This is a genomic window from Pseudomonas sp. S2_F07 (genome assembly GCF_054668325.1).
Window position 1 is genome coordinate 3090264 of record NZ_CP162758.1, and the last position, 114298, is coordinate 3204561.

The 114298-nt window shown below is 59.7% G+C and carries 107 protein-coding genes, 1 tRNA gene and 2 pseudogenes (2 of these 110 only partly in view); 45 read left to right on the top strand and 65 right to left on the bottom strand.

Going from position 1 to position 114298, the window contains the following annotated elements:
• Positions 1–432, top strand: the 3' portion of a protein-coding gene (locus AB4O40_RS13900) for a tetratricopeptide repeat protein (protein ID WP_056728831.1). The gene continues 123 nt to the left of window position 1, outside the view; 432 of the gene's 555 nt are visible here — the last part of the coding sequence; the start codon falls outside the window, past its left edge; it ends in the stop codon at positions 430–432.
• Between the two features lie 152 nt (positions 433–584).
• Here AB4O40_RS13900 and AB4O40_RS13905 read toward each other — a convergent pair whose 3' ends face one another.
• Positions 585–914: a DUF1820 family protein gene (locus AB4O40_RS13905; protein ID WP_056728833.1), complete on the bottom strand. Its 330-nt coding sequence runs from the start codon at positions 912–914 to the stop codon at positions 585–587.
• A gap of 136 nt (positions 915–1050) precedes the next feature.
• On the opposite strand from AB4O40_RS13905, the gene miaB reads away from it, so the two are divergent.
• The 5 genes from miaB (at position 1051) to lnt (ending at position 6466) form a co-directional block, all read left to right on the top strand.
• Positions 1051–2379, top strand: coding sequence for a tRNA (N6-isopentenyl adenosine(37)-C2)-methylthiotransferase MiaB (miaB, locus tag AB4O40_RS13910; protein ID WP_056728835.1), 1329 nt, complete (start codon positions 1051–1053; stop codon positions 2377–2379).
• 215 nt (positions 2380–2594) lie between these two features.
• The gene (locus tag AB4O40_RS13915; RefSeq protein ID WP_056728837.1) at positions 2595–3602 is read left to right on the top strand and encodes a PhoH family protein; all 1008 of its coding nucleotides are present in this window, start codon (positions 2595–2597) and stop codon (positions 3600–3602) included.
• Entirely contained in the window at positions 3595–4089 is a 495-nt protein-coding gene (gene ybeY, locus AB4O40_RS13920) for an rRNA maturation RNase YbeY (RefSeq protein WP_414914829.1), read from the top strand. Before AB4O40_RS13915 ends, ybeY begins: the two co-directional genes overlap by 8 nt.
• A 5-nt stretch (positions 4090–4094) precedes the next feature.
• Positions 4095–4934: an HlyC/CorC family transporter gene (locus AB4O40_RS13925; RefSeq protein WP_027924283.1), complete on the top strand. Its 840-nt coding sequence runs from the start codon at positions 4095–4097 to the stop codon at positions 4932–4934.
• Between the two features lie 8 nt (positions 4935–4942).
• On the top strand, positions 4943–6466 hold the full coding sequence (gene lnt / locus AB4O40_RS13930) for an apolipoprotein N-acyltransferase (protein ID WP_223542017.1): 1524 nt from the start codon (positions 4943–4945) through the stop codon (positions 6464–6466).
• 82 nt (positions 6467–6548) lie between these two features.
• Here the strand turns inward: lnt and AB4O40_RS13935 are convergent, their stop codons facing one another.
• Positions 6549–7310, bottom strand: a complete 762-nt coding sequence (locus tag AB4O40_RS13935; protein ID WP_460054106.1) for a YdcF family protein — start codon at positions 7308–7310, stop codon at positions 6549–6551.
• 105 nt (positions 7311–7415) lie between these two features.
• On the bottom strand, positions 7416–7736 hold the full coding sequence (locus AB4O40_RS13940) for a hypothetical protein (protein ID WP_008052397.1): 321 nt from the start codon (positions 7734–7736) through the stop codon (positions 7416–7418).
• 281 nt (positions 7737–8017) lie between these two features.
• Here AB4O40_RS13940 and leuS point away from each other — a divergent pair, with 281 nt between their 5' ends.
• The 5 genes from leuS (at position 8018) to AB4O40_RS13965 (ending at position 14073) form a co-directional block, all read left to right on the top strand.
• Positions 8018–10624: a leucine--tRNA ligase gene (leuS, locus tag AB4O40_RS13945; RefSeq protein ID WP_056728842.1), complete on the top strand. Its 2607-nt coding sequence runs from the start codon at positions 8018–8020 to the stop codon at positions 10622–10624.
• Between the two features lie 87 nt (positions 10625–10711).
• Complete coding sequence (locus AB4O40_RS13950) at positions 10712–11317, top strand: LPS-assembly lipoprotein LptE (protein WP_056728844.1); 606 nt, start codon at positions 10712–10714, stop codon at positions 11315–11317.
• Positions 11318–11356: 39 nt separating this feature from the next.
• The gene (holA, locus tag AB4O40_RS13955; RefSeq protein WP_223542018.1) at positions 11357–12394 is read left to right on the top strand and encodes a DNA polymerase III subunit delta; all 1038 of its coding nucleotides are present in this window, start codon (positions 11357–11359) and stop codon (positions 12392–12394) included.
• Between the two features lie 130 nt (positions 12395–12524).
• The gene (gene arfA, locus AB4O40_RS13960; protein ID WP_056728848.1) at positions 12525–12689 is read left to right on the top strand and encodes an alternative ribosome rescue factor ArfA; all 165 of its coding nucleotides are present in this window, start codon (positions 12525–12527) and stop codon (positions 12687–12689) included.
• Between the two features lie 61 nt (positions 12690–12750).
• Positions 12751–14073, top strand: a complete 1323-nt coding sequence (locus AB4O40_RS13965; protein WP_056728849.1) for a lytic murein transglycosylase — start codon at positions 12751–12753, stop codon at positions 14071–14073.
• Positions 14074–14168: 95 nt separating this feature from the next.
• On the opposite strand, the gene AB4O40_RS13970 is transcribed toward AB4O40_RS13965, so the two are convergent.
• The 13 genes and pseudogenes from AB4O40_RS13970 to AB4O40_RS14030 all read right to left on the bottom strand — a co-directional run bounded on the left by AB4O40_RS13970 (position 14169) and on the right by AB4O40_RS14030 (position 26749).
• Entirely contained in the window at positions 14169–15116 is a 948-nt protein-coding gene (locus AB4O40_RS13970) for a S66 peptidase family protein (protein ID WP_056728851.1), read from the bottom strand.
• Positions 15117–15291: 175 nt separating this feature from the next.
• A complete protein-coding gene (gene lipA / locus AB4O40_RS13975; RefSeq protein WP_162130451.1) occupies positions 15292–16290 on the bottom strand; it encodes a lipoyl synthase in 999 nt (332 codons plus the stop codon).
• A 25-nt stretch (positions 16291–16315) separates the two neighbouring features.
• On the bottom strand, positions 16316–16963 hold the full coding sequence (lipB, locus tag AB4O40_RS13980; protein ID WP_056728853.1) for a lipoyl(octanoyl) transferase LipB: 648 nt from the start codon (positions 16961–16963) through the stop codon (positions 16316–16318).
• Positions 16963–17238, bottom strand: a complete 276-nt coding sequence (locus AB4O40_RS13985; RefSeq protein WP_056728855.1) for a DUF493 domain-containing protein — start codon at positions 17236–17238, stop codon at positions 16963–16965. The genes lipB and AB4O40_RS13985 overlap by 1 nt, the downstream gene beginning before the upstream one ends.
• Positions 17239–17321: 83 nt before the next feature.
• Complete coding sequence (locus tag AB4O40_RS13990; RefSeq protein ID WP_056728857.1) at positions 17322–18479, bottom strand: D-alanyl-D-alanine carboxypeptidase family protein; 1158 nt, start codon at positions 18477–18479, stop codon at positions 17322–17324.
• A 185-nt stretch (positions 18480–18664) separates the two neighbouring features.
• Positions 18665–19673 (bottom strand): annotated as a pseudogene (locus tag AB4O40_RS13995) (septal ring lytic transglycosylase RlpA family protein).
• Positions 19673–20683 (bottom strand): lytic murein transglycosylase B, encoded by a 1011-nt coding sequence (gene mltB, locus AB4O40_RS14000; RefSeq protein ID WP_460054099.1) that lies wholly within the window; start codon positions 20681–20683, stop codon positions 19673–19675. The pseudogene AB4O40_RS13995 and the gene mltB overlap by 1 nt, the downstream one beginning before the upstream one ends.
• 17 nt (positions 20684–20700) lie before the next feature.
• The gene (gene rodA / locus AB4O40_RS14005; protein ID WP_056728863.1) at positions 20701–21804 is read right to left on the bottom strand and encodes a rod shape-determining protein RodA; all 1104 of its coding nucleotides are present in this window, start codon (positions 21802–21804) and stop codon (positions 20701–20703) included.
• A gap of 31 nt (positions 21805–21835) precedes the next feature.
• On the bottom strand, positions 21836–23731 hold the full coding sequence (mrdA, locus tag AB4O40_RS14010) for a penicillin-binding protein 2 (protein WP_056728865.1): 1896 nt from the start codon (positions 23729–23731) through the stop codon (positions 21836–21838).
• A gap of 10 nt (positions 23732–23741) precedes the next feature.
• Positions 23742–24209: a 23S rRNA (pseudouridine(1915)-N(3))-methyltransferase RlmH gene (gene rlmH / locus AB4O40_RS14015; RefSeq protein WP_008052376.1), complete on the bottom strand. Its 468-nt coding sequence runs from the start codon at positions 24207–24209 to the stop codon at positions 23742–23744.
• Between the two features lie 9 nt (positions 24210–24218).
• Positions 24219–24713 (bottom strand): ribosome silencing factor, encoded by a 495-nt coding sequence (rsfS, locus tag AB4O40_RS14020; RefSeq protein WP_007975896.1) that lies wholly within the window; start codon positions 24711–24713, stop codon positions 24219–24221.
• 73 nt (positions 24714–24786) lie between these two features.
• The gene (nadD, locus tag AB4O40_RS14025) at positions 24787–25476 is read right to left on the bottom strand and encodes a nicotinate-nucleotide adenylyltransferase (protein WP_460054095.1); all 690 of its coding nucleotides are present in this window, start codon (positions 25474–25476) and stop codon (positions 24787–24789) included.
• A gap of 1 nt (position 25477) precedes the next feature.
• Positions 25478–26749 (bottom strand): glutamate-5-semialdehyde dehydrogenase, encoded by a 1272-nt coding sequence (locus tag AB4O40_RS14030; RefSeq protein WP_056728869.1) that lies wholly within the window; start codon positions 26747–26749, stop codon positions 25478–25480.
• A 189-nt stretch (positions 26750–26938) separates the two neighbouring features.
• Here AB4O40_RS14030 and AB4O40_RS14035 point away from each other — a divergent pair, with 189 nt between their 5' ends.
• Both AB4O40_RS14035 and AB4O40_RS14040 read left to right on the top strand, forming a co-directional pair.
• Positions 26939–27637, top strand: coding sequence for a DNA-3-methyladenine glycosylase (locus AB4O40_RS14035; protein ID WP_056728995.1), 699 nt, complete (start codon positions 26939–26941; stop codon positions 27635–27637).
• A 194-nt stretch (positions 27638–27831) separates the two neighbouring features.
• Complete coding sequence (locus AB4O40_RS14040) at positions 27832–29148, top strand: bifunctional DedA family/phosphatase PAP2 family protein (RefSeq protein WP_056728871.1); 1317 nt, start codon at positions 27832–27834, stop codon at positions 29146–29148.
• A 194-nt stretch (positions 29149–29342) separates the two neighbouring features.
• Here the strand turns inward: AB4O40_RS14040 and AB4O40_RS14045 are convergent, their stop codons facing one another.
• The 4 genes from AB4O40_RS14045 to AB4O40_RS14060 form a co-directional block, all read right to left on the bottom strand.
• Positions 29343–29711 (bottom strand): hypothetical protein, encoded by a 369-nt coding sequence (locus AB4O40_RS14045; protein ID WP_460054091.1) that lies wholly within the window; start codon positions 29709–29711, stop codon positions 29343–29345.
• Between the two features lie 222 nt (positions 29712–29933).
• The gene (locus AB4O40_RS14050) at positions 29934–30524 is read right to left on the bottom strand and encodes an LON peptidase substrate-binding domain-containing protein (protein ID WP_223542020.1); all 591 of its coding nucleotides are present in this window, start codon (positions 30522–30524) and stop codon (positions 29934–29936) included.
• Positions 30525–30534: 10 nt separating this feature from the next.
• Positions 30535–31251, bottom strand: coding sequence for an LrgB family protein (locus AB4O40_RS14055; RefSeq protein WP_460160155.1), 717 nt, complete (start codon positions 31249–31251; stop codon positions 30535–30537).
• Positions 31248–31610 (bottom strand): CidA/LrgA family protein, encoded by a 363-nt coding sequence (locus AB4O40_RS14060; protein WP_056728878.1) that lies wholly within the window; start codon positions 31608–31610, stop codon positions 31248–31250. The genes AB4O40_RS14055 and AB4O40_RS14060 overlap by 4 nt, the downstream gene beginning before the upstream one ends.
• Before the next feature lie 193 nt (positions 31611–31803).
• Here AB4O40_RS14060 and AB4O40_RS14065 point away from each other — a divergent pair, with 193 nt between their 5' ends.
• The 3 genes from AB4O40_RS14065 (at position 31804) to AB4O40_RS14075 (ending at position 34761) form a co-directional block, all read left to right on the top strand.
• The gene (locus tag AB4O40_RS14065) at positions 31804–32259 is read left to right on the top strand and encodes a MaoC family dehydratase (protein WP_056728879.1); all 456 of its coding nucleotides are present in this window, start codon (positions 31804–31806) and stop codon (positions 32257–32259) included.
• A gap of 114 nt (positions 32260–32373) precedes the next feature.
• Entirely contained in the window at positions 32374–34092 is a 1719-nt protein-coding gene (locus AB4O40_RS14070; protein WP_056728881.1) for a C13 family peptidase, read from the top strand.
• A gap of 27 nt (positions 34093–34119) precedes the next feature.
• On the top strand, positions 34120–34761 hold the full coding sequence (locus tag AB4O40_RS14075; protein ID WP_056728884.1) for an oxidoreductase: 642 nt from the start codon (positions 34120–34122) through the stop codon (positions 34759–34761).
• Between the two features lie 133 nt (positions 34762–34894).
• On the opposite strand, the gene AB4O40_RS14080 is transcribed toward AB4O40_RS14075, so the two are convergent.
• From AB4O40_RS14080 to AB4O40_RS14095, 4 genes are all read right to left on the bottom strand, one after another.
• Complete coding sequence (locus AB4O40_RS14080) at positions 34895–35179, bottom strand: YceK/YidQ family lipoprotein (RefSeq protein ID WP_056728886.1); 285 nt, start codon at positions 35177–35179, stop codon at positions 34895–34897.
• Positions 35172–35804 (bottom strand): flavin prenyltransferase UbiX, encoded by a 633-nt coding sequence (ubiX, locus tag AB4O40_RS14085; protein ID WP_056728890.1) that lies wholly within the window; start codon positions 35802–35804, stop codon positions 35172–35174. The genes AB4O40_RS14080 and ubiX overlap by 8 nt, the downstream gene beginning before the upstream one ends.
• Positions 35801–37150: a UDP-N-acetylmuramate:L-alanyl-gamma-D-glutamyl-meso-diaminopimelate ligase gene (gene mpl / locus AB4O40_RS14090; RefSeq protein ID WP_056728892.1), complete on the bottom strand. Its 1350-nt coding sequence runs from the start codon at positions 37148–37150 to the stop codon at positions 35801–35803. The genes ubiX and mpl overlap by 4 nt, the downstream gene beginning before the upstream one ends.
• Positions 37151–37308: 158 nt before the next feature.
• Positions 37309–39225, bottom strand: coding sequence for a sigma-54-dependent Fis family transcriptional regulator (locus tag AB4O40_RS14095; protein ID WP_460054085.1), 1917 nt, complete (start codon positions 39223–39225; stop codon positions 37309–37311).
• 299 nt (positions 39226–39524) lie between these two features.
• Between AB4O40_RS14095 and exaC the strand changes: the two genes are divergently transcribed.
• The 9 genes from exaC to AB4O40_RS14140 all read left to right on the top strand — a co-directional run bounded on the left by exaC (position 39525) and on the right by AB4O40_RS14140 (position 48956).
• A complete protein-coding gene (gene exaC / locus AB4O40_RS14100; protein WP_223542021.1) occupies positions 39525–41045 on the top strand; it encodes an acetaldehyde dehydrogenase ExaC in 1521 nt (506 codons plus the stop codon).
• Between the two features lie 178 nt (positions 41046–41223).
• Positions 41224–42597: an ethanolamine permease gene (gene eat, locus AB4O40_RS14105; RefSeq protein WP_056728896.1), complete on the top strand. Its 1374-nt coding sequence runs from the start codon at positions 41224–41226 to the stop codon at positions 42595–42597.
• 194 nt (positions 42598–42791) lie between these two features.
• On the top strand, positions 42792–44186 hold the full coding sequence (locus tag AB4O40_RS14110) for an ethanolamine ammonia-lyase subunit EutB (protein WP_056728898.1): 1395 nt from the start codon (positions 42792–42794) through the stop codon (positions 44184–44186).
• A gap of 8 nt (positions 44187–44194) precedes the next feature.
• Entirely contained in the window at positions 44195–45019 is an 825-nt protein-coding gene (gene eutC, locus AB4O40_RS14115; protein ID WP_056728997.1) for an ethanolamine ammonia-lyase subunit EutC, read from the top strand.
• Positions 45020–45133: 114 nt separating this feature from the next.
• Positions 45134–45595 carry a GNAT family N-acetyltransferase gene (locus tag AB4O40_RS14120; RefSeq protein ID WP_056728900.1) on the top strand — a complete coding sequence of 154 codons (462 nt, stop codon included), beginning with the start codon at positions 45134–45136 and terminating at the stop codon, positions 45593–45595.
• Between the two features lie 270 nt (positions 45596–45865).
• Positions 45866–46522: a DedA family protein gene (locus AB4O40_RS14125; protein ID WP_008052342.1), complete on the top strand. Its 657-nt coding sequence runs from the start codon at positions 45866–45868 to the stop codon at positions 46520–46522.
• A 4-nt stretch (positions 46523–46526) separates the two neighbouring features.
• Positions 46527–47339 carry a M90 family metallopeptidase gene (locus AB4O40_RS14130; RefSeq protein ID WP_056728901.1) on the top strand — a complete coding sequence of 271 codons (813 nt, stop codon included), beginning with the start codon at positions 46527–46529 and terminating at the stop codon, positions 47337–47339.
• Positions 47340–47452: 113 nt separating this feature from the next.
• Positions 47453–47980, top strand: coding sequence for an inorganic diphosphatase (gene ppa, locus AB4O40_RS14135; protein ID WP_003205933.1), 528 nt, complete (start codon positions 47453–47455; stop codon positions 47978–47980).
• Between the two features lie 229 nt (positions 47981–48209).
• On the top strand, positions 48210–48956 hold the full coding sequence (locus tag AB4O40_RS14140) for a LexA family transcriptional regulator (RefSeq protein WP_056728903.1): 747 nt from the start codon (positions 48210–48212) through the stop codon (positions 48954–48956).
• A gap of 423 nt (positions 48957–49379) precedes the next feature.
• Here AB4O40_RS14140 and AB4O40_RS14145 read toward each other — a convergent pair whose 3' ends face one another.
• From AB4O40_RS14145 to AB4O40_RS14160, 4 genes are all read right to left on the bottom strand, one after another.
• The gene (locus tag AB4O40_RS14145) at positions 49380–52502 is read right to left on the bottom strand and encodes a type I restriction endonuclease subunit R (RefSeq protein ID WP_460054077.1); all 3123 of its coding nucleotides are present in this window, start codon (positions 52500–52502) and stop codon (positions 49380–49382) included.
• Positions 52499–52660 carry a hypothetical protein gene (locus tag AB4O40_RS14150; RefSeq protein WP_460054075.1) on the bottom strand — a complete coding sequence of 54 codons (162 nt, stop codon included), beginning with the start codon at positions 52658–52660 and terminating at the stop codon, positions 52499–52501. Before AB4O40_RS14150 ends, AB4O40_RS14145 begins: the two co-directional genes overlap by 4 nt.
• A 117-nt stretch (positions 52661–52777) precedes the next feature.
• The gene (locus AB4O40_RS14155; RefSeq protein ID WP_460054073.1) at positions 52778–54121 is read right to left on the bottom strand and encodes a restriction endonuclease subunit S; all 1344 of its coding nucleotides are present in this window, start codon (positions 54119–54121) and stop codon (positions 52778–52780) included.
• A complete protein-coding gene (locus AB4O40_RS14160; protein ID WP_460054070.1) occupies positions 54114–55847 on the bottom strand; it encodes a class I SAM-dependent DNA methyltransferase in 1734 nt (577 codons plus the stop codon). Before AB4O40_RS14160 ends, AB4O40_RS14155 begins: the two co-directional genes overlap by 8 nt.
• Positions 55848–56138: 291 nt before the next feature.
• Here AB4O40_RS14160 and AB4O40_RS14165 point away from each other — a divergent pair, with 291 nt between their 5' ends.
• From AB4O40_RS14165 to tnpC, 5 genes and pseudogenes are all read left to right on the top strand, one after another.
• Entirely contained in the window at positions 56139–59384 is a 3246-nt protein-coding gene (locus AB4O40_RS14165) for a phosphoribosyltransferase-like protein (RefSeq protein ID WP_460054067.1), read from the top strand.
• Positions 59385–59472: 88 nt separating this feature from the next.
• Positions 59473–59603 (top strand): annotated as a pseudogene (locus AB4O40_RS14170) (transposase); the annotation flags it as partial.
• Between the two features lie 350 nt (positions 59604–59953).
• Entirely contained in the window at positions 59954–60271 is a 318-nt protein-coding gene (tnpA, locus tag AB4O40_RS14175; RefSeq protein WP_414913366.1) for an IS66-like element accessory protein TnpA, read from the top strand.
• A complete protein-coding gene (gene tnpB / locus AB4O40_RS14180; protein WP_047542313.1) occupies positions 60268–60603 on the top strand; it encodes an IS66 family insertion sequence element accessory protein TnpB in 336 nt (111 codons plus the stop codon). Before tnpA ends, tnpB begins: the two co-directional genes overlap by 4 nt.
• Before the next feature lie 61 nt (positions 60604–60664).
• Positions 60665–62242, top strand: a complete 1578-nt coding sequence (gene tnpC / locus AB4O40_RS14185; protein ID WP_414913365.1) for an IS66 family transposase — start codon at positions 60665–60667, stop codon at positions 62240–62242.
• 46 nt (positions 62243–62288) lie between these two features.
• On the opposite strand, the gene AB4O40_RS14190 is transcribed toward tnpC, so the two are convergent.
• Positions 62289–62648: a DUF2834 domain-containing protein gene (locus tag AB4O40_RS14190; RefSeq protein WP_093215836.1), complete on the bottom strand. Its 360-nt coding sequence runs from the start codon at positions 62646–62648 to the stop codon at positions 62289–62291.
• A 118-nt stretch (positions 62649–62766) separates the two neighbouring features.
• Here AB4O40_RS14190 and AB4O40_RS14195 point away from each other — a divergent pair, with 118 nt between their 5' ends.
• Positions 62767–63573, top strand: coding sequence for an MmyB family transcriptional regulator (locus AB4O40_RS14195; RefSeq protein ID WP_414913374.1), 807 nt, complete (start codon positions 62767–62769; stop codon positions 63571–63573).
• A 232-nt stretch (positions 63574–63805) separates the two neighbouring features.
• Here the strand turns inward: AB4O40_RS14195 and AB4O40_RS14200 are convergent, their stop codons facing one another.
• The 5 genes from AB4O40_RS14200 to AB4O40_RS14220 all read right to left on the bottom strand — a co-directional run bounded on the left by AB4O40_RS14200 (position 63806) and on the right by AB4O40_RS14220 (position 68495).
• A complete protein-coding gene (locus tag AB4O40_RS14200) occupies positions 63806–65125 on the bottom strand; it encodes an outer membrane protein transport protein (RefSeq protein ID WP_108216159.1) in 1320 nt (439 codons plus the stop codon).
• A gap of 231 nt (positions 65126–65356) precedes the next feature.
• Complete coding sequence (locus tag AB4O40_RS14205; RefSeq protein WP_158273936.1) at positions 65357–65566, bottom strand: hypothetical protein; 210 nt, start codon at positions 65564–65566, stop codon at positions 65357–65359.
• Between the two features lie 263 nt (positions 65567–65829).
• The gene (locus AB4O40_RS14210) at positions 65830–66603 is read right to left on the bottom strand and encodes an SDR family oxidoreductase (RefSeq protein ID WP_108216483.1); all 774 of its coding nucleotides are present in this window, start codon (positions 66601–66603) and stop codon (positions 65830–65832) included.
• A gap of 100 nt (positions 66604–66703) precedes the next feature.
• Complete coding sequence (locus tag AB4O40_RS14215; protein ID WP_108216160.1) at positions 66704–67534, bottom strand: SDR family NAD(P)-dependent oxidoreductase; 831 nt, start codon at positions 67532–67534, stop codon at positions 66704–66706.
• A gap of 49 nt (positions 67535–67583) precedes the next feature.
• On the bottom strand, positions 67584–68495 hold the full coding sequence (locus tag AB4O40_RS14220; RefSeq protein WP_108216161.1) for an alpha/beta hydrolase: 912 nt from the start codon (positions 68493–68495) through the stop codon (positions 67584–67586).
• Between AB4O40_RS14220 and AB4O40_RS14225 the strand changes: the two genes are divergently transcribed.
• On the top strand, positions 68494–69216 hold the full coding sequence (locus tag AB4O40_RS14225) for a TetR/AcrR family transcriptional regulator (RefSeq protein WP_108216162.1): 723 nt from the start codon (positions 68494–68496) through the stop codon (positions 69214–69216). The genes AB4O40_RS14220 and AB4O40_RS14225 overlap by 2 nt on opposite strands.
• A gap of 502 nt (positions 69217–69718) precedes the next feature.
• Here the strand turns inward: AB4O40_RS14225 and AB4O40_RS14230 are convergent.
• The 17 genes from AB4O40_RS14230 to AB4O40_RS14310 all read right to left on the bottom strand — a co-directional run bounded on the left by AB4O40_RS14230 (position 69719) and on the right by AB4O40_RS14310 (position 88978).
• Positions 69719–69994 (bottom strand): hypothetical protein, encoded by a 276-nt coding sequence (locus AB4O40_RS14230; RefSeq protein WP_108216163.1) that lies wholly within the window; start codon positions 69992–69994, stop codon positions 69719–69721.
• Positions 69991–70971 carry an integrase domain-containing protein gene (locus tag AB4O40_RS14235; protein WP_108216164.1) on the bottom strand — a complete coding sequence of 327 codons (981 nt, stop codon included), beginning with the start codon at positions 70969–70971 and terminating at the stop codon, positions 69991–69993. Before AB4O40_RS14235 ends, AB4O40_RS14230 begins: the two co-directional genes overlap by 4 nt.
• A 904-nt stretch (positions 70972–71875) precedes the next feature.
• Entirely contained in the window at positions 71876–73204 is a 1329-nt protein-coding gene (locus tag AB4O40_RS14240) for a tyrosine-type recombinase/integrase (RefSeq protein ID WP_108216166.1), read from the bottom strand.
• A gap of 164 nt (positions 73205–73368) precedes the next feature.
• A tRNA-Thr gene (locus AB4O40_RS14245) sits at positions 73369–73444 on the bottom strand.
• Between the two features lie 348 nt (positions 73445–73792).
• Positions 73793–73936 carry a hypothetical protein gene (locus AB4O40_RS14250; protein ID WP_460054059.1) on the bottom strand — a complete coding sequence of 48 codons (144 nt, stop codon included), beginning with the start codon at positions 73934–73936 and terminating at the stop codon, positions 73793–73795.
• Between the two features lie 117 nt (positions 73937–74053).
• Positions 74054–74272: a ribbon-helix-helix domain-containing protein gene (locus AB4O40_RS14255; RefSeq protein WP_460054057.1), complete on the bottom strand. Its 219-nt coding sequence runs from the start codon at positions 74270–74272 to the stop codon at positions 74054–74056.
• A gap of 202 nt (positions 74273–74474) precedes the next feature.
• Positions 74475–76043 carry an AAA family ATPase gene (locus AB4O40_RS14260; protein WP_460054054.1) on the bottom strand — a complete coding sequence of 523 codons (1569 nt, stop codon included), beginning with the start codon at positions 76041–76043 and terminating at the stop codon, positions 74475–74477.
• A gap of 155 nt (positions 76044–76198) precedes the next feature.
• Complete coding sequence (locus AB4O40_RS14265; RefSeq protein WP_460054052.1) at positions 76199–76420, bottom strand: hypothetical protein; 222 nt, start codon at positions 76418–76420, stop codon at positions 76199–76201.
• Positions 76420–76653, bottom strand: a complete 234-nt coding sequence (locus AB4O40_RS14270; RefSeq protein ID WP_460054049.1) for a helix-turn-helix transcriptional regulator — start codon at positions 76651–76653, stop codon at positions 76420–76422. Before AB4O40_RS14270 ends, AB4O40_RS14265 begins: the two co-directional genes overlap by 1 nt.
• Before the next feature lie 71 nt (positions 76654–76724).
• Positions 76725–77222 (bottom strand): hypothetical protein, encoded by a 498-nt coding sequence (locus tag AB4O40_RS14275; protein WP_460054047.1) that lies wholly within the window; start codon positions 77220–77222, stop codon positions 76725–76727.
• A 65-nt stretch (positions 77223–77287) separates the two neighbouring features.
• Positions 77288–78532: a tyrosine-type recombinase/integrase gene (locus AB4O40_RS14280; protein ID WP_460054045.1), complete on the bottom strand. Its 1245-nt coding sequence runs from the start codon at positions 78530–78532 to the stop codon at positions 77288–77290.
• A 274-nt stretch (positions 78533–78806) separates the two neighbouring features.
• Complete coding sequence (locus tag AB4O40_RS14285; protein ID WP_460054043.1) at positions 78807–79619, bottom strand: YfaP family protein; 813 nt, start codon at positions 79617–79619, stop codon at positions 78807–78809.
• 3 nt (positions 79620–79622) lie between these two features.
• Positions 79623–81191 carry a DUF2300 domain-containing protein gene (locus AB4O40_RS14290; RefSeq protein WP_460054040.1) on the bottom strand — a complete coding sequence of 523 codons (1569 nt, stop codon included), beginning with the start codon at positions 81189–81191 and terminating at the stop codon, positions 79623–79625.
• A gap of 52 nt (positions 81192–81243) precedes the next feature.
• Positions 81244–85803 carry an alpha-2-macroglobulin family protein gene (locus AB4O40_RS14295; protein WP_460054038.1) on the bottom strand — a complete coding sequence of 1520 codons (4560 nt, stop codon included), beginning with the start codon at positions 85801–85803 and terminating at the stop codon, positions 81244–81246.
• Positions 85800–86465: a DUF1175 domain-containing protein gene (locus AB4O40_RS14300; RefSeq protein WP_056728909.1), complete on the bottom strand. Its 666-nt coding sequence runs from the start codon at positions 86463–86465 to the stop codon at positions 85800–85802. The genes AB4O40_RS14295 and AB4O40_RS14300 overlap by 4 nt, the downstream gene beginning before the upstream one ends.
• Positions 86435–88147, bottom strand: coding sequence for a DUF2138 domain-containing protein (locus AB4O40_RS14305; RefSeq protein ID WP_460054035.1), 1713 nt, complete (start codon positions 88145–88147; stop codon positions 86435–86437). Before AB4O40_RS14305 ends, AB4O40_RS14300 begins: the two co-directional genes overlap by 31 nt.
• 39 nt (positions 88148–88186) lie before the next feature.
• On the bottom strand, positions 88187–88978 hold the full coding sequence (locus AB4O40_RS14310; RefSeq protein ID WP_460054033.1) for a YfaP family protein: 792 nt from the start codon (positions 88976–88978) through the stop codon (positions 88187–88189).
• A 463-nt stretch (positions 88979–89441) separates the two neighbouring features.
• Between AB4O40_RS14310 and AB4O40_RS14315 the strand changes: the two genes are divergently transcribed.
• The 4 genes from AB4O40_RS14315 to AB4O40_RS14330 all read left to right on the top strand — a co-directional run bounded on the left by AB4O40_RS14315 (position 89442) and on the right by AB4O40_RS14330 (position 94593).
• Positions 89442–89684, top strand: coding sequence for an exodeoxyribonuclease VII small subunit (locus AB4O40_RS14315; protein WP_056728915.1), 243 nt, complete (start codon positions 89442–89444; stop codon positions 89682–89684).
• Positions 89681–90568, top strand: a complete 888-nt coding sequence (locus AB4O40_RS14320) for a polyprenyl synthetase family protein (protein ID WP_056728917.1) — start codon at positions 89681–89683, stop codon at positions 90566–90568. The genes AB4O40_RS14315 and AB4O40_RS14320 overlap by 4 nt, the downstream gene beginning before the upstream one ends.
• Positions 90569–90659: 91 nt before the next feature.
• Positions 90660–92558, top strand: a complete 1899-nt coding sequence (gene dxs, locus AB4O40_RS14325) for a 1-deoxy-D-xylulose-5-phosphate synthase (protein ID WP_056728919.1) — start codon at positions 90660–90662, stop codon at positions 92556–92558.
• 151 nt (positions 92559–92709) lie between these two features.
• Complete coding sequence (locus tag AB4O40_RS14330) at positions 92710–94593, top strand: TonB-dependent receptor domain-containing protein (RefSeq protein WP_409078830.1); 1884 nt, start codon at positions 92710–92712, stop codon at positions 94591–94593.
• A gap of 149 nt (positions 94594–94742) precedes the next feature.
• On the opposite strand, the gene AB4O40_RS14335 is transcribed toward AB4O40_RS14330, so the two are convergent.
• The 11 genes from AB4O40_RS14335 to nrdR form a co-directional block, all read right to left on the bottom strand.
• A complete protein-coding gene (locus AB4O40_RS14335) occupies positions 94743–95543 on the bottom strand; it encodes a cobalamin-binding protein (RefSeq protein ID WP_056728923.1) in 801 nt (266 codons plus the stop codon).
• Positions 95543–95962, bottom strand: a complete 420-nt coding sequence (locus tag AB4O40_RS14340; RefSeq protein WP_056728924.1) for a hypothetical protein — start codon at positions 95960–95962, stop codon at positions 95543–95545. The genes AB4O40_RS14335 and AB4O40_RS14340 overlap by 1 nt, the downstream gene beginning before the upstream one ends.
• Positions 95959–96576 (bottom strand): GTP cyclohydrolase II, encoded by a 618-nt coding sequence (gene ribA / locus AB4O40_RS14345; protein WP_056728926.1) that lies wholly within the window; start codon positions 96574–96576, stop codon positions 95959–95961. Before ribA ends, AB4O40_RS14340 begins: the two co-directional genes overlap by 4 nt.
• A 211-nt stretch (positions 96577–96787) precedes the next feature.
• Entirely contained in the window at positions 96788–97291 is a 504-nt protein-coding gene (locus AB4O40_RS14350) for a phosphatidylglycerophosphatase A family protein (protein ID WP_007970166.1), read from the bottom strand.
• Positions 97288–98253, bottom strand: coding sequence for a thiamine-phosphate kinase (gene thiL, locus AB4O40_RS14355; protein ID WP_460054026.1), 966 nt, complete (start codon positions 98251–98253; stop codon positions 97288–97290). Before thiL ends, AB4O40_RS14350 begins: the two co-directional genes overlap by 4 nt.
• Before the next feature lie 28 nt (positions 98254–98281).
• Positions 98282–98782, bottom strand: a complete 501-nt coding sequence (nusB, locus tag AB4O40_RS14360; RefSeq protein ID WP_056728930.1) for a transcription antitermination factor NusB — start codon at positions 98780–98782, stop codon at positions 98282–98284.
• Complete coding sequence (gene ribH, locus AB4O40_RS14365) at positions 98779–99255, bottom strand: 6,7-dimethyl-8-ribityllumazine synthase (RefSeq protein WP_003228649.1); 477 nt, start codon at positions 99253–99255, stop codon at positions 98779–98781. Before ribH ends, nusB begins: the two co-directional genes overlap by 4 nt.
• Before the next feature lie 91 nt (positions 99256–99346).
• Positions 99347–100438, bottom strand: a complete 1092-nt coding sequence (gene ribBA / locus AB4O40_RS14370) for a bifunctional 3,4-dihydroxy-2-butanone-4-phosphate synthase/GTP cyclohydrolase II (protein WP_007984459.1) — start codon at positions 100436–100438, stop codon at positions 99347–99349.
• Positions 100439–100468: 30 nt separating this feature from the next.
• The gene (locus tag AB4O40_RS14375) at positions 100469–101134 is read right to left on the bottom strand and encodes a riboflavin synthase (RefSeq protein WP_046815884.1); all 666 of its coding nucleotides are present in this window, start codon (positions 101132–101134) and stop codon (positions 100469–100471) included.
• A 47-nt stretch (positions 101135–101181) separates the two neighbouring features.
• Positions 101182–102315 carry a bifunctional diaminohydroxyphosphoribosylaminopyrimidine deaminase/5-amino-6-(5-phosphoribosylamino)uracil reductase RibD gene (gene ribD, locus AB4O40_RS14380; RefSeq protein ID WP_056728932.1) on the bottom strand — a complete coding sequence of 378 codons (1134 nt, stop codon included), beginning with the start codon at positions 102313–102315 and terminating at the stop codon, positions 101182–101184.
• Positions 102312–102776: a transcriptional regulator NrdR gene (gene nrdR, locus AB4O40_RS14385; protein ID WP_003228656.1), complete on the bottom strand. Its 465-nt coding sequence runs from the start codon at positions 102774–102776 to the stop codon at positions 102312–102314. The genes ribD and nrdR overlap by 4 nt, the downstream gene beginning before the upstream one ends.
• 127 nt (positions 102777–102903) lie before the next feature.
• Between nrdR and AB4O40_RS14390 the strand changes: the two genes are divergently transcribed.
• The 3 genes from AB4O40_RS14390 (at position 102904) to trxA (ending at position 105090) form a co-directional block, all read left to right on the top strand.
• Complete coding sequence (locus tag AB4O40_RS14390) at positions 102904–103368, top strand: YbaY family lipoprotein (RefSeq protein WP_056728934.1); 465 nt, start codon at positions 102904–102906, stop codon at positions 103366–103368.
• Complete coding sequence (locus AB4O40_RS14395) at positions 103365–104018, top strand: class I SAM-dependent methyltransferase (RefSeq protein ID WP_056728936.1); 654 nt, start codon at positions 103365–103367, stop codon at positions 104016–104018. The genes AB4O40_RS14390 and AB4O40_RS14395 overlap by 4 nt, the downstream gene beginning before the upstream one ends.
• A gap of 199 nt (positions 104019–104217) precedes the next feature.
• Complete coding sequence (gene trxA, locus AB4O40_RS14400) at positions 104218–105090, top strand: thioredoxin (RefSeq protein ID WP_008053844.1); 873 nt, start codon at positions 104218–104220, stop codon at positions 105088–105090.
• Between the two features lie 89 nt (positions 105091–105179).
• Here trxA and AB4O40_RS14405 read toward each other — a convergent pair whose 3' ends face one another.
• On the bottom strand, positions 105180–105521 hold the full coding sequence (locus AB4O40_RS14405) for a hypothetical protein (RefSeq protein ID WP_460154718.1): 342 nt from the start codon (positions 105519–105521) through the stop codon (positions 105180–105182).
• 135 nt (positions 105522–105656) lie between these two features.
• On the opposite strand from AB4O40_RS14405, the gene AB4O40_RS14410 reads away from it, so the two are divergent.
• The 5 genes from AB4O40_RS14410 to AB4O40_RS14430 all read left to right on the top strand — a co-directional run bounded on the left by AB4O40_RS14410 (position 105657) and on the right by AB4O40_RS14430 (position 109846).
• Positions 105657–106247 (top strand): DUF2796 domain-containing protein, encoded by a 591-nt coding sequence (locus AB4O40_RS14410; RefSeq protein ID WP_460054017.1) that lies wholly within the window; start codon positions 105657–105659, stop codon positions 106245–106247.
• A gap of 130 nt (positions 106248–106377) precedes the next feature.
• Positions 106378–107088, top strand: a complete 711-nt coding sequence (locus AB4O40_RS14415; RefSeq protein ID WP_057713120.1) for an ABC transporter ATP-binding protein — start codon at positions 106378–106380, stop codon at positions 107086–107088.
• Position 107089: 1 nt separating this feature from the next.
• Positions 107090–108355 (top strand): ABC transporter permease, encoded by a 1266-nt coding sequence (locus AB4O40_RS14420; protein ID WP_056728943.1) that lies wholly within the window; start codon positions 107090–107092, stop codon positions 108353–108355.
• Positions 108356–108366: 11 nt separating this feature from the next.
• Positions 108367–108885, top strand: coding sequence for a DUF3299 domain-containing protein (locus AB4O40_RS14425; RefSeq protein ID WP_056728945.1), 519 nt, complete (start codon positions 108367–108369; stop codon positions 108883–108885).
• A 262-nt stretch (positions 108886–109147) separates the two neighbouring features.
• A complete protein-coding gene (locus AB4O40_RS14430) occupies positions 109148–109846 on the top strand; it encodes an OmpW/AlkL family protein (RefSeq protein WP_056728947.1) in 699 nt (232 codons plus the stop codon).
• A gap of 263 nt (positions 109847–110109) precedes the next feature.
• Here the strand turns inward: AB4O40_RS14430 and AB4O40_RS14435 are convergent, their stop codons facing one another.
• Positions 110110–111039: an NAD-dependent epimerase/dehydratase family protein gene (locus tag AB4O40_RS14435; protein ID WP_460154719.1), complete on the bottom strand. Its 930-nt coding sequence runs from the start codon at positions 111037–111039 to the stop codon at positions 110110–110112.
• Positions 111032–111916, bottom strand: a complete 885-nt coding sequence (locus AB4O40_RS14440; protein WP_008053852.1) for a sugar nucleotide-binding protein — start codon at positions 111914–111916, stop codon at positions 111032–111034. Before AB4O40_RS14440 ends, AB4O40_RS14435 begins: the two co-directional genes overlap by 8 nt.
• Positions 111917–112221: 305 nt before the next feature.
• Here AB4O40_RS14440 and AB4O40_RS14445 point away from each other — a divergent pair, with 305 nt between their 5' ends.
• Positions 112222–114298: the beginning of a DEAD/DEAH box helicase gene (locus tag AB4O40_RS14445; RefSeq protein ID WP_460054012.1), read on the top strand. 2231 nt of this gene lie beyond the right edge of the window; only the first 2077 of its 4308 coding nucleotides appear in the window; its start codon is at positions 112222–112224; the stop codon falls past the right edge of the window.

Below are 114298 nucleotides of genomic sequence, written 5' to 3' on the forward strand. Positions count from 1 at the left end.
ACCCAGCCGCAAGACCTGGAACAGGCGCTCGCCGCCTGCCAGAAAGCGTCGGAAGAAGGGGATGCGCAAGCGCAATACGAGTTGGGTGAGTTCTACTACGAAGGCAAAAACACGCCGCGCGACCTCAATCAGGCCCTGAGCTATTTCGAAAAAGCCTCGCTGCAAGGCCACGCCCAGGCACAATTCAAACTCGGCACCATGTTCTTCCACGGCGAAGGCGTGCCGGCCAATAACGTTCAGGCGTACATCCTGCTGAAGATGGCAGCGGTCAACGGCGCCGAAGACGCCCTGGACACCGCCGACGAAGTCACCGAGAAAATGCCCCGCGAAGAACTGGAGCTTGCGACCCAGGTGCTCGGGCAAATTTTCCGTAAATATTTGATGGAATTGCAAAGCGCTGACGGGCGTACGCCTTTCGCGCCACTGCCCTGATTCTGTGTTGATCTGACTGGCCCCATCGCGAGCAAGCTCGCTCCCACATTTGATCTCTGGCGCTCACAAAACCTGTGTGCGCCGCAATTCCCTGTGGGAGCGAGCTTGCTCCGGGCGGCGTTCCGACGATGGGGGCGACTCGGTCTTGAGACTTACTTCTCAGGCATCGGCATCGGAAACGGCATGACATTGCCGACCGCGCCACGGGCTTCGCTGATTTTTGGTGTGCCCATACGCTCGACTTCATCGATGCGCACGATCGAATGCATTGGCACAAAACTGCGCACCACGCCTTCGAACTGAGCCTTGAGCTTTTCTTCGCTCGGATCGACGACCATTTGCGTGCGCTCGCCAAAGACGAACTCTTCCACTTCCAGAAAGCCCCACAGATCACTTTGATAGATCTGCTTGGCATACATTTCGAACACCTGGCCCTGGTTGAGGAAAATCACCTTGTAGATTGGAGCTTCACGTTTGGTCATGGCAGGCGAGCAACACATCGGGGGATAAAAATGAGGGCGCGAACTATAGCATAGCCATCGGACGCGCAGCGGTAGGAACCTGGGTACATGTTCCCTATAATGCGCGGTTCTTTGAATCACGTGATGACTCTATTCCATGGCCAAGAAGCTTTACATCGAAACCCACGGTTGCCAGATGAACGAGTACGACAGCTCGCGCATGGTCGATCTGCTGGGCGAACATCAGGCCCTGGAAGTCACCGCCCGCGCTGAAGACGCCGACGTGATCCTGCTCAACACCTGCTCGATCCGCGAACGTGCACAGGACCGGGTCTATTCCCAACTCGGTCGCTGGCGCGAACTGAAGCTGGCCAACCCGGACATGGTGATCGCCGTCGGCGGTTGCGTGGCCAGCCAGGAAGGCGCGGCCATTCGTGATCGCGCGCCGTACGTCGACGTGGTCTTCGGCCCGCAGACCCTGCACCGCCTGCCGGAAATGATCGACGCCGCGCGCAGCAGCAAGCTGCCGCAAGTTGACGTCTCGTTCCCGGAAATCGAAAAATTCGACCATTTGCCCGAGCCCCGCATCGACGGCCCGAGCGCTTACGTGTCGGTGATGGAAGGTTGCAGCAAGTACTGCACGTTCTGCGTGGTGCCCTACACCCGCGGCGAAGAAGTCAGCCGGCCGTTCGACGACGTGCTTGCCGAGATCATTCACCTGGCCGAAAACGGCGTGCGCGAAGTGACGCTGCTGGGGCAGAACGTCAACGGCTATCGTGGGACGACTCATGATGGGCGCCTGGCGGATCTGGCCGAGCTGATCCGCGTGGTCGCCGCGGTCGACGGCATCGACCGCATCCGCTACACCACGTCACACCCGCTGGAGTTCTCCGACAGCCTGATCCAGGCCCACGCTGACGTGCCGGAGCTGGTCAAACACCTGCACTTGCCGGTGCAATCGGGCTCGGACCGAATTCTCGCGGCGATGAAGCGCAACCACACCGCGTTGGAATACAAATCCAAACTGCGCAAGCTGCGCGCCGCCGTACCGGGGATCTGCATCAGTTCGGACTTCATCGTCGGCTTCCCGGGCGAGACCGAGAAAGATTTCGAACAAACCATGAAGCTGATTGCCGACGTGGGTTTCGACTTTTCCTACTCGTTCGTCTACAGCCAGCGCCCGGGCACTCCGGCCGCCGACCTGGCCGATGACACTCCGGAAGAGCTGAAAAAAGAACGCCTGAACGCACTGCAACATCGCTTGAACCAGCAAGGTTTCGAGATCAGCCGACAAATGGTCGGTTCGATCCAGCGGATCCTGGTGACCGATTACTCGAAAAAGGACCCGGGCGAACTGCAGGGCCGAACCGAGAATAACCGGATCGTCAACTTCCGCTGCGACAATCCGACCCTGATCGGCCAGTTCGCGGATGTGCACATCGATGCCGCGCAGCCGCACTCGCTGCGGGGCTCGCTGATCCAGTAATACCGCATCCCCCTTGTGGGAGCGGGCTTGCTCGCGAAAACGGTGTGTCAGTTAAATGATTGTCGACTGAGACACCCTCTTCGCGAGCAAGCCCGCTCCCACAGGGACAGCGCCAGGCCAGTGAATTAACTTGGTCTATATAAGAGCTTTCGCACCCGCGCCACTGGCGCTATCCTTGATTTATCTCAATTGCCCCAGGGCGGCTAAATACGACCTTGAACGCACCTATAGAACCACATCGTTTCATCCTCGAGCCTTTTGAAGCTCGTCGCTTCGCCAATCTGTGCGGGCAATTCGACGAGCACCTGCGCTTGATCGAACAGCGTCTGACCATCGAGATCCGCAATCGCGGAAACCAGTTCGAGCTGATCGGCGAACCCAAACACACCACCTCCGCGGAAAACCTCCTGCGCCGCCTGTACCGGGAAACCAAGGGTACCGAGCTGTCGCCGGACATGGTGCACCTGTTCCTGCAGGAATCGGCCGTCGAGCAGTTGGACAACCACTCCCCCGCCGAACCCTCCGTGGCCCTGCGCACCAAGAAAGGCATGATTCGCCCACGCGGCTTGAATCAAGTGCGCTACGTGAAGGAAATCCTCGGTAACGATATCAACTTCGGCATCGGCCCGGCCGGTACCGGCAAGACTTACCTGGCCGTGGCCTGCGCGGTGGATGCACTGGAGCGCGAGCAGATTCGCCGCATCCTGCTGGTTCGCCCAGCAGTCGAAGCGGGTGAAAAACTCGGCTTCCTGCCCGGCGACCTGTCGCAAAAAATCGACCCGTACCTGCGCCCGCTCTACGACGCGCTCTACGAAATGCTCGGCTTCGAATACGTCGCCAAGCTGATCGAGCGCCAGGTGATCGAAGTCGCGCCGCTGGCCTACATGCGCGGCCGTACACTGAACAACAGCTTCATCATTCTCGACGAAAGCCAGAACACTACGGTCGAGCAAATGAAGATGTTCCTGACCCGGATCGGCTTCGGCTCCACGGCCGTCATCACCGGGGACATCACCCAGGTCGACCTGCCACGCGGCACCAAGTCCGGCCTGCACCACGTGATTGAAGTGCTCAAGGATGTGCCGGGGATCAGCTTCACCCATTTCCAGCCCAAGGACGTCGTGCGCCATCCACTGGTGCAGCGGATTGTCGAAGCCTATGAGCGCTTCGAAACCAAAGCGGCCGATGATGCCGCCGCCAAGGACAGCCGCCGCGATGCTTGAGCTTGACCTGCAAATCGCCACCGAAGCCGACGCCCCCGGCGAAGCCGAATTCCGCCAGTGGTGCGAGCTGGCTTTGCGCCAGCGCACCGCAGACTCGGAGATGACCATTCGTCTGGTCGACGAAGCCGAAGGACGCGAGCTGAACCACACCTGGCGGCAAAAAGACTACGCAACTAACGTCTTGTCATTCCCGGCCGACGTGCCGGATGAGTTCCTCGACATCCCGCTGCTGGGCGATCTGGTGATCTGCGTGGCCGTGGTCGAGCGCGAAGCCGCTGAACAGGGCAAGGAACTCAAGGCCCACTGGGCACACCTGGTGATTCACGGCTGCTTGCATCTGCTTGGTTACGACCATATTGATGACGAGGAAGCCGAAGAAATGGAAGCACTGGAACGAACGTTGCTTGCAGAACTGGGCTTTCCCGATCCGTACGCGGACGACGAAACTGACGCACTCCCTACCGAAACAACAAAGGATTCAGAGTAATCGCTATGAGCGAAGATCGATCGAGCAACGGGCAGAAGTCATGGCTGGGTAAGCTCACCCAGGCTTTTGCCCACGAGCCGAAAAACCGCCAGGAGCTGCTGGAGTTGCTGCGCGATGCACACCAGAACAAACTGCTGGACAGCGAAGCGCTGGCCATCGTCGAAGGCGCCATCCAGGTGGCTGACTTGCAGGTCCGGGACATCATGGTCCCGCGCTCGCAGATGGTCAGCATCAAGGCGACCCAGACACCCCGCGAGTTCCTGCCTGCCGTGGTCGACTCGGCCCACTCCCGCTACCCGGTGATCGGCGAAAGCCACGATGACGTGATGGGCGTGTTGCTGGCCAAAGACTTGCTGCCGTTGATCCTCAAGGAAAACGGCGACAGCTTCAACATCAAGGACCTGTTGCGCCCGGCCACCTTCGTGCCGGAATCCAAGCGCCTCAACGTGCTGCTGCGCGAGTTTCGCGCCAACCACAACCACATGGCCATCGTCATCGACGAATACGGCGGCGTGGCTGGTTTGGTGACCATCGAAGACGTGCTGGAACAGATCGTCGGCGACATCGAAGACGAACACGACGTCGAAGAAGACAGCTACATCAAGCCACTGCCCAGCGGTGATTTCCTGATCAAGGCCCTGACGCCAATCGAGAACTTCAACGAGTTCTTCGACAGCGAATTCTCCGACGACGAGTTCGACACCGTTGGCGGCCTGGTGATGAGCGCGTTCGGGCATTTGCCAAAACGTAACGAAATCACTGAAATCGGCCCCTACCGCTTCCGCATCCTGAACGCCGACAGCCGTCGGATTCACTTGCTTCGCCTGACGCCCATTGCTCGCTAAGGATTGAAATGCGCTGGACAACCCGCCCCGGCTGGCCCGGTAACCTGCTGGCCGTGGCGGCCGGTGCAATCACCACACTGGCCCTGGCGCCGTTCGATATCTGGCCACTGGCACTGCTCGCCGTCGGCCTGTTCTATGCCGGCCTGCGCGAGCTGAGCCCACGTCAGGCACTGGGTCGCGGCTGGTGTTTCGGTTTCGGCCTGTTCGGTGCCGGCACCAGCTGGATCTACTACAGCATTCACCACTTCGGCGGCGCCTCGGTATTGCTGGCCGGTTTCCTGATGCTGCTCTTCACGGCGGCGATTGCCTGGTTCTTTGCCCTGCCCGCCTGGATCTGGGCGCGTTGGCTGCGCCGAAATGAAGCGCCGCTGGCCGACGCCCTGGCTTTCGCAGCGCTGTGGGTCGGCCAGGAAGCCTTCCGCGGCTGGTTCCTGACAGGCTTCCCATGGCTGTATTCCGGGTACAGTCAGCTCGACGGCCCGCTGGCCGGGCTCGCGCCTATCGGCGGAATGTGGCTGATTTCCTTCACCCTGGCCCTGACAGCAGCGTTGATCTACAACGGCTTGCGCCTGGTTCGCACGGGGCGCAAAGGCTTCATCGTTGCCGGTGCATTGCTGCTGGTCGGTCCATGGCTGCTCGGCATGGCGCTCAAGCACCACGCCTGGACCAGCCCGTCGGGCCCGCCACTGAGCGTCGCCGCCATTCAGGGCAACATCGAACAAAGCATGAAGTGGGATCCGGCGCAGCTCAACGCGCAACTGGCGCTGTACCGCGACATGAGTTTCAGCTCCAGGCGCGCCGACCTTCTCATCTGGCCGGAAACGGCAATCCCGGTGCTCAAGGAGTCCGCCGAGGGTTACCTGAACATGATGGGCAGCTTCGCGGCCGAGCGTAAATCGGCGCTGATTACTGGCGTCCCGGTCCGCATGGAGGTCCACCACGAGAAGCGCTTCTTCAATGGCATCACCGTTGTCGGCGAAGGCGACGGCACTTACCTCAAGCAAAAACTGGTGCCGTTTGGGGAATATGTTCCGCTGCAGGATGTGCTGCGCGGGCTGATCGCCTTCTTCGACCTGCCAATGTCGGACTTCGCTCGCGGCCCGGCTGACCAGCCGCTGCTGCAAGCCAAGGGTTATCAGATCGCGCCATACATCTGTTATGAAGTGGTTTACCCGGAATTCGCCGCGAGCCTTGCCGCCCGCAGTGACCTGTTGCTGACCATCAGCAACGACACCTGGTTCGGCACCTCCATCGGTCCGCTGCAACACCTGCAGATGGCGCAGATGCGTGCGCTGGAGGCCGGCCGCTGGATGATCCGCGCCACCAACAACGGCGTATCCGGCCTGATCAACCCGTTCGGTCAGATTACCGATCAGATCCCGCAGTTCGAACGCGGCATCCTGTATGGCGAAGTGGTGCCGATGCACAACCTCACGCCGTACCTGGAATGGCGCTCGTGGCCATTGCTCATTCTCTGCGTGTTGTTGTTTGGCTGGGCGCTGATTGCGAGCCGGATGGCCAAGACTGTCTAGAAAAGATCGCAGCCTGCGGCAGCTCCTACAGGGGATTGCATTCCAACTGTAGGAGCTGCCGCAGGCTGCGATCTTTTGATCTTTACCGGTAAAACAACGAATAACCGACCTGCCCCACCGCCTCGTTCATCAATTGCCCGTTCTGCCAGATCGCCTTGTACTCCGGCATCCAGCCACCCAGTGGCCGCGCATTGTCGCCGCCCAGAAACCCTACCGGCGCCGGCACCACCTCAAACCCGGCCTTGCGGAAACTCCAGACCGCTCGCGGCATATGCCCGGCATGAGTCACGAGCACCACGCGCTTGATGCCCTGTGGCAGCAATACCTTGGCGCTGAACCGGGCATTTTCCCAAGTCGTGCGACTGCGTCCTTCCTGCCAGCGCACGGTCACGCCAAAATCGTCGCGCAAGGAGTCAGCCATCATCTGCGCTTCGCTTGGCGGGGTGCCGTAATGCAAGCCGCCGCTGGTCAGTACCGGCAGGCCGGAAGCCTTGGCCAGCCGCGCGGCAAACCGCTGGCGTTCCAGGCCGACACCCGTGGGCTGGTCGGCGCCCCAGGCCGCGTCACCGCGCTCGCGCCCGGAACCAAGGACAACGATGGCGTCCGCGCGCTGCCCCAGCACCGCCCATTCGCCGCGAGCCAGCGGTGGCTCACGCTCGAGCAGGCCGGCACTCCACTGCACCACCACCGGCAGGCTCATCAGCCAAAGGCCACCCAACCCCAGTGCAAAGCACACACCGGCGAGCCTTGGCCTTGAGCGGCGCAACCACCAGGCAAGTAAAAGCAGCAGCAATAGAATGCCGGGGGGCAAAAGAAGTTGTTTTAAAAAATAACGAAAAGGCATCGAGCATCTCCTGGAGATGCCCGAAGCCTAAGTGGGTTGGCGCGATGCGACAATCAATACAGGAGGACTATGCTTCAAAAAAACCATGGAGCATGGCTCTGCGTCTTACTTGAACTGCAAAGACCGGACCTTTACCGCGTCTCTGCCGGGAACCTTGTCCTTGAGCCAGATGATCTTGGCCGAACGTGGTGCGTCGAGTTGCTTTACCGCCTCTGACAAGCATCCGTGCGTCTCACGCTCACTGCGATCCAGATACGCCTTGACCAGTGCAAACTCTGCGGGGCTGAGGCCACGCAGTTCCAGCTCCAGAGGGCGTACGTCACGCAACCGGCCAGCAGTTCTTGCCGCTTCCAGGGCCAGGGCCAAACGATCGATCAGTCTTTCGTACAGCTCCGGTTTCGTAGCTTTTTGCTGTGACTCAACCATCCCTCACCTCATTGGAAGATAAGACCAACTCCCCAGTTAGAGCTTAGCCTCCATGAACAAACCGGCTGAGCGCCGCGACCAACGGCCCTCGCGGCGGTTTTCGCGAGACGCGCGGCAGCAATCAGGGTTTCCCTCGGTAGAGCGCGGTCATGTATGCTACGGCGCTTCCTGTAACTCCACTTCCAGCTCGGCTGGACATCGAAAACGCCAATGCGGCGTGATCAGCGTCCAGCGTTGCATTGAAGAGGATTAGGCCACCCCTATTCAGTTCAAAAGTAGCCATGCACGAACAATATCAGCCCCGTGAAATCGAAGCCGCCGCCCAGTCGTTCTGGGACGAGCAAAAGTCCTTTGAAGTCAGTGAACAGCCAGGCAAGGAGACTTACTACTGCCTGTCGATGTTCCCTTACCCCAGCGGCAAGCTACACATGGGGCACGTGCGCAACTACACCATCGGCGACGTGATCTCCCGCTATCAGCGCATGCAGGGCAAGAACGTTCTGCAACCCATGGGTTGGGACGCCTTCGGCATGCCGGCGGAAAACGCCGCGATGAAGAACAACGTAGCGCCCGCCAAGTGGACCTACGAAAACATCGCCTATATGAAGTCCCAGTTGCGTAGCCTGGGCCTTGCGGTGGACTGGTCGCGCGAAGTGACCACCTGCAAGCCCGATTACTACCGCTGGGAACAGTGGCTGTTCACCCGCCTGTTCGAAAAAGGCGTGATCTACAAGAAAAGCGGCACCGTGAACTGGGACCCGGTCGACCAGACCGTCCTGGCCAACGAACAGGTGATCGACGGTCGCGGCTGGCGTTCCGGCGCGCTGATCGAAAAGCGCGAAATCCCGATGTACTACTTCAAGATCACCGCCTACGCGGATGAGTTGCTGGAGAGCCTCGACGAGCTGACTGGCTGGCCTGAACAGGTCAAGACCATGCAGCGCAACTGGATCGGCAAATCCCGCGGCATGGAAGTGCAGTTCCCGTACAACGTCGATTCCATCGGCGAAACCGGCGCGCTGAAGGTCTTCACCACCCGTCCGGACACCCTGATGGGCGCGACCTACGTCGCAGTGGCCGCCGAACACCACCTGGCTACCCTGGCCGCACAGAACAATCCAGAGCTGCAAGCGTTCATCGCTGAATGCAAGGGCGGCAGCGTGGCCGAAGCCGACGTCGCCACCCAGGAGAAAAAAGGCCTGCCGACCGGCCTGTTCGTCGAACATCCGCTGACCGGGGAAAAACTGCCGGTCTGGGTCGCCAACTATGTGCTGATGCACTACGGCGACGGCGCGGTGATGGCGGTTCCGGCCCACGATGAGCGCGATTTCGAATTCGCCCACAAGTACAACCTGCCGGTCAAATCCGTGGTGCAGACCAGTTCCGGTGACAGCAACCCGGCGCCATGGCAAGACGCCTACGGCGAGCACGGCACGCTGATCAATTCCGGCGAATTCGACGGCCTCGACTTCGCAGGCGCCTTCGACGCCATCGAAGTCGCGCTGATCAAGAAAGAGCTGGGCGCCTCGCGTACCCAGTTCCGCCTGCGCGACTGGGGCATCAGCCGCCAGCGTTACTGGGGCTGCCCGATCCCGATCATCCACTGCAACACTTGCGGTGACGTGCCGGTACCGGAAGATCAACTGCCTGTCGTGCTGCCGGAAGACGTCGTACCCGACGGCGCCGGTTCGCCACTGGCGCGCATGCCCGAGTTCTACGAGTGCAGCTGCCCTAAATGCGGCCAGCCTGCCAAGCGTGAAACCGACACCATGGACACCTTCGTCGAGTCCTCGTGGTACTACGCCCGCTATGCCTCGCCGCACTTTGAAGGCGGCCTGGTGGAAAAATCGGCCGCCGACCACTGGCTGCCGGTGGATCAATACATCGGCGGGATCGAACACGCGATTCTTCACCTGCTCTACGCGCGCTTCTTCCACAAGCTGATGCGCGACGAAGGCCTGGTGAGCTCCAACGAGCCGTTCAAGAACCTGCTGACCCAGGGCATGGTGATCGCCGAGACTTACTATCGCCGCGAAGCCAATGGCGCTTACACCTGGTTCAACCCGGCGGACGTCGAGCTTGAGCGTGACAGCAAAGCCAAGGTTATCAGCGCCAAGTTGAAATCCGACGGCCTGCCGGTGGAAATCGGCGGCACCGAGAAGATGGCCAAGTCGAAGAACAACGGCGTCGACCCACAGTCGATGATCGACCAGTTCGGCGCAGACACCTGCCGCCTGTTCATGATGTTCGCTTCGCCACCTGACATGAGCGCGGAATGGTCCGACTCCGGCGTAGAGGGTTCGCACCGTTTCCTCAAGCGCGTCTGGCGCCTGGCTCAAGCCCACGTCACTCAGGGCCTGCCGGGCAAACTGGACGTCGCCAGCCTGAATGACGAGCAGAAAGCCGTTCGTCGCTCGATCCACCTGGCCATCAAGCAAGCCAGCCAGGATGTTGGCCAGAACCACAAGTTCAACACCGCCATCGCTCAGGTGATGACGCTGATGAACGTACTGGAAAAAGCCGCGCAAGGCACCGACCAGGATCGCGCCCTGATTCACGAAGGCCTGGAAACCGTGACACTGCTGCTGGCTCCGATCACGCCGCACATCAGCCACGAGCTGTGGAATCAACTGGGCCACGCTGAACCTGTGATCGACGCCGGCTGGCCGGTGGTGGATGACAGCGCGTTGGTACAGGACAGCCTGCAACTGGTGATTCAGGTCAACGGCAAGCTGCGTGGCCACATCGAAATGCCGGCCAGTGCCAGCCGTGAAGAAGTCGAAGCCGCCGCCCGTGCCAACGAGAACGTGTTGCGCTTCGTCGACGGTCTGACCATTCGTAAAGTGATCGTAGTGCCCGGGAAACTGGTCAATATCGTCGCCAGCTAATTGGATCAGGCGCCAGGTGAGCCTGGCGCCGAGTAAAACCTTTCGGGCCGCCTGATCGGCCCACATGGTTTCAAGGGGAGCAACAAGATGATCAAACGCAATCTGCTGGTGATGGGCCTCGCGGTTCTGCTGAGCGCCTGCGGTTTCCAGCTGCGCGGCACCGGCACCAATGTACTGGCGATCAAGGAGCTCGACCTGAGCGCCCGTAACGCTTATGGCCCAACCGTTACCCAGTTGCGCCAGGCACTGGAGGGCAGCGGCGTCAAGGTCTATACCGGCGCTCCGTACAAACTGGTGCTGACCAATGAGCAGGAAAGCCAGCGTATCATCAGCTACGCAGGCGCCGGTCGTGCTGGCGAGTACCAGGTCACCACCGTGCTGAGCTACGACATCCGCGGTCGCGGCGATCTGCCCCTGTTGAGTGACAAGCTTGAAGTGCAGAAGATCTATATGCACGACGGCAACAACCTGGTGGGCTCTGACCAGGAAGCCGCAACGGCCCGGACAGAAGGCCGTCGGGAGATGGTCCAGCGCATGATGCTGCGCCTGGAACAACTGACCCCAGGCCAACTGGATCAGTTGCAGCAGACTGCCGAAGCCAGGGCCAAGGCTGACGCCGCTGCACTGGAAGCGGCAAAGAAGGCTGAGGCGCAAACCCCGCGTCAGTCGCCTGTCGAACTGCCGCAGCAGTAAGACTTACGGGGCGCCCAGGCGCCCCGTTCGCCCTCTATTATGAAGCTCGCTCCCGCCCAACTCGCCAAACACCTGCAAGGCGCCCTTGCGCCGGTCTATATCATCAGCGGCGATGACCCGTTGTTGTGCCAGGAAGCGGCCGACGCTGTTCGCGCTGCCGCCCGTCAGCAGGGATTCGATGAACGCCAGGTATTTGCCGCCGACGCCAGTTTCGACTGGGGGACTCTGTTGCAAGCCGGTGCCAGCATGTCGCTGTTCGCCGAAAAGCGCCTGCTGGAGCTGCGCCTGCCTTCCGGCAAACCCGGCGACAAGGGCGCTGCCGCGCTGATTGAGTACTGCTCGCGCCCGGCCGAGGACACCGTGCTGCTGATCAGCTTGCCGAAGCTCGATGGCAGCGCGCAGAAAACCAAGTGGGGCAAAGCGCTGGTCGAAGGGCCGCAGACCCAGTTCGTGCAGATCTGGCCGGTCGATGTCGCCCAGTTGCCAAGCTGGATCCGCCAACGTTTGTCCCAGGCCGGGCTTTCCGCCAGCCAGGACGCCGTTGAGCTGATCGCGGCACGGGTCGAGGGCAACTTGCTGGCCGCCGCCCAGGAAATCGAAAAGCTCAAGCTGATGGCCGAAGGCGGTCAGATCACCGTTGAAACCGTGCAGGCTGCGGTGGCAGACAGTGCGCGCTTCGATGTCTTTGGCCTGACCGATGCGGTGCTCAATGGCGAAGCCGCCCACGCCTTGCGCATGCTCGAAGGGTTGCGCGGTGAAGGCGTCGAGCCGCCGGTGATTCTTTGGGCCCTGGCCCGGGAGTTGCGCCTGCTGGCCAATATTTCCCTGCAATACAGCCAGGGCACCCCCCTGGACAAGGCCTTCAGCCAGGCCAAACCGCCAGTCTGGGACAAACGTAAACCGTTGGTGAGCAAGGCCCTGCAACGCTACTCGGCCCAACGCTGGGCGCAACTGCTGCTCGAAGCGCAACGCATTGATGCCCAGATCAAAGGCCAGGCGGCCGGTTCGCCGTGGATGAGTTTGAGCCGGTTGACGTTGTTGATGGCCGGGCAGCGTCTGACATTGCCCGCTGAATAGCCCCCTCGCCACATAAACCACATCGCTATCAAGATCAATGAAAGGTCCTACACAATGTAGGGACTAGACAGATCCCGAACTTCGGCCGATTATTTGCCCCGCAAAAACCACTCACTTGCGAGGCATCATCATGAGCAAAAAGCCATCAGCGCATGGCCCCAACAAGGCCAAATCCATCATCGCCCAGCCATTGTTCCGCAGCCGCAAGGAACGCCCGGCCAAGGGCAAAGGCAGTTACCGCCGCGAAGCCTTCCAGTCTGACAACTGGGAGGCTTCTTACTTTCTGGCTGCGTAAAGCAGAACACCCCTTCGACATGTTAAGGTCTGTACCTGATTCGTATTCCCTGGACCCGTGCATGCCCTTTTGTCTTTCCCGTCGTTGGCACCTGCGCCAATTGATCGCTGCCTCCAGCCTAGTTTTGCTTGTCGCCTGTGCGGAAAAACCGACCGCAGCCGACGCTCAGCCGCTTCAGACACTTCCTGTCGCCACCGCCCCGGCGGTTGTTCCGCCAGTGGTTCCGACCGGTGAGAACCTCGACATCCAGCCGACCCAGACTTTCGCCGAATGGCAGGCGGGTTTCCGCAAGGATGCCCTGGCCGCCGGTATCCGCGCCGATCTGTTTGATCGCGCTTTCGCCAATGTCAGCTTCGATCCCAGTGTGATTCGTGCCGATCGCAGCCAACCGGAATTCGCAAAACCGGTGTGGGAATACCTGGACGGCGCCTTGTCGCCGCTGCGGGTACGCAAAGGCCAGTCGCTGATCGACCAATACGCCGACATCTTGCAAGGCATCGAGCAGCGCTACGGCGTCGATCGCCAGGCGCTGGTGGCGGTGTGGGGCATGGAAAGCAACTTTGGGCAGTTCCAGGGCAGCAAGTCGGTGATCAACTCACTGGCGACCCTGGCCTATGAAGGCCGCCGCCCCGGCTTCGCCCACGCGCAGTTGATCGCGGCCCTGCAAATTCTGCAACAAGGCGACATCGAACCCGAGAAGATGCTCGGATCCTGGGCCGGCGCCATGGGCCAGACCCAGTTCATCCCGACCACCTACAACACCCACGCCGTCGATTTCGACGGCGACGGCCGTCGCGATATCTGGGGCAGCTCGGCTGACGCCCTGGCCTCGACCGCGCATTACCTGCAAAGCTCCGGCTGGCAGAGAGGTCAGCCGTGGGGCTTTGAAGTCCAACTGCCGGGCGGCTTCAACTACGTGCTGGCCGATGGCACGATTCGCAAGAGTGTCGCCGAGTGGCGCCAACTGGGCGTTACGCTGCCCAACGGCGGCCAGGTCCCGGCAGGCTCCGAGCAGTTGTCCGCGGCCCTGCTGCTGCCGGCTGGCTACCGTGGCCCGGCCTTTCTGGTGCTCGACAACTTCCGTGCGATCCTCAAGTACAACAACTCGTCGTCCTACGCCTTGGGGGTTAGCCTGCTGTCGGAACGCTTCAATGGCGCAGGCCTGATCAGCGGCACCTGGCCAAAGGATGACCTGCCTCTGAGCCGCACCGAGCGGATCGAGCTGCAGAACCTGCTGAGCGCGCAAAACTATGACGCCGGTACCGCCGACGGGATCATCGGCGCCAATACCCGCAAGGCGATCCGCAGTGCCCAGCAGTCGTTTGGCTGGCCGGCGGACGGGTATCCGACGCACAAGTTGCTGGAAGGATTGCGTAACCGTTAAAAGCAAAAGATCGCAGCCTGCGGCAGCTCCTACGGGTGTACACAAAACCCCGTAGGAGCTGCCGCAGGCTGCGATCTTTTCAAGATATTCGCGACTTACCTGATTACCACATCCTGCTCCAACATCAATTCCTGATTCCCCGCATCCAGCCTGACCAATGCGCCCATGGGCAGCGTCAGGTTCGGGTCGCAATGCCCACTGCGCCACCCGGACAGCACCGGAATCTTCAATGGCTCGAAGGTCTGCTTGAGCAACCTGTCCAGCGCTGCCACCTCAACCCCCGCCACGTCCCCGACCAACACGCCGCGCAGCTTGTGCAAGGTGCCAGCCAGCCGCAGTTGGGTCAGCAACCGGTCGATGCGATACAGCGGCTCGTTGATGTCCTCGATCAACAGAATGACGCCCTCGGCATCAATCTCGTAGGGCGTGCCCATGGTCGCGGCGATCATGGCCAGATTGCCTCCGAGCAAGCGCCCATGAGCCACGCCCGGCTCGATCGTGGTCAGCGGGTAAGCCACCGGATGAGCCAGCACCGTGCCCGCCCTCACCTGCCCGCGCAGCATGTTGAAGAACGAAGACTCGGTAGGTATTTGCTTGCCCCCCAGCAGATCGGCATTGAGCAACGGACCATGAAAGGTCACGAATCCGGCATAACGACTGATCGCCAAATGCAATGCGGTGATGTCGCTGTAGCCGACGAACGGCTTGGCGTTGTCACGCAGCAAATCAAAATCGATACGATCGAGCAGCCGCGGCGTGCCGTAACCACCGCGCAGGCAGATGATGGCATCCACTTCGCTGTCGGCGAACGCTGCATGCAGGTCGCCCAGTCGCACTTCGTCGCTCCCGGCCAGGTAGCCGTTTTTTTCGTAGACCCCGGGAAACAATTTCAGTGAATAACCCCGGGCACGCATCCATTGCACCGCCTTGTCGGTGTCCAGCGGCGCGGGACCGGCGGGGGCGATAACGCCGATCATGCCTTCCGACGGCAGTGCCGGGACGGGAGCATGAGGGCAAAGGGTGTGGGTCGGTCGAGCGGTCATCCGTGAATCTCCCTGCGTGAAATCTTCAGCACACAGTAGTCAGGAACGGGGACAAACAGAAGAGGAACCGTTGCCCCGCAGGTTGCAGGAAAAAACAGCCATTGCCGTAGGCCAGGCAAAAAAAACGCCCGCGAGGCTGGATGCCGTGCGGGCGCTTTTCATTTCATTGCGTCGATCAGGACGACATCAGCTCGGCCTTGACCAGCTTGGCCTGTTCGTCAGCGTGATACGAGGAGCGTACCAGCGGACCCGAGGCAACGTTCTTGAAGCCCATCTTGTAGCCTTCCTCGGCGAACCAGGCGAAGGTGTCCGGGTGCACGAAGCGCTGCACCGGCAAGTGGCTGCGGGACGGCTGCAGGTACTGGCCCAGGGTCAGCATGTCGATGTCGTGCTCGCGCATGCGCTTCATGACTTCGATGACTTCTTCGTCGGTCTCGCCCAGGCCCAGCATCAGGCCGGACTTGGTCGGAATGTGCGGCATCATCTGCTTGAAGCGTTGCAGCAGGGTCAGCGACCACTGGTAGTCCGAACCCGGACGCGCAGCCTTGTACAGGCGCGGCACGGTTTCCAGGTTGTGGTTGAATACATCCGGCGGCTCGGCAGCGGTGATTTCCAGTGCGATGTCCATGCGACCACGGTAGTCCGGGACCAGGGTCTCGAGCTGCACGTTCGGCGACAGTTTGCGGATTTCACGGATGCAGTCGGCAAAGTGCTGGGCACCGCCGTCACGCAGGTCGTCGCGGTCCACCGAGGTGATCACCACGTACTTCAGGCGCAGGTCGGCAATGGCAATGGCCAGGCTTTCCGGCTCGTTGACGTCCAGTGGCTTCGGACGACCGTGGCCAACATCGCAGAACGGGCAGCGACGGGTGCAGATGTCACCCATGATCATGAAAGTCGCGGTGCCACCGGAGAAGCACTCGCCCAGGTTCGGGCAGGACGCCTCTTCGCACACACTGTGCAGCTTATGTTTGCGCAGCAGGGCCTTGATGCGGTCGACTTCCGGCGAAACCGGGATGCGTACACGAATCCAGTCTGGTTTCTTCGGCAGTTCGGTGGTGGGAATGATCTTTACCGGGATGCGTGCAACCTTTTCGGCGCCGCGCAGCTTGACGCCCGCTTCAACCTTGGGACGCGGGGCCGGGCGCTCGGAGACATCGAGCGTCGGGATCATGGTTTGCACTGCATCAGTAGTCATATCAGTCGATTCCGCCCGTCAGGGTCGTCTGCTCAGCATAGTCGAGGTGTTTGACGAGCTGCGCGCGCAGCCGGGCACTTACCTCGGCAAATTCAATCGATCCTGCGTGATCGCTCAGCTGGGTCATCGCCAGCCCGGCATAGCCGCAGGGATTAATCCGTCGAAACGGTTCCAGGTTCATGTCCACGTTCAAGGCCAGGCCATGAAAGGAACAGCCGTGGCGGATCCGTAGACCCAGGGAGGCGATTTTCGCCCCGTCGACGTAGACACCCGGTGCATCGGGCTTGGCCACGGCGGTGACACCGTAACTGGCCAGTAGCTCGATCAGGCAGAGCTCCATCCGGCTGACCAGATCGCGCACGCCAAATCCGAGCTTGCGCACGTCCAGCAGCAGATAAGCCACCAACTGGCCGGGGCCGTGGTAGGTCACCTGACCACCACGGTCAACCTGCACCACCGGGATATCACCGGGAAGCAGCAGGTGCTCGGCCTTGCCGGCCTGGCCCTGTGTGAACACCGCAGGGTGTTCCACCAGCCAGATCTCGTCGGCGGCATCGCTGCCGCGTTCGTTGGTGAAGCGTTGCATGGCGTGCCAGACCGGCTCGTAAGCCATCTGGCCAAGTTCACGAAAGCCCAGCGTGCCTGACATCACAACACCATGTGCACGAAACCGGTTGCCCGCAGTTCGCTGTTGATGTTGTACAGCTGGTCCTGGTCCGTCGCGACGATGTGCAACTGAATCGTGGTGTATTTGCCGTTGCTGCTCTGGCGCTCGTCAATACGCTCATCATTGATCTTGGCGTACTTGCTGACGATGTCGATGATTCTGTCCTTGTTGCCCACGCCGGTGTCGCTGATCACCTTAACCGGGTAATCATTGGCAGGGAACTCGATCTTTGGCGCCTTTACTTCGGTATCGGTCATGGCGTAACGGCCTCGTAAGCGTAAGCCGTGGCGACGGCAAAGCCCCGCGCCGGATCAGCGCAGGGCCATGCAGGTGCACACTATCAGTTGAACAAGCCGTAGAAGAATAGACGGATGCTATCCCACATGCGGCGGAAGATACCACCCTCTTCGACGCCATCCAGGGCGATCAGATCGGCGCTGTGCACCACCTTGTCGTCCAGTTTGACTTCGACTTTACCGATCACGTCGCCTTTGGCGATTGGCGCGATCAGCTGCGGGTTCATGGTCATGCTGGCAGCGAGCTTTTTCAGCTGGCCTTTTGGCAGGGTCATGGTCAGGTCTTGCGCCAGGCCAGCCTTGACCTGGTTGGTGGAACCTTTCCAGACTGGAGCCTGAGCCAGCTCGGTGCCCTTCTGGTAGAAGGTCTGGGTTTCGAAGAAACGGAAACCGTAGGTCAGCAGCTTCTGGGTTTCGGCGGCACGGGCCACTTCGCTATTGGTGCCGAAGACCACGGCGATCAGGCGCATGCCATCACGTACGGCCGAGGACACCATGCAGTAGCCGGCTTCGTCGGTGTGGCCGGTTTTCAGACCGTCGACGGTCTTGTCACGCCACAACAGCAGGTTGCGGTTCGGCTGCTTGATGCCGTTCCAGAAGAACTCTTTCTGCGAGTAGATCGCGTAGTGAGCCGGGTCTTCGTGGATGATCGCGCGAGCCAGCACAGCCATGTCGTGAGCCGAAGAATAGTGCTCCGGGTTCGGCAGTCCGGTCGGGTTCATGAAGTGGCTGTTGGTCATGCCCAGGTCGCCAACGGTTTTGTTCATCATGTCGGCGAACGCGTCTTCGCTGCCGGCGATGTGCTCGGAGAGCGCAACACTGGCGTCGTTGCCCGACTGGATGATGATGCCGTGCAGCAGGTCGCTGACGGTGACCTGAGAGCCGACCTTGATGAACATCCGCGAACCGCCGGTACGCCAGGCGTTTTCGCTGACGGTTACCGGGTCGTTTTCGCCGATCTGGCCACGACGGATTTCCAGGGTCGCGATGTACGCGGTCATCAGCTTGGTCAGGCTGGCCGGTGGCAGACGCTGGTCACCATTGTTCTCGACCAGCACGTTGCCGCTGCTGGCATCCATGAGCACATAGGCCTTGGCGGCCAGTTGTGGTGGCGAAGGCATCATCTCGACCGCGAATGCGGCGGGTGAGAGAAGCAGCGGGACTAGCAGGAACAGGCGTTTGGCAAAGGTGGTGATGTTCATCCGTCTCTCGAAATCGCTAATGGAAACTGCCCAAGGGCAAAACTAATCAGATGACTTTCTAACGAGTCATCGCGTGTTCAGTTGCTCACTCCAATCACCCTTTGCCGGGCTTTTGTTCTTCGAAGAGCCAACAACCTGGTTCACCCCCCAAAACCGCAGATGAACCGTCAATCAAGTCCTACGTATTACTCAGTCACAACGCTTGGCGAACCGAGATTGGCCAGCCGGACACTGTTCTGCACCTGCTGGATTTCACCCGGCGATCCGATCGGGCCCAGGCGAACCCGATGCAGGGTCTGCTGATTGCGCACGATCGAGCTGATGAACACCGGAGCGCTCACCATCCCGCTGAGCTTCGATCTCAGGAGTTCTGCAGCGTCCGGGTTGGCGAACGCGCCCACCTGCAGATACTGGCCAGAGGCTGATGCAGAAGCGTTTTTTTGCATCAAGCTGCACAGGCACCACCGCGGCGGCGTGTTGCTGCGGCGGCGGTGTCCATTGCTCAACGGTACCGGCCGAAGCCGTAATCACCGGGGCGCTATTCTGCGCGACTTTCGGTTCGTTGAGCATTAATGGTGCCGGACGGCCCTTGGCGGCCCACCATTGCTGCGGGTCGATGCCTTCGACCTTGACCCGCGCCGTGCCGGTTTCGGCGTAACCGAGCTTCTTGGCGGCAGCGTAGGACAAGTCGATGATCCGGTCCGAGTAGAACGGACCGCGGTCGTTGACTCGCAGAATCACGCTCTTGTTGTTGTCCAGGTTGGTCACCCGGACGTAGCTTGGCAGTGGCAATGTCTTGTGCGCGGCACTCATGCCGTACAGGTCATACACTTCGCCGTTGGCAGTGTTCTGACCGTGGAACTTGGTGCCGTACCAGGACGCCGTGCCCGACTGCACGTAGGTCTTGGACTCTTGCAGCGGAAAGTATGTCTTGCCCAGCACGGTGTACGGGTTGGCCTTGTACGGGCCGGTATGCAGGGTCGGCGTGGCATCCGGGATGCGCGAAACATCGACATCCCACCATGGCGCGCCATCCTTGTGGGCGCGGTTGATGTCCAGCCCCGGCGTCGTGCGCACGGCGGCGGTGCTGGTCTTCTGGGCTGGCGCGCGGCTGGTCGAACAACTGGCGACCAGCACTGCCAGCGCGGCGAATGCCATCAGCTTCAGGGGTTTATTGATAGGCAATGCCCGCATTACTTGACGCCCCGTGCTTGGACCAGCTGTTCAGACAGTTGATGTACGGCCATGGCGTACATCACGCTGCGGTTATATCGCGTGATCGCGTAAAAATTCTTCAGGCCCATCCAGTACTCGGGGCCATTGTCGCCTTCCAGGCGGAACGCAGTAACCGGCATATCATCGCGCAGCGCATCATGACTTGACCACCCCAGGGCTCGCAACTCCCCGACGGTTTTCGTCGGTTCGATTCCTGTGGTCAGACCTTCGTCGACCTGATCGCCACGGACATCGGCGCGGCTGACCACCGGTTTGCCTGCAACCCAGCCATGACGCTTGAAGTAACTGGCGACACTGCCGATGGCATCGTCCGGGTTGGTCCAGATGTTGATATGGCCATCACCGTCGAAATCCACCGCATAGGCGCGGAAACTGCTCGGCATGAATTGCGGCAATCCCATTGCGCCGGCGTAGGAGCCTTTGAGCGTCAATGGATCGACCTGCTCTTCACGGGCCAGCAGCAGGAACTCACGCAACTCCTTGCGGAAAAACTCGGCACGGGGAGGATAGTCGAAACCCAGGGTCGACAAGGCATCGATCACCCGGAAATTTCCGGTATTACGGCCGAAAAAGGTTTCAACGCCGATGATCGAGACAATCACCTGGGCCGGCACGCCGTATTCCTGCTCGGCACGGGCCAGCACCGCTTCGTGCTGACGCCAGAAATCCACACCCCGGGCGATGCGCGCATCGGTGATGAACATCGGGCGATATTCGCTCCACTGCTTAACCCGTTCGGCGGGTTTCGAGATGGCGTCCAGAATCGACTGCTTGCGCTCGGCCTCGCGGAACACGCCCATCAATTGCTCACCGGCGAAACCGTAGTCGCGGGTCATTTCACCGACGAATTCGGCCACCTGGGGTGAGCCTTCGTAGTCGCCGGCCAACGCTTCCTGCATGGTGCCAAGGATGCTTACCAGGCCGACCCATGGCGCGTATCGAGTCGCCCAGCCACGCATTACTTGCATTGAAAATTTCACCTTATTCAAACCTGCGCGATCCACTTGCGATGGGTATGGATCGACATCAAAACCCCAAACGCTGACAGTAGCGTCACCAGCGAAGTTCCTCCGTAGCTAATGAAAGGCAACGGCACCCCCACCACCGGCAACAGGCCACTGACCATACCGATGTTGACGAAAACATAAACAAAAAACGTCATGGTCAGGCTGCCCGCGAGCAACTTGCCGAACAATGTCTGCGCTTGGGCGGTAATCACCAGGCCGCGGCCGATCAACAGCAGGTAGATCAGCAACAGCGCGCAGATCCCCACCAGGCCGAACTCTTCACCCAGTACCGCAATGATGAAGTCGGTATGGCTTTCCGGCAGGAAGTCCAAGTGCGACTGGGTACCCAGCAACCAGCCCTTGCCGAACACACCACCGGAGCCGATGGCGGCCTTGGACTGGATGATGTTCCAGCCGGTACCGAGCGGATCGCTCTCCGGGTCGAGGAACGTCAGGATTCGCTGCTTCTGGTAGTCGTGCATGATGAAGAACCACATGGCAATCGCCACGGGAACGGCGGCGGCCAGCACGCTGAGGATCCAGCGCCAGCGCAGGCCACCCATGAACAGCACGAATGCGCCGCCGGCCAGGATCAGCAGCGAAGTGCCCAGGTCCGGTTGCCGCACGATCAGAATGAACGGCACGCCGATCAGCATCAGGCTGACGCCCACATGTTTGAGCTGGGGCGGCAATGTGCGTTTGGACAAATACCAGGCAATGGTCGCCGGCATCAGGATTTTCATGAATTCCGAGGGCTGGAAGCGAATCACCCCGGGAATATTGATCCAGCGGGTAGCGCCCATGGCGTTGTGGCCCATGATGTCCACCACCAGCAACAGCATCACCCCGACCACGTAGCCCAGTGGCACCCAGCGCGCCATGAATCGCGGCTCGAACTGCGCGATGACGATCATCGACACCAGGCCGATGCCAAACGAAGTGGCTTGCTTGCCCAGCAGATCCCAGCTCTTGCCGCTGGCCGAATACAGCACGAACAGGCTGCCGGCGGCGAGGGTCAGCAGCAGGATCAGCAGCGGGCCGTCAATGTGCAGGCGTTGTAGCAGCGTCGCACGGCGACGCATCACATCCTCACTGGAGAGCATGCGATCAAAATTATTCATCACGGGCCGTGGCCTCCGCGCTAGTAGGGCTGGCGTATTCGGCTTTGAGGTGCCCGTTCTGGTCGAGCAACCAGGCGTCCATGATCTGACGCACCACTGGCGCGGCGACGCCGGAGCCGGACTCACCGTTCTCGACCATCACCGACACCACGATCTGCGGATCGTCCGCCGGGGCGAAGCCCACGAACAAGGCGTGATCGCGGTGGCGCTCCTGAACCTTGGAGCGGTCGTACTTCTCACCCTGCTTGATCGCGACCACCTGGGCCGTACCACTCTTGCCCGCGATACGGTACTGCGCACCGATCGAAGCCTTGCGTGCGGTACCGCGGGCGCCGTGCATCACCTGCTGCATGCCGTGGTTGACCTTGGTCCAGTCAGACGGATCGCGCAGGATAATGTCCGGCATCGGGTTCTGATCCACCGGTTTCTCGCCTTCGATGGTCTTGGCCAGGTGAGGACGGTTCCAGATGCCTTTGTTGGCCACCAGCGCCGTGGCCTGGGCCAGCTGCAGTGGGGTCGACTGCATGTAGCCCTGACCGATCCCGAGAATCAGCGTTTCGCCCGGGAACCATGCCTGGCGACGGGTCGCGCGCTTCCATTCGCGGGTCGGCATCAGACCCGGCGATTCCTCGAACATGTCCAGGGAAACCTTCTGACCGATACCGAACTTGGACAGATACGACGACAACCGATCGATCCCCAGCTTGTGGGCAAGGTCATAGAAGTAAGTGTCGTTGGAACGCATGATCGCCGTGTCGAGGTCGACAAAACCATCACCGGTGCGGTTCCAGTTGCGGTACTTGTGATCGTAGTTGGGCAGCATGTAGTAACCGGGGTCGAACACCCGGGTCGAGGCCGTCACCACGCCCGAATCCAGACCGGCAATCGCCACAGCAGGCTTGATGGTCGAACCCGGCGGGTACAGACCGCGCAATACGCGGTTGAACAGCGGCCGGTCGATGGAGTCGCGCAGTTCGGAATAGGCCTTGGAACTGATGCCGGTGACGAACAGGTTCGGATCGAAGCTCGGCTGACTGACCATCGCCAGCACCTCGCCGGTTTTCGGGTTCAGGGCAACCACCGCACCACGACGACCGCCGAGCGCGGCTTCGGCGGCTTCCTGCAATTTGATGTCCAGGCTCAGGACGATGTCTTTGCCGGAAACCGGTTCGGTGCGCTTGAGCACCCGCAATACACGGCCCCGAGCGTTGGTCTCGACCTCCTCGTAACCCACCTGACCATGCAGCTCCGGCTCATAAAAGCGCTCGATGCCGGTTTTGCCGATCTGATGGGTGCCGCTATAACTGACCGGGTCCAGAGACTTGAGCTCTTTCTCGTTGATCCGCCCCATGTAGCCCACCGAGTGCGCAAAATGCGCGCCCTGGGGATAGTGACGAACCAGTTGCGCGACCACTTCCACCCCCGGCAGCCTGAACTGGTTCACGGCAATTCGCGCGATCTGCTCTTCAGTCAGCTCAAACAGGATCGGCACCGGCTCGAACGGCCGACGCCCCTGACGCATGCGCTTCTCAAAGATCACCCGGTCCTCGGGTGTCAGCTCCAGCACTTCGACGATCACGTCGAGTACTTGCTGCCAATCGCCAGAACGCTCGCGGGTCATGCTCAGGCTGAAACTGGGCCGGTTGTCGGCAATCACAACGCCATTGCGGTCGAAAATCAGCCCGCGAGTGGGTGGAATCGGCTGCACATGGACGCGGTTGTTTTCCGACAGGGTCGAATGGTACTCGTACTGGATCACTTGCAAGAAATACAGGCGAGCGATCAGTACGCCAATCAGCGCTACCACCGCAATTGCCCCGAACACGACGCGCCCACGCACCAGACGGGCGTCTTTTTCGTGGTCCTTGATGCGGATCGGCTGGGACATGGGGGCAGAACTACTTGTGGTAAGGGTGACCGGACAGCACGGTCCAGGCACGGTACATCTGTTCGCCGATCAGGATCCGCACCAGCGGGTGCGGCAAGGTCAGCGGCGACAACGACCAGCGCTGGTCAGCCCGCGCACAGACTTCCGGCGCCAGCCCTTCGGGGCCACCGACCATGAAGTTGACGGTGCGTGAGTCCAGCCGCCAGCGATCGAGTTCGACCGCCAGTTGCTCGGTGCTCCAGGGCTTGCCATGGACTTCGAGAGTGACAATCCGCTCGTTCGGCCCGACCTTGGCCAGCATGGCTTCGCCTTCCTGGCGGATGAAACGGGCCACGTCGGCGTTCTTGCCACGGGTATTGAGCGGAATTTCCACCAGTTCCAGCGCCAGCTCGGACGGAAGACGCTTGGCATATTCATGCCAGCCTTCTTCCACCCATTTGGGCATGCGTGAACCGACGGCGATCAGTCGCAGTCGCACAGCGGTCCCTTATTCCTGGTCTTTGTTGAGCTTGTTGAAGTGCTCGTGACCAACTTCAGGGCTGTGGTGCTTGCCATCGGCTGCACGGCTCTGCTCGGCACCTTTCCACAGGCGCTCCAGGTCGTAGAACTGACGGGCGTTGGAGGTCATCATATGAACGATCACGTCGTCCATGTCCAACAGCACCCAGTCGCTGTCGCCCTTGCCTTCTTCACCCAGCGGCTTGATACCCAGGGCTTTGACGGCCTCGCGAACCTTGTCCAGCATCGCGCCGATCTGGCGGTTGGAGGTACCGGTGGCGATGATCATGTAGTCAGTGATGCTCTGCTTGTCGCGAACATCAATCACCAGCACGTCCTGGGCCTTGACGTCTTCCAGGGCGGCTACGGCGATCTTGACCAGCTCGTCGCCTTTAGGCGGCTCGGCGGCGAGGACCTTTTCCGGCAACGGGGCACTCTTGAATGTGCCTTTGCGTTTTACTTTGCTTTCGTTGTTGCTCGTCATATAAAACTCGTTTTGCTCGTATGTTCGGGCGCTTCAATACACGTTGTTGCCACGTGCCTTGAGGCACTCCTATTCAGTTCGACGCACGGTACAGACCGTGCGCATCGATGTAGGCCAGGACCGCGTCGGGCACCAGGAAACGTACCGACTTACCGCTGGCCAGCAGTTGACGGATCTGGGTGGCGGATACCGCGAGCGGTGTCTGCCAGACGAATGCAATCTGTCCGCTCGGCCCTTTGAGGGCCAGCGGGTCGCTCACCGAGCGCGCTGCCAGCAGGTTGCGCAAGGCATCCGGCGGTTCGCTGTCGGCATCCGGGCGTTGCAACACCAGGATATGGCAATGCTGGAGCAACTCTTCCCAGCGGTGCCAAGTGGGCAGGCCGCAAAAAGCGTCCCAGCCCAAAAGCAGAAAAACCTGGTCGGATTCGGCCAGTTCGGCGCGCATCAGTTCCAGGGTATCAATGGTGTAGGACGGTTTGTCCCGCTGCAATTCGCGGGCGTCCACCACCAACGGCGCCACACCGGCCACCGCGCACTCGACCATCGCCAGACGGTCTTTTGCCGACACCTGCGGCTTGTCCCGATGGGGCGGCCTGGCACTGGGTGTCAGGCGCAACTCATCGAGGGCCAGGGTTTCGGCGACTTCCAGCGCACCGCGCAAATGGCCGATGTGCACCGGGTCGAACGTTCCGCCCAGCACGCCAATGCGGCGAGGGGCTGGCTCGCTGGCAGTGAACGGGGCTGACGGGTCGAAGTCGCCCAAGTCAGACCGGCTCCTGTCCGCGCAGCTGCCCGTCGCCGACCACGATGTACTTCTCGCAGGTCAGTCCTTCGAGGCCCACCGGGCCGCGGGCGTGCAGCTTATCAGTAGAAATGCCGATCTCGGCACCCAATCCGTATTCGAAGCCATCGGCGAAGCATGTCGGGGTATTGATCATCACCGACGAGGAATCGACTTCAGCCACGAAACGCCGGGTGTCGCCCTGGTGTTCGCTGACAATCGAATCAGTGTGATGGGAGCCGTAATGATTGATGTGCTCGATGGCCTGGTCCAGTCCGTCGACCACGCGGATCGACAGAATTGCCGCCAGGTACTCGGTGCTCCAGTCTTGCTCGGTGGCCGGCACGGCCTCGATGATCGCCCGGGTGCGCTCGCAACCGCGCAGCTCGACGCCTTTTTCGCGGAACTGGGCAGCCATCGCCGGCAGGAACTCCTTGGCGACGGTTTGATCCACCAGCAGCGTTTCCATGGCTCCGCAGATGCCATAACGGTAAGTCTTGGCGTTGAACGCGATGCGCTGGGCCTTGGTCAGGTCGGCATGTTCACTCACGTAAACGTGGCAGATGCCGTCCAGGTGCTTGATCACCGGGACACGGGCATCACGGCTGACGCGCTCGATCAGGCCACGGCCGCCGCGCGGTACGATGACATCGACGTACTCGGGCATGGTGATCAGCGCGCCGACGGCAGCGCGATCGGTGGTTTCGACCACTTGCACCACCGCGGCCGGCAGATCGGCCTCGGCCAGGCCACGCTGAATGCAGGCGGCGATGGCGCGATTGGAATGAATCGCCTCGGAACCGCCACGCAGGATGGTTGCGTTACCGGACTTCAGGCACAGGCTCGCGGCATCGATGGTCACGTTCGGCCGCGACTCGTAGATGATTCCGATCACGCCCAACGGCACACGCATCTTGCCGACCTGAATACCGGACGGACGGAAGCTCATGTCGCGGATCGCGCCTACCGGGTCCGGCAGGGCCGCTACCTGACGCAGGCCGACGATCATGCCATCGATACGCGCCGGGGTCAGCGCCAGGCGTTCGAGCAGGGCCGGCTCAAGACCATTGGCACGACCGGCGGCCAAATCCTGTTCATTGGCCGCCGTCAGCTCGGCGCGGGCAGCGTCCAGCGCGTTGGCGGTGGCCTGCAGGGCGCGGTTCTTCTGCGCGGTACTGGCACGGCCGATCACGCGGGAAGCTTCGCGGGCAGCGCGACCCAGGCGGGTCATATAGTCAAGAACGGACTCAGTCATGGTCTGGCGTGGTCTTTGATTAGGTCTTGGTAAAGAGTAAAGCGACAGATTATAGCTGTCGCGCCCACTGACTAACAGCGGTGACAGGCGGATGGTCGAAATGGAGGGCAATTTGCCGATGTTCAGCCGGGATTAAGCCGCAAATTGTTATCATCACGACTCATTCAGCCCTGACAAATGCCGGTCATCATGTCCAACCTGACTGTTCGAGCGTCCGCCGTGAGCCTGCCCACGGGCCTCCCGGACGCGTTTTTCGACCGTGACGCGAAAATTCTGGCCCGGGACTTACTGGGCAAAGTCATTCGCCATCGGGTTGGTGACCTGTGGCTCAGTGCCAGGATCATCGAGACCGAAGCCTATTACTGTGCAGAAAAGGGTAGCCACGCGTCCCTCGGCTACACAGAAAAACGTAAGGCTTTGTTTCTGGATGGCGGCCACATCTATATGTATTACGCCCGGGGCGGCGATTCACTGAACTTCAGTGCCCAGGGTCCAGGTAACGCCGTGCTGATCAAATCCGCCTACCCGTGGGTCGATCAATTGAGCGGGCCTGCCAGCCTTGCACAGATGCTATTGAACAATCCCGATGCCCAGGGCCGCCCTCGCCCGTCACAAAAACTCTGCGCCGGGCAAACCCTGTTGTGCAAGGCACTGGGCCTGAAAGTACCGGTGTGGGACGCCAAACGCTTCGATCATGAGGTGCTGCTGGTGGAACACGTCGGCCAGACGCCCGCCCACATCATCCAGACCACGCGGCTGGGCATCCCCCACGGGCGCGATGAACACCTGATGTACCGCTTCGTCGATGCAGCCTACGCGGCTTATTGCACGCGCAACCCGCTACGACGGGGCCAGGTCGAAGGTCGCGATTATTTTGTGCTGACCTGAGATTGGCTCAGACTTGATGCAAACGGAGATCCCCTGTGGGAGCGGGCTTGCCCGCGAAGGCGGCGTGTCAGGCGACGTCAATATTGACCGATAGGGCCTATTCGCGGGCAAGCCCGCTCCCACAGGGGTCAGTGGCGTATTCAAAGTTGCACTTATCCCCTGGAAGCAATTGAACATTTGATGGAGTGGTTTTTATGGGCCCATGGCTCGATAGCGTGACCGGATGGTTGGCGGTCAACCCGCAGTGGCTGGCGGCAGCGGTATTCATCGTGGCCTTTGTGGAATGCCTGGCGATTGCCGGGCTGATCGTTCCCGGCACGGTGTTACTGTTCGCCGTGGCGGTACTGGCAGGCAGTGGCGCGCTGACGCTCAGTGAGACGCTCTTGCTGGGTTTCGTCGCCGGGGTGCTGGGTGACGTCATTTCGTATTTTCTGGGACGGCACTTCCATCAGAACATCCGGCGCCTGCCGGGCTTGCGCCATCATCCGGAATGGATCGCCGGGGCCGAGTCATATTTCCAGCGCTACGGCATCGCCAGCCTGCTGGTCGGGCGTTTTATCGGCCCCCTGCGGCCCATGCTGCCCATGGTGGCCGGCATGTGCGACATGCCTTTCCCGCGTTTCTTCGCTGTCAGCCTGCTGGCCGGCGCGGGTTGGTCTGTCGCTTATCTGATGCCTGGCTGGGCCACGGGCGCGGCAATCCGCTTGCCTTTACCCGAAGGTTTCTGGCTCCAGGCCGGGGTTGTTGCCGGCAGTATTGCTCTGATGGTCGGCTTGAGCGCGACCAGCAGTCTGCGCCGGCATCGCCGCGCGACATTGTTCATTACCGGGATGAGTCTACTGATTCTTGCGGGGCTGTTTATCGGATATTCGCACCTGTCCGCACTCGATCAAGGCGTGATGACGCTGGTGCAGGAACATCGTAAACCGTTGCTGGATGAAGTAGCGGTGGTCTTCACGCTGATCGGCGAATTCCGCAACATGTTGCTGTTCAGTGCGCTACTGACCGGTTTGCTGCTGCTGATGCGCCAATGGCAGCACGCGATTTTCGCGGGCAGCACGCTGCTCTTCACGGCACTGGCCAATACCGCGACCAAGTACTTTTTCGCCCGCGTGCGCCCCGAGGTGTTGAGCGACCCGCTCACCAGCTACAGCATGCCCAGCGGCCATGCTTCAGGGTCTTTCGCGCTGTTCCTGACCCTCGCCGTCCTGGCCGGCCGCGGGCAACCGCCCCGGATGCGTCTGACCTGGTTATTGGTGGGCTGCCTGCCCGCAATGGCGATTTCGCTTTCGCGGGTCTACCTCGGAGCGCATTGGCCGACGGATGTATTGGCCGGCGCAATGCTGGCGGCGTGTGTCTGCGCGGCCAGCCTGTGGCTGATCCAGCGCAAAGAACCGCTCAACGCTTTGCCGCCCAAGGTCTGGTGGCTGGTGTTACCGGCGCTGCTGGCACTGTTCGGTTTCTTCGTGTTGCGGCATTTACCGCATACGATGTTGCGGTATGCGTACTAGATAAAACAGAAGATCGCAGCCTTTAGTCGCACCTACATGAATGGGGTGTTCGCCCTGTAGAAGCTGCCAAAGACTGCGATCTTCTCAACAATACCAGACAAACAACTTTTCAGTGACTCATTCAATCACTGCAGGCCAACCAGTAATCGCCTCCATACCAAACAACAACGATTTCTGATGACTTATATTTAATCTCACGCATCAAAAGGGAAGCTTGGCAAATTCGAGCCACTAACACCACGATATTTCTCAATGGCTGCATCGGCATGTTTGGCAACCTCACGAGCGACGATAACATAGTCATCAAAACTCCAACGAACTTGCGTAGAGAATTTGATCATCGCCTCCACCGCATAATCATCCCAGAGTCGTTTTTCAAAACTATCACGACCGTCACCCACATTCGAACGTCGTGCCAGGATCAACGCACTCGCCGCATTCGCCGCCGAGTTCGCCGCAAACTCAACGTCGACCTGTGGTGTATTTACAAAAACATACTTCACCATAACACGGGAAAAGCACAACCCCCACAACGTACGTTCATCACCGCTTAAATCTCTCACAAAACAGCTCCTTATATATGTAATGCCCGCCTCATGCAGGCAACGCAAATATAATCAGCTGAACTTTACAGATCAACACAAACCACTACCCGAATTTATTATAAATCAATACAACGACCAGACAGGTAAACTGACTACACCCCCACCTAAACAACCAACCATTAAATTGATGACCCAACCAAACAACACCCAGCCAAACAATCGTTGGTTTGTCATTATTAATCAGGCAAACAATTCCCCCTGCAACTCATCCAGCAACGCCTGAATCGCATCCAGTCGTTGCTGCGGATCATCGAGTTGCAGCAGGTCGATCTTGTCCAGTTCAGCGAAGGGCAACAGGTACGCCAACTGATTGGCCAGCGACTGCTGGCCGGTCGCTTCGGTGCCCATGTTCAAGGCTTCGACCATCGGGTGTTCGGCCAAAGCCTTGAGCAGCGCAACCAGATCGGCATCTTCGTCCTGCAACGGTTGCTCCGGCTCGTCTTCCAGCCACTCGACCTCGGCGACGGTCAACTGATCGCGCTGGACGTCCGTTCGTAATACATGGAAACGCCGCCCGCCCTGAACCCGAATCCCCAGCAGGCCGTTGTCCTGCTGCTTGAAATCGGTGATCAGCGCCTCGCACCCGACCAGGGCGTATCCAGCCGGGGCGATACCGACTTCTTCGCCATCGAGGATGCATACCACGCCGAACCCGCCGCCCTGCTTCATGCAGCGGCCGATCATGTCCAGATAGCGCGCCTCGAAGATCTGCAAGTCGAGGATGCAGCCTGGAAACAGCACTGTATTGAGCGGAAAAAGCGGCAGACTCATAGACATTTCCTTACACCACCATCGATACCGCCAACGGCAGGAACACCGCCGTGGCCACACCCATCAGGCTCATCGCCAGCGCCGCGAAGGCACCGCACTCTTCACTTTCCTGCAACGCCACCGACGTTCCGACCGCGTGGGCCGTCATGCCCAGCGCCATGCCCCCGGCTTCCGGGCTGTGCACGCCGAGACGGGTCAACAACGCCGGGCCGAAAATCGCGCCGATCACGCCAGTAATCAAGACGAACACCGCTGCCAGCGCCGCGACACCACCGATCTGCTCAGCCACCAACATGGCGATAGGCGAAGTCACCGATTTCGGCGCCATGGTCATCAGGATCATGTGCTCGGCACCGAACGACCAGCCCAGTAACACACCCATCCCCGTGGCCACCACCCCACCTATCACCAGCGTAGTAAATATCGGCCAGAACAACTGCCGAATCCGTCGCAGGTTGAGATAAAGCGGCACCGCCAGCGCGACAGTGGCCGGGCCTAACAGGATGCTGAGAATCTCGGTGCTCTTGCGGTACTCGGCGTAGGTCAGGCCGCAACCCACCAGCACGCCGATCACCAGCAACATGGAGACAAGCACCGGCTGCAAAAAGATCCATCGGGTTTTCTCGAATGCCGCCAGGACGAGTTGGTAGGCGCCAAGAGTGATGCCGATACCAAACAAGGGATGATGAATTACCGACGTCCAGGCGCCGTGCCAGTCGAAGATCATTGGTTGTCCTCGGAGTGAGCGTGACGCTTGACCATGCGCTGCATCAGCACCCCGGCGAAGGCCATCGAAAGCAGCAGTGACAACACCAGCGCACCGACAATGGCCCAGAAATCCGCCGCGATGTCAGCGGCGTAGACCATTACGCCCACGGCCGGCGGTACCAGCAACAGCGGCAGGTAGCGCAGCAGGCTGCTGGCCGCCAGGTTCAGCGGTTCGCCGACCTGTCCGCGACAGATGAGGTACACCAGCAACAGCAGCAACCCCACAATCGGCCCCGGCAGCACCGGCAAGAACAAATGATTGATCGCAGTGCCGAGCAATTGGAACAGCACCAGCCACGTCAGGCCCCGTAACAGCATCAAAGATCTCCCGCAAAATCCGTCACCCGCATTGGCAGGGCATTATAAGCATGCTCGCGCTATAGACCGGCATTCGCCAAAAGCATGGTCAGTTGACCGGAGCGTTTGGCCATGTTGATCTAAAGTGGTAAGCCGGGAGGTCAGATCCCCGCAAGCCAAAACCATAAAACCGATGAACCCAAGGAGAGTCTCAATGCCCTATGTTCCAGTTGCAGAGCTCAAAGATTATGTCGGCAAGGAACTTGGACGTTCCGAATGGCTCACCATCGACCAGGACCGCATCAACCTGTTCGCCGAAGCCACAGGGGATTTTCAGTTCATCCACGTCGACCCGGTCAAGGCCGCGCAAACGCCATTTGGCTGCACCATCGCTCACGGCTTCCTGTCGTTGTCGCTGATCCCGAAATTGATGGAAGACATCCTCGTCATGCCAGAAGGCTTGAAGATGGTGGTCAACTACGGCCTCGACAGCGTGCGCTTCATCCAGCCGGTCAAGGTCAATTCGAAAGTGCGCCTGAAGGTCGACCTGACCGAAGTCATCGAGAAGAAACCCGGCCAATGGCTGCTCAAGGCCACCACCACCCTGGAAATCGAAGGTTCGGACAAACCGGCGTACATCGCCGAACCCCTGTCCCTGTGCTTCGTATAAACCGTCCTGGATGCGAAGCAGTTCACGCTGTTTCGCGACCTCACGCGGTACCTCGACCTGTATAAGGGCACATAGCTGCGGCATACTCCCTCGCCTAATTGCCCGGAATCCGCTATGCGCCCACTTGCACTCCTCGCCTTGACCCTGATGCTCACCGCTTGCGGCGACGGCGAATCGCCATTGCCTCCTGACGCACGCCTGCCGGACGGCGGACGCTATCGCGGTGATCTGGTCAATGGTTTGCTGCAAGGCAAGGGGCGTATCGACTACCCGAATGGCAGCTGGTACGCCGGCGAGTTCGACAAAGGCCAGTGGCAGGGCCAGGGCGAATGGCATGGCAGCAATGGCGAAGTCTATCGCGGGCAGTTCAATCAGGGACTGTTCGACGGCCAGGGGGCACTGACCACCAACGCCAGCAGCTACAGCGGCGGCTTCAAGGCCGGCCGGCGCAACGGCGAAGGCACACTCAAAGAAAACGGCATGAGCTATCGCGGAGAGTTCAAGGCCGATCAATACGCCGGCCTGGGGCGACTCGAACTCGAAGACGGCAGCTCCTATCAAGGCCAGTTCGCCCACGGCAAACCCAATGGCGAAGGTCAGCGCGGCGACGGCAACGGCAATCAGTTCACCGGGCATTTCGTCGACGGCCAGCTGGAAGGCAACGGGACTTTCAACAGCGCCGACGGCGACATCTATGTCGGCAGCTTCAAGAACAATCAACTGCACGGCAAGGGCCGCTACGAAAACGCCGACGGCGATGTCTGGCTGGGTCAGTTCAAGGAAGGCTCGCTGAACGGCAAGGGCGAGTTGATCGGCACTGACGGCAGCCACTACATCGGCCAGTTCAATGACTGGCGCTTTTCCGGCCAGGGTCGCTTGAACCTGTCCGACGGCAGCTTTTACACCGGCCAGTTCGACAACGACAGTTACCAGGGGCGCGGCACATTGGTGTTGACCGACGGCACCGTGCTCAGCGGCACCTGGATCAACGGCCAGCGCGTACGCGACGCCGAGGGCAAATTACTGCCCGACACCCTGGAGCTCGGCCTGCTGGCCCAGGGGCGCCTGCTCGACGCAGCGCTGGCCAACGTTCCACCCTCGACCCCGGCGGTGGAGCTGTATTCGTTGACCCTGGGTGGCGATGGCAAGCAAAGCGTGTTTCTGCGCGAATCCGACTATGTCGCCAACATGCTCAACACCCGTTTCGGCACCTTTGGCCAGATCCGCCTGGTGAACCATCGTGACCACCTCGCCGACCGCCCGATGGCTACCCGGGAAAACCTGCGCCGCGCAGCCCTGACGCTGGCCGAACGCAGCGGTCCGGAAGACCTGATTTTCATCTACCTGACCAGCCATGGCACCAGCGAACACGAACTGGTGCTAGACCAACCACGCATGGAATTGGCCGATCTGCCGGCCGACGAATTGGCCGCTGTTCTCGCCCCACTGAAGAACCGCGACAAGATCATCGTGATTTCGTCCTGCTACTCCGGCGGTTTCATCCCCGCGCTCAAGGATGAACGGACCCTGATCATGACAGCCTCGCGGGCCGACCGAGTGTCCTTCGGTTGCTCGGAGGAAGCCAACTTCACTTACTTCGGCGATGCCCTGTTCGCCCAGGCCCTGAACCAGACCGATGACCTGGAACAAGCTTTCAAACTGGCCAAGGCCACTGTCGCCGAACGTGAACTGGCGGACGGTTTCGAAGCGTCCGAACCACAGATCTGGGCACCGAAAACCGTCCTCTCGCATTGGCAACTGCTGCGCAAACAGCAGGCACGAAAAGCCCTGCAAAGTGCGTCCATCGAAAGCAAGGATGCAAACAGCAACTAAGCTGAATAGTATCAAGGGAGAAACACTATGTACTTGACGCCTCAGCACGTATTGCTTGCCGGAGCCACCGGCCTGACCGGTGAACATCTGCTTGATCGTTTGCTCAACGAGCCAACGATTTCACGGGTATTGGCCCCCTCACGCAGGCCATTGGCCGAGCACCCGCACCTTGAAAACCCCGTCGGCGACCCGGCGGAGTTTCTGCCGCAGTTGAACGGTCGCGTCGATATCGCCTACTGCTGCCTGGGCACCACCATCAAACAGGCGGGCTCGGAACAGGCGTTCCGCGCGGTGGACCTGGACATGGTCGTAGCCTTTGCCAAACGTGCACGGGAGATGGGCGCACGGCACCTGATCGTGATCAGTGCTCTGGGAGCCGATCGCAGATCCTCGATTTTCTACAACCGGGTCAAAGGCGAGATGGAGTACGCACTGCGCGCGCAGGACTGGCCGCAGCTGACCATCTGCCGCCCTTCGCTATTGCTGGGTGATCGCACCGAACCGCGACTGGGCGAAAAAGTCGCCGGCCCGCTGTCTCGGCTGATTCCTGGCAAATACCACGGCATCGAAGCGTGCCAGTTGGCCCGGGCAATGTGGCGTCTGGCACTGGAAGAGCAGGACGGGGTCAGGATTGTCGAGTCGGATGAGCTGAGGAAGTTGGGCAAGTAATTTTATGGTGCCTGAGCGGGCCTCATCGCGGGCAAGCCCGCTCCCACAGGTTTTTTCAGCGATTACAAAATTTGTGTACAACACAAAATCCTGTGGGAGCGAGCTTGCTCGCGATAGAGCGCGAAGCGCTCTCTTACAATCCACCCGTCGCCTGAAAGCTCACCCCGATCACCGTCAGCAACGACAACGGCAACAGCAGCGTGTCGAGCAACGCACTGGCCGGCAGATCAACGCCCGGATAACTCGGTGCTTCGGCTCCGAAACGGTCCATCGCGCAGCACCCACCGTTCAACGCGTACAAATCCAGGCGAGTCCCCGAGTACACCACCGGCGCCCCCGGCTTCGCTGCATCGAGGGTGCGCACGGTCGCACACCCGGCCAATTGCAGCGCCAGCACCATCACCAGCAGCTTATTCATCGCTGGTCAGATGATGCTCGCCCCAGCGCGGCAACATGTCCTGAGGAATATTCAGCAGGTTGAGGATCCGCGCCACGACGAAATCGATCAGGTCGTCGATGGTTTGCGGCTGATGATAGAAGCCCGGAGATGCCGGCAGGATTGTCACGCCCATGTTCGACAACTTGAGCATGTGCTCCAGGTGAATGCTCGAATACGGCGCTTCACGGGGCACCAGGATCAACTGCCGACGCTCTTTGAGCGTCACGTCGGCGGCCCGTTCGATCAGGTTGTTGCAAGCACCGGTAGCGATGGCCGACAACGTGCCCGTGGAACACGGCACCACCACCATCGCCGCCGGAGAGCCGGAACCCGAGGCCACCGGCGACATCCAGTCTTCCTTGCCGTATACCCGAATCTGCCCGGCGGCAGCCCCCGTGTATTCGGTGAGGAACGCCTGCATCATCTGCGGCTTGGCCGGCAGTGTGACGTCGGTTTCGGTGGCCATCACCAACTGCGCGGCCTTGGAAATCAGGAAGTGCACTTCACGATCTTCCCGCACCAGGCAGTCGAGCAGACGCAAACCGTACTGGGCGCCCGAAGCGCCGGTCATGGCCAGGGTGATGCGGTCCGGGCCATGGTTCATTTGAGCGCCTCGGCCAGTTTGCCGTGCAGGCCGCCGAAGCCGCCGTTGCTCATGATCACCACGTGGGTGCCCGGCTGAGCCTGGCTCTTCACGCGCTCGATGATGCCTTCCAGGGAATCGCTGACAATCGACGGCACGGTGCACAGCGCCGCGGTACCCGCCAGATCCCAGCCGAGGTTGGCCGGTGCGTACCAGATCACCTGATCGGCATCGACCACGCTTTCCGGCAATCCGTCACGGTGCGCGCCAAGCTTCATGGAGTTGGAACGCGGCTCGATGATCGCGATCAATGGTGCATCGCCGATGCGCTTGCGCAGGCCATCCAGCGTGGTGGCGATGGCGGTCGGATGGTGAGCGAAGTCGTCATAAATGGTGATACCACCCACTTCCGCGACTTTCTCCATCCGGCGCTTCACGCTTTTGAACGCGCTCAACGCGGCGATGCCCATGGACGGCACCACACCGACGTGGCGTGCGGCCGCCAGGGTCGCCAGGGCGTTGGCGACATTGTGCTGGCCAGTCATGTCCCACTCGACCACACCCTGGGCGACGCCTTCGAACATCACTTCGAACTTCGAGCCATCTTCACTGAGCAGCTTGACCTGCCACTGGCCGCCGGCACCGGTGGTTTGCACCGGAGTCCAGCACCCCATCTCGATCACGCGCAGCAAGGCCGGCTCAGTAGTCGGATGAATCACCAGGCCTTCGCTCGGGATGGTTCGCACCAGATGATGGAACTGCCGCTCGATGGCCGGCAGGTCCGGGAAAATGTCCGCGTGATCGAATTCCAGGTTGTTCAGGATGGCCGTACGTGGACGGTAGTGAACGAACTTGGAACGCTTGTCGAAGAACGCGCTGTCGTATTCGTCGGCTTCGATGACGAAGAACGGCGTATCGCCCAAACGCGCCGACACCGAGAAGTTCTGCGGTACGCCGCCGATCAGGAAGCCGGGGCTCATGCCCGCGTGCTCCAGCACCCAGGCCAGCATGCTGCTGGTGGTGGTTTTGCCGTGCGTACCGGCAACCGCCAGTACCCAGCGACCTTGCAGCACGTGATCGGCCAGCCATTGCGGGCCGGAGACATAGGGCAGGCCTTTGTTCAGCACGTACTCCACAGCAGGGTTGCCCCGGGACATGGCGTTGCCGATCACTACCAGATCAGGGGCCGGATCGAGTTGCGCCGGGTCGTAGCCTTGGGTCAATTCAATGCCCTGGGCTTGCAGCTGAGTGCTCATCGGCGGATAGACGTTGGCATCGGAGCCCGTCACGTGATGGCCCAGCTCTTTGGCCAGAACCGCCATTGACCCCATGAAAGTGCCGCAGATACCAAGAATATGAATGTGCATAGTCGACCTCGTAAAACATGGCCGCAGGTTAGCTTAGGGAGGGGAAAATCGCACCTTGTGTTTCAGATCTGAAGACGCCTTCGCGGGCAAGCCCGCTCCCACAGGGTATGCGCAGACCCTGTGGGAGCGAGCTTGCTCGCGATTGGGCGCGACACGATTTAGCGGGCGATACCGTGTTTACGCAGCTTCCGATAGAGGGTATTTCGACTGACCCCCAGCTGCTCCGCCGTGTGCGTCATATGCCAGCGCGTCTGCTCCAGCGCCGTGAGTAACGCCAGCCGCTCGGCATCTTCCAGCGGATGCTCCGATGGCTCCTCGAAAGCCTGCGCCACCGCCGGCCTGGCCTGACGAATCATCGCCGGCAAATCCTCCAGGCCAATCCGCCCGTCCTCACACAGGGCGGCCAACGTACGCAGCACATTTCGCAACTGCCGCACGTTTCCCGGCCAGGCGAATCCCAATAAGGCCGCCCGCGCCGGCCCGTCGATCAACACGGTTTCGCCGCCCGCCTCCTCGGCCAGCAGAAAGTCGAGCAACCGGGATTTGTCGCTACGATCACGCAAGGCCGGCAACGCGACTTCCAGCCCGTTGAGGCGGTAATACAAATCCTCACGGAAGCTGCCGTCCTGCACACGATCCAGCAAGTTACGGTGAGTGGCACTGATGATCCGCACATTCACCGATTCCGGCTCGCCGCCGATCGGCACCACTTGACGGTCTTCGAGCACCCTCAGCAAGCGCGTCTGCATGGCCAGTGGCATGTCACCGATTTCATCGAGGAACAAGGTCCCACCATCGGCCTGCTGCAACTTGCCGCGCATGCCTTCCTTGCGCGCACCGGTAAAGCTGCCGCCGCGATATCCGAACAGCTCGCTTTCGATCAGGCTTTCGGGAATGGCCGCGCAGTTGAGGGCGACAAAGGCTTTCTCCGCCCGCTGGCTGGCGTGGTGCACCGCTTTGGCAAAGGCCTCCTTGCCGGACCCGGTTTCACCATTGATCAGCAGCGGCACGTCGCGCTCGTAGACGCGCAAGGCTTTGCGGAAGTCCGCCTGCAACATCGCGTCATCCAGGCAAATGCCCGACAGGCGCGGCGCTTGTACAACCTTGGCCGCGGGCACCATCGGAATCGGCAGCGGTCGCCGTGCCTCACCGCGCAATACCGCGAACAGCTTGCGGCCATCACGGGTGCGCAACGGCCAACTGGCGGCGGCATTGGTGCTCGCGCGTCCGAGCAACTCATCGAGCGAGCAATCGAAAAACGCCTCCACCGGTTTGCCAAGCAAGCCGCCGCGAATATGTCCCAGCAGGTTCAGCGCACTCTGGTTGACCGCGCTAATGCGCCCTTCCCCGTCGAACGCCAGCAAGCCTTCGCTGAACAAACCGACGGACTCGGCCTGCAAGTGAAAACGCAACAACCATTGATTGTCGAAGCAGCGCAGGAAGTAGCAGCTCTCGATCATCTTCGCCGACAGATTGACCAGCGCCATGGTGTGGAACTGACTTTGCCGCGACACATCGCGCCGCGCCGACGACACGTCGAGCACCGCCAGCAATTCGCCATGGGGATCGAAGACCGGGCTCGCCGAGCAGGTCAGGCCGGTGTGGCGGCCGCGAAAGTGTTCGTCCTGATGGATGGTCAGCGACTGACGCTCCACCAGGCAGGTGCCGATACCGTTAGTGCCTTCGCAGGCCTCGCTCCAGTCGGCCCCGAGCCAAAGGCCGGCGCGCTCGAAGATCTGTCGTTCGGCGGGCGCGGTGACGCAGTTGAGGATCACGCCGCGGGCGTCGGTCAGCAGCACGGCATGACCGGCGCCGGAGAGTTGTTGATGCAAGCTGGTCATTTCATTGCCGGCGATGTGCAGCACTTGCTGCAAGCGCTCGCGGCTTTCCAGGACACGGCCATGTTCCAGCACCGTCGGCGCGATGCTCAGGGCCGGATCGAGGTGATAGTCCTCAAGGCAGCGCAGCCAGGAACGGGCGATGGACGGATCACTGCCAGGACCGTGCAGGTGGGTCTTGCCCTGAGTCACCGTCAATACTTGCTGGGCATGGCGACTCAAATGATTGTCGTGCATTTCTTATTATTCTCCCCGGGGCTCGGCGTCCCGTGCATGAGGTGATGCCGAGCATCCTCCAGCCCGGCCCGCATTGCAATGCCTGCAAGACCGGTTGGTCACAAGCTGTGCCACAAAGGGTACAAAGTGTCACCCAGGCTGTACCGAAAGCGTCACAGGCGCTGCCCACCCGTCCGACAAAAACCTCGCAAAGCCTTGATTTACCTGACATGCAAGGCACTGGCCCGGCCCTTGCTCTACGCTTAAAGCAAGCGCACATGCGCGACTCCCTATAAGCACAAAAGCAAGGAGAGACCACCATGCGTTACGCTCACCCCGGTACTGAAGGCGCTATCGTTTCGTTCAAAGCCAAATACGGTAACTACATCGGCGGCGAGTTCGTCGCGCCTGTCAAAGGTCAGTACTTCACCAATACCTCGCCAGTAAATGGCCAACCGATTGCCGAATTCCCCCGTTCCACGGCCGAAGACATCGACAAGGCCCTGGACGCTGCCCACGCCGCTGCCGATGCCTGGGGCGCCACCTCAGCCCAGGCGCGTTCGCTGGTGCTGCTGAAAATCGCCGACCGCATCGAACAGAACCTTGAACTGCTGGCAATCACCGAATCCTGGGACAACGGCAAAGCCGTGCGTGAAACCCTCAACGCCGACATCCCGCTGGCCGCCGACCACTTCCGCTACTTCGCCGGTTGCATCCGTGCCCAGGAAGGCAGCGCCGCCGAGATCGACGGCAACACCGTGGCCTATCACATCCATGAACCGCTGGGCGTGGTCGGGCAGATCATTCCGTGGAACTTCCCGATCCTGATGGCCGCCTGGAAACTCGCCCCGGCGCTGGCTGCCGGCAACTGCGTGGTGCTCAAGCCTGCCGAGCAAACCCCGCTGGGCATCACCGTGCTGGTCGAACTGATCGGCGACCTGCTGCCACCGGGCGTGCTGAACATCGTCCAGGGTTTCGGTCGCGAAGCCGGCGAGGCCTTGGCCACCAGCAAGCGCATCGCCAAGATTGCCTTCACCGGCTCGACCCCGGTCGGCTCGCACATCATGAAATGCGCGGCGGAAAACATCATTCCGTCCACCGTGGAGCTGGGTGGCAAGTCGCCGAACATCTTCTTCGAAGACATCATGAAGGCCGAACCGTCCTTCATCGAGAAGGCCGCCGAAGGCCTGGTGCTGGCGTTCTTCAACCAGGGCGAAGTCTGCACCTGCCCTTCCCGGGCGCTGGTGCAGGAGTCGATCTACGACGAATTCATGCAAGTGGTGATGAAGAAGGTCCTGCAAATCAAACGTGGCGACCCGCTGGACACCGACACCATGGTCGGCGCCCAGGCGTCCGAGCAGCAATTCGACAAAATCCTTTCGTACCTGGAAATCGCCAAGGGCGAAGGCGCCGAGTTGCTGACCGGCGGCAAGGTGGAAAAACTCGAGGGCAGCCTGGCGAGCGGGTATTACATCCAGCCGACGCTACTCAAGGGCACCAACAAAATGCGCGTGTTCCAGGAAGAAATCTTCGGCCCGGTGGTGAGCATCACCACCTTCAAGGACGAAGCCGAAGCCCTGGCCATCGCCAACGACACCGAGTTCGGCCTGGGTGCCGGCCTCTGGACCCGCGACATCAACCGCGCCTACCGCATGGGCCGCGCCATCAAGGCCGGTCGTGTGTGGACCAACTGCTACCACCTGTACCCGGCGCACGCCGCGTTCGGTGGCTACAAGAAGTCCGGCGTCGGCCGTGAAACCCACAAGATGATGCTCGACCACTATCAGCAGACCAAAAACCTGCTGGTGAGCTACGACATCAATCCGCTGGGCTTCTTCTAAAAACCGGGGGCGACACAGGTATTTCTGTGTCGCCCTTTCTACCGCCTTCTTAAATGACCCAACACACAAGGCCTGGCCGCTCTGGCACGGGCCTTGCCTACCCATCATTCAGGATTTGCACCCAACCCGTCGTACCCGAAAGTCCAAAAGATTGAACAATAAAAATTAGAGAGGACTTATGACTACTTCTTCCACACAGCTCAAACCCACACTCGGCACCCTGCATTTATGGGGTATTGCCGTCGGCCTGGTGATTTCCGGCGAGTACTTCGGCTGGAGTTACGGCTGGGGCACCGCTGGCACACTGGGCTTTCTCGTCACCGCGCTGATGGTGGCGACGATGTACACCTGCTTCATCTTCAGCTTCACCGAACTGACGACGGCGATTCCCCACGCTGGCGGGCCGTTTGCCTACAGCCGCCGGGCCTTTGGTGAGAAAGGCGGGTTGATCGCCGGCATCGCCACACTGATCGAATTCGTCTTTGCACCACCGGCCATCGCCATGGCCATCGGTGCCTACCTCAACGTGCAATACCCGGAACTGGACCCGAAGATCGCCGCCGTTGGCGCCTATTTCGTGTTCATGGGCCTGAACATCCTCGGCGTCAGCATCGCGGCCACCTTCGAACTGGTGGTCACCGTGCTGGCAGTCGCTGAATTGCTGGTGTTCATGGGCGTGGTCGCCCCGGGCTTCAGCTTCAGCAACTTCGTACTCAATGGCTGGTCGGGCTCGAACGAGTTCACGATGGACTCGATTCCCGGGATCTTTGCGGCGATCCCCTTTGCGATCTGGTTCTTCCTCGCCATCGAAGGCGCGGCCATGGCCGCCGAGGAAGCCAAGGACCCGAAACGCACGATCCCCAGAGCCTATGTCAGCGGCATTCTGACCCTAGTGTTCCTGGCCATCGGCGTGATGGTGATGGCCGGCGGCGTCGGCGACTGGCGTCAACTGTCGAACATCAACGATCCGCTGCCCCAGGCGATGAAAGCCGTGGTCGGCAATAACTCGACCTGGATGCACATGTTGGTCTGGATCGGCCTCTTCGGCCTGGTGGCAAGTTTTCACGGGATCATTCTTGGCTACTCACGACAGTTCTTCGCCCTGGCTCGCGCTGGCTACCTGCCCAAGGGACTGGCCAAACTCTCGCGCTTCCAGACCCCGCATCGGGCGATTCTGGCCGGCGGCGTGATCGGCATCGCGGCGATCTACAGCGACGGCCTGGTCAACCTGCAAGGCATGACCCTGACGGCGGCAATGATCACCATGTCGGTATTCGGCGCCATCGTGATGTACATCATCAGTATGCTGAGCCTGTTCAAGCTGCGTAAGACCGAACCGAACCTGGAGCGCACCTTCCGCGCACCGGGTTATCCGATCGTACCGGGGATCGCGCTGTTCCTGGCGGTGGTGTGCCTGGTGGCGATGGCCTGGTTCAACACTGTGATCGGCCTGGTTTTCCTCGGCTTCATGGTTGTCGGCTACCTGTACTTCCAGGTGACCGCCAAGCAACGTTCCGAGGCACCGGCAGACGCTATGCTCGAAGGTATATGAATGCACCGGCGCCGGGCCTCGAGCCTGGCGCCTGCATTATTGAAGTGCATGCAATTCCCCTGTGGGAGCGGGCTTGCTCGCGAAGGCGGTGTGTCATTCAGCACATGTGGCGGATGCAAGACAGCTATCGCGAGCAAGCTCGCTCCCACAGAAAAGCGGATCGCATTTTAAATTGATCAGGAGGCCCCCGCCCCATGGCCGTATATGCCCATTCCGTCGGCGCCCAGACCTATCGCTTCGACAGCCTCAAGGATGTGATGGCCAAGGCCAGCCCGGCGCGTTCCGGGGATTTTCTGGCCGGCGTCGCGGCCCTCAATGACGGCGAGCGCGTCGCGGCCCAGATGACGTTGGCCGACATTCCGCTATCCCACTTCCTGCAAGAGGTGCTGATTCCCTATGAGTCCGATGAAGTCACCCGCTTGATCATCGACACTCACGACAAACAAGCCTTCGCGGTCGTCAGCCACCTCACCGTCGGCGGCTTTCGCGACTGGCTGCTCAGCGATGCCGCCGACGAGCAGGTCCTGCGCGCCCTCGCCCCCGGCCTGACTCCGGAAATGGCCGCCGCCGTGTCGAAGATCATGCGCGTGCAGGATCTGGTGCTGGTGGCGCAGAAAATCCGCGTGGTCACCCAGTTTCGCGGCACCCTGGGCCTGCGCGGTCGACTGTCCACGCGCCTGCAACCGAATCACCCCACCGACGAACCGGCCGGCATCGCCGCAAGCATTCTCGACGGCCTGCTGCACGGCAACGGCGATGCCATGATCGGCATCAACCCGGCGACCGACAGCATCGCCTCGATCTGCGCCATGCTGGAGATGCTCGACGCGATCATCCAGCGCTATGAAATCCCGACCCAGGCGTGCGTGCTGACCCATGTCACCACCTCGATCGAAGCGATCAATCGCGGCGTCCCGTTGGACCTGGTGTTCCAGTCGATCGCCGGCACCGAGGCGGCCAACGCCAGTTTCGGCATCAACCTCAATATATTGCAGGAAGGTTACGACGCAGGTTTGAGCCTCAATCGCGGCACACTGGGCCAGAACCTGATGTACTTCGAAACCGGCCAGGGCAGCGCCCTTTCGGCCAACGCGCATCACGGCGTCGATCAGCAAACCTGCGAAACCCGTGCCTACGCCGTCGCGCGGCATTTCAAACCGTTCCTGGTAAATACCGTCGTCGGCTTCATCGGCCCGGAATACCTGTACAACGGCAAACAGATCATCCGCGCCGGCCTGGAAGACCACTTCTGCGGCAAATTGCTCGGTGTGCCCATGGGTTGCGACATCTGCTACACCAACCACGCCGAAGCCGACCAGGATGACATGGACACCCTGCTGACCCTGCTGGGCGTCGCCGGGATCAACTTCATCATGGGCATCCCCGGCTCCGACGACATCATGCTCAACTACCAGACCACTTCGTTCCACGATGCGCTCTACGCCCGGCAGACCCTGGGCCTGAGGCCCGCACCGGAATTCGAACAGTGGCTGGCGAAAATGGGCATCTTCACTCAAGCCGATGGCAGGGTTCTCTTCGGCGACAGCCTGCCGCCAGCCTTCCGGCAGGCCCTGGCGCAACTGGGATGAGCATCGACATGGACAAACTACCCTTCGATCCACACAACCCTTGGCTGGAGCTACGACGCCTGACACCAGCGCGAATCGCTCTGGGCCGCACCGGCACCAGCATTCCCACCCGTGCACAACTGGACTTCCAATACGCCCACGCCCAGGCGCGAGATGCGGTGCACTTGCCGTTTGACCATGCCTCCCTCAGCGCGCAATTGGCCGAACGTGATCGCCAGTGCCTTTTGCTGCACAGTGCGGCGACGGATCGCAACACCTACCTGCAACGCCCCGACCTGGGGCGAAAACTCAGTGATGCCTCGGCGCAGACCCTGCGTGACTACGCGACGGTCCATCCGGGTGGCGTGGATCTGGTGATCGTGGTCGCCGACGGCCTGTCGGCACTGGCCGTTCATCGCCATACCCTACCGTTTCTGGCGCGATTCGAAGAGCAAATGGCCGGCGACAGCTGGACTGTTGCGCCAGTCGTACTCGTGGAACAGGGCCGGGTGGCCGTCGCCGATGAAATCGGTGAGTTGCTTGGTGCAAAAATGACCGTAATCCTCATCGGCGAACGCCCTGGCCTCAGCTCTCCGGACAGCCTTGGATTATATTTCACCTACAATCCCAAGGTCGGTCTTACCGATGCCTACCGTAATTGCATCTCCAACGTTCGGCTCGAAGGCCTGAGCTACGGCATGGCCGCACACCGTTTGCTGTATTTGATGCGCGAAGCCTGCCGACGGCAGTTGTCAGGGGTGAATCTGAAGGACGAAGCACAGGTTCAGACACTGGAGTCGGACACGGGAGGCGACATGAAAGGAAATTTCCTGCTCGGCCCGCCGAATGCCTGAACCGCTTGCGCATTGCACATTCGTACCAGTTTCAGGCAGGATCGTTGCGCGCCCGCCAAGGGTTTCCCATCGCCGTCAGAGACGCAAGACAGCCACTTGAAGACGAGACCTACCATGCGGATTATTCAAGCGACCCTCGAACACCTGGACCTGCTGACCCCGTTGTTCGTCAAATATCGCGAGTTTTATGGTTCCCTGCCGTATCCGGACTCGTCCCGGGCGTTCCTCGAAAAACGCCTGCGTCGCAAGGAATCGGTGATCTATCTGGCGCTGTCCGATGACGACAGCAACAAACTGATGGGCTTCTGCCAGCTGTACCCGAGCTTCTCTTCGCTTTCGCTCAAGCGGGTATGGATCCTCAACGATATTTATGTCGCCGAGGACGCCCGCCGCCAGTTGGTGGCCGACAACCTGATCCGCACTGCAAAAAAAATGGCCAAGGAAACCAATGCCGTGCGCATGCGTGTTTCCACCAGCAGCAACAACGAAGTCGCGCAGAAAACCTACGAGTCCATCGGATTCAAGGAAGACACCGAATTCAAGAACTATGTGCTGCCGATCAGCGAAGAACTCTGAATCACCTGCTCCGTGCTCGCGATGGCATCGACTGGATTACACTGGTCCAACGAGGCAACGGCATCGCGAGCAGGCTCGCTCCCACCCGATCGTTATCAAACATCAGCCCTGTGATGACATTCCCCGCTACAATCTCGACGCGATTTTCACCACTCGCCTCGTATAATCCCGATATTCCCGGCTTGTAAGAAAAACTACCTCTATCCGTAGTCTTACGCGAAGTCATCCGCACAGGCCTGCCGAGTCGGGCCGTCACCACAGGTGCTTTCCATGGATTTCAACCCGATCGACATTGTCCTGCATCTCGACGTCTACCTCGACATGCTTGTAACCAACTACGGGGCATGGATCTACGCCATTCTGTTCATGGTGATCTTCTGTGAAACCGGCCTTGTGGTCATGCCTTTCCTGCCGGGCGACTCTCTGCTGTTCATTGCTGGCGCCGTGGCGGCCGGCGGCGGCATGGACCCGGTCCTGCTCGGCGGCCTGCTGATGCTGGCGGCGATCCTGGGCGACAGCACCAACTACATCATCGGACGAACGGCGGGTGAAAAGCTGTTCAGCAATCCGGACTCGAAGATCTTCCGTCGTGACTACCTGCAACAAACCCACGATTTCTACGACAAGCATGGCGGCAAAACCGTGACCCTGGCGCGCTTCCTGCCGATCATCCGCACCTTTGCGCCATTCGTCGCCGGCGTGGGGAAAATGCCTTACCCGCGTTTCTTTGCCTTCAGCGTGCTGGGCACCATCCTGTGGGTCGGCGGCCTGGTGACGCTCGGTTACTTCTTTGGCAACGTGCCGTTCATCAAGAAGAACCTGTCGCTACTGGTAGTCGGCATCATCCTGATATCGCTGGTGCCGATGATCATTGGCATGGTGCGCAACCGCCTCGCCGGTTCGAACTCCAAAGCCGAATCGCGCTGACACGATGTGGTCCCTGAGCGCCTGGCGTCGCCGGCGCACCCTGGCAAAGCACCCGATTGCCGATGACATGTGGCAACGGGTGCGCCATCATCTGAGCTTTCTCGATGGCATCAGCGCCGCCGAAGACCAATGGCTGCGCGAAGCCTGCGTGCTGTTCCTCGAAGACAAGCACCTGAGCGCCCTGCCCGGTGTCGAACTGCATCAGGAACAACGCTTGCTGCTCGCCGCCCAGGCACAGCTGCCGCTGCTCCACCTCGGCGACCTGAACTGGTATCAGGGCTTCCACGAAATCATTCTCTACCCCGACGACTTCCTCAGCCCCCAGCGCCATCGCGATGCCAGCGGCGTCGAGCACGAATGGGACGGTGAGCACAGCGGTGAAGCCTGGCAGCAGGGCCCGATCATCCTCGCCTGGCCCGGTGTAATGGCCAGTGGTGGCTGGGAAGGCTACAACCTGGTGATCCACGAACTGGCGCACAAACTCGACATGCTCAACGGTGTCGCCAACGGCCTGCCTCCGTTGCATCCCGACATGCGTGTCAGTGACTGGGCCTGCGTCATGCAAGAGGCCTACGACGACCTCGACCGGCAACTGGAACGCAATCCCGATGCCGAAACCGCCATCGACCCGTATGCCGCCGAGAATCCTGCCGAGTTCTTCGCCGTCACCAGCGAATACTTCTTCAGCGCCCCGGATTTGCTGCACGAGGCTTATCCACAGGTGTACCAGCAGTTGAAGCTGTTCTATCGCCAGGACCCGTTGGCGAGGTTGAAGCAACTTCAGGCGCATGACCCTGTCTATCAGGCACACCAGTAAGCGCCATACGACTTCTGGTCCATGGCGTCGACACAGGAATATGCCTATAATCGCCGCCACTTTTTGGTCAATCCGGCCAAGTGTTTTTGGTCAACTAACGGGGGCAACGCCCAATGAGCTACAGCAAGATTCCGGCTGGCAAAGACCTGCCGAACGACATCTACGTCGCGATCGAGATTCCGGCCAACCACGCGCCGATCAAATACGAAATCGACAAAGACAGCGATTGCCTGTTCGTTGACCGTTTCATGGCCACCCCAATGTTCTACCCGGCCAACTACGGTTACATCCCGAACACCCTGGCTGACGACGGTGATCCCCTCGACGTGCTGGTCGTAACCCCTTACCCGGTTGCTCCAGGTTCGGTAATCCGCGCCCGTCCGGTCGGCATCCTGAACATGACCGACGACGGCGGCGGCGATGCCAAAGTCATCGCAGTCCCACACGACAAGCTGTCCCAGCTGTACGTGGACGTAAAGGAATACACCGACCTGCCACCACTGCTGATCCAGCAGATCGAGCACTTCTTCGCGAACTACAAAGATCTCGAAAAAGGCAAATGGGTGAAGATCGAAGGCTGGGCCGGTGCAGACGCCGCCCGCGAAGCGATCACCAAGTCGGTTGCCGCCTACAAAGGCTAAGCCCGGCTGCAGGCTTTTAGCTGCAAACGGCAAGAAAAACCCCGGGTAATCCGGGGTTTTTTGTGGGCGTTTGATAAGCACGCCAAACACCCCGTTTAAACAGACCTTCCAATAGTTTTTGCTTGTTTAAAACGCCCCAGGAACGTCTTACATCCGGTCGTAAATTACCCGCAAAATTTGAACGAGGCGTTTATTCAAACCCTTGTTAGCCGCCAGTAGACTCACGTTCATGAAAAAGAACACTAGCGGCCCACGCTTTAAAGCGCTCCTCGAAGCAGCGAACATCACGACCACCGGATTTGCCGAATTCCTGGATACGGCTCCACAAAATGTACATAACTGGTACACCCGCGGTGTGCCCGCCCATTGCATGGAAGAAGTCGCCCGAAAACTCTCCGTCAGCAGCGACTGGCTGAAAACCGGCGAAGGCCCGAAAGATGCCCAGCTCCTGCGCCTGCTCGACGAAACTGGCAACACCTTCGATGCCCAGACCATCCGCGGTGTCTACACGGTCATCGAGCCTGTCGACGTCGAACTGCCATTCCTCAAGGAAGCTGTCACCGCCTTGGGCTCCAACAAAACCCACGTCATAGAAGACCCCGAGAAATCCATCCGCCTGCCCCGCAGCCACCTCGATTCCCTGGAAATCAATCACTCAGACGCCATCTGCGCCCTGATGAGCGGCAACAGCATGGGGGAAAAAATTGAAGACGGTTCGACCCTGGCGATTGACCGTGGCCTGACCCAGATTGTCGATGGCGAGATCTACGCCATCGAACATGACGGCATGCTGCGCATCAAGTACCTGCATCGACTGCCGGGCAACTCCCTGCGACTGCGCAGCCACAACCGCGCCGAATACCCGGATGAAATCTTCAGGGCCGCACAAATCGAAGAGCAGAACATCAGGGTGCTGGGCTGGGTGTTCTGGTGGTCGACCCTGAACAAACGACGGCCAACGGTGCCCTTTCTTTAAGCACTCCAGAACGCCCATCGGCCGCCCACCCGAGTGGCCAAACGGCTCTGCCCGGCACTTCCCGCTGGGAATTTCCATCAAACCTGCGTATGCTGCGCCCCACATTTGCGTATCGAACCGCCCAGCGGCTCAGATGCACTGGCCTGACAGATGACTTTCTCACCAGGTCCCACAGCCGGACGCAAGATCCGGGTGTACGTTTTGAAGGCTGGCGCGGTTTACCAAAAATGATCCAAGCCAGTCCCCGAGAAGCCGGCCACAAGCCGGCTTTTTAATGCCTGAAAGCCACGCAGAATGCGGGTTTTATACAAAACACTATCCTTGACCCACACTTTGACCCACACCCAGACGCTTGGTTAGCCGCTGCTCCATCGACTCGATTTCATGTGGCATCAACGATCTGTGTCGTCTCATGGCTCACGCCTATAGCCACGCCTCACAGAGCATCTCCGCCTGATTGAGTATCAACTGGGCCGCTTCCTCGGCTTGATCCGGCGGGTACTTGTACTTGCGCAGAATTCGACGCACCAGGATGCGCAACTTGGCCCGCACGCTTTCACGGCTGCTCCAATCGACACTGACGTTGGCTCGCAGGCTGGCGGTCAACTCATGGGCAATTTTGGCCAGGACCTCGTCGCCCAGCTCGCGCACCGAAGCTTCGTTGTTGGCCAAGGCATCGTAGAACGCCAGTTCGTCATCGTTGAGTCCCAGTGAATCGCCGCGCTGACTCGCGGCGGCGTATTTTTTGGCCATTTCGATCAGCTCTTCGATGACCTGGGCGGTCTCGATCGAACGGTTTTGGTAGCGTTGGATCACATTGGCCAGCAGCTCGGAGAACTTCTTCTCTTGGGCCAGGTTGGTGCTGTAACGGCTCTTGATCTCGCCTTCGAGTAAGCGCTCCAACAACTCGACCGCCAGGTTTTTCTCGGGAAGATTGCGCACTTCAGCAAGAAAGGCATCGTCGAGCAGGCCGATATTAGGTTTGTCCAGGCCCACCGCCTGGAAAATGTCCACCACGTCGCCAGAGACCACGGCATTGCCGATGATCTGGCGAATGGCCAACTCGCGCTCCTCGTCTGTCTTTTTCTGCTGACTGACTTCACGTTTGATCAAAATCACCTTGATCGCTTGGAAGAACGCCACTTCCTCGCGGACAGCCTTGGCTTCATCCAAGGTGCAGCACAAGGTGAAGGCCTTGCTCATGGCCAGTGCGGTGTCGGCAAAGCGCCTCTTACCATCTTCCAAGCCCAACACGTGGTTGGCTGCCCCGGCCAGCAGCTTGTGCCCACCGGTGAGAAAATCGCTGCAGTCGAAGCCATGCAGCAGGCTGCGCAAAACGTCGAGCTTCTCCTCCAGCACCGCATAGGCTTCATGGGCATCCACGGTCGGTCGTCCTTTGCCCTTGCTGCCGGTGTACTCCTTGAGCGCGGCTTTCAGCTCATTGGCGATACCGATGTAGTCGACCACCAGGCCGCCCTGCTTGTCCTTGAACACGCGGTTGACTCGGGCAATGGCCTGCATCAGGTTGTGGCCCTTCATGGGCTTGTCCACGTATAGGGTATGGACGCAGGGGGCATCGAAGCCGGTCAGCCACATGTCACGGACGATCACCAGTTTGAGCGGATCGAGCGAATCCTTGAAGCGTTTTTCCAGGCGCTTTTTGAGCTGACCGGAATAGATGTGTGGCCGCAGCAAGGCTTTGTCCGACGCGCTGCCGGTCATGACGATCTTGATCGCACCTTTCTCTGGATCTTCGTCGTGCCACTCCGGACGCAAGGCGACGATCTCGTTGTACAGATGAACACAGATCTCGCGACTCATGGCCACCACCATGGCTTTGCCGGGCAACTGCCCCATGCTCACCAGGCCCTGATTACGCTCCTCAAAGTGGGTGACCAAATCGGCCGCCACGCTGTGAATCCGCGGCTCGGCCCCGACCACCTTTTCCAGGGCGGCCCAACGGCTTTTCAGGCGTGACTGCTGGTCGTCCTCTTCGTCTTCGGCCAGTTCATCAACTTGATCGTCGATCGCGGGGAGCTCGCTGTCTTTCAAGGACAACTTGGCCAGCCGCGATTCGTAATAGATGGCGACGGTGGCACCGTCTTCGGTGGCCTGTTGCATGTCGTAGACGTGGATGTATTCACCGAACACCGAACGGGTGTCGCGATCTTCGCTGGACACTGGGGTGCCGGTAAAGGCCACGAATGTGGCGTTTGGAAGTGCGTCGCGCAGGTGCTGGGCATAGCCGACCTGGTAACGAGTTTGGCTCTCGCCGGACAGTGTCCCCTCCGAGGTTTTCAGCTCCGCACCAAAGCCATATTGGGTGCGGTGCGCTTCGTCGGCAATGACCACGATGTTCGCGCGCTCGGACAGCAGCGGAAAGGTGTCTTCATCCACCCCTGGCATGAACTTCTGGATGGTGGCGAAGACGATGCCCCCACTCGGTCGATTGGCCAGTTTGGTGCGCAAGTCACCGCGTGACGTCACCTGGACGGCTTGTTCACGCAACAGGTCCTGGGACAGCGAGAACACCCCGAACAGCTGGCCATCCAGGTCATTGCGATCAGTGATCACCACGATGGTTGGGTTCTCCATCGCCGCTTCCTGCATCACCCGGGCAGCGAAGCAGGTCATGGTGATGCTCTTGCCTGAGCCTTGGGTGTGCCAGACCACCCCGCCCTTATGGCTGCCGCCGGGACGTGAGGCGCTGACCACCTGCCCAATGGCGGTACGCACGGCGTGGAATTGGTGATAGCCGGCAATCTTCTTCACCAGCCGGCCGTCATCCTCAAACAGCACGAAGTAGCGCAGGTAATCGAGCAGCATTGGCGGCGCCAATGCACCCCGTACCAGAGTCTCTAGTTCGTTAAATTGACCCAGCGGGTCAAGATCCTGGCCGTCGATAGTGCGCCAGTTCATGAAGCGTTCGGCATCTGCCGACAACGAGCCCATGCGCGCTTCGCTGCCGTCGGAAATCACCAGAATTTCGTTGTAGTGGAAGAGGTCAGGGATCTGTTCCTTGTAGGTCTGGATTTGGTCGAAGGCTTTGCCTAGGTCTGCCTTCACATCGGCCGGGTTCTTCAGCTCCAGCAACACCAACGGCAGGCCGTTGACGAACAGGATGATGTCCGGACGCCGGGTGTGTTTCGGCCCTTGGATACTGAACTGGTTGACGACCAGCCAGTCGTTGGCTTTCACCTCAACCCAGTCGATCAAACGGACGAAGTCGCCGCGGGTTTCGCCATCTTTTTGGTACTGCACCGGTACGCCGCTGACCAATAGGCGATGGAACAGGCGGTTGGCCGACAGCTGTACGGGCAGACCCAGTTCGTTCACCTGTTTGAGCGCATCTTCGCGTGCCGCCAGTGGCACCTTGGGATTGAGTTTGGCCATGGCGCGACGCAGACGCTCGACCAAAATCACCTGGCGGTAGTTGTCGCGCTCAGGGCTCTCGCCGTCATAGGCAATCGTCGGGCCGTACACATGGGTGTAACCCAGTTCGTTCAGCCAGCCGAGGGTTTCCTGTTCCAATTGGTCTTCGGTCATTCCGCTGCACTTCCTTTGTTCAGTTCACCCGCAAGCTCCGCCTCCACCTCAGCAATGCTCGGCAGATTTTGGCCCAAGGTTTCGGGCAAGTCGCGCAGCAATTGGTATTCGGCGACGCCGATAGGTTTGTCGAGACGCGACAACGCGCACTTGGCCACTAGGTGGTTCTGCTGTTTGCACAGCGGCTGACCGATGGTGGGTTTGTCGTCCTCGGCCTAGAGTTCTACGACCACAGGCGGCGTAGCCCTCAGGTAGTGCGCGAAGCGTTCCCGTGCTCATGCGCTAACTTCTTCGACCATCTCGGCTTCCGACAAACGCAGCTGGCCGGAGATCAGTCGCGGCAGCAGGGTATCGCGGAGTTGGGCGAGGGTTTTGGCTTGGTGTACGTTAGCAGTTATCTGATCAAACAGAGGCTGTACTACATCTGAATATGCTGCCGCCACTTCAACAGACGGTATCACGAGCACGTAATCTGACAAATCTTTCCAGTTCACACGTGGCATTTTTGCGCCATTGGATAACCTATACGCATACGCAACCAATTCAGTGCTGAACAGCTGCATTGCCACAAATCCGTAGTAGTCAGCCTCCTTGGCTTTGCAGACGAGAATGTCTGTTGAACAGACCCCTACAAACGGTGCGATCACTACCTTGTGAAAGTAAGGACGCAGTTTTCCGAATAAAATATCGCCTTTTTCAAAACATGACTTCGCGCTTTCCAGGCCATCTGTGATTCCCCAGCTGTCTAGCGCTAGTGATTGCCTAGGGATGTGCTCCAAGCCGACGTACAAGGTATCAACCGTCATTGCGTTAGGTTGAATCTGCTTGCGTGCAGTCTCTGCAACGTCACCTAGCACGCCAACCCGCCACCCCCTCGGTACCACCCCCAGTTTGGATTCTTCAAAACTGTCTGGGAACAGCGCGGCAGTGGCAGCGTCCATGCCTTCCGGCTCAAGCCCTGCAGCCTTGGCACGCACCGGGTCGAAATCGACGAACCAGGATTTGAATAGCGCCTGGACGATGGCCTCAAGGGTGGCGTTGATGTCACGAAACAAGTCTATTCGATCATCGAGGCTACCGAGCAAATCGCCAATACTGCACTGCTCATCCATCGGGGGAAGAGAGATTGGAAAGCCTCGCAACGATCCTAGGCCGATAAAGGGTTGAGCGCTGCCGCGGGTTGATCCCTTTATGAACCGCTGAACCTGCTCAGATAAGAGAAAATACTCGAGGTAACGTGGAAATATTTTTAATGGGTTAGGTTTAAAAAGCGCCACGTTCTTGATGCTGAACGATCTGTCAGTTTGTACCCGGACGAGGTCCCCGATAGAGTTTCCAATATTGGCAAACAGGATATCGTTGCGCTCTGGCTTAGAGCGTTCGATGACCTTTTGGTGATCTTCATCTGAAATATTATATGTGACCGAAAAGTCAATATTTCTATCCTTGATAGCCCTCCCTGTAACAAGTGGATAGCCACCTTCAGCAACTTGCTTGGGGGAGTCGTGCGTTCCGTCAGTCACTTGGCGGCAAACTTCCTCTAGCGTTGCCTCTTCCCAGTCAGTGGGAAATTCGCCAAGGACACTTAGCGGTAGGTATTCTCCTGAGACCTTAGCCATAGAATCCCAACCCCTCCAACTTTTGGCGGATCAACTGGTCGAACTCTGCGCCCTTGGCCATCTGCTCCCCTAACAGAGCTGTCAGGTCCTGCATCTTCTCGGTAAAGGCTTCGTCGTCGTCCTCAACCGCTTCGGCGCCGACATAACGGCCTGGAGTGAGGACATGACCGTGCTCGGCGACTTCGCCAAGGGGCACGCTGCGGCAGAAGCCCGGAATATCAGCATACTCGGCGATCTCACCGCCGACATCCAGCGGCACCCCGCGCCAATTGGCCACGGTTTGGGCGATTCGTTCGATCTCGCTGTCAAGCAGCTCGATCTGCACCCGACTGATATTCGTTCCCAGTTTACGCGCATCGATAAACAACACTTCGCCCGGACGGGCGACTTTCTGCTTGGCCAAGAACCACAGGCAAGCCGGAATCTGCGTGTTGAAGAATAACTGGCCGGGCAACGCGACCATAACTTCGACTACATCGGCCTCAACCATGGCACGGCGAATATCGCCTTCGCTGTTCTGGCTGGAGCTCATTGAACCGTTGGCTAGGACGATGCCGGCCCGTCCGCTGGACTTGAGGTGAAACAGCATGTGCTGCAGCCAGGCGTAGTTGGCGTTGCCTTGCGGCGGCGTGCCATACACCCAGCGCGGGTCACCGTCGAGGCTGCCGTGCCACCAGTCGCTGATGTTGAACGGCGGGTTGGCCAGGACGAAGTCGGCGCGCAGATCCGAGTGCTGATTGCGGATAAAGGAGTCGGCCGGCTCGCGGCCGAGGTTGAAGTCGATGCCACGGATCGCCAAGTTCATCGCCGCCAGGCGCCAGGTAGTCGGGTTGGACTCCTGACCGTAGATCGACACGTCACCGAGTTTGCCGCCATGGGCTTCGATGAATTTCTCCGACTGCACGAACATACCGCCGGAGCCGCAGCAGGGGTCGTAGACCTTACCATGGTGCGGGTTGAGCACGGCGACCAAGGTTTTGACGATGCTGGCGGGAGTGTAAAACTGTCCGCCGCGCTTGCCTTCAGCGCTGGCGAACTGGCCGAGGAAGTATTCATAGACTTGGCCGAGCAGGTCGCGGGCCTGGTGGGCGTCACCGCCAAAACCAATGATGGAGATTAGGTCAACCAGTTCGCCAAGCTTGCCATCCGGCAGCTGGGCCCGAGCATAGCGTTTGTCGAGGATGTTTTTTAACGGAGGGTTTTCGGCCTCAATGGCGGCCAGGGCTTCATCGATGCGTTTGCCGATGTCCACCTGTTTTGCATTAGCCCGCAGCGACTCCCAGCGAGCCAATTCCGGTACCCAGAAAACATTCACTTCTTTGAAGTAGTCACGCTCTTCCAGCTCGTTAGCCAATAGTTCGGCGTCTTCACTACCCAGGTAGTAGTCATCGTTGGCATCGGCAAACCGCCGTTCCAGCTCGACGCGACGGCCGGTGAAACTGTCGGAGATGTACTTGAGGAAAATCAGGCCGAGGACTAGGTGTTTGTACTCGGCGGCGTCCATGTTGGCGCGCAACTTGTCGGCGGTGGCCCACAGGGTTTTCTCCAGGTCTTGCAGGGTGCTACTGGTGGCATTCACCGCCGCTTTGCGCCCCGGCTTCTTTTTCAATGGCTCGGACTCTAGCTCGGCATCGTTGGCGATTGGCGCAAAACGCGCGCGGGCCTGGTTGAGGGCCTGCTCAGCGAGACTGCTGGCTGCCTGTTCGGCACCCTTTTGCTCCGTCATGGACGATTCCCTACATTCAACGCCGTTGAGTGGCGCGACAAAAAATGAAAACCCAGCCACCGAGTGGCCGAGCGAAGATGGACAACATGATAACTGCTCGAGGGGGTTTGGTCTGACTTCCTCGCTGACATTCCAGCGGCGGTTTCGATCCGGCACTTAGGTTAATGGCGTCGTCGTGGCGGATTGAGGCGGATTGAGGCGGATTGAGGCGGATGCTAGACCCCATGCTGGCGATCGGCTATGTTTCTCGTCATTAAATCGCAGTTGCAGTCCATTTATAGGGAAATAACAATGGATACGAAGGCCCCCTCCCCAGTACAAATGGCCGCCGCACCAGGCGCGAGCAGCTTGGGGATCTTTCTGCTTGAGGAGGAGATCCGCAAGGTTGGGGAAGGTGTTCATTCGGCAACCATCTACGCGGACGCGCGTGATGCGCTTGTCAATGCCATTGCCGAGGTATGCCACCTTTCAGGTTTACATTCAGGATCAAATCTGGAGCGAGTACTCGGAAGGGTTGAGTCCGCCACCTCTGGCCACCGTATCGTTGCTATTCTCCTCATTCGCTGCATGGCGATTGATGGACTGCTGCCGATAGATGACGAGCACAACGTGATCATTCGGAAAATCCTTTCGATCATCGAGTCTCATACCCCTGATTTGATAAGGCAGTACAAGTTCGATAAGCAGCAAAATTTCGAGAAGGTCAATGTCATCAAGTCCCTTCACGGGACGATCTGTGCGCACTACCTAGCGTTGGGCCAAGTCTCTGGCTCTCTGAACGAAATAGCGACCCAGAAATCCACGATTCTCAAATGTTTGCGGCATAACACCTATCAAGGTTATCTGCAGCCTTTCAATTACTTGCCTATCAAAACCAAGCTTGAGGCGTTGATTGAAGGGCTGGATGCTGTAGTGAGCAGCAGTGGGTCAGACTACAAACTCAGTCTGGACGAGCTAGAGCGTGTCCTTGAGGAGGGAAATACGCTGGCTACCGCGTCGCAATCCTTCTTCACCGAAAAATTTGCACTTCCTTTTCTGGAGGCCGTGAACGAGGCGGTGGGGCTTGTTAAGACAACAGCCTCCGAGCGTCTTACATCTGTCATTGAACCCCTGCGTAATCCACCCAGGGCAGCTGAAAAACGCTATCCCCTGCATCAGGTTGACCGCTTCATCAATATCATCCTCCCCTTGGTCAACAAGGGCCCCAGCACGGCAGTAGAGGTCGTCGTAGAGATCGACTGTGGCCACGGATCAAACGTTATTCTTGAGAATGATCAACTGCGCTGCGGGGATGTCCCCCCAGGAAAGTTTTCGGTCTGTTTGAGAGCCTGCGTAATCGAGCCTTCCGCGAAAGTCGAGATGACCGTCGATATCAGCTGGCGCGAACTGTTCGGCACGCAACGCAGCGAGATCTTTGACCTGGTGATAGAGGGCCAGAACGAGGCAGTAGATTGGTTGTCTTTAGAGTCTTTGGAGCCCTACAGCCTTGAAGTAGCCGAAGGCGACATGTTTGTGGGGCGAAGCGCGAAGGTCAAGGCTATAGCCAACAAACTCCTAAAACACCCCATGACGTCAACGTACGTAACCGGACAAAAACGAATCGGGAAAACCTCACTCGCCAAGGCTGTCGTCAACTACCTTGAACGGGATCGTCCAGACTTTCATAGTTTGTATCTTGAGTATGGAGAATATTGCTCGACCACCCCACAAGGGACGCTGAAATCTCTTGGCGAGAACATCTACAGCTTTTTGCTCGACTTTATGCCAGCCACCGATGCGACAGCTGGCGACTTCAGCGAGTCTATTGCTGACCTGAACCTTACGGCGAAGAAGCTCGAGGTAAGACATCCCAACAAGAAGTTTGTCGTCATCCTCGACGAGTTCGACGAAATACATCCTGAAATGTACCGATCAGGGCCCATTGCCGAGACATTTTTTGCCAACCTTAGGACCCTAGCCGCCAGGAAAAACCTCGCCTTCATCTTAGTCGGCGGTGAGAAAATGCCCTTCATCATTGGGGCGCAGGGTGACCAGCTCAACAAATTCTCTCGGGAAACGCTCGATTATTTTTCCCGCAGCACCGAGTGGGCCGAATACCTAGAACTGATCACCAAACCTGTCGAGGGACAACTGAACTGGGACGACGAAGCCATCAACCAGATATTCACCTTGACCCATGGCCATCCTTATTACACCAAGCTGTTGTGCTCAAAAATCGTCAGCATCGCCATCGCAGAGCGGGACACCGAGATCATCGCATCGGATGTTTCAAACGCATTGCCTATGCTGCTGGCTGAACTAGATACCAACGCGTTTGCGCATTTATGGAAAGACGGCATCAGCTTTGAGCGCGAACAGGCCGAAGTTGCAGAGCTCAAGAGGCTTCGGCTGCTAGTTGGCATCGGCCGATCCCTGCGCGAGCACAAGCGCAGCGAAGAGGAGGTCAAAGCCCGGGCAGTGAGCGCCCATTTACTCGAGCATGAAATCACGCCCCTGATCTCAGATTTCCAAAGACGTGAAATCCTGTATGAGCGCAATGGTGATTTGTATTTCACCGTTCCGTTGTTTGAGCATTGGCTGACAGAATATGGGCTCAACAAGCTCATCACGAGTACCTTGGGTGATGAACTGGAGGATGGCATCAAGGCGGCAGAGGACAAGGCACATGTTACCGCCAAGGACATTCAAACATTGGCGGCCCAGTGGCCGATTTATCGTGCACAAAAGGTTGATGGCGAACAAATCAGGGCTTGGCTTGATCAGGAGCCAGAAATCCTGAACCAAAGGCTCCTTTTCTCGATTCTTGAAAATATCCGGTTTATTAATCCCGTCGAGATTGAGGATTACCTGAAAACGGCACATGCGCGGATTGTAAGGCCAGTGATCGGCGTATCGACTATTACACGACGTACTGACCGTCGCAGTGACGTATTTATCACCTTCGTAGACGGCGTTGGCAAGAGTGGCCTGCAGTATGCACGCACCTATGCCAAGACAAATTCAGTATCCGCGCAGAGAATCATAGATCCCGCTTTGCTCGGCAAGCGGCTCGCCGCAGCCAGGGAAGAAGAGCCTCCAAAGGCGATCATCATCGTGGACGATGTCATTGGCAGCGGTGACACCTTATCTGAGGGATTAGCGGGCATGCTCGACAATCTAGCTCCTCAGCTTATCGAGCTCGAAATTCCAGTCTTGATTATTTCGCTGATAGGTACGGAGGAGGGAGAGAAGAAGGTCAAGGCCACGCTGGATAAATACGGTGTAACCCACGACCTTTATCTGTGCGAAATCTTGTCGCCCACTTCTTATGCGTTTCCAGTCGAAGGACATAGTTTTTGGGAGAACGAGGAGCAGATGCACAAGGCGAAAGCCCTATGCCTTCAATTGGGCACAAAGCTCTACAAGCAACCCCTCGGATTCAAAAATCAGGGGTTATTGTTGGTACTTCCAGAGACATGCCCTAACAACTCTTTGCCGATACTTTATAAAGCTAAGATGGGTGTCTGGACGCCTCTGTTTCCAAGGCCCACAACCTGAAGATCAAGCGTGGCCCCATGAGTAGCCCCCCAGAGTGGGGTTTACACCTGATAGATGACAGTGGCGGGCTACAGATAGCCGTGTTCGCTGGCCGATGCATACGGGTCAGTTGGAAGGCATAAACAATCGAATAAAGGTCATCAAGCAGATGGCGTACGGTTTCCGGATAGCGAGTTCTTTTTCATGAAGATCAAGAACGTCTTTCCCGGTAATCCGTGAAGAACCAAGAAAAAGGGCTCGCATCGCTGCAAGCCCTATTTTGTATGGTGCCGGCACCAGACGAACGGTAGCTTGCTGCGAGGCCAGGTTTTCTGCGGATCTGGAATTCGCTGGAAAATTCGGCGTACCCCAACTAGTAACTATAAATAAATCAGCTAGTTATGGCGTTCGGTGGAATCGAACTCGGGATTTTTTAGAGGTCAGCACGTTGTCAGTCTGCAAGTAATTCAGAGCCACATACGGAATGGTAGTAAGCGTCTGGGGAAGTCACCTTCCGAACTCCAGCATTAAGGGCGATGGTGTCCGCGTATTTTTAAGCGGACGCTATCGGCCTTAACGTCAGGAGTTCCATGCGCCATCGAAGCTCTTATCCGAAACCCTTCAAGGCCCAGGTTGTTCAGGAATGCCTGCAACCGGGCGCAACCCTATCCAGCGTCGCCATCAGCCACGGCATCAACGCCAACATGATCCGCAAGTGGCTGCCGCTTTACCGAGACCAGCCGCCAGCAGCGTTGCCGGCTTTCGTTCCGTTGAGAGCTGCACCCAAGCGGCAGACGGAAGCTTTGGCGATTATTGAGCTGCCGCTTGGCGAGCAATCGATCACGGTGAAATGGCCGATGTCTGATCCTGAAGGCTGCGCTCGCTTTGTCCGTGGACTCACGCAATGATTCGCATCGACGCCATCTGGCTTGCCACCGAGCCCATGGACATGCGTGCCGGCACCGAGACCGCGTTAGCCAGAGTGATCGCGGTGTTCGGTGCGGCGAAGCCGCACTGTGCTTATCTGTTTGCCAACCGCCGCGCCACTCGTATGAAAGTGCTGGTGCATGACGGGATTGGCGTCTGGCTGGCTGCTCGTCGATTGAACCAAGGAAAGTTTCACTGGCCAGGCATTCGACTAGGCTGCGAGATGGAGCTGGATGCCGAGCAACTTCAGGCTTTGGTGCTCGGTCTGCCTTGGCAACGCGTTGGGGCTGGCGGTGCAATCACATTGCTCTAGAAGCTGTAATTAGCGCCTCGGCCTGCTGCCGCAGGCGATCCGCTTTGGTAAAATCCAGGGCATGACTTCCTCGCCCAATCTCGATCAGATGACCCCCGACCAACTGCGCGCTTTCGCTGCGCAGTTGCTGTCCCAGGTTGATTCGCTCGGACAGCAAGTCGACAGGATGGGCAAGAAGAACGACCGCGACCAAACCATCATCGAGCAACTCACCCACGAAATCGCCTGGTTCAAACGTAACAAGTTTGCCAAGCGCAGTGAGCAATTGAGTCCCGACCAAGGCAGCTTGCTCGACGACTTGCTCGACACCGACATCGCGGCCATTGAAGCCGAGCTGAAGGCGTTGAATCCGCCGGCTGCGCAAGCTGAACCACGCAAGCAGCCCAAGCGTGTTTCCTTGCCTGCGCAGTTTCCGCGTACCGTGATTTATCACGAACCCGACAACATCCAATGCGCCTGCGGCTGCCAGCTCCAGCGGGTTGGCGAGGACGTCAGCGAGAAGCTGGATTACACGCCGGGCGTGTTTACGGTGGAGCAGCATGTGCGCGGGAAATGGGTCTGCCGCGAGTGTGAAACACTGACTCAGGCACCGGTTCCCGCCCAGGTCATCGATAAGGGCATCCCGACGGCAGGGCTGCTGGCTCACGTGATGGTGGCCAAATTTGCCGACCATTTACCGCTGTATCGGCAAGAGAAAATCTTTGGCCGCGCCGGCTTCGCCATCGCCCGATCGACACTGGCGCAATGGGTCGGTCAAACCGGTGTGCAGCTCCAGCCCTTGGTCGATGCGCTACGCGAAACAGTGCTTGCTCAAGGCGTGATCCACGCTGACGAAACGCCGGTGCAGATGCTCGCCCCGGGTGAGAGGAAAACGCATCGTGCTTATGTCTGGGCCTACTGCACTACGCCATATTCGGCGCTCAAGGCGGTCGTTTATGACTTCAGTCCAAGCCGTGCGGGAGAGCATGCACGCAACTTCCTTGGCGCGTGGAATGGCAAGCTGGTTTGCGATGATTTTGGTGGTTACAAAGCAAGCTTCCAGCAAGGCATCACTGAAATCGGCTGCATGGCCCACGCCCGCCGCAAGTTTTTTGATCTGCACGCGACGAACAAAAGCCAACTGGCCGAGCAGGCGCTGCACTCAATTGGTGGGTTGTACGAAATTGAACGGCTGGCGCGGGAGATGACCGACGAAGAACGCTGGCGAGTACGTCAGGAAAAAGCGGGGCCCCTTATCGACGCACTCCATACCTGGATGATGGCCCAGCGCGACCTTGTACCCGAAGGGTCGGCTATCGCCAAAGCTCTGGATTACAGCCTCAAGCGCTGGATGGCACTGACGCGCTATCTCGATGACGGTGCTGTGCCCATAGACAATAACGCGGTCGAAAATCAGATAAGACCGTGGGCACTTGGGCGCTCCAACTGGTTGTTCGCCGGGTCACTGCGCAGCGGCAAACGGGCGGCAGCAATCATGAGTTTGATCCAGTCTGCGCGCATGAACGGGCATGATCCGTATGCTTACTTGAAGGATGTTCTGACTCGCCTGCCGACGCAGCGGGCGAGTGAGATTACGGAGTTGCTGCCGCATCGATGGGCGCCCATTCAATCACGCAAGGCGTGTTGGCCGGACATCTAGAAACAAAGGAATTGCCAAACGCCAACGGACTTCCTCTTCATTCCTTTTAGTCGAGATTGCGCGAAATATTGATGCTGTAACCGGTGCTATCCGTAGGCAGCTTCTTCTTGGCGAATCCGTTGATAACGAGGTAAAGCAATGGGCCAATCGATACGAAGACTGCCGTTATCAGAAAGTAAGGCACAAGAGAGACCGCAGATCGGCCTTTGGAACGAGCGTCCCGATACATCCAGATGCAAGCGAGGACGCCGAGCAGGTAAAGGTCAATAACTACTTGGGCAGTGTCCGGGCTGGATATTAACTCCAGGCCGAAGTCGATGAGCGATTGATCGGCAACGAACATGGTACCCGCCGTATACAAGGAAAAAATCACCAATGTGGCAAGTGAGAGGTAGGGTCTTTTCATTTGTCCTCCTTGAGCAAGAAGCGATGATCAACGCTGACAAGGTAGTGATATTGTCACGACGAGATCAATGACCTCACAGGTCATGGACTCAGCCAATTCGCGCCGTCAGAGTCGAACAATGAGCCCCCGACCTTTTCCTCGAACGACACCCTCCATCACTGCAAGTGAGCAGTTGCGTCAACTGCGACGTCAGGCAAAATTGAGCCAACTCGACCTCGCCTTGATGTCAGGTATTTCTCAGCGCCACCTCAGCTGCATCGAGACAGGGCGCGCCAAGCCAAGCCCAGGCACTCTGCATAACCTACTCATGGCACTCGATGCGCCTCTAGAGCACTGCAACAGTGTCTTTCTCGCCAGTGGTTATGCACCGCGCTACGAAGCAACACCTCTTACCTCGCCAAGCATGGAGGCTGTTCGTGACGCTATAACTCACCTCCTTCATGCCAACAACCCCGCACCAGCGATTGTCTTGGGGAGTCAGTGGGAGATATTGGCAGCCAACGCCAGCACTGGAGTGCTGTTCGATCTGGTCGGCCTGAGTGCCGATGCGGCAGAAGGCCTAAATCTGTTGGTAACGCTGCTGGAGCCTGGAGGGTTGGGCGATCATCTGAACAACGTCGAGGAAATCAGATTGATTGCTTGGCAAAGGGCAGCTAGAGAGGCCCTGAGCAACCCGGGGCTCGCTACGCTTCTGAAAAGCCTCCCCATGCCTCAAGAGGCTTCCACGTTGACAAACGAACTGCCTCCGTTGGTACTGACGCGGCTCGACTCAAGGCACGGGGAACTGAAATTCATGTCAACTTTTACAACATTTGGCATGCCTCTCGACATTACGATGGAGTCGCTGCGTATTGAGCATCTGATTCCTGCCGACGCGAGAACCTGGGAAGTCATGGCCCGAGCCTATGGACAATTGAAATGCTGATGCCCTTATCTTCGGTTCAACACATTCATAGGTGTGTTCGCCAGACGCTTACGAATGGTAAGCCTCCTGAACTCGAACGTTGTCGATTATCCCCTCCGTAGAGAATAGGCAGGAATCCGCCAAAAACTGCCGTGGTGACAGACAGCAGACGGCCAATTGCTGCCTGTCAACAACGATCCCTGTGACGAACCACCTTACAGGTTCAGGAATGGGCGTTGCGTCATCAGGGCGGTTAGTACCGATAAGTGGCCTGAACCGAAACCCCATTCGCACTGTTGTCGTAGTTGGCACTGTATTCCGGTTGAAGACCTGAGTTGTTCGATTGCTTTACCGAGACTTTGGAATCCCAGAGATAACCGTAAGCAAAGTCGATCGTCAGATCGGGATTCGGCGAATAAGCACCGCCCAAGGTCACGGCTTGGCGATTCCCGACCGGAACGCGCACGCTGCGATCGGCGTTCCTGATGGGCGACGGGTCATAGGCGTAGCCTGCGCGCAGTAGCCATTGCTGGTTCAATTGATAAGAGGCACCCAGAGCACCAGACCAGGTGTCACGCCAGTTCATTTCTTCGGTCACACTTCCCAGGCCAGCTGCCTGGCCCAGGGGGGAAAGACCGCTGTTGAGGGCCTCAACCTTCTGGATCCGACTCCAGCGTTTCCAGGTAGCTCCCAGGTAACCCGTCCAGCGACTGTTGAAATGATGGGTGATGGACGTATCCACGGATTCGGGCATCGTGAGATCTATCTTGTTGTCATACTTTCCATCCAGCGAAATAAAGCTCGGGGAGCCGGAAACCTCAGTATGCCCTTCAAGTTCATAGTCCACCTTCGAGTGATAGTTGATCCCCCAGCTGGTGGCCTCGGTAAAGTCAATCAAGATGCCGACGTTGTAGCCAAGTGCGGTGTCATCGCCTTTGATGGTGACCAGCGTGTCTTCGCCGTTGTTCAGGGCGCCGGTGGCCAGGTAGTTCTGAAGCTTTGCATTGAAGCGGTTTATGGTCGGTCCGCCACCAATGGACACGTAATCATTGATCCGCCAGGCAATGGTGGGCTGCAGGGTGATCTCCTTGGTCGTGCTATAGGAACCATGGTAACGGCCTTGAAAACTGCTCTCGTAATCATTGATCAGACCACTCGGAGCATACAGGCCCAGACCCATCGAAAAACGATCGTCAAGCGGCGTCGACATGTAGGCAAAGGGCACAACCCCCAAAGGGACCGAGTCCCCTTTGTTCGTTCCCGGGGCACTGCTCTGCGCGTCACTGATGTCATCGCTCACCGAGACGACCGCGGCTCCGCCGGAAATCTCGGTACGTTTCAATTTGGTCAAACCTGCAGGATTTCCAAAGATAGTGCTGGCGTCCAGCGCAGAAGACGATCTCCCCGCATAAGCAGTACCCGCACTGCTTGCACTTTGTTCATTTAAGGCAATGCCATTGGCTAGGACGCTTGTGGAAGCGCTGAGTATTGCCACGACACCTGCGAATTTAGTCCAGGCAGACACTTCTCCCACGACTGAGAGATACATGATTGCACGGTTGCTCAGTTTCATTTCCCACCTCGTATTGTTTTTATTGATTGGTGCGCAGGCAAAGCTTCACCTTCCGGTGCACTTGGCAGTGCCGGTTGGCGTTCATCGATGTTGTGAAAAGGTCCCTGTAGAAGGCACCTTGTAGCCCGATTCGCCGGCGTGCTCTGCTGCAGATGCTGCCTTGCGAGGTAATGACAAATAGCGCGGTGAGCGCGCGGAGCTACGCCGGCAACTAGCTCCGATCACGGGCGATCAGAACGCGCCTGAAGTTCCGTTATGCGCCAAAGCCGTGAGAAATCCCTCTAGCCACTCATGGCGCTGCCGGTAGGCTTCATCCGTGACATGGCCATAAGGGCAGTCGAAGAGTGTTCGGCCGGAAAGTCCCGACTCGAATCCGACATCAAAAGGCTTTTTCTCTGCCTTAGTGCTGAGCTCCTCAAGTTCATGAAGGGTGATGATCATGATCATTCCTCGTGTAGCCCAGAAGGGCGTAATTGGTCGGGCAGAAGATAAGAAGGGGCTTGAATCCGCTCCAAGGTTTCTATTACCGATCGGCAACACTTTACTTATTGCAGGCAAGGGCGCCTCACCGGAGAACTGTTCGTTGATCCAGTTCTCCTACTACTATTATTGCCAGAGTTAGATTGTTCGGTGGCTAGAAGCTATATATGATGACCCCTTCTCCGTAACGGATACCAAGTTGATGGAGACTAGAAGGTATTTAACTAATAGCCCGACAGATTCTTAATAATGGCTCTGCGCGTGCGCTGTGGCAGAAATTTAGTCACGGCACGCATCAGTCGAGGACGCCAGGTATCAACTTCCCAATGAACGCCCCTTCGGTTCTGCACGGCTTTCCATACTGTTGCAGTAACATCGCTGGCTTTTAGATGAATACCTACCGAGTCGACGATATTTCCATGTGCCGCATCCATCATTGGCGTAGCCACAAAATTTGGCATCACGTCACATACATAAATCCCGTATCGATCCCACTCGATGTTTAAGGCCTCAGTAAATCCTTTTACCCAAAACTTGCTGGCTGAATATGATGCCTCGCTTGGTACGCCATATTCAGAACTGAGGGAACACATGTTAATCATCGCCGGCTCCGCGCTTTCCTTAAGGTACGGGAGCGCATGGAAGGCACCAATCTGTATCCCCTTAGCATTGACATCGGTGACCGAGAGGTGTTTCTCAAGAGTCACTTTCTCAAAATCATCGATGAAGGCTATGCCTGCGTTGTTGAACAGCACATCAATGGCACCGCCGCTCTCGGACGCAAACTCACTTAACACGGCGGCAAACTCATCAGATTGAGTAACATCTAGACGACGATAGAAATGACTTCCACCAAGTTTCTTTTTCAGCATGACAAGGTCTGTCTCACTGATGTCTGTCGCTGCGACTCGGTATCCCTGCTTAGCAAAAAACAAGGCCGTTTCGGCACCAATTCCTTTGCCCGCGCCTGTGATGAATATAGTAGGTTTATTGTTCATCTTAATGTCCATGTGTAAGCCGCTTAAGCGGAGCAAACTTGCTGACTGCCCTCTGAGCTTGGCACTGAGAGTAATAAATCAGTTTATCTGCACAGGGCAGTTATTTTTCCATCTTGCGAATCAGCGCATGAATTCTTTTATCACGGTCCAAAGTCAAATCCGTGAGCAGATTAAAGATCCCTCGAAGAATAGAAATGGGGATCCACCGGCGCGGACAGTTAATTCGGGCAGAACGAGTCTGAACCCCCTTGACGACTGCCTCCGCGATTCTCGCTGGCTGAATAGGCGCTCTCAACACACTTGGGTACGCCAGCTTCACAAGCTCAGTGGCTTCTGCATTCCCCCCAAAAGCGCTCTTGGCGATCGCTGTCGATACCCAACCTGGGTAAAGAACACCTGCAGTAGCACCTGTCCCTGCAAGTTCAGCCCGAAGAGAGCGGCCGAACATCTCTACACCAGCTTTGGACATGGCGTAGGGCGCATTCACCACCCCATTGACGAACGCATATACGGATGACGTGACTAGGACATGACCATTGCGGGCGCAAATCTGGGGCAGACACGCACGCACCGTCCGCCAAACACCCAATAGGTCGACCTCAACGACTCGTTCGAATGTCGCCTCGTCCATATTTCTGATGGTCGTGGGCGGATCACAGGCGATACCCGCATTAGCGAACACGACGTCGATTCCACCAAAGGTCTCTACAGCCCTCGCAACCGCTCGATCCAAATCTTCGCGGGAGGTGACGCTCGCGAATATCGCTAGAGTTCGTGGGCCAAGCTCCGTTGCAAGCTCTTGGATAGCGTTTTCTGTTACGTCCAGCAGTACAACCTTCGCGCCGACGGCATGCATTGCTCGAGCGGTTGCGGCACCAATGCCTCCGCCCGCGCCAGTAATTAATACGACCTTATCCTGCAAATGAAACATGTTCATATCTCGATATTGTTATTGTTGGGCAGACAGCGATGGCGCTAAGTCATGCAGCGTGGAAGCGTGCGGCTCCGCGTGAGACGCGACGCTTTAGAAAGGAAATTTGCTTCTGGATGACATGCTCGAAGGCCTCCCCGACATAGATGTCGAAATGTCCTTCCTTGCACATATGAATTTCAGCGTCAGGAGCCCTTTTGGCATGGCGCAATGTGGGGCCTGTAGGTGCGACGCTATCTGTTTCGCAGATGCAAAATAAAATTGGGCAAAGAAGCTTCGGGGTCTTTTTCCCCGGCCTATAGAGCCCGATAGCCAGCGCAAATCGAGCCGCTACGTAATTCTTGAAAGGGTATTTAGCGGGTACCAATCCAAGATACCCAGACTCCGCATCCGGTGCGGTCATAAGCGCCGCAGACCACTTTGGCCCAGCTAATTTGGCGGTTACAGGCCCGGCACCAATTAGAGAGCAAGCCACGTCGGCGACACCCCATGCGGTCAATTTGAGCGAAGTGAACAGGTCGACCTTTAGTAATGACGCCAACCCATCAGTAAAAGGGCACTGGGCCATCACAGCTGCGATCTTTGCATCAGCCGCTGCGGTGTAGATCACGTGCCCGCCGCTAAACGAAGTGCCCCATAGGACTACCTTTGCGGCATCCAAATCGTCATGGGTTCGAGCATAGGCAACGGCTGATCGCCAATCCTCCTGCTGACGCTTGATGTCCAGCAGTTGCCTAGGTTCGCCTTGGCTTGCACCAAAGTTGCGGTAGTCGAACACCAGGCATGCGTATCCGGCCTCACAGAAGCGCTCGGCAAACGCTTCTAGGCGCATTTCTCGTACGCCACCCAGGCCGTGAGCCATCACGATGACGGGATGTGGCTTAGGTTGTTCTGGCAGGTACAGCCAAGCGGCGCACCTTGCGTCGCCGGATGGAAAAGAGACATCGAGACGTTGGAACATGGCGGGTACCTTTGTTATTTTTTTGATGCTATTCCACTTTTGGATGAACATACAACAACCAATCGTCGTGTATACTCGCGCCATGACAAATTCCACGCCCTCTACTCCCGCTCCCACTCGCACCCAGCGCAAGGCTGAAGCCACGCGGCTAGCGATAATCCAGAATGCCGAAGCCTTGCTTTTGGAGGGCGGAGCGGCCGCTTTTACTCTCGAGGCCGTAGCTGAACGGGCAGATATTGCGGTGCAGACCATCTACAACAGGATTGGCGGGCGATCAGCTTTGCTTATGGCTGTTGCTGAACGGGCCTTTGAGGAAAACAAGGTTTACATGGACGCAGCTTATGCGGCTGCCGGGACGCCCATGGAGCGACTTTGGATCGTTGCACAGGGTTATTTTCGCTTCGCTTGTGAGCGGCCAAATGAGTTCCGCCTGCTCGCAGATCCCCCCAATGAGCCTGAAGCGGTCGCGCGAATGAGCGATTTGATAAGGCACCAGAACAGCAAGATGGAAGCAGCCTTACGCGATGGCATAGCTGACGGCACCATTGACCCCACGATAGACCCATGCCTGGCTGCCACCTCGTTATGGGCAGCTGCAAATGGCATCCTGAGCTTGTCTTGGCGGGCGGATGCAACTCCTATAAGTCAAAACGGAATGGAGCAGTTGTGGGCGCAATGGGTGAGTATTGTCGTCAAGGGCATCTCCATACGCCGTACATGATTCTTTGCAGTCCGTCATGAAAGAAGTGACTACCCCCGCTCCGGTAGACATCCCCGGCCATGCTGGATCGCCTCTGCTTTTGTAGTCACTCGATGACCGCTTTTGGCCGATTCTGTTGAAAAGTCGGTTCGCCCAAACAGTCTGGTCATTCACTGGTTAAATCGCCTTTTTTGCACGCTGCTACGTAAAGTCTGCGTCCGGAAGCCTCTGCCGAAAGCAAAGATTTAAATCTCGGACGCATACTTTTCTGCTGCGCAAACCATGGCCGACTTTTTCAACAGAATCGACCGGAAGCAGTCGTTCCTGGACGTCCGCTTCTGGCCCAGGCTGTGTAAATAAGCAGGCACCGTTTTAAAGTCTGCGTCGCTACGTAAAATCTGGCAGTCCTTGGTTAATCAGCAGACCTGAAATTTGCGTAGGAACGCGATTTCCGTTCTGGTTCTGAACCTCAATCCTGCGCTAAAACGTTTTTACACAGCCTCGGCCGTCTTCTGACATTCGTTTAGCGGTTGAACTGAAAGGGTTTTCCTAAGCGATGAGTGAGTAATTGCATGGTCAGCAAATAGTAATACCGCGTCGATTCAGCGTGCTGGTTTAGGTGGTGATTCAAAAACCACGCCAGGTGTTTTCTTTGCCAAGTCCATGGATTGTCGCGTTGCCAGCGCTCAGCGATTGCTGTTTGGATAGCCTTCGCCTGACGTAGGTGGCGTTGGCGGGTGGTATGCGACCCGGTCAGGACGCCTGACAGGAACAGCTCCATATCGAATGGCTTGCTCATGCTCGACCACCAATGTAAGCCGACACCACGTCGATACGGCCATGCCCCAGCTCATAGCTGATTTGTACTCGGGCATCCTGATCTAGGCGTCGGTCGAGTTGATAGCAATGGCCTCCGTTGATGGGGGCGGGATGGCGGGTGATTTGCTCATAGCGTTCGCACGCATAAGCCGCGCGCAGTTCGTGGAAGCCTTTGAAGTTGTGCGTATGGAGGATATCTCGGGCGGGGCGGACGATCCCCTGCAAGAAATCGAGGTAGCTTTCGTTCGGTGCCAGCAGGTTGCGGCCACCATCGGGCGAAACCTGTTCGGCAAACCTCAGAGCTTCTCGAATATGGTCATCTACCGTAATCCAGCGAGGTGCTGACGCACCGGATCGGCCGCCTTTGGTGCCGTCCTGGATGTTGATCTTGTCGTAGTGTTCGGCTTCACGCTTGAGTCGCGGTAGGTCGGCCAGAATCGCTTCGCGCAGACGCATGCCAGTGGCTCGCGTTAACTTAGCGATGGCCGCGGTGCGCGGCTGCTGATGTTTGCAAAGTACCTCTACGATCCGCTTCACGTGTTCGCGGTCTTGGCCTTGTGGCACCGAGCAACGAACGCTGGTGCGCCGCATTCCCAGCGCCTTGCTCGGACTCGGCACTTTCACATACTGATCACCGCGAAGCGCGGCCATGGTCCGGTTGACGCTGGACAACCGGTTTAGCGCGGTGGCGATGGCGAGCTCACCTTGGTCAACTTGCTGACGCAGATGTCCGGCGTAGTCCAGCAAGGTCTGCCAATTAATTTGCCGCGCATCGTTAAACCCCGGCCCTTCCTCCGACCGACACCAGCGTACAAACGCTTGCCACCGATCACTGTGCGCCTTGACCGTGCCGTAATGCCCGCCGCCAAACAGGTCTTTCAGTGCCTGCGGTCCTGCAAAGCTCAGTTGCCGGCCATAGCCAAAATTGCGCCCATCTCGTCTAGCTACTAATCCCATGACCATATTCCTCTCGAAGCCAAACCTTCGAAACCTTCCCCACGTCATCCCGCCAAGAATGCTGAGTGTTATCAGGGATCAAGGCCCCTGCGACCTGTGAGGGTTGTCCACTAACGCGGGACTGGCGGCTCTTTACGACCGGGAGCTTAGGCATCTCATAATCTGGCCTCCTGAGCACTTCCGCAGAAGTGGGCGGGTGGAGGCTGCACTGGCTGACGAGACCAGCGCCGCGAGATCCTGAGTCGGGTGAAGGCAGTGAGGCGACGACCGGGGCATACCTGACTGTCAGTCAGGTGCAGTCCATTCCGTGGGCTGCGGCACCATCATCGGCATCGCTGTTGCTGGTAACTTCGGTGTTTGTCACGCCGATTGTCACGAGGGGGAATGCCGCAAAGCCTTGTACGAGTTGGGCTGCAGCAGTGGTAGTAGCGCCCGTCTCTTTCCGGAAGAAAGAGACGGGCGCAGGTTGGCGCAATGAAATGGCCAAGCGGATAGGTTGCTGCAGGGCAGCGAAGTAAAGGGGCATCTGGCGCACGAGGGCCATGAGTAGAAGTGGCATCCATCACATGGGTAGTGACCGTGCGTGCTGCCGGACGCTAAACGCACTTGGGGAGAACCACCACGGTGTGGCGTAGCCTTAAAGGTCCTGGCTACCTGGGTCGCTGTCAACGACAGCGCTTTGCCAGATCTTTTCTACGCCTGTGGATAATTCGGGTCAAGGCTCGAATTTCCGGGAGTTCTGCGGCTGTGGATGAAATTATCCACCAGTGGAAATCAGTGGTTTTCCACAGACAGTTTGCGTGGGCTTTAGATTTTTTAAATGAGGTCCATCCAAGCAGGGCGGCTTTGCAGCCCCGCTTGGATGGACCCGCGTGGAAGGGCGGACTGCGGTGATCTCTTTGGCTTACCCACGTTTGGATGCGCCACGGCTATTTTGTAGGGCTGTAATGTTGTCGCCGACCGGGTGAGCGAATTCGTGGGGCGTCACATGCCCATGGCGGTTGGCGTCGATGTAGTTGCTCCACCACGCCATGATCAGCCGACGCTGTTCGAGGAATTCGGCCTTGTGGATATAAGCGGCGCGCACGCGGTTGCGTTCCTTGTGACTCATTTGCCGTTCGATGGCTGCGTCGGTCCATAACCCGGACTCCAGCAGGGCGCTACAGGCCATGGTCCTGAAGCCGTGGCCGCACACGTCCTTGCTGGTGTCATAGCCGACGTTGCGGAGCATGGTGTTCACCGTGTTCTCGGACATGGGCTTCCAGTACTTGTGGTCTCCCGGTAGCACTAACTCTGAAAAACGACTGAGGCTGCGCAGGCGCTCCAGTATTTCGATGACCTGCGGCGAGAGCGGAACCATTTGAATGTCGCCGTTCATTTTGGTCCCGCGTGTGGAGTTGCGTACCCCTTCAATCGGTGCGCGGGTATCGGGGATTTCCCACATGGCGCGTTGGAAGTCGAACTCACTCCATCGCGCGAAGCGCAGTTCGCTGGAGCGGACAAATACATGCAGCGTCAACAGGACGGCGAGGCGCGTCAGCTCGCGGCCGTTGTAGTTGTCGATACGGTGTAGAAGCTCGGGTAGACGGTTGAGGGAGAGGGCCGGGCGATGGATTGTGCGCGGCGCGTGAATCGAGCCTGCCAGATCCAGTGCAGGATTCATGGTGATCTGCCGAGCCCTTTTGGCCCCGCGCATGATGGTGGATAAGTAGTTCTGTACCCTTAACGCCACATCCATGGTGCCGCGTTCCTTGATGCGCTGGGTGATCTCTAGCAGGTCGTGGGTATCGAGTTCGGCGATGGGGCGTTGGCCGATCAGCGGGAAGACGTGGGTGCGCAGTCGGCTCATTACGGTTTTTGCGTGGCCTTCGGTCCAGCGACGGGACATGTCGGCGTGCCACTCCAGAGCAACGGTTTCGAAAAGCAGTGCCGCCCGCTGGGCTACGATCTTGGCCTTCTTCTTTTCTTCCATTGGGTCGAGGTTGTCGAGCAACAACGCCTTGGCTTCATCGCGCTTACGTCGTGCGACGGAAAGGGTAACGATGGGGTAATTGCCGATGATGAGCGTACCTTCCTTGCCACTGGGCTTGGTGTATTTCAAGCGCCAGGTCTTCACGCCATTGGGTTTGACGAAAAGGTACATGCCGCCGCCGTCGAACAGTTTGTAGGCGTGTTCGCGGGTTTTGGCCGTGCGGCATTGCAGGTCGCTGAGGGGGATCGCTAGACGTGGCATAGGGGTACGCGCTCCTGACCGGGAAATCGCAGTACCCCTAACATACCCTCGGGGAAGGGGGATTTTGTTGGATCCCGACGGAGGGTCCTGGAACGAAAAAACCCGCCAAAGGGCGGGTTTTCGGGGCTTCCAGAGTATTCGGTGGAATGCAATGGAGCCTAATGTGGTGCCGGCACCAGGAGTCGAACCCGGGACCTACTGATTACAAGTCAGTTGCTCTACCGACTGAGCTATACCGGCGTGATGGGCGATGATTATAGCGATTGGATTGGTTCTGTAAACCTATGAATTCAGGCTATTTTTTTGCGTGGGCTGGGCCCATTACTGCCTGACTGAAGCGACATATAACGATGTGTCGATTCTGATGAAAACAATCGGATTTTCAGCCTGAGTAATATCAAGCACAGCTACCACCGGAGATCCGACCTGTTCGGCCTTCCGCCAACTCCACCGTGTGACGAACACCTCGCGGAAGTAGCCCTGTGCGAAATGGGGTCGCCGAAGGAGGAGCTGCGGTCCAGCAGGCTTGATGGTCAGTCAGCATTCGGCGCTTCGGTGTAATAGTCTGCCGAAGTCACCTTGCGTAAGCTAGGCAGTAGCGAAGGATGAATATTTGGTTAAGTCCATCCTTACGTTTTCGTGCCGGTGGGCTTCAACCAGCTCGATGCCGGCCAACTGGCTGCGGGCTTTCAGGTCGACGGGCATCAGGCTAAAGAAGTTGCCGACACCCATGGACGGCTCCAGTAGCTTGGCCCATTTATTACCCCCCTCGCGCGCGCGCGCGTACTGCTCCGAAAATCATCAAAAATCCCACGCTTTAGTGTCTACGAAAATCATCCAACGATACGCTTAGGTGATTGCTTGAGCACGGTTCTGAAACTGAACCATGTCACGCTCCAGCTTCTCCTCAATAGCCAAGCGCACGAATTCCGAACGGTTGCCCTTCGCCGGATGCCTGCCGCCGAGGGGCTTACCGATAAGCTCGTCAATGATTTCCACGGTATCGCCCTCAACGGACACGATCAGACGGATTTTTGGCTGATTCTTGAACAGACGGTTTTTGCTCATCGCTTACTCCTCGGTCTTAACTTTTCACCCCCCCACGGCCGCACAATCCGGAAATCAGGCGGCATCTTGGGTGGGTTTTACTTTGCGCCGTTGCGCCGATGGTGTTCCGCGCTGCGCCGTTGATGATTGGCGCACTGGCGCAAGCATCCCCATGCGCTGCGCCGATGCGCTGAGGGGGTTATAGGGGGTGGTGCGGCGCACTTTAAACACTCGAAATTTGCACATTTTCGAGCGGAACTGCGGGCGTCTCTGACAGTTCGACCAGCTCAAAGAGCTCGCGAATTTTACGGTTCGGGGTCTTGTATTTGATGCGCCGCACACGCCCGAGGCGGAGCAACGCAGTAATGGCAAGTGAGGCGCGTTTACCTCCCGGTTTGCCCCGGAAGACCCGGTTGTACTCTGGCAGTGATTCCAGCGCCTTCATTGCCGAGTGCGCGCCGGGGATCAAATTGGCCGGCACTTTAATACCCGCGTCATTGGCTGCCATAAAGACGCGAATGATTTCGGCGTGATCGAAGTTCTCAGTCGTCAGACCCTCTGCTTGAGTACCAGCCTCAGGCACGGGAACGCCATCCACGAACAAAAAAGCCATAGGCTCAGCACGCGCGCTAAGGTTGGCTTTCTCATGTACGAGAAGGATGCGCCCATCCTGCTCCATCAGCGCCAAACGCGAGCGAGCGCTGTTGTGCCAGGCAGTCGAACCGCTGTAGTTGTTGCCGCGTGCGCCATCCTTGGCAGCGCTCTTATCGATATGCGCCAGCAGAACCACAGCAGCATTGTGTTTGCGGGCAATGTCAGCCAAGCCACGCACAAAAGCACGTACCATACGGCGGCTGTTTTCGTTCGCATCGAACGCATCAGAAGCGTTGTCGATCACGATCAACCCCGCACCATAAGCCCCCGCTTCAAGCTCCCGATATGCCTGTGTGAAAACGGGTTGCGCGCTGAAGCCATCGCCCTCTGTCATAAGAGCGGTGATGGTTTGCGTGCCGTCCAACAGGCGAAGGGAGGCAAGCACGCGCTCTGCGGGCAGCCCGTATGCCTCAATGATACTGCGCAAGCGCAGACGCACGATGCTGGCTTCATCCTCCAAGCTTACGAACAGCACAGGGGATTGCTCGACTTCCTGACCTGCGAAGGGAAAACCGCATGCAACATGCGCGCTGATAGCCAATGCGAGGCTCGACTTACCGATACCGCCATGCCCCCCGAACAGAGTCACATGACGGCGAGGCATCAACGGTTTCACGGCATAGCGCACAACGTCCGGGCTGGCGCTCATAACGTCGTCCAACTTCACCTCCACCAACGCAAGGCGTGGCGGTGTTGCGACGCTCCCCAGCTCTACGAGCTGATGATCCAACTGGTAGACTCGCTCGCGTGCCAGTGCCAGCCGTGCGGTGCTCTCTTCACTCAAGGCTCCGGCCTCAGCCTCTGCCTTTGCAATCTCGATAATCAAGCGCTCAGAATCGCGTTCGTGTTCCAGCTTGATGCGCCGGAACTCCCGGCGCTGATCTTGGCTCATGTTCTCAGGGAACAGGTCTCGCATCTCCAAGCCAACCGCGCCCAGTACGTCACGGGGATCGCAGCCGGCAAAGCAGTGAACCAGTGCGCGGCCATCCCCGGCCCGCGACAGGCTCAGGGATGGAGACTTGTCTTGATGTGCGGGGCATACAGCCATGAAGCTGTCGCCGTGTTGCTTGACACCTTTCATACGCGAAACCACCACGCTGAGTGGTTCACCGTGGTTGTGGATGGCGGTTTTGTTCATGCTGCCTCCATGATCAGCCGATACAGGAGTGCTACAAACGTCAGCAGCACAGGCAGGCGGAGGGCGTACTCAAGGACCGACAAGGCGCGGATGAGAGTGATAAACTGGCCACGCGACGGGCTGCTCTGCTGGTATGGGGGGCGGCTCTTTTTCATTTAGAGCACCTCACCAATGTAAACGCCACCAGCCTTCAGGCTACCGAAGCAGCCCGTAACGCTGGGTTCGGCATACAGCAGATACCAGCCGCTCAGACTGCCAGGCTTATCACCGGGGACGTGGAAGCGATGGATCTTGCCATCGGGAATTGGAAGGCAATCAAGTGGGCCATAAACGGCTTGCAGATCATCAAGAAACAACAGGGAGTGGCCGCTTTTCATTATTGGCACTCCAGCTGCTCGGAAATCCAGGCCTCGATCTCCAGCGAGTCCCAGCCAACAACATGCGCACCCGCGATGCGGCGGGCCTTCGGAAAGCGACCCTCCTTCATCAAATTATAGATTTTGGAACGCCCCAGACCCGTAGCAAATTTCACGGTAGGGAGTCGCCAGATCATGCGCTGTTGGTGCTGGTTGGCGGACTGTTGGGCGAGTTTTTGGTTGGTTGCTGCCATCGTCGTTTTCCTCTAAGGATTGACCCAGCTCGGGGTGGACGATGGCATTTCATATGGAGGTGACGAAGACTCTAACCGGCCATAACGCGCTTTATGAGGGGAGTGCCGGCTAGCGGCCCCAACATCTCCAAGAGGGCGCCGTCAGGGTAGTGCTCAATCTGGGATTTGTTTTCCGCATGTGCTGCCTTGACCGCCTTGTCTCCTTTACCATCAGGAAACAAAAGATTTGCAGCGTCGCCAATTGCGTCCTGCCAGAGAAAACCTTTTCGCATCAGCAGCACCACACAAGCAGCCGCCGCCATATCGCGCTCCGTCGTATCTTCACGGTCGTACCCACCTCTCCACAGCTTCAAACCAAATGCTTGGCACCCGGTTCTTTTATCTTCCACAGCTCTCGCGACGACCATGGTCATATATTCGTGAAGAAAGTCCTGGTCGTATGAATACCCGTTGCTCATGCGCTCATGGAGGTACTCAAGAATGTTTTGGGCCGCCTCTGGATCATGGCCATTTTTGATGGAAGCTAATGCTGCGTTCAGGTCATCGCGCGTAACGTTTGCCCACTTCATCTCTCACTTCTCTCCTAACAGATTTCGATCATTGGCAATGACAATCGTTTTCCAGGCTGCCCAACTTAAGCTCGTTTGAAATCTCCTTGAATGACAATTGACGTTGGCGGCGTGGTAATGAATTTCGCCCAATCGGCCATCAAAGCGTGGCGCTTTTCGATGAAGTCGGATCGGGAGTAGGCGGCCTCGGTCTGGTCGCGCTCATCATGGGCCAAGGCCAGTTCACAGACTTCACGGGGATATTGAGTGCACTCGCTTGCCCAGTCACGGAAGCTCGACCGAAAACCATGACGGGTCACGTCATCATGCCCGAGGCCGTGTAACAGGTTGCGGATGGCGTTGGCATGCATAACGCCAGTCTTGCCTTGACCAGGAAATAGATACGAGCTGTCCTCGCCGCGCGGCAGGGCTTCCAGCAGCTCGACAACCTCTGGAGCCAAGGGAATCTTGAAGGCCTGGCGCATTTTCATCCGCTCGGCAGGCAGCGACCAAATACCGGCCTTCAAGTCGAACTCCGACCATTTTGCAAAGCGGACCATGAGCGCGCGCGCACCAGTGAGGATGAGCAGTCGAGCCGCAACAGAGGCGCGAGATTCGTCCAACGCCAGCTTGACCATAAGCGTCGGCACATCCTTCCACTTCATCGCAGGGAAATGCTGGCGCTGGCGGGCTTTTTTCTTTTCTACCTTGCTCAGCAGGCTGTCCAGATGTCCGCGCCAGCGCGCCGGATTGTCGCCATCGCGCAGCTTGTGCGCCTTGGCGGCATCCAGGACCTGCTCGATTTGTCCACGCACCTCGTCGGCGGTGCGGGTCTTGGTTGCCCAGATGGGACGAAGTACTTTCAGGACCTGCTCGGTCTGAATCTCGGCAGCAGGAAGCTTGCCGATGATAGGGAAGACATACAGCTCCAGTTTTCGCAGCCAGCCTTTACGCCATTTTTCCGACCAGGCAGAACCATGAGCATTCCGGTATTCGGTCGCAAGCGACTCAAAGGTCACACGACGCGTTTGCGCTTGTCGCTCGGCTTCGCGCTTTGCTTCTCGCGCGTCATCGCGGGCCGCCAGAGGGTCAGAACCAGCAGCCAAAACCTTGCGTTGATCTGCAGCCAGTTCGCGGGCCTTCGCAAGAGTGACGGTTGGATAAGGGCCCAGGCCCATTTCACGACCTTTACCTTCAAGCTTGTAGCGGAAAATCCAACTGGACACCCCCGCTTTGCTTATCTGGAAATACAAACCATCGCCGTCGTTGGTTTTACCTGTGTCTCCAGACCGGACAAGTGATTCGATTGCCTTGATTGTCAGCTTGCCCATAAAGCCCTCCCGTTCCGACCCACACCTTGACCCACACCTGAATCGTGGCTTTTAGTAATTTGCTGTGGACATCTGAGGACTGATAGTAGGCGTAAAGCCCCGAAATATCTAGGGATTTTGAAATTCTGTAGCGGGCTGTGGATCTATAGAACGCCGGCCACAAGCCGGCTTTTTAATGCCTGAAAGAAAGTGAACCTCCCAGAACCTGCATTTGTCGCAGCACTGCTGCGACAAATAAAAAACAAATAGTGTCAGCACTGCTGTCACTTTCCCCTCAGGGATAACTAAACGACTTCACCAACGTCAACTCCCCCACCGCACGCATCGGCACCAGGAAGGTCTCCATCTTCTCGCTCGGCGTGCCTTCCTCGGTAATCACCGTCACCTGCGCCGTGGTCAGCGCTTGCACCGCGTCTTCCTGCCCCTCTTCATCACTGCTGTAACCACCGCCAAAGTAGTTCACATAGACCAGATATTGCCCCTTGATCGGTGCGGGCATGGCGAAGATTTCCGGGCCGTAGCCGGTGGTGACGTCGACGTCGAGCGCGGCGCCGTTGGGGACGGCGCGGTCGCCGTACCAGATGTGCGCGCCGTCGGGGGTGATCAGGTGCAGGTCGAGGTCGGTGTTGTCGCTGTCCCACGCCAGCAAGACGCGCAGTTTGGCCGGGGTCGCACCGCCGCTGCTGTTGAGAAATTGCGTGCGCTGACGTTGCTGGCCATCGGGGCTGCGCACCTCGACGCTGTTGCTGCCGTTGGGGAATGAGAACGGGCGATCGAAGCGGCCGGCCGGGTCGATTTTCAGCGGCATGCTCACTCCGTTGACGATCAACCGGCCGGGCTCTGTGGATTTGGGCGTGGCTTTGATCTGCCCGCTGATGCGCGCGGTGTTGGCCTGCCCTGCCGGGGTATTCACCGACGAGGCCGGGTAGTTCACGGTCTGCCGGAAGTGTTCCCCTTCGCCCTCAGGCGCGCCGGTGCGCCAGCCACCTGCAGGGGTGTCGAGTTTGACGCTGTCAGCCGCCATCACCGATGGCAACGCCACCAGCGAGCAGAGCAACAGCAAGACCTGTGGATAACGGAGTTTCATGGACTATTCCAGCAAGAGGTGGCGGGCGAGCCCTTCGATGTAGGTTTCATCCTGGCCATTGGGGTGTGCTTCGAAGGCCAGGTGCAGGTATTCGTGGGTCAGGTCGAGGCGGTCTTGCAGTGTCTGCACGCCACGCACGTAGATGCGCCGACGTTCGCGGTCGACATAGGGACGACCGAAGGCCAGGCGGCAGACGGCGAAGGTGCTGACTTCGCTGTAGCCGGTTTCGCTTTCAAGTTTCTGGCGCCAGCCGCGCCGTTGCTTTTGCAGCCATTCTTGTGCGGTGGGCAACGCTTCGCAGGACGCGATCGGGTTGTCCCAGCGACTGAGACTGGCGCGTGGGTAGGCGTGCAGCAGGATGGCATCGTAGCGCTGGCCGGCACGGGCCTGTTCGACGGCTTGCTGCCAGGACAGCTTGTCCGGGCCGGGTTGATCGGAATGGTAGGTGACGGTGCTGCCAGCCAGCACCAGGTCGCTGGTCCAGGCGGCGATGTCGCGCGACTCGGGCGACGCCGGACGCGGTGCGACCCGCTGACGGCTGCTGCTGTCGTCGATGCTCAGGCAATCACCGCTGCGCGTGGCGTTTTGCAGCAGGTAGGTGCGGATGGCCACGGCCAGGGCTTTGGCGGCCTCGACCGGTTCGGCGCTGGCTTCGCGCTGGAGAACACGGGCCACGTACTCTTCGCGATCCAGGCGTGCCACCAGCTTGTCGTTCAGCAGAAACAGTTCGCCGTCGCTGTGGATATCCAGCGTATTGCCGTTGGCGAATTCAACGCGGTAGTCACCCCGCAACGCCCCGGAATTCACCGCGGTGCCCCCTGACAGCACGCCCCGAAGTGGATAGCGGGAGAACAGGTCGACCTCTACGCACTGCCCTGCATCCGCAGGCCATGCAACTGGAATCACCGTAGAGAGTGCCTGCGCGTAATCTCGAAGAACCCGTTGACTGGTGCCGCGCCCACCGGCCCAGACCGCTGTGCCGTCCGCTGTCCAACCGGCAAACCCGCCCTGACGCGATGTTGCATCCTGATCCGCCAACCAGCTCCAGGTCTTTACCCGCAGGCGGCTTCCGAGTTCGCCGACGGCTTGGCCATCGGCGGCATTGAGCACCACATCGAGCAACACACGTCGGGCTTGATCCTGCGCTGGCAGCACGGCCAACACCTTCAAAAGCTCCGCCACCGAAACCCGGGTAGCCGGTTGCAACGAAGGCAAATCCAGCAACCATTGCGGCGCCTGCCGCGTCTGCCAATAGGCTCGCCAGTCTGCATCGCCGATGCCCAATCGCGCGGGTTCGAAATACAGACCGCATGACTTCACCAACGCCTGATCACGCTCGACCCTGCCGCCCGCCGTGCAGCAATACACCTCTTCTTTCGACTGGCCGCGGCATTCATAAGCAGGCTCGCGCGCGCCGGTGTCCACCAGCCAGGCGTAGACGAACAACTTCCACACACTGCCCAGCGGCGCCTGCAACGTCTGCGGCAACGGCTCGCGGGTGGTCACCTGCGTTCGGCTCAGGGACAACAAATCGCCCTTGAAGGCCAGGCGCAAAGGTTCGTCCTGCGCCATTGCCAGCACAGGAATCAAACACAGCAACCAAGCGATCAGCCGCCTGTGCACGTCAGTGAACCGTGACCTGGCCAAGGGCAGCCTTTTGTTCCATCGCCTGATGCTGCGGCGCATACACCTGAGTGAAACGCACCGGCGGCAAGTTGAACTGCCCCTTCTGCGAGAAACGCACCAAATGCCGCAGGCGCAATTCGCCACTCAAGGCATCGACCGGAACGGCATAAGCCATTTGCCCCGGCTCGAAACGCGCCTTCTCCAGCGATGTCGGTTCGGTGCCGGCCTTGCCCATGAGTTTGATGCCCCAGGTGGTGCGCTCGACATCGGCACCCGGTGGCAGCGGCACTTCCAGCAGGCCATAGCGCAACGGTCTGGCGGCTTTGCTGGTGATGATCACTTCATCGAGATAGAGGCTGTCACTGGACAGCGGCGCGCTGCCGACCGCTTCGAGTTTGAAGGTGAAAGCCTCATCCCCCGGCACCAGTCGCGACAGGCGACGGGTAATGGTCACGGCCATCGGATCGACCGCCGGCTGCTGACTGCGGTAGCTCAATGCAGCGCGCAGTGGACGCTCTTGCGCGCCGGTCAGCGTCAATACCGCCGGCACTGGCGCAGGCCCCTGCCACGTCCAGTACATCTCACCAGAAACCCCGTACTGCTTCTTCCAGCCTTCACCCGGCGCCAATGCAATGGTGGGCGATGCCTGCTCGATGCTGCGTTGCAGCCAGGTGAGCGACAATGCACGTTCCAGGGTCGATTGCTGTGGCAGCAAACGTTGCAGCAAGGCCTGGGCGCGAGCCTGATCGAAGGGTTGCAGCGACAGGTTCAGCGCTTCGGCAAACGGCTGGGAACTGACCGCCAGACGTTGCTGCGCGTCGGCCAGTTGCCGATTGAACCTGTCCGGCAAAGCGACCTTCGCCTGCCTGGCCAGCGATGCCGTCAGCACTCGTGCACCCGCCAGCCCCAAGGCGGAATCCGGATCGCTCATGACGAGGCTGTCTTCGCCGTCTTCCATCAGGTTCGCGGCAGTGCCCTCGCCCGCTTTCGCCAGGTCGTCCATCAAGCCACTGAGCAAGGTATTGACCGGCAACTGCATCTGTTTGGCGAACGACAGGATCAGCGCCCGCTGCAACAGCGGCGTGTTCTTCGCCTGCTTGGCGTAGACCTCCAGCACCCGCTGCCAATGCTCCGGCGGCAGGCTCAGTTCCAGCACCTGGCTGGCGTGCCAGTCGGCGTAATAGGCGTAGGCGGTGAGGAAGGCATCGGGCTCGCCGTCCATGCCCCACCAGGTGAAGCTCGCCGAAGGGCCGGCCATTTGCACCAGGCGCAAACGACTGTTTTGCATGATCAGGCGCAGACGATCACGGATCTGCGGATTCGCCGCCAGCGTCGGGTAAGCGATGCTCAACGGAAGCAGGCGGCTGGCGGTCTGCTCGACGCCACCGTAGGGGTAGCTCAACAGATCGTCGAGGGCAGAACGGAACAACGCTTGCGCACTGTCGTCCAGACGCAGGCGGATATCACTGGCGTCTGTCGGCAACGTCAGCGGCGTATCGCCCTCAGCCACATCGAGGCTCTGGGTTTGAGTCACCTGCCAGCCTTCACCGGTCGCGCTCAGGCGCACCGCCAGGGCGTCAGCGGTTTTGCCATCCTGCACCAGCTCGGCGCTCCACTCGCCATTGGCCAGTTCAAATTCTGGCAACGGGATGTAGTTGATGCCGCTGTTCAGGGTCACAGGCACGCGTTGTTCGTTGCCGGCGTAACGGGTCACCAGTTCGGCCTTGACCGGTTTCTCGGCCTGACTGAAGGCGAACACACCAAGGTCCGGTTTGTCGCCAGCGCGGAATCGGGTCGGGCCGCTCCACTTCAGGTACAGCGGTTTTTCCGAGCGCACGAATTGCTTCTTCTGCCCGACCTGCCCGCCATCGGCGATGGCCCTGGCGGTGATGCGCCAGCGGGTCAGGGAGTCGGGCATCTTAAAGGTGAAGCGGGTTTTGCCGTTGGCATCGGTCAGCAATTCAGGTTGCCACGCCGCCGTGTCGACATCCTCGCGACGCGGTCGCTCCAGAACCTTCACGCCACGCTCACTGCGATTGGCTTTGCCCGGTGCACCGGGGCTGCCCGGCAAAGCGACGTCATAACTGATGAACGACAAACTGGCACTGGTGCGCACGTTGTTGCGCCGTGGGTGATAGAAGAACTGGTCGATGCTCGGCGCCACTTCCGGTTGCAGGGCGTAGACCATTTCATCGACCACGCTGACCGTCAGGTGCGCGGGAATCGCTTTGCCGGCGAACTGGGTGGTCAGGTCCACCGACACGGTTTCACCCGGCTGATAGGTTTCTTTGTCCGTGGCGATGGCCACGTCGATCTGTGGCGTGACCACCTTGATGCCGGCGTTCTGGAAACTGTACTGGCCGCCCTTGGTGTACAGCACCGAAAAGGTCAGGTTCGGCGCGAAACCGTCCTTTACCGGGATGCGCGCGCGGTATTGGGTATCGCTGAGTTTTTCCATCTTCAGCCAGTCGCCGCCCTTGGAAAGCAACGCAGTGGCTTCGACCTTGTCGCGCTCCAGAGACAGCAGCGCATCGCTCACTGGCTCGGGGAAAGTGATCAGCGCCAGCGCTTCATCGCCTGCGATGTACTCGGGCTTGTCGAGGACGATTTCCACGGTGCCGGGTACGGCTTTGACACCTTCGCCGGTAACCGAATGGCCGGTGGCACCGACTACCCGGCCATGATCATCCTTGAGCGTCAGGTTGTAGGTGCCCGGCCGGTCAAAGACCAGGATGAACCCCTTGTCGGTTTCCGCGAGTTTGCCTCCACCGGTGCTCTGGTCTTCCAAACGCACCCAGCCATAGCTGCCCGGAGTAACGGCATCGACCTGCTCGCCTTCGCGGGCGTAGCTGAACGCAACCTTGTCACCCACCGCGCTGAAGCGTTGAGGCGCGCCCACGCGGAAATTCGCCGCGCCACGGTCGATGAGGATTTCCTTGGTGGTCTTGACCCGATACGCCGCTCCGTCGCTGGCAAACACCGTGAGCATGTAGCGACTTGGCTTCTCGGCGGCCGGCAAGTCGAGGGACGCATTGCCCTTGGCGTCGGTGGTCAATTCGGTGCTGGTCAGCTCCACCGGAAATTGCCCGAGGTATTGCAGTTCGTTGTCGACCATCGACAGCTGTTGGGCGCGCAGGCTCAGGCTCAATTTCGCATTGGCCACCGGTTTTCCATCCGGGTACAGCAGCACCAGGTTGCCCTTGACCGCTTCGCCGGTACGGTAATCCTGCTTGGCCAGGTTGAGTGAAATCTCGAAGTGCGGCTTGATGTACTCAGCGACGCGAAAGGCGCTGCTGTAGGCCTGATCCTTGTAGTTGAAACGCAGCTCATATCCACCGGCCACGGCGTTGTCCGGCAACTGGAATCGGCCCTGGCTGCCAGCCTTGGAATCGAGCTTTAGATCGAGGGATTGCAGTGCCGTACCGGTCGCATCCAGCACGGTTACATTGACGTCGGCCGCGCTTGGCTGCACCGAATCCCGCGCGTTCTTGAATTCACGCCCAACGATTTTCAGCGACACCCAATCCCCCGGCCGATACAGCGGCCGGTCGGTGAAGGCATAGAGTTTGGTGTCGTAGATTTCGCTGTCGTAGTAGAAGTTCTCGGAGACGAACACCCCGCCCTCTTCGTCCTCGCCGATCACGAACGAACGCTCGGGGCTGACGTGCTTCAAGCGCAGCAAGCCATCGATATCCGTAGCGCCGCTGCTCATTACGCCGAGGCCATCGGTCCACAGCACATTGACCCTTGGCACCGAGCTGCCTTCGTGTTTGCGCGCGGCCCACACCAGCAATTCGTCGCCGGCGATCTTGCTCACCGCCACGGTGTTGGAGACGAACACCATGGTGGTCGCACGGTACTTGCCGATCAGCGCTTCCACCAGATAAAGACCTGGTTTGAGATTGCCCAACGGGATGTACACGTTGCCCGGCGCGACGCTGACGAACTCGCTGGAAGAACCGGCCAGGTTCACCCCCGCAGGTGGCTGGATCGGCTTGGCCTGCCACAACGGATAACGGAACTGGCTGACCACCGGCAAACCCGGTATCAGCGCGAATTGCGGCTGCGCATCGTAGGGCGTTGGCGCGGCCATCGCATTGCCCATCTTCAGTTCCGGCACTTCCTCGGTGACTTGTTTACGCGACTCGTAGGAAAACGCCCGCTGCATCACCCGACGGGATTTGCGATACCAGTTATCCCACAGGTAAGCGAGGGTGTTGGACAGGCCTTCACCCTTGAACTGGCCATCGCTGACCACTCGATGCAGGTTCTTCTGACGCTTGAGGAAATCCAGCGGTCTGTCGATGCGATACACCCGAATGTCGGCGCCGCCGTAGGGCTCCATGCGAAACCGGCGATAGTCGCGGCCCGGCGCTTCGAGACGCACCATCGCCGGTTCATCGCTGGCAAAACTGCTGTCGGCCAGCAGGAAAAAACTCTCGCCGGCCACCGGCGCATAGCCGCTGGCCGGGACCGAATCGTCGGCGTAACCCGCCGAGAACGGCAGCACCAATACCAACATCAGAGACAGAAAACGCAGCATGCGGGCACCGGTCATTGGGAAAGAAAATTCAGTCGATAGACGCCGATGAAGTTGGGGTTGGCTGCGTCGGGTATCCATCGGGTGTCCTTCCATGTCATGAGTTGCTGCAGGCTTGCCGAACGCATGCCGTTGTCGGTGGGTGTGCTGGTGCCAGTGTGATAGGCGATGTAGCGGCCCATCCAGATCATCAGGTGCTGGTCGTCGCCCTGATCGAAAAACATCAGGTCGCCAGGGCGTGCCTGAGACACATCGCGGCTGACCAGATGGCTGTTGAACTGGATCAACTTGATCGCATTGACGTATGGCCCGACCTTGCCGCCGCCCTGCTGCCATTGCTGGGCAAGGCTGCGCTGGGCGTCGCTCAGTTGCAGTTCCGGCGGCAGGTAACGATTGGACAGGCCATTGCTGCGCAGCCATTTGTCGTCATGGACTTTCAGCGCTTCATTGGCAGCGAAGCGCACCAGTCCGGCGCAGTCTTGCTGATACCAACGGGGGCTCGGGCCCTGGCTCAGTTGCTCCTGGGCGATACGCACGAACCAGGCGCGAAACACCTGGGATTGCTGCGGGTCGAGCGATGGTGCCTCGACAGCGTGGGCACCCGCGCTCAACAACAACGCCAGCAGGCCGAGACTTCGGATCAATGCCGTCACAGGGCTTTCCACTCCAGCGGCAGCCATTGCCAATGGCCGTCGGGCTCACTGCCTTCGGGCAAGGTCAGGGCGTACTTGCCGTAGCCGCCGAGCTTGCGCAGCTTCGGGATAAGGTAGGTTTGCGCGGCGTTGTAGAACACCGGTTCCATGTCCTGGGGCAGGCTGTCGAGGGTTTCCTGCTGCATCAGTTGCGCCATGGAATCCGGGCCGAAATAGACCGGCATCAGCAGGTCCTTGGGCACCACGTCGGCCATCGGCGGGAAGCGTTTGTCGAGGGTGCCTAGAGCCTTGTCGACGAGTTTGTCATCGAGGGAAAACAGCAAGGTTGAACCGTGGCGGGCCAGGCTCACACGCATGAACGCCTTGCCGCTGATCGCCTCCGGATTTTCGGCGTCCTTGGCTTTGTACGGGCCGAAACTGGAACTGACTTGCCGCTGCCACTGATGGCTCTGCCCCTCCTGTTTCTCCACCACCGGGAATGCGTGCCCGGCGACATTGCTTTCATAGGCGCCGACCATCGAGCCGAACAGCTTGCCCAGATTGCCATCGAGCGTGCCGCTATCCTCGTCGCTCAGACTGGCCACCAGCAACGGCGTGTACAGACGCGAATCAGCGTACCAGCAGAGCCCCGCCGCGCCGGCCATGTGTTCGGTCAACGCTTGTGCCACGCTATCTTCGGCACCGAGTTTCACCAGCAGCGGCTTCTGTTGTTCGGCAGCCAGCGGCAACGCCACGCAAGCGCTGGCGCCCATGGGCATGGCTTGCCAGATCGGTTTGAAATCGAAGTCCGGCTGATTCTCCAGTTCATCCATGGCCAGGAAGCTGTGCCAGCCCTTGTCGTCCATGTCGAAACGCAGGCCAGCGAAGTTCGGAATAAAGCGCTGGTAACCCATGGCCAACACACTGGCATTCACCGACAGGCGTTGTTTCACCTCCGGCGCGCGCGGCGGCAGGCCGAAAGCGTCGGGGAACAATTTGTCGCCATTGAGCAGCGCAGCAATGGCCGTGGTCGACACGCTGCCCGATTCTTCCGTTGCGCCGCTTTGCGGATCGTAGAGTTTCGCCGGATTGGACAACACCACCAGTTTGTCGCCATGGGATGCGAACAGCAGCGCCTTGCTCGCGTTGTAACCGAGTTGATAGAGCGCCACGTCGTCGGTACCGACCTTCAGGTCCGCAACCTTGCTCAGTTGCGAGTCGTCCAGTGCCACTTTGGCCAGCGGCTCCAGCACCTTGGCCAGCCCGCCGCGATCCATCACCAGCAGGAAATCCTTGAGCCGCCCATCCGCCCCGCGCCACAACGCTACGTCCGCCGGTTGATCGAACAGTTGCTCGATCAAGGTGTCCTGCAGTTTCAAGTCATGTTCGTAGATGATCCGCCGCAAGCTGCCGATCAACCCCAGGCGATCGGCGTGGGTTTCGTAATAGAAGACGAAATCTTCGGTCAGGGTTTCCTTGAGGAACGGCACTGCCAACAAGTCCTTGGGTAACTGGCTCAAGGAGTGGGTTTCCAGCAAGCCATCCGGGCGGCTCATGCCCAGTTTGTCACTGGCCAACACAGGCACCGGGGCCTTGGGTTTGTGCATGAACCACCCCAGCCCACCGGCCACGCCAATGACCAGGCATATCCCGATCAGCAGCGTCGGCCAATGCAGAGAAGGTTTGGCCGCTGGTGCGCCTGCGGCCGGAGTAACAGTGCTATCACTCATGTTCACAAAACCCGATGTTCATCCGTGGAGCGGGGATGCCTAGTAGTTGAAAGTCTTGACCAGCAGCAGGTCGCCGATTGCGCGCAGGGGCACGATGAACGTCTCGCGTTTTTCATCGACGGTGTTTTCGTTGAGCACCAGGTTGATCTGCGAGGTAATCACCTCGTTCTGGTTGCCGGACTCATCGAAGTTATAGCCGCCGCTGCCGAAGTTGCCCCAATAGTTCACGTAAACCAGATAGGTGCCACGCAGCGGCGCGGTCATGGTGAACATTTCCGGACCCGGGCCATCGACGCCGTCGGGGTCGAGGCCGCCGCCATTGGTCAAGGCCGAATGTGCCCAGAAGGCATGCTGGCCATCGGGCGTGACAATATGCAGGTCGAGTTCGGCTTTCGGATCATCCCAACCCAGCACCACGCGAATCCGCGCCGGGGTGCGCAGGTTGTTGGCTTCATAGAATTGAACACGCTTGAGGGACTGGCCTTCGGCGCTGCGCACTTCGACGCTGTTGGAACCGGCGCCAAATGCATAGGGCCGGGCGAAACGCCCTTGCTCGTCGGTATAGAGATTCAGCGGATTGCCGTTGACCGCCAAGGTATGCGGCCCGCGCTGGGTGCCCAGGGCCTTCAGTTGGCCTTCGATCATCGTGCGATTGCGCTGCACACCCCGATCAATCGGCGGCGTGGGATAGGCGACTTGCGGGTTTTCGCTGCGCTCCAGCAGACCGTTGTAACGCCAACCACCCACCGGTTCCGCCAACTCGGCATTCGGCGCGGCCAGAATCACGGGGGCGAAAACCAGCCCGATCAGCAGCAATAGAAATGAGCGCATGCGACGCCTCCTGCCATGCATGACGAAACCTTGCGCCTGATCCTGGGCACGTTACAGATGCCGATACTGCGTTTCGTCTGAAAGACCCGTGACTACCAGGTCGTATAGGGCTCGAAGGTTATCCATTCGGGTGTTTTTTAACAATCGAATGGCTGCGAAATTGCGGCGGGAATCACGGTAATGGGTGGACGGTGAGCCGAATAATCCTCAGTACACTTGAGGTCCACTTACTTTGTGGCGAGGGAGCTTGCTCCCGCTGGCTTGCGAGGCAGGCCCAATCAATTGACCTCAGTATTCCTGAAAAACTTGGCAGATGAATTTAGGGCCGCTTTGCGCCCCAACGGGAGCAAGCTCCCTCGCCACAGGGCTCCGCTTTTCGCGTGTCAAACACCCCGCTCATTTGCCCATGAACCCCCTATCTGCTAGTGTCGCGCCGGTTTAACGTCAACCGGAAATCGCCGCCATGGCCCGCAAAAAAGCTGCACTGGATTTCGAACAGTCCCTCGCCGACCTGCAAACGCTGGTGGAGCGTCTGGAGAATGGCGAATTGTCGCTGGAGGACTCGCTGGCCGCTTTCGAGCAAGGCATCGGTCTGACCCGCGATTGCCAGGCGGCGCTGGCCCAGGCCGAGCAAAAGGTTCAGGTGCTGCTCGAGCGTGATGGCGAGCTGGCCGAGGAACCCTTCGAAGCGGATCAGCCAGAATGATTGCAGCGTACTCGGCAACCAGCCAGGCCCGCGTCAATGCGGCTCTGGAAACCCTGTTCACTGCCCCGAGCCCCGAGCTGGCGCGGCTGTACGAGGCCATGCGCTACAGCGTGATGAATGGCGGCAAACGCGTGCGTCCACTGTTGAGCTACGCCGCCTGCGAAGCGTTGGGCGGCAAACCCGAGCAAGCCAACGGCGCAGCCTGTGCCGTGGAGCTGATCCATGCTTATTCGCTGGTGCATGACGATTTGCCGGCGATGGACGATGACGATCTGCGTCGCGGCCAGCCCACCACCCACAAGAAATTCGATGAAGCCTGCGCGATCCTCGCCGGCGACGGCTTGCAGAGCCTGGCCTTCAGCGCCCTGCTCGACCCGCGCCTGAGCGCGTTGGATGCCGAAATCCACCTGCAAATGGTCAGCGCCCTGGCACTTGCCGCAGGCCCGGCGGGCATGGTCGGCGGTCAGGCCATCGACCTCGGCTCGGTCGGACTGAAGCTTGACCAGAAAGCCCTGGAGTACATGCACCGGCACAAGACCGGCGCGCTGATCGAGGTCAGCGTCAAGCTCGGTGCCCTGGCCAGCGGCCGTGCCGAAAAAGACGAACTCAAGTCCCTGCAGACTTATGCACAGGCCATCGGCCTGGCATTCCAGGTCCAGGACGACATTCTCGACGTCGAAAGCGATACCGAAACCCTCGGCAAACGCCAGGGTGCCGACATTGCCCGGGATAAGCCGACCTACCCGGCCCTGCTCGGCCTCGACGCCGCCAAGGCCTATGCGCTGGAGCTGCGCGATCAGGCCCTGCACGCGCTGCGACCGTTTGACGCGGCGGCCGAACCCTTGCGTGATCTGGCCCGGTATATCGTCGATCGCCGCAGCTGAAGGCGATTGCGCCAAAAAAGCCCAACGCGTGGGCAGGGGGCGATGCATCAGGTAAACTGCCGCATCTTTTATACCTATAACGATTCGCCTGATGCCCACGACGTTTCATGAGATTCCCCGCAAGCGCCCGACCACGCCCCTGCTCGACCGCGCGAACACGCCGGACGGCCTGCGCCGGTTAGGCGAAGCCGAGCTGGAAACCCTGGCCGATGAGTTGCGCCTGGAATTGCTCTACACGGTCGGCCAGACCGGTGGGCATTTCGGTGCCGGCCTGGGCGTGATCGAGCTGACCATCGCGCTGCATTACGTCTTCGACACCCCGGACGACCGGCTGGTGTGGGACGTGGGTCATCAGGCTTATCCACACAAGATCCTCACCGGTCGTCGCGAGCGCATGGGCACCCTGCGCCAGAAGGACGGCGTCGCTGCGTTCCCGCGCCGCTCCGAGAGCGAGTACGACACCTTTGGCGTCGGTCACTCCAGCACCTCGATCAGTGCCGCGCTGGGCATGGCGATTGCCGCCCGCCTGCAAAACAGCGAGCGCAAGGCGATCGCGGTGATCGGCGACGGCGCGTTGACCGCGGGCATGGCGTTCGAGGCGCTGAACCATGCACCGGAAGTGGACGCCAACATGCTGGTGATCCTCAACGACAACGACATGTCGATCTCGCGTAACGTCGGTGGCTTGTCGAACTACCTGGCGAAGATCCTTTCCAGCCGCACCTACGCGAGCATGCGCGAAGGCAGCAAGAAAGTGCTGTCGCGCCTGCCCGGTGCCTGGGAAATCGCTCGCCGGACCGAAGAATATGCCAAAGGCATGCTGGTTCCCGGCACGCTGTTCGAAGAACTGGGCTGGAACTACATTGGCCCGATTGATGGCCACGACCTGCCGACCCTGATCGCCACCCTGCGCAACATGCGCGATCTGAAAGGCCCGCAGTTCCTGCACGTCGTCACCAAGAAAGGCAAAGGCTTCGCCCCGGCGGAAGTCGACCCGATCGGTTACCACGCCATCACCAAGCTCGAACCCCTGGACGCCCCGGCCGCCGCGCCGAAAAAAGCCAGCGGGCCGAAGTACTCCGGTGTGTTCGGCGAATGGCTGTGCGACATGGCGGCTGCCGACCCGCGTCTGGTCGGGATTACCCCGGCGATGAAGGAAGGCTCGGACCTGGTTGCTTTCAGCGAACGCTTCCCGCTGCGCTACTTCGACGTCGCCATTGCCGAGCAACACGCCGTCACCCTCGCGGCCGGCATGGCCTGCGAAGGCGCCAAACCCGTGGTGGCCATCTATTCGACCTTCCTGCAGCGCGGCTACGACCAGTTGGTGCATGACGTCGCGGTGCAGAATCTCGACGTACTGTTCGCCATCGACCGCGCAGGCCTGGTGGGCGAAGACGGTCCGACCCACGCCGGCAGCTTCGATTTGTCGTTCCTGCGCTGCATCCCCGGTATGCTGGTGATGACCCCGAGCGATGAAAACGAGCTGCGCAAGATGCTCACTACCGGCCACCTGTACGAAGGTCCGGCGGCGGTGCGTTATCCACGGGGTAACGGCCCGAACGCGACCATCGAGAAAGACCTCGAGCCGATCGAGATCGGCAAGGGTGTGATTCGCCGACAGGGCAGCAAAGTCGCCCTGCTGGTGTTCGGCGTGCAACTGGCCGAAGCCCTGAAAGTCGCCGAGACGCTGGACGCGACCGTGGTCGACATGCGTTTCGTCAAACCGCTGGATGAAGCGCTGGTTCGCGAAATCGCCGGCAGCCACGACTTGCTGGTGACCGTCGAAGAAAACGCGATCATGGGCGGCGCCGGTGGCGCGGTCAGCGAATTCCTCGCCCGCGAAAACATCCTCAAGTCGATGCTGCACCTGGGCTTGCCGGATATTTACGTCGAGCACGCCAAGCCGGCGCAAATGCTGGCCGAGTGTGGCTTGGACGAGGCGGGAATCGAAGCGTCCATTCGCGAACGCCTGCAACTGCTCAACCTCTAAACGCAAAACCCTGTGTAGGAGCTGCCGAAGGCTGCGATCTTTTGATCCTGGCCCTCGACAACTCCATATCTGAAAAAATCAAAATCAAAAGATCGCAGCCTTCGGCAGCTCCTACGGAGAGTTGCGTCGCATCTGAAATCTCGGATACTCCATGAAACTCTCTCCCTTCGCCCTGACGCTGACCCTGCTGCCGGCCGGTCAATTGCTGGCCGACGCCTTCGAACGCGACCAGGCCCTGAAGCTGCCCGACGTGTTGATCAGCGCCAACCGCCAGGTCGAAGCGCGCAACGACAGCAGCGCCGCCAACACCGTATTCACCCGCGAAGACATCGATCGCCTGCAACCCTATAGCGTCACTGACCTGTTGCGTCGGGTGCCGGGCGTGCAAGTCTCGCAGTCCGGCGGGCGCGGCAGCATTCCGGGTGTCTACATCCGTGGCACCCAGTCGGCCCAGAGCCTGGTGTTGGTGGATGGCCAGCGCATCGGCAGTTCGACCTCCGGCGACAGCAACCTGCAACACATCAATATCGAGCAGGTCGAGCGCGTGGAAGTGCTGCGCGGCTCCCGCTCGGTGATTTATGGCAGCGATGCGATTGGCGGGGTGATCCAGATCTTCACCCGCCGTGGTGGCGAGCAAGGCCTGCAACCTCGATTGCACATGGGATTTGGCAGCAACCAGACCTGGGAGCGCAGTCTCGGTTTGTCCGGCGGTGATGAGCAAACCCGCTTCAACCTCGGCGCCAGCCTCGACGAAACCGCCGGCATCAATCGCACCCATGAGTCGTATCCCAGTGATGGCGACCATGACGAATATCGCAACAAGTCGCTCAGCCTGAGCCTGAGTCACGCCCTGACGCAAGACATCGAAGTCGGCGCCAACCTGCTGGATAACCGTGGCAAGAGCGAGTTCGACAACCCGTTCGGTCGCTTCGACATGAATACGTTCGAATCGGTCCAGCAACAGCCCTACAGCGACTTCGACGTGAGCAGCGTCAGCAGCTATGTCGATGCACGGATCAACGATCTCTGGAAAACCCGCGTTGATGTCGGCCACAGTGAAAACCGCGAGAAGACCCTCGACAAGCTCAGCGATGAGCGCACCGTGTTCAACACCTATCGCGACTCGGTGACCTGGCAAAACGACCTGACGCTCAATGAGCGCAACAGCCTGATGCTCGGCGGCGACTGGTACGAAGACCGGATCAATAGCACCACGGCATTCGACGAAGACAGCCGCTGGAACCGCGCCGCATTTATCCAGCATCGCTATCAGGCTGACAGTTTTTCCACGGAGTTGGGCCTGCGCCACGACGATAACCAGCAGTTCGGCAGCCAGAACACCTGGAGCGGCACCTTCACCCTGCCGCTGAACCCGGACAACGAAGTGCTGCTGACCTACAGCGAAGGCTTCCGCGCGCCGACCTTCAACGACCTGTATTACCCTGACTTCAGCAACCCCGACCTGAAGCCTGAAACCTCGAAAAGCTATGAGCTGCAATGGCGTAGCCAATTGACCGAGGACAGTCGCCTGGAGACGTCGCTGTATCGCACCGACCTTGAAGACGCGATCATTTTCGGCAGCAACTCGCGCCCCGAGAACGTTGCCTCGGCACGGATCAACGGCTTCGAAGCAGCGCTGAAACAGGAACTGTTCGGCTGGCAGAGCAACCTTGGCGTGGCGATTATCGACCCACGAGATCGTGACACGGGTCACACCCTGGCCCGTCGCGCGCGCCGCACCTTGAGTTGGGATCTGGACCGTCAGTTCGATCGCCTGGGCCTTGGCGCCAGTTGGCAAGCGGTCAGCAGCAGCTATGACGACCTGAACAATCAACAGCCATTGGGCGGTTATGCCTTGTTGGGACTACGCAGCAGTTGGGAGCTCAATCGTGAAGTCCGGCTGGAGCTGAAGGTCGATAACCTGCTGGACAAGGGTTACAGCCGGGCGCTGTACAGCTTCCAAGGGAGCCAGTACGGGTATCGCGAGGAAGGTCGGGCGTGGATGTTCGGGGTAACCTGGACGCCGGAGATCTGAGGCTGACGCAAATCATTGTGGCGAGGGAGCTTGCTCCCGCTCGACTGCGCAGCAGTCGCAATCAAAGCTGACAGGGCAATCAGACAAATTGCAGTGTTGGTTTTTAGGGCTGCTTCGCAGCCCAGCGGGAGCAAGCTCCCTCGCCACAGTTACAAATTCGGCGCGATCAACTGGCACAGTTTTGCAGTTGCCTCAATCATCTGCCCGCTCGGCCGCTCCAGGCCCTTGTCCGTCACCAGTCGCAATTGCCCTTGTGCCACGGCCGCCACCTGCGGCCAGGCTTTCCACGCATCGAGCTGCGCCTGATCGCTGGCCAGGATTACCTCGGGATTGCGCTGCAACACGGCTTCCACGCTGACTTGCGGTGCCGGCAGCTTCAGGTCATCAAATACGTTTTGCGCACCGCAGACCTCCAGCGCATCGCTGATGATCTGCTCGCCGCCAACCGTATACAGCGGCCGATCCCAGACCTGATAGAACACTCGCAACGGCTTGTCCCGGCGATAGCGCTGACGCAATTCATACAGCCGCTGGCGTAAATCGCCGGCCAATGAAGTTCCGCGCTCAGGCCGACCGAGCTGAGCGGCAATGGCCTCGATCTGTGCGGCGAGCTGGTTCAGGCTGTGGGGTTCGGCGACGTAGGTGGGCATATTCAGTCGCTTGAGCTGATCACGCTGGGCCGGGCCGACGCTACCGGGCCATAGCAGCAACAGATCGGGTTTCAGGCTGAGCAGGCGCTCCATGTCCAACTGGCCATAGCGACCAACGGAGGGCAGGTTCTTGAGTTCGGCAGGTCGTTCACCGGCGTCCAGCACCCCTACCAGGAGGTCGGCGGAACCCAGTTCAACGACGATTTCAGAGAGCGACGGAGCGAGGCTGACAACCCGTTCGACCGCGAATGCCGAGCCGCTGGCGGCCAGCAGCAACACCGCCAGCCAGAGCGCGCGCATCAACCGAGTTGACGCGGAATACGGTAAAGGTAGAACAGCACGGCGGTCGACAGGGCCAGCAGCATCAGCGGCACGGCTTCGAGACCGACGAACACCGCCAGGGCACCGATCCAGGCCGGCAGCCCGGCGGCCAGGAATGCCGTGCGCCGCTTGGCCGCCAGACTGATCCAGGCGCCAGGTTCTTCAGGGGTATCGAGGGCTTTCTGGGTGGCGATAAGCGCGTGTTTGTAGGCACCGAAAAACTTCAGGCTGACAAACATCGAGGCGACTCCGGCGATGAACAACGGCATCGCCAGCACCGGCAGAATCGCTTCGCTCTGACCGAATACCGCGTTGATCACAAACAGCGGCAACAAGGCCAGCGCCAGGTATTGCCACCAGTTGAAGGACAATCGCCGCCGCACCTGACCGCGGGTCACGCCCGATCTACCTCGCCCTGATGCTCATTGCCCATCATGTGGTCGAGCTTGCTGGCCTTGGTCGCCAGGTAGAGTCGGTTATGCGGATTGTGGCCGGTGTGCAGCGGCACGCGCTCGGCGACCACGATACCCATGTCGGTCAAGGCCTTGACCTTGCGCGGGTTGTTGGTCATCAGGCGCAAGGACTTCACGCCCAGGTGCTCCAGCATCGGCAGGCACATGGCGTAGTCACGCTGGTCGGCGGCAAAGCCCAGGCGTTCGTTGGCTTCGACGGTATCGGCGCCACCGTCCTGCAACTCATAGGCTCGGATCTTGTTGAGCAGGCCAATGCCCCGGCCTTCCTGGCGCAGGTAGAGCAAGACGCCACGACCTTCGCGGGCGATGGCCTGCAAGGCGGCCTCCAGTTGCGACCCGCAGTCGCAGCGCTGGCTGAACAAGGCATCGCCCGTCAGGCATTCGGAGTGCAACCGGCCGAGTACCGGGGCACCGTCGGCAATCTCACCCAGGCTCAGCACAACGTGCTCGCGGCCGGTGGCTTCATCGAGAAAGCCATGCATGGTGAATTGCGCAAAAGGCGTTGGCAGCTTGGAAGCGGCGACAAAAACGACAGGCACCGGTGTGCTCCTGATCTAAAAGTCTGAAGATTCGCAGAGCCGGCATTGTAACAGCAGGTTCCGGAGGACGCTTAGGCTGAATTATCGGCGATAACTATCAAAATGTTTGATATACACCGCACCGCCGCTCCCACAATGGATACATCATCTACCTTAAGAACCGTGTCAGTTCGAATCAACAGCTCTCATGATCAACGCCTGGAATCCCCGGTCAGGCGAAAAACCACACCAGTCCCTGCATCGCCAACCAGGCGAACACCCCGGCCAGGACATCATCGAGCATGATGCCGACGCCGCCATGTACGTGCCGGTCAATCCAGCGAATCGGCCATGGCTTGAGGATGTCGAAGAAGCGGAACATCAGGAAACCCGCCAGCAACCACTGCCAGCCTTCCGGCACCAGCCACAGGGTGATCCACATCCCGACCATTTCGTCCCAGACGATGCCTTCATGGTCGTGTACCCGCAAATCGTCGGCCACTTTGCCGCACAGCCAGAAGCCGAACAGCATGGTGATGCCCAGCATCAGCCAGTAACCCCAGTCGGGCAGCATCTGCCACAACGGGATAAAGGGCAGCGCAACCAACGACCCCCAAGTGCCGGGCGCCTTTGGCAAGGTGCCCGAGCCAAAGCCGAACGCCAGGAAATGCCATGGATTGCGCCAGACCGACGGCGGTACGAACTCCGCCGGGACCTGTTTGGGATGATCTGTCACGGTGACTCCCGAAAATGTTGATAACCCCGGGATTGCGGGGTGATGTCTTTGCCATCGGCGTCCAGCAGCCTCACGCCCTGCCCTGTCACAACCTGGCCAATTACATGGATCGGCCAGCCACCGGCCAGTAATAGCGGCAATTCGACGGGCGGCAAGGTGAAGGCCAGGACGTAATCGTCGCCGCCGCTCAGGGCTGCAACCTGTGCGTCCGACTGACCGAGAAAGTCGACCAGACTCTGCGACAGCGGCAATCGATCCCGCTCGACTTCGATTCCGACCTTCGACGCCAGCGCGATATGCCCGCAATCCGCGAGCAGGCCGTCGGAGATATCCATTGCCGAAGTGGCCTTGCCCCGTAGCGCCTGACCCAAACCGAGCTGCGGTTGCGGCGACCAGTAATGCGCCAGCAATGGCTCGGCAATGCGTGCTTCGGCTGTGCGCTGGCCGAGCACCAAGGGCAAGGCACCGGCGGCATTGCCCAGGTTGCCGCCGACACACAGCAGGTCGCCCGGTTGCGCTCCACTGCGGGTCAGCGCCAGGCCGGCCGGCACGCGTCCGAACACGGTCATGGTCAGGCTCAGCGGCCCGCGGGTCGTGTCGCCCCCCACCAGCGCCACGCCGCAGCTTTGCGCCATCTGGTTCAAACCACGGGCATAGGCTTGCAGCCAATCGGCGGTCACCGTCGGCAAAGTCAGGGCAAGGGTAAAGGCAATCGGGGTGGCGCCCATGGCGGCCAGGTCGCTGACGGCCACGGCCAGCGAGCGCTGACCGAGCAGAAACGGATCGCAGGGATCGGCGAAATGCACACCGGCCACCAACGTATCGGTAGAGATCGCCATCTGCTCCCCGGAGGGAACAGCCAGCAAGGCGCAGTCATCGCCGATCCCGAGGGCAACGCCTTCGCCGCCCTGCGCACAAGGCGCGGCGGCGAAGAAATTGCGGATCAGCTCAAACTCGCCCATGGCTTCGTGTCGACATTCCAAGCGCCGATCAGCGCTTGAACGCCTTCACTTCAGCTTCACGCAGACGCGGGGCCAGCTTGTCGAGCACACCGTTGACGAACTTGTGGCCGTCGGTGGAACCGAAGACCTTGGCCAGTTCGATACCCTCGTTGATCACAACGCGGTACGGCACGTCGACGCGCTTGAGCAGCTCCCAGGTGGACAGACGCAGAACCGCCAGTTCAACCGGGTCCAGCTCATCGATGGTCAAGTCCAGGCAAGGCGTGAGCGCGGTGTCGATTTCGGTCTTGAATTGCGGAACCCCGTGCAGGATTTCGCGGAAGTACGCGCCGTCGACATCACTGAAATCGTTATCGACCCGGAACTGCGCTTCGATCTCGTTCAGCGACTGCTTGGCCATGTGCCATTGGTACAGCGCCTGAGTCGCGAGCTGACGGGCTTCGCGACGCTTGACGCTTTTCGATGGCTTGCCGGCATCCGCAGGCTTTGGATCGCGCGGGTTGAAACGATCGCTTTCGTCGCTAATCACTTGGCCTCCAACTGCGCCAGCAGGCTGACCATTTCCAGAGCGGACAGGGCAGCTTCAGCACCTTTGTTGCCGGCCTTGGTGCCGGAACGTTCGATGGCTTGCTCGATGGAATCAACGGTCAGGACGCCGAAAGCGACCGGTACGCCGAACTCCATGGACACCTGGGCCAGGCCCTTGGTGCACTCGCCAGCCACGTATTCGAAGTGCGGGGTGCCGCCACGAATGACCGCGCCCAGGGCGATGATTGCCGCGAATTCGCCTTTCTGGGCGACTTTCTGCGCAACCAGCGGGATTTCGAAGGCGCCAGGTGCGCGGATGATGGTGATGTCGCTTTCGCTCACGCCGTGGCGAACCAGGGCATCAACTGCACCGCTGACCAGGCTTTCAACGACGAAGCTGTTGAAACGGCCCACTACCAGAGCGTAGCGGCCTTTAGGGGCGATGAAGGTACCTTCGATGGTCTTCAGGGTCATTCGATAGATCTCTTAAAGAGCCGGGACGCGTCTCGTACGCGTCCCTCGGTGATATTTGAACCGCGAATTCAAGGCCGGAAACAACCGGTCATTATTCGGAGGGCACGTATTCTACAACTTCCAGATCGAAACCGGATATCGCATTAAATTTCATGGGTGCCGACATCAGGCGCATTTTGCGTACGCCAAGGTCACGCAGGATCTGCGAACCGGCACCGACAGTGCTGTAGGTGGTCGGTTTTTTCACCGCTGCGTGATCGGCGGTTTCGCGGATATGCGCGAGCAACACGTCGCCATCGAGCGGGTGACCGAGCAACAGCACCACGCCGCTGCCAGCCTCGGCAACCGTGGCCATGGCGGCGCGCAGGCTCCAGCGGCCGGGTTGCTTGACCATCAGCAGGTCACGCAGCGGGTCCATGTTGTGCACGCGAACCAGGGTTGGTTCTTCGGCACATACGTTGCCCAGGGTCAGCGCCATGTGCACGTCGCCTTCCACCGAATCACGATAGGTCACCAGGTTGAATTGGCCCAGTTCGCTGTCCAGTGGCTGCTCGGCAATCCGCTGAACGGTACGTTCGTGGATCATCCGGTAGTGAATCAGGTCGGCGATGGTGCCGATCTTGATGTCGTGTTCAGCGGCAAAAGCTTCCAGCTCGGCGCGACGGGACATGGTGCCGTCGTCGTTCATCACTTCGCAGATCACGCCGCTCGGCTCGAAACCGGCCATGCGCGCCAGGTCGCACGCCGCTTCGGTGTGGCCGGCACGGGCCAGGGTACCGCCGGCCTGAGCCATCAGCGGGAAGATGTGGCCCGGGCTGACGATGTCTTCAGCCTTGGCATCACGGGCAGCGGCAGCCTGCACGGTGCGCGCACGGTCGGCGGCCGAGATGCCGGTGGTCACGCCGGTGGCCGCTTCGATCGATACGGTGAACTTGGTGCCGAAACCGGAACCGTTGCGCGGCGCCATCAATGGCAGCTTGAGCAGTTCGCAACGCTCGCGGCTCATCGGCATGCAGATCAGGCCACGGGCATGCTTGGCCATGAAGTTGATGTGCTCGGGCTTGCAGCACTCGGCGGCCATGATCAGGTCGCCTTCGTTCTCGCGGTCTTCGTCATCCATGAGGATGACCATCTTGCCTTGGCGGATGTCTTCAACCAGTTCTTCGATGCTATTGAGCGCCACAAGGCACCCCCCTTCTTTCGAAATTAGAGCTCAGGATTTGAGGTAGCCGTTTTGGGCCAGAAAGCTTTCGGTAATGGTGCTGCCGGCAGTCGGCTCTGCGGCCTTGTCGCCCAGAAGCAGGCGCTCCAGGTAACGGGCCAGCAAGTCCACCTCCAGGTTCACCCGGCGGCCTGGCTGATACGACGCCATGATGGTTTCGCTCAGGGTGTGGGGAATAATGGTCAGCAGGAACTCGGCGCCATCGACTGCGTTCACGGTCAGGCTGGTGCCGTCGACGGTGATCGAGCCTTTATGGGCGATGTATTTGGCCAGGTCCTTCGGCGCGCGGATGCGGAATTCCACGGCGCGCGCGTTCTCGGTACGGGCAACCACTTCGCCCACGCCGTCGACGTGACCGCTGACCAGATGCCCGCCGAGGCGAGTGGTCGGGGTCAGGGCTTTTTCCAGATTGACCGGGCTGCCGCTTTTCAGGTCGTTCATGGCGGTGCAGTCGAGGGTTTCGCGACTGACGTCCGCCGCAAAGCCATTGCCCGGCAATTCCACGGCCGTCAGGCACACGCCGTTGACCGCGATGCTGTCGCCCAGTTTGACGTCGCTCAGGTCGAGCTTGCCGGTTTCGACGTGAACCCGCACATCACCGCCCTTTGGGGTCAATGCACGAATACTGCCGATGGATTCGATGATGCCGGTAAACATGAGGTTCTCCTCGAGAACAAAGCCAGCGCTATAGCGATGGCCGGAAATTATACGCTCGCTGCTGGCGTAGGAATGGCAATGACTCGCCAGTCATCGCCCACCGCGCGAATTTCGATGATTTTAAGCTCGGGCGCATCCTTCATTTGCGCGAGCGGCCAGTCCAGCAGCGGCCGCGCCGAGGAACCCAGGAACTTGCCGGCAATAAAAATCTGGAACTCGTCCACCAGACCGAGCTGGGCAAAGGCACCCGCCAGACGCGGGCCGGCCTCGACCAGCACCTCGTTGGCACCACGGGCGGCGAGCTCAACCAGCAGCTGGCGCAGATCGACCTGGCCATCGTAGCCCGGCACGATCAGGCATTCCGGACCGTTGGCGTATTGCTCTTCCACTGCCACGCAGGTCGCGACCAGCGCCGGCCCGGCCTTGAAGAACGGTGCATCCAGCGGCACCCGCAGGCGCCCGTCGACCAGCACCCGCAGCGGTGGACGGCTCATGGCCAGTGCCGTTTGCCCGGCATCCAGACCCAACTCATCGGCGCGCACGGTCAAACGAGCACTGTCCGCCAGCACTGTATCGGCACCAGTCAGCACCACACTCGCCTGGGCACGTAGCCGTTGTACCGCCGAACGCGCTGCCGGGCCGGTGATCCACTGGCTTTCGCCGCTTTCCATCGCCGTGCGCCCGTCCAGGCTCATGGCCAGCTTGACCCGCACGAACGGCAAGCCGTGTTCCATGCGTTTCAGAAAGCCTTGATTAAGCTTGCGCGCCTCGCCTTCCAGCACACCGCTTTCAGTGGCGATACCGGTCTGGGCCAGGCGTTGCAGACCGCGACCGGCGACTTCCGGATTCGGGTCCTGCATCGCTGCGACCACGCGAGCCACACCGGCATTGACCAGTGCATCGGCGCAAGGCGGTGTGCGGCCGTGGTGGCTGCAAGGCTCAAGCGTCACGTATGCGGTGGCGCCACGAGCTTGCTCACCGGCCGCGCGCAAGGCGTGGACTTCAGCGTGGGGCTCGCCGGCGCGCTCGTGCCAGCCTTCGCCGACAATCTGCCCGCCCTGCACGATCACGCAACCGACACGCGGATTGGGGTGCGTCGTGTAATGTCCCTTGCGCGCCAGTTCCAGGGCACGAGCCATGAAATGGGCGTCGAGGATGGCTTGTTCTGCGGGTATGGTCATTCTTTCACCGGTTCACGGGCCAGGCGATCGATCTCTTCGCGGAACTCATTGAGATCCTGGAAGCGACGATATACCGAAGCGAAGCGGATATAGGCGACTTCGTCGAGCTTCTGCAGCTCGGCCATCACCAGTTCGCCGACCACGAGGGATTTGACCTCGCGCTCGCCCGTGGCGCGCAGTTTGTGTTTGATGTGCACCAGCGACGACTCGAGGCGCTCGACACTCACCGGGCGCTTCTCCAGCGCGCGCTGCATGCCGGCGCGGAGTTTTTCTTCGTCGAACGGCTGGCGACTGCCGTCGGTTTTGATCAGGCGCGGCAACACCAGTTCAGCCGTCTCGAACGTCGTGAAACGCTCGCCGCAGGCCAGGCATTCACGCCGGCGGCGCACCTGTTCGCCCTCGGCGACCAGACGCGAGTCGATGACCTTGGTGTCGTTGGCACCGCAGAAGGGACAGTGCATGGTGGCAGGCAACAAAAAAAGGGAGGGCCATGGTAGCGCATCCCGGTGGCAAGACAAGCCATAGGGTTTGCGGTATACAGACGGGATGATCACTTGATCCATGGAATTCAGCTTTATGGAGCCACCAATGTCGTTACGTCCGCTCATTTTGCTCAGTGTTTTCAGTCTGCTGGTGGCTTGCGGCAGCGATGCCCCCAAGTCCCAGCCGCCAACGCCAGGCCCGGCGCCGCAGCAAGCGCAGAAGAAAGCCCGGGAGGCGGCTGACCTCGGCCCTCTGCCCGCCTATCAGCGTGAACTGAGCGGTACCCTGCAAGGCGTTCCAGCCGGCGCTGAGGTCGAACTGGCATTGCTGGTGATCGACGATAAGGACCGCCCGCAACAATTGCTCGCCAGTTCCAGCCTGATCGGCAACAACCAGGTGCTGCCATTTCACCTGCGTTTCAATCCGCAATCCTTCCCGTCCGGGGGCCGTGTTGAACTGCGAGGCCGCGCCAGTCAGTCCGGGCAGCTGATCCTGCACTTGCCGTCGCAGCTGATTACCCAGCCGACCACCCAGGCCCTGGGTCAACTGCAATTCGTCAAAGCCCCATGAGTGCACCGCTCGACCTGCAAAAGGCGTTGGGTGAACTGCTCGGTGATGCGCAATTGGTTGCCTGTGAGTTACCAGGGACCGACCTGAAGTTGTGGCTGATCGACGGCGACAACATGGACCGCGCCTTCAGCCCGGAAGAGACCCGGCGCATCCTGCATGAGCCGCCGTACTGGAGTTTCTGCTGGGCCAGCGGCCTGGCCGTGGCCCGTTATCTGGCCGACAACCCGCATTGGGTCGAAGGCAAGCGCGTGCTGGATTTCGGTGCCGGTTCCGGGGTGGCGGGGATTGCCGCTGCCAAGGCCGGCGCGCTGGAAGTGCTGGCCTGCGACCTCGACCCACTGGCGATTGCCGCGTGTCGGGCCAATGCCGAGCTCAATGACGTAGAGCTCAACTACTCGACGGATTTTTTTGCTGAGGCTGATCGCTTCGACCTGATTCTGGTGGCGGATGTGCTGTACGACAGGGCCAACCTGCCGCTGCTCGACCAGTTCCTCAGCCGCGGCCGAGAGGCGCTGGTGGCGGATTCTCGAGTGCGGGATTTTCGCCATCCGTTGTACCGGCGCATAGAGATGCTGGAGGCGATGACCCTGCCGGATCTGGCCGAGCCCCACGAGTTTCGGCATGTGAGCCTGTACCACGCGCAGCGCTAGCTAAAAGCATCGCGAGCAGGCTCGCTCCTACAGTGGTTGGTGTGAACCACAAGTCTTGTGGCCGACTTCAATCCCTGTGGGAGCGAGCTTGCTCGCGATGACGTCTTGTCAGACGAAACATCTCTAACGGCCACCCCGCTTCCGGCGCGCCCCCACCAAGCCGTATAGTTGCCCCATTCACGCTTTTACGAGATTGCCCATGAGTCAGGAAACGCCGTACATCTTCGACGCCACGACTGCCGATTTCGACCAGTCGGTGATCGAGAACTCTTTCCACAAGCCGGTGCTGGTGGATTTCTGGGCCGAATGGTGCGCGCCCTGCAAAGTGCTGATGCCGATGTTGCAGAGCATTGCCGAGAGCTATCAGGGTGAATTGCTGCTGGCCAAGGTCAATTGCGACCTCGAACAAGACATCGTCGCCCGCTTCGGCATCCGCAGCCTGCCGACCGTGGTGCTGTTCAAGGACGGCCAGCCTGTCGACGGCTTTGCCGGTGCCCAGCCGGAATCCGCCGTGCGCGCCCTGCTCGAACCCCACGTGCAGATGCCGCCACCGGCCGCCGCCGATCCGTTCGAACAGGCCCAGGCGCTGTTCGACGACAGCCGCTTTGCCGATGCCGAAGCGCTGCTCAAAGTGATCCTGGGTGAAGACAACACCAACGCCAAGGCACTGATCCTCTACGCCCGCTGCCTGACCGAGCGCGGTGAACTGGGCGAAGCGCAAGCCGTGCTGGATGCGGTCAAGAGCGACGAGCACAAGGCCGCGCTGGCTGGCGCCAAGGCACAGATCAAGTTTCTCGGTCTGGCCAAGGACCTGCCGGATGCCGCCGATCTGAAGGCCCGGCTGGCAAAAGACCCGCTGGACGATGAAGCGGTCTATCAACTGGCGATCCAGCAACTGGCCCGTCAGCAGTACGACGCCGCTCTGGATGCTTTGCTCAAGCTGTTCACCCGCAACCGCAGCTACAGCGAAGGCCTGCCACACAAGACCTTGCTGCAGGTGTTCGAGTTGCTGGGCAATGATCATCCGTTGGTGAGCACCTACCGCCGCAAGTTGTTTGCCGCCCTCTATTAAAAATCAAAAGATCGCAGCCTGCGGCAGCTCCTACAGAGAATATGTATTCACCCTGTAGGAGCTGCCGCAGGCTGCGATCTTTTTACGGTCTACTCGATCCAGCTGTAGAGCGGCGTATCCCCGCCGCTCACTACCTTCACGTCCGGACTATGGCGCAAACGCACCAGCAGGCGTTTGCCCGCCGCCGCGCTGCCGGTCAGCCCTTCGAGTTGATCAAGCAGGTCCGGCCCGCTGAGCTGCCCTGCCTTGCGCAGCAAATCCCCGGCGATCTGCCACAGCGCATCATCCTGATTCAGTGGTTTCGCCGCTGGCACGCTGACGGCGGATTTTTCCACCTGCAACTGCGCCCCTAGCCGCGCCCAGTCCGCGTCGTCCATCTCCAGGGTCAAATCCACCGGCCAATCGCCGATGCTTCCGCGAATTCGCAACATAGGTCTGCTCCCGCACATTTCTTCCCGGCATGCTCCCATGGGACTTGTGCAACGCCAAGCAGGCAGTCAAACTCTCCGCACTTACGTTATAAGATTACATAACATTTTCTTCATTTTACTTTTCGGAGACTCGTCATGCGCTGTCTGCTTCTCGCCCTGCCGTTTGCCATGTTGCCGCTGGCTGTCGCCCATGCCGCCGACGAACACGATCATGAGCATGGCAGCCTGGCCGCCCACGAACACGGCGTGGGACGCCTGAACGCGGCGCTGGATGGCAAGACCCTGGAGCTGGAGCTGGAAAGCCCGGCCATGAACCTGGTGGGTTTCGAGCACGTCGCCACCAGCGACGCCGACAAAGCCAAGGTCGCCGCCACCCGCGCGCAACTCGAGCAACCACTGGCCCTGTTCAACCTGCCGAAAGCCGCCGGTTGCGTGGTGGAAAACCAGGAACTGGAAAGCCCGCTGTTCGGCGACAAGCCCGAGGCCGACGATGATCACGATGAAGACGCCAAGGACGAAGACGGCCACGAACATCATCATGATCACAGCGAAATCCACGCTCGCTATCAGTTCACCTGCGCCACGCCAGATGCATTGAAGACCCTGGACCTGGCGAATATTTTCACCCGCTTCCCGGCCACCCGGAAAATTCAGGTACAACTGATCGGCCCGAGCGGGCAGCAAGGGGTTGAAGTGACGGCCAAGGCTGCTGCGCTGAAATTCTGAATTCACTGAAGCCCCCCTGTAGGAGCTGCGGAGTGAAACGAGGCTGCGATCTTTTGACCTTCAACGATCAAAAGATCGCAGCCTGCGGCAGCTCCTACACAGGTCAATCAACACCCATGAAATCGGCTAAATGACCCAAGCACTCATCGAACTGTCCGACCTGGGCTTCAGTTGGCCCGGTCACCCGCCGCTGCTGGACATCCCGGCGTTTCGCCTGGAGCGCGGCGAAACCCTGTTCCTCAAAGGCCCCAGCGGCAGCGGCAAGACCACCCTGCTCGGCTTGCTCGGCGGCGTGCAAAAGCCTGATCGCGGCAGCATCCGCCTGCTCGGCCAGGAACTGACGCAACTCTCGGCCGGCGCCCGCGACCACTTCCGCGTCGATCACACCGGCTACATCTTCCAGCAGTTCAACCTGCTGCCGTTTCTGTCGGTGCGCGAGAACGTCGAACTGCCCTGCCACTTCTCGAAACTGCGCGCCGAACGGGCGAAACAACGCCACGGCAGCGTCGACAAAGCCGCCGCCACGCTGCTCGCCCACCTGGGTTTGAAGGATGAAAACATCCTCGGTCGCCGCGCCGACTCGCTGTCCATCGGCCAGCAGCAACGGGTCGCCGCCGCCCGCGCACTGATCGGTCAACCGGAACTGGTGATCGCCGATGAGCCGACCTCGGCCCTCGATTACGACGCCCGCGAGAACTTCATTCGCCTGCTGTTCGCCGAGTGCCGCGAAGCCGGGTCGAGCCTGTTGTTCGTCAGCCATGACCAGAGCCTGGCGCCGCTGTTCGACCACAACCTGTCGCTGGCCGAACTCAATCGCGCCGCCACCCCGTCCGAGGTCTGAGATGTATCTGTTTCGTCTAGCCATGGCCAGCCTGGCTAACCGTCGCTTCACCGCGATCCTCACCGCGTTCGCCATTGCCCTGTCGGTGTGCCTGTTGCTGGCTGTGGAGCGCGTGCGCACCGAAGCCAAGGCCAGTTTCGCCAGCACCATCAGCGGCACCGACCTGATCGTCGGCGCCCGCTCCGGCTCGGTGAACCTGTTGCTGTATTCGGTGTTCCGTATCGGCAACGCCACCAACAACATCCGCTGGGACAGCTTCGAACACTTCGCCAGCAACCCGAAAGTGAAGTGGGCGATCCCGATGTCCCTCGGCGACTCCCATCGTGGTTATCGGGTGATGGGGACCACTGAGGCGTACTTCGAACATTACCAGTACGGACGCCAGCAACACCTGCAACTGGCCGATGGCCGGGCTTTTGCCACTGACCCGTTCGAAGTGGTGCTCGGCGCCGAAGTGGCCGATGCACTGCACTACAAACTCGGTGACAAACTGGTGCTGGCCCACGGCGTGGCGGCGATCAGCCTGGTCAAGCACGACGACAAGCCGTTCACCGTGGTCGGCATTCTCAAACGCACCGGCACACCGGTGGACCGCACGCTGCACATCAGCCTCGGTGGCATGGAAGCGATTCACATCGACTGGCATAACGGCGTGCCGGCCCGGGGCGAGGGGCGCATCACCGCCGACCAGGCGCGCAACATGGACCTCACGCCGCAAGCGATCACCGCGTTCATGCTCGGCCTGAACAACAAGATTTCGACCTTTGCCCTGCAACGGGAAATCAACGAGTTCCGTGGTGAGCCGATGCTGGCGATCCTGCCGGGCGTGGCGTTGCAGGAGCTGTGGAGTCTGATGGGCACCGCGGAAAAGGCTTTGTTCGTGGTCTCGCTGTTTGTGGTGCTGACCGGGTTGATCGGCATGCTAACGGCGATTCTCACCAGCCTCAATGAACGCCGCCGGGAGATGGCGATCCTGCGCTCGGTGGGCGCACGCCCCTGGCACATCGCGACGCTGTTGGTTCTGGAAGCCTTTGCCCTGGCGCTGTCGGGCGTGATCGCCGGTGTGGCGTTGTTGTATGTGTGCATCGCGGCGGCCCAGGGCTATGTGCAAGCCAACTACGGTCTGTTCCTGCCGCTGTCCTGGCCGAGCGAATATGAATGGACGCTGCTCGGTGGCATCCTGATCGCCGCGCTGCTGATGGGCAGTGTGCCGGCCTGGCGCGCCTATCGCCAATCCCTGGCCGATGGCCTGTCGATTCGTTTATGAGGACGTTGAAAATGCCCCGCGCCGTACTTGCGCTGTTGATGCTGGTCGCCCTGCCGCTGTGGGCGGCCCAGCCAAAAGACCTGACCTGGTCGGAGATGATCCCGCCCGACGCGCCAAAAGAAGTGCCGAACATGACGCCGCTGCACGATCTTTCGCAGATGAGCAATGCTCTGTCGGCCGAATCGGCGCCCGCCGCCAAGCAAGACCTGCCCAATGCACCGGTGGTCAAGACCCTCGATGGCCAGAACATTCGCCTGCCGGGTTACATCGTGCCGCTGGAAGTGAGCGAGGAAGGCCGCACCACGGAGTTTCTGCTGGTGCCGTATTTCGGCGCCTGCATCCATGTGCCGCCACCGCCGTCGAACCAGATCGTGCACGTCAAAAGTGAGGTTGGCGTGAAGCTCGACGAGTTGTATCAGCCTTACTGGATCGAAGGCGCGTTGCAGGTCAAGGCGTCCACCAGCGAACTGGCGGATGCCGGATATCAGATGGAGGCGGACAAGATTTACCTGTATGAACTGCCGGAGTGAGTCCGACTGTATTGTGTCAACTGTCTGTCCGCCATCGCGAGCAAGCTCGCTCCCACAGGGTCAAGTGCTGAAACACAAATCTTCAGCACACCACAACTCCTTGTGGGAGCGAGCTTGCTCCGGGCGGCGATCCGACGATGAGGCCATGAAAAACACCACAAAAATCACTCCCACCCCACTTTCATTGAGCTGCATCAAAAGACCGAATAGTTAGCCCGCTTACCATTGGACATCGAACTTTTTAACGTCCTCTGGAGCCCCCATGAACAAGTCCATGCTCAGCGCTTCGCTGGTTGCCCTCGCGCTTGCAGCCCCGCTCGCCCACGCCTTCGAGGCGGGCGACATTCTCCTTCGCGCCGGTGCAATCACCGTCAACCCGGAAGCCGACAGCTCCAGTGTCAAGGTTGATCAAGGCCCGCTGGCGGGTGCCGACCTGGGTGGCAAGGCGACACTGAGCAGCGATACGCAACTGGGCTTGAACTTCGCCTACATGCTCACCAACCACCTGGGCATCGAGCTGCTGGCGGCGACCCCATTTGAACATGATGTAAAAATCAAGGGCACCGCGCTGGCACCCGCCAACGGCAAGCTCGGTAGCATCAAACAGCTGCCGCCGACCTTGAGCCTGGTGTATTACCCGCTGGATCCCAAGTCGGCGTTCCAGCCGTACATCGGCGGTGGCATCAACTACACCTATATCTACGACGAACATGTCGGCAGCCGAGCCCAGTCCGCCGGTTTCAGTAACTTCAAGGCGGATAATTCCTGGGGGCTGGCCTGGCAGGTCGGTGCCGACTACATGCTGACCGACAACGTGATGATTAACGCCCAGGTGCGCTACATCGACATCGATACCACCGCCACTGTGGAAAACAACGCCATTGCACCGGGCACCCGGGCCAAGGTAGACGTTGATGTGGATCCGTTCGTCTACATGGTGGGTCTGGGTTACAAGTTCTAAGCGACACTGCTGGAAGAATGTTCACGTGGTGGTGAACCTGGCTGTTGTGGCGAGGGAGCTTGCTCCCGCTGGGTTGCGAAGCGACCCTAAAACCGACAAAAGCGGTGATTCAAACAAACCGCATTGACTGGATTTACGACTGCTGCGCAGTCGAGCGGGAGCAAGCTCCCTCGCCACAGGAGTTGCACAAGTTGTACGTAAATTCCGGCCATGAAAAAGGCGCCTGTAAAAAGGCGCCTTTTTCATGTCCGCATGGAAGCGATCTATCGCCCCAGCAACCGCGCCAGCCCCTCGCGCATCGGGGTCTGCTCAGTGGTACTGAAGCGTTCCAACAGGCGCCGGTTGTTCGCCCGGGAATGACGAATGTCACCGGAGCGCGCCGGGCCGTAGCTCACCGGTGGCAGCTTGCCGACCACCGCTTCGAGCGCTTCGAGCATTTGCTTGAGGGTCGTCGCCTGGTTCCAGCCGACGTTGACCGCACCGTCTTCGACCCGGGGCTTCTCGATGGCCTGCACCAGCAAGTCGACCAGATCTTCGACATAGACAAAATCCCGGGTCTGCTCGCCATCGCCGAACACCGTGATCGGCAAGCCCTTCAGTGCGCGCTCGCTGAATATGCTGATTACCCCGGAGTACGGCGAGGACGGATCCTGGCGCGGACCGAAGATGTTGAAGAAGCGGAAAATCACCGGCTCCAGCGCATGTTGGCGGCGGTAGAAGTCGAAGTAATGCTCGCTGGCCAGTTTGTCCACCGCGTAAGGCGTCAACGGCGCCTTGGGCGTGTCTTCGTCAATCGACTCACCTTCGCCGTTGTTGCCATACACCGCCGCGCTCGAAGCAAACAGCACACGCTTGACCCCGGTCTGGCGCATGGCTTCGCAGACGTTCAGCGTGCCGATGAAGTTGCTCTGGTGCGTGCGCACCGGATCGTCTACCGAGGCCTGCACCGAAGCCACGGCCGCCAGGTGCGCCACGGCGCTGCAACCGGCCATCGTCCGGGCAACCAAAGCTGCATCGGCCACGTCGCCAACGATCAGTTCGACCCCGGGATTGTCCAGCGGCAGATTGCTGCGTTTGCCCGTGGACAGGTCATCGAGAATCCGCACCGAGTGGCCCTTGGCAAGCAGCGCGTCAGTCAGGTGAGAACCAATGAAACCGGCACCACCGGTGATCAAAACGGGGCCGTCAGCCATGGCGATAAAACCTGTCCAGTAGACCGGGAAGCGCCGCACGCCAGGCGCGCGGTTTGATTCCAAAGGTGTGCAGAATTTTTTTGCAGGCCAGTACCGCGTGTTGCGGTTCTTCGGCGGCATCCGGACGCGCGGCGTGGGCCTGGGCGGTCGGGGCTTCGATAGCCAGCGGATGCAGGCTGCGGGCTTCGGTCAGGATCGCCTGCCCCAGCGCCAGCGGCGTGGTCGCCTCATGCCCGGCGTAGTGGTAGGTGCCCCACAGCGGCGCGGCGCAATCGAGTTGCTTGAGCACTGAAATGATCACGCGGGCGGCATCGTCGACCGGCGTCGGATTGCCCCGTCGGTCGTCGGCCATCAGCAGCTCTTCGGGTTGCTCGGCACGGGCGAGGAAGCGGCCAAGGGCGCCGTCCGGGCTATCGTCCAGCAGCCAGCCGAAACGCAGCAGCACGTGCTGGGGGCAGGTAGCGCGCACACTTTGCTCGATCCGCCACAATGCCTGACCCCGCAGACCCAGGGGTACCGGTTCGTCTTTTTCGCTGTAGGCCGTGGCGCGGGAGCCGTCGAACACGCGATAGCTGGAGGGTTGCAGCAGAACGATGTTGTGGTGCTGGCACAGTTCCGCCAGACGCTCGATAGCGCGCTCCTGGCCGGCCAGGCGCGATTCGCTCACTGCCTCGGCCTGAAACCAGTCGAAGTAGTAGGCAAGGTTGATCAATGCATCGGGACGGGTGTCGTCGAGCAGTTGTGTCAGGCTCGCGGCATCCCAGCCGTCTTCGGGCGGGCGGGGGGCGAGGAATCCGATGTCTTCCTCCGCACCAAGGCGAATCAGCGCCTGCCCAAGGGCATTTCCGCCGCCCAGTAACATAAGGCGCATTCGCATAGAGTCAGCAGGCCCAGTCTGATTGAAACGATGGCTTTATCGACACCGCCCCAGGCGATGTCGTTGATAATTGCCGGAATCGTTGCATTTTGCGGGTTTAGTGCGCAACCGTCACCCGTAAAGTGTAGATGTCCGACTTTTGCGTTGCCGCCACTGGCCTCATCGCGAGCAAGCTCGCTCCCACAATGGTTTTGTGTAAACCGCCCCCCTGTGGGAGCGAGCTTGCTCGCGATGAGGCCCTGAAGACCAGCGAAGGTCTTGAGCGGTACTTGCAACTTCCCGTCCCCACCCGCATAAATTGCTGCATGAACCTGCCCATCCCCGCAGACAGTGCCCTGAGCGGCTTTCACCCTGCCGTCAGCGCCTGGTTCAACCATACGTTCCCGGCCGTCACCGCCGCCCAGGCCCGGGCGTGGCCGTTGATCCGCCAGCGCCGCTCGACCCTGGTCGCCGCGCCCACCGGTTCCGGCAAGACCCTTACCGCCTTTCTCGCCGTCATCGACGACCTGGTACACCGCGGCCTGGAAAACCCCGAAGGCTTGCCCGACGCCACCCTGGTGGTCTACGTCTCGCCCCTCAAGGCGCTGTCCAACGACATCCAGATCAACCTGCAAAACCCGCTGGCCGGCATTACCGAGCAATTGGGCGTGATGGGCCTGCCGCAACTGCAGATCAGCACTGCCGTGCGCACCGGCGATACACCGCAAAAAGACCGTTCGGCGATGCGCAAAACGGCGCCGCACATTCTGGTGACCACGCCGGAATCCCTGTATGTGCTGCTCGGCTCCGATTCCGGCCGGCAGATGCTCGGCACGGCACGCACGGTGATCGTCGACGAGATCCACGCCATGGCCGCCAGCAAACGCGGCAGCCACCTGGCACTGAGCCTTGAACGCCTGCAAGCACTCTGCCCGGAGCCGCTGCTGCGCATCGGTCTGTCGGCCACGCAAAAGCCCATCGAAGCCGTTTCGCGCTTCCTTGTCGGTGGCGATCGTCCGTGCGAGATCGTCGACATCGGCCACGCCCGCCCCCGCGACCTGGACATCGAAGTGCCGCCCGTGCCGCTATCGGCCGTGATGGCCAACGATGTCTGGGAACTGGTGTACGACCGCCTCGCCGCCCTCGCCCGGGAACACCGGACCACGCTGATTTTCGTCAACACCCGGCGCCTCGCCGAGCGCCTGAGCCGGCACCTGAGCGAGCGCCTGGGCAAGGATGCCGTGGCCGCCCATCACGGCAGCCTGGCCAAGGAGTTTCGCCTGGACGCCGAGCAGCGACTCAAGCGCGGCGACCTGCAAGTGCTGATTGCCACGGCATCGCTGGAACTGGGGATAGACATCGGCGACGTCGACCTGGTGTGCCAGATCGCCTCGCCGCGTTCGATTGCCGGGTTTCTGCAACGGGTCGGCCGTTCCGGGCACCAGGTCGGCGGCACGCCCAAGGGCCGTTTGTTCGCCACCACCCGCGACGACCTGATCGAATGTGCCGCGCTGCTCGACTGCGTGCGTCGGGGCGAACTCGATACCTTACTGATCCCGCGAGCGCCGCTGGACGTGCTGGCGCAGCAGATCATCGCCGAGGTCAGTTGTCAGGAATGGCCGGAGCAAGCGCTGCTGCACATGCTGCGCCGCGCCTCGCCCTACGCCGCACTCGACGACAAACACTATCAGGCACTGCTGCACATGCTCGCCGAGGGCTACAACGGCCGTCAGGGCATCCGTAGCGCCTATCTGCATCGCGACGCCGTGAGCCGCACCCTGCGCGGGCGCCGGGGCGCAAAACTGACGGCGGTGACCAGTGGCGGGACCATTCCGGACAACGCCGACTACAGCGTGCTGCTGGAGCCTCAAGGGCTGAACATCGGCACCATCAACGAAGACTTCGCAGTGGAAAGCATTGCCGGGGATATCTTCCAGTTGGGCAACACGTCCTATCGGATCCTGCGGGTGGAAACCGGCAAAGTCCGGGTCGAGGATGCCCGGGGCCTGCCGCCGACCATTCCGTTCTGGCTCGGTGAAGCACCGGGGCGCAGCGCCGAATTGTCCGCGGCGGTGGCGCGCTTGCAGGCACAACTCGACGACCTGCTGGGGGCTGCGCCAGGCAACTTGCAACCAGCACTCGACTGGCTGACCGAGACCCTGGGCCTGAACCTTGCCAGCGCCGAACAACTGGTGGACTACCTGGCTCGCGCACGGCAAGCGCTGAGTGCCCTGCCATCCCAGGACACGCTGCTGATGGAACGCTTTTTCGACGAGTCCGGCGGCACCCAACTGGTCATTCACACGCCGTTCGGCAGCCGCATCAACCGCGCCTGGGGCCTGGCCTTGCGCAAGCGCTTCTGTCGCACCTTCAACTTCGAGTTGCAGGCAGCCGCCAGCGAAG

What these genes read in the sequence shown, in the direction of transcription:
- AB4O40_RS13905 (WP_056728833.1), bottom strand. Translation starts at nt 914, where the DNA reads ATGACCAAACGTGAAGCTCCAATCTACAAGGTGATTTTCCTCAACCAG.
- miaB (WP_056728835.1), top strand. Translation starts at nt 1,051, where the DNA reads ATGGCCAAGAAGCTTTACATCGAAACCCACGGTTGCCAGATGAACGAG.
- ybeY (WP_414914829.1), top strand. Translation starts at nt 3,595, where the DNA reads ATGCTTGAGCTTGACCTGCAAATCGCCACCGAAGCCGACGCCCCCGGC.
- AB4O40_RS13925 (WP_027924283.1), top strand. Translation starts at nt 4,095, where the DNA reads ATGAGCGAAGATCGATCGAGCAACGGGCAGAAGTCATGGCTGGGTAAG.
- lnt (WP_223542017.1), top strand. Translation starts at nt 4,943, where the DNA reads ATGCGCTGGACAACCCGCCCCGGCTGGCCCGGTAACCTGCTGGCCGTG.
- AB4O40_RS13935 (WP_460054106.1), bottom strand. Translation starts at nt 7,310, where the DNA reads ATGCCTTTTCGTTATTTTTTAAAACAACTTCTTTTGCCCCCCGGCATT.
- AB4O40_RS13940 (WP_008052397.1), bottom strand. Translation starts at nt 7,736, where the DNA reads ATGGTTGAGTCACAGCAAAAAGCTACGAAACCGGAGCTGTACGAAAGA.
- leuS (WP_056728842.1), top strand. Translation starts at nt 8,018, where the DNA reads ATGCACGAACAATATCAGCCCCGTGAAATCGAAGCCGCCGCCCAGTCG.
- AB4O40_RS13950 (WP_056728844.1), top strand. Translation starts at nt 10,712, where the DNA reads ATGATCAAACGCAATCTGCTGGTGATGGGCCTCGCGGTTCTGCTGAGC.
- holA (WP_223542018.1), top strand. Translation starts at nt 11,357, where the DNA reads ATGAAGCTCGCTCCCGCCCAACTCGCCAAACACCTGCAAGGCGCCCTT.
- arfA (WP_056728848.1), top strand. Translation starts at nt 12,525, where the DNA reads ATGAGCAAAAAGCCATCAGCGCATGGCCCCAACAAGGCCAAATCCATC.
- AB4O40_RS13965 (WP_056728849.1), top strand. Translation starts at nt 12,751, where the DNA reads ATGCCCTTTTGTCTTTCCCGTCGTTGGCACCTGCGCCAATTGATCGCT.
- AB4O40_RS13970 (WP_056728851.1), bottom strand. Translation starts at nt 15,116, where the DNA reads ATGACCGCTCGACCGACCCACACCCTTTGCCCTCATGCTCCCGTCCCG.
- lipA (WP_162130451.1), bottom strand. Translation starts at nt 16,290, where the DNA reads ATGATCCCGACGCTCGATGTCTCCGAGCGCCCGGCCCCGCGTCCCAAG.
- lipB (WP_056728853.1), bottom strand. Translation starts at nt 16,963, where the DNA reads ATGTCAGGCACGCTGGGCTTTCGTGAACTTGGCCAGATGGCTTACGAG.
- AB4O40_RS13985 (WP_056728855.1), bottom strand. Translation starts at nt 17,238, where the DNA reads ATGACCGATACCGAAGTAAAGGCGCCAAAGATCGAGTTCCCTGCCAAT.
- AB4O40_RS13990 (WP_056728857.1), bottom strand. Translation starts at nt 18,479, where the DNA reads ATGAACATCACCACCTTTGCCAAACGCCTGTTCCTGCTAGTCCCGCTG.
- mltB (WP_460054099.1), bottom strand. Translation starts at nt 20,683, where the DNA reads ATGCAAGTAATGCGTGGCTGGGCGACTCGATACGCGCCATGGGTCGGC.
- rodA (WP_056728863.1), bottom strand. Translation starts at nt 21,804, where the DNA reads ATGCGTCGCCGTGCGACGCTGCTACAACGCCTGCACATTGACGGCCCG.
- mrdA (WP_056728865.1), bottom strand. Translation starts at nt 23,731, where the DNA reads ATGTCCCAGCCGATCCGCATCAAGGACCACGAAAAAGACGCCCGTCTG.
- rsfS (WP_007975896.1), bottom strand. Translation starts at nt 24,713, where the DNA reads ATGACGAGCAACAACGAAAGCAAAGTAAAACGCAAAGGCACATTCAAG.
- AB4O40_RS14030 (WP_056728869.1), bottom strand. Translation starts at nt 26,749, where the DNA reads ATGACTGAGTCCGTTCTTGACTATATGACCCGCCTGGGTCGCGCTGCC.
- AB4O40_RS14035 (WP_056728995.1), top strand. Translation starts at nt 26,939, where the DNA reads ATGTCCAACCTGACTGTTCGAGCGTCCGCCGTGAGCCTGCCCACGGGC.
- AB4O40_RS14040 (WP_056728871.1), top strand. Translation starts at nt 27,832, where the DNA reads ATGGGCCCATGGCTCGATAGCGTGACCGGATGGTTGGCGGTCAACCCG.
- AB4O40_RS14050 (WP_223542020.1), bottom strand. Translation starts at nt 30,524, where the DNA reads ATGAGTCTGCCGCTTTTTCCGCTCAATACAGTGCTGTTTCCAGGCTGC.
- AB4O40_RS14055 (WP_460160155.1), bottom strand. Translation starts at nt 31,251, where the DNA reads ATGATCTTCGACTGGCACGGCGCCTGGACGTCGGTAATTCATCATCCC.
- AB4O40_RS14060 (WP_056728878.1), bottom strand. Translation starts at nt 31,610, where the DNA reads ATGCTGTTACGGGGCCTGACGTGGCTGGTGCTGTTCCAATTGCTCGGC.
- AB4O40_RS14065 (WP_056728879.1), top strand. Translation starts at nt 31,804, where the DNA reads ATGCCCTATGTTCCAGTTGCAGAGCTCAAAGATTATGTCGGCAAGGAA.
- AB4O40_RS14070 (WP_056728881.1), top strand. Translation starts at nt 32,374, where the DNA reads ATGCGCCCACTTGCACTCCTCGCCTTGACCCTGATGCTCACCGCTTGC.
- AB4O40_RS14075 (WP_056728884.1), top strand. Translation starts at nt 34,120, where the DNA reads ATGTACTTGACGCCTCAGCACGTATTGCTTGCCGGAGCCACCGGCCTG.
- AB4O40_RS14080 (WP_056728886.1), bottom strand. Translation starts at nt 35,179, where the DNA reads ATGAATAAGCTGCTGGTGATGGTGCTGGCGCTGCAATTGGCCGGGTGT.
- ubiX (WP_056728890.1), bottom strand. Translation starts at nt 35,804, where the DNA reads ATGAACCATGGCCCGGACCGCATCACCCTGGCCATGACCGGCGCTTCG.
- mpl (WP_056728892.1), bottom strand. Translation starts at nt 37,150, where the DNA reads ATGCACATTCATATTCTTGGTATCTGCGGCACTTTCATGGGGTCAATG.
- AB4O40_RS14095 (WP_460054085.1), bottom strand. Translation starts at nt 39,225, where the DNA reads ATGCACGACAATCATTTGAGTCGCCATGCCCAGCAAGTATTGACGGTG.
- exaC (WP_223542021.1), top strand. Translation starts at nt 39,525, where the DNA reads ATGCGTTACGCTCACCCCGGTACTGAAGGCGCTATCGTTTCGTTCAAA.
- eat (WP_056728896.1), top strand. Translation starts at nt 41,224, where the DNA reads ATGACTACTTCTTCCACACAGCTCAAACCCACACTCGGCACCCTGCAT.
- AB4O40_RS14110 (WP_056728898.1), top strand. Translation starts at nt 42,792, where the DNA reads ATGGCCGTATATGCCCATTCCGTCGGCGCCCAGACCTATCGCTTCGAC.
- eutC (WP_056728997.1), top strand. Translation starts at nt 44,195, where the DNA reads ATGGACAAACTACCCTTCGATCCACACAACCCTTGGCTGGAGCTACGA.
- AB4O40_RS14120 (WP_056728900.1), top strand. Translation starts at nt 45,134, where the DNA reads ATGCGGATTATTCAAGCGACCCTCGAACACCTGGACCTGCTGACCCCG.
- AB4O40_RS14125 (WP_008052342.1), top strand. Translation starts at nt 45,866, where the DNA reads ATGGATTTCAACCCGATCGACATTGTCCTGCATCTCGACGTCTACCTC.
- AB4O40_RS14130 (WP_056728901.1), top strand. Translation starts at nt 46,527, where the DNA reads ATGTGGTCCCTGAGCGCCTGGCGTCGCCGGCGCACCCTGGCAAAGCAC.
- ppa (WP_003205933.1), top strand. Translation starts at nt 47,453, where the DNA reads ATGAGCTACAGCAAGATTCCGGCTGGCAAAGACCTGCCGAACGACATC.
- AB4O40_RS14140 (WP_056728903.1), top strand. Translation starts at nt 48,210, where the DNA reads ATGAAAAAGAACACTAGCGGCCCACGCTTTAAAGCGCTCCTCGAAGCA.
- AB4O40_RS14145 (WP_460054077.1), bottom strand. Translation starts at nt 52,502, where the DNA reads ATGACCGAAGACCAATTGGAACAGGAAACCCTCGGCTGGCTGAACGAA.
- AB4O40_RS14155 (WP_460054073.1), bottom strand. Translation starts at nt 54,121, where the DNA reads ATGGCTAAGGTCTCAGGAGAATACCTACCGCTAAGTGTCCTTGGCGAA.
- AB4O40_RS14160 (WP_460054070.1), bottom strand. Translation starts at nt 55,847, where the DNA reads ATGACGGAGCAAAAGGGTGCCGAACAGGCAGCCAGCAGTCTCGCTGAG.
- AB4O40_RS14165 (WP_460054067.1), top strand. Translation starts at nt 56,139, where the DNA reads ATGGATACGAAGGCCCCCTCCCCAGTACAAATGGCCGCCGCACCAGGC.
- tnpA (WP_414913366.1), top strand. Translation starts at nt 59,954, where the DNA reads ATGCGCCATCGAAGCTCTTATCCGAAACCCTTCAAGGCCCAGGTTGTT.
- tnpB (WP_047542313.1), top strand. Translation starts at nt 60,268, where the DNA reads ATGATTCGCATCGACGCCATCTGGCTTGCCACCGAGCCCATGGACATG.
- tnpC (WP_414913365.1), top strand. Translation starts at nt 60,665, where the DNA reads ATGACTTCCTCGCCCAATCTCGATCAGATGACCCCCGACCAACTGCGC.
- AB4O40_RS14190 (WP_093215836.1), bottom strand. Translation starts at nt 62,648, where the DNA reads ATGAAAAGACCCTACCTCTCACTTGCCACATTGGTGATTTTTTCCTTG.
- AB4O40_RS14195 (WP_414913374.1), top strand. Translation starts at nt 62,767, where the DNA reads ATGAGCCCCCGACCTTTTCCTCGAACGACACCCTCCATCACTGCAAGT.
- AB4O40_RS14200 (WP_108216159.1), bottom strand. Translation starts at nt 65,125, where the DNA reads ATGAAACTGAGCAACCGTGCAATCATGTATCTCTCAGTCGTGGGAGAA.
- AB4O40_RS14205 (WP_158273936.1), bottom strand. Translation starts at nt 65,566, where the DNA reads ATGATCATCACCCTTCATGAACTTGAGGAGCTCAGCACTAAGGCAGAG.
- AB4O40_RS14210 (WP_108216483.1), bottom strand. Translation starts at nt 66,603, where the DNA reads ATGAACAATAAACCTACTATATTCATCACAGGCGCGGGCAAAGGAATT.
- AB4O40_RS14215 (WP_108216160.1), bottom strand. Translation starts at nt 67,534, where the DNA reads ATGTTTCATTTGCAGGATAAGGTCGTATTAATTACTGGCGCGGGCGGA.
- AB4O40_RS14225 (WP_108216162.1), top strand. Translation starts at nt 68,494, where the DNA reads ATGGCGGGTACCTTTGTTATTTTTTTGATGCTATTCCACTTTTGGATG.
- AB4O40_RS14220 (WP_108216161.1), bottom strand. Translation starts at nt 68,495, where the DNA reads ATGTTCCAACGTCTCGATGTCTCTTTTCCATCCGGCGACGCAAGGTGC.
- AB4O40_RS14230 (WP_108216163.1), bottom strand. Translation starts at nt 69,994, where the DNA reads ATGAGCAAGCCATTCGATATGGAGCTGTTCCTGTCAGGCGTCCTGACC.
- AB4O40_RS14235 (WP_108216164.1), bottom strand. Translation starts at nt 70,971, where the DNA reads ATGGGATTAGTAGCTAGACGAGATGGGCGCAATTTTGGCTATGGCCGG.
- AB4O40_RS14240 (WP_108216166.1), bottom strand. Translation starts at nt 73,204, where the DNA reads ATGCCACGTCTAGCGATCCCCCTCAGCGACCTGCAATGCCGCACGGCC.
- AB4O40_RS14250 (WP_460054059.1), bottom strand. Translation starts at nt 73,936, where the DNA reads ATGGGTGTCGGCAACTTCTTTAGCCTGATGCCCGTCGACCTGAAAGCC.
- AB4O40_RS14255 (WP_460054057.1), bottom strand. Translation starts at nt 74,272, where the DNA reads ATGAGCAAAAACCGTCTGTTCAAGAATCAGCCAAAAATCCGTCTGATC.
- AB4O40_RS14260 (WP_460054054.1), bottom strand. Translation starts at nt 76,043, where the DNA reads ATGAACAAAACCGCCATCCACAACCACGGTGAACCACTCAGCGTGGTG.
- AB4O40_RS14265 (WP_460054052.1), bottom strand. Translation starts at nt 76,420, where the DNA reads ATGAAAAGCGGCCACTCCCTGTTGTTTCTTGATGATCTGCAAGCCGTT.
- AB4O40_RS14270 (WP_460054049.1), bottom strand. Translation starts at nt 76,653, where the DNA reads ATGGCAGCAACCAACCAAAAACTCGCCCAACAGTCCGCCAACCAGCAC.
- AB4O40_RS14275 (WP_460054047.1), bottom strand. Translation starts at nt 77,222, where the DNA reads ATGAAGTGGGCAAACGTTACGCGCGATGACCTGAACGCAGCATTAGCT.
- AB4O40_RS14280 (WP_460054045.1), bottom strand. Translation starts at nt 78,532, where the DNA reads ATGGGCAAGCTGACAATCAAGGCAATCGAATCACTTGTCCGGTCTGGA.
- AB4O40_RS14285 (WP_460054043.1), bottom strand. Translation starts at nt 79,619, where the DNA reads ATGAAACTCCGTTATCCACAGGTCTTGCTGTTGCTCTGCTCGCTGGTG.
- AB4O40_RS14290 (WP_460054040.1), bottom strand. Translation starts at nt 81,191, where the DNA reads ATGGCGCAGGACGAACCTTTGCGCCTGGCCTTCAAGGGCGATTTGTTG.
- AB4O40_RS14295 (WP_460054038.1), bottom strand. Translation starts at nt 85,803, where the DNA reads ATGACCGGTGCCCGCATGCTGCGTTTTCTGTCTCTGATGTTGGTATTG.
- AB4O40_RS14300 (WP_056728909.1), bottom strand. Translation starts at nt 86,465, where the DNA reads ATGGCTGCCGCTGGAGTGGAAAGCCCTGTGACGGCATTGATCCGAAGT.
- AB4O40_RS14305 (WP_460054035.1), bottom strand. Translation starts at nt 88,147, where the DNA reads ATGAGTGATAGCACTGTTACTCCGGCCGCAGGCGCACCAGCGGCCAAA.
- AB4O40_RS14310 (WP_460054033.1), bottom strand. Translation starts at nt 88,978, where the DNA reads ATGCGCTCATTTCTATTGCTGCTGATCGGGCTGGTTTTCGCCCCCGTG.
- AB4O40_RS14315 (WP_056728915.1), top strand. Translation starts at nt 89,442, where the DNA reads ATGGCCCGCAAAAAAGCTGCACTGGATTTCGAACAGTCCCTCGCCGAC.
- AB4O40_RS14320 (WP_056728917.1), top strand. Translation starts at nt 89,681, where the DNA reads ATGATTGCAGCGTACTCGGCAACCAGCCAGGCCCGCGTCAATGCGGCT.
- dxs (WP_056728919.1), top strand. Translation starts at nt 90,660, where the DNA reads ATGCCCACGACGTTTCATGAGATTCCCCGCAAGCGCCCGACCACGCCC.
- AB4O40_RS14330 (WP_409078830.1), top strand. Translation starts at nt 92,710, where the DNA reads ATGAAACTCTCTCCCTTCGCCCTGACGCTGACCCTGCTGCCGGCCGGT.
- AB4O40_RS14335 (WP_056728923.1), bottom strand. Translation starts at nt 95,543, where the DNA reads ATGCGCGCGCTCTGGCTGGCGGTGTTGCTGCTGGCCGCCAGCGGCTCG.
- thiL (WP_460054026.1), bottom strand. Translation starts at nt 98,253, where the DNA reads ATGGGCGAGTTTGAGCTGATCCGCAATTTCTTCGCCGCCGCGCCTTGT.
- ribH (WP_003228649.1), bottom strand. Translation starts at nt 99,255, where the DNA reads ATGACCCTGAAGACCATCGAAGGTACCTTCATCGCCCCTAAAGGCCGC.
- AB4O40_RS14375 (WP_046815884.1), bottom strand. Translation starts at nt 101,134, where the DNA reads ATGTTTACCGGCATCATCGAATCCATCGGCAGTATTCGTGCATTGACC.
- ribD (WP_056728932.1), bottom strand. Translation starts at nt 102,315, where the DNA reads ATGACCATACCCGCAGAACAAGCCATCCTCGACGCCCATTTCATGGCT.
- nrdR (WP_003228656.1), bottom strand. Translation starts at nt 102,776, where the DNA reads ATGCACTGTCCCTTCTGCGGTGCCAACGACACCAAGGTCATCGACTCG.
- AB4O40_RS14390 (WP_056728934.1), top strand. Translation starts at nt 102,904, where the DNA reads ATGTCGTTACGTCCGCTCATTTTGCTCAGTGTTTTCAGTCTGCTGGTG.
- AB4O40_RS14395 (WP_056728936.1), top strand. Translation starts at nt 103,365, where the DNA reads ATGAGTGCACCGCTCGACCTGCAAAAGGCGTTGGGTGAACTGCTCGGT.
- trxA (WP_008053844.1), top strand. Translation starts at nt 104,218, where the DNA reads ATGAGTCAGGAAACGCCGTACATCTTCGACGCCACGACTGCCGATTTC.
- AB4O40_RS14405 (WP_460154718.1), bottom strand. Translation starts at nt 105,521, where the DNA reads ATGTTGCGAATTCGCGGAAGCATCGGCGATTGGCCGGTGGATTTGACC.
- AB4O40_RS14410 (WP_460054017.1), top strand. Translation starts at nt 105,657, where the DNA reads ATGCGCTGTCTGCTTCTCGCCCTGCCGTTTGCCATGTTGCCGCTGGCT.
- AB4O40_RS14415 (WP_057713120.1), top strand. Translation starts at nt 106,378, where the DNA reads ATGACCCAAGCACTCATCGAACTGTCCGACCTGGGCTTCAGTTGGCCC.
- AB4O40_RS14420 (WP_056728943.1), top strand. Translation starts at nt 107,090, where the DNA reads ATGTATCTGTTTCGTCTAGCCATGGCCAGCCTGGCTAACCGTCGCTTC.
- AB4O40_RS14425 (WP_056728945.1), top strand. Translation starts at nt 108,367, where the DNA reads ATGCCCCGCGCCGTACTTGCGCTGTTGATGCTGGTCGCCCTGCCGCTG.
- AB4O40_RS14430 (WP_056728947.1), top strand. Translation starts at nt 109,148, where the DNA reads ATGAACAAGTCCATGCTCAGCGCTTCGCTGGTTGCCCTCGCGCTTGCA.
- AB4O40_RS14435 (WP_460154719.1), bottom strand. Translation starts at nt 111,039, where the DNA reads ATGGCTGACGGCCCCGTTTTGATCACCGGTGGTGCCGGTTTCATTGGT.
- AB4O40_RS14440 (WP_008053852.1), bottom strand. Translation starts at nt 111,916, where the DNA reads ATGCGAATGCGCCTTATGTTACTGGGCGGCGGAAATGCCCTTGGGCAG.